Annotated in this window: 100 protein-coding genes (1 of these 100 only partly in view); 52 read left to right on the top strand and 48 right to left on the bottom strand. The window is 72.0% G+C overall.

Going from position 1 to position 115,343, the window contains the following annotated elements; genetic code table 11:
- Both AOM46_RS07860 and AOM46_RS07855 read right to left on the bottom strand, forming a co-directional pair.
- Positions 1–347: the 5' end (the start) of a response regulator transcription factor gene (locus AOM46_RS07860; protein WP_062207369.1), read on the bottom strand. 358 nt of this gene lie to the left of the window's left edge; the window shows 347 of its 705 coding nt (coding positions 1–347); the start codon lies at positions 345–347; its stop codon lies off the left edge, out of view.
- The gene (locus AOM46_RS07855) at positions 344–1,609 is read right to left on the bottom strand and encodes an ATP-binding protein (RefSeq protein WP_062207367.1); all 1,266 of its coding nucleotides are present in this window, start codon (positions 1,607–1,609) and stop codon (positions 344–346) included. The genes AOM46_RS07860 and AOM46_RS07855 overlap by 4 nt, the downstream gene beginning before the upstream one ends.
- A gap of 145 nt (positions 1,610–1,754) precedes the next feature.
- On the opposite strand from AOM46_RS07855, the gene AOM46_RS35810 reads away from it, so the two are divergent.
- On the top strand, positions 1,755–3,137 hold the full coding sequence (locus AOM46_RS35810) for a PspC domain-containing protein (RefSeq protein ID WP_062207365.1): 1,383 nt from the start codon (positions 1,755–1,757) through the stop codon (positions 3,135–3,137).
- Entirely contained in the window at positions 3,134–3,469 is a 336-nt protein-coding gene (locus AOM46_RS07845) for a hypothetical protein (protein ID WP_158920297.1), read from the top strand. Before AOM46_RS35810 ends, AOM46_RS07845 begins: the two co-directional genes overlap by 4 nt.
- A gap of 23 nt (positions 3,470–3,492) precedes the next feature.
- On the opposite strand, the gene AOM46_RS07840 is transcribed toward AOM46_RS07845, so the two are convergent.
- The 5 genes from AOM46_RS07840 to AOM46_RS07820 all read right to left on the bottom strand — a co-directional run bounded on the left by AOM46_RS07840 (position 3,493) and on the right by AOM46_RS07820 (position 10,209).
- The gene (locus tag AOM46_RS07840; RefSeq protein WP_062207361.1) at positions 3,493–4,029 is read right to left on the bottom strand and encodes a DUF417 family protein; all 537 of its coding nucleotides are present in this window, start codon (positions 4,027–4,029) and stop codon (positions 3,493–3,495) included.
- A 36-nt stretch (positions 4,030–4,065) separates the two neighbouring features.
- Positions 4,066–5,472, bottom strand: a complete 1,407-nt coding sequence (locus AOM46_RS07835) for a hypothetical protein (RefSeq protein WP_370592658.1) — start codon at positions 5,470–5,472, stop codon at positions 4,066–4,068.
- A gap of 104 nt (positions 5,473–5,576) precedes the next feature.
- A complete protein-coding gene (locus AOM46_RS07830) occupies positions 5,577–6,659 on the bottom strand; it encodes a C40 family peptidase (protein WP_062207358.1) in 1,083 nt (360 codons plus the stop codon).
- A gap of 258 nt (positions 6,660–6,917) precedes the next feature.
- A complete protein-coding gene (locus AOM46_RS07825; protein WP_234313674.1) occupies positions 6,918–7,613 on the bottom strand; it encodes a thioredoxin domain-containing protein in 696 nt (231 codons plus the stop codon).
- Positions 7,614–7,959: 346 nt separating this feature from the next.
- Complete coding sequence (locus tag AOM46_RS07820; protein WP_107080038.1) at positions 7,960–10,209, bottom strand: glycoside hydrolase family 9 protein; 2,250 nt, start codon at positions 10,207–10,209, stop codon at positions 7,960–7,962.
- 266 nt (positions 10,210–10,475) lie between these two features.
- Between AOM46_RS07820 and AOM46_RS07815 the strand changes: the two genes are divergently transcribed.
- A complete protein-coding gene (locus AOM46_RS07815; RefSeq protein ID WP_062207356.1) occupies positions 10,476–10,823 on the top strand; it encodes a hypothetical protein in 348 nt (115 codons plus the stop codon).
- 154 nt (positions 10,824–10,977) lie between these two features.
- Here AOM46_RS07815 and AOM46_RS07810 read toward each other — a convergent pair whose 3' ends face one another.
- Complete coding sequence (locus AOM46_RS07810; protein ID WP_062207354.1) at positions 10,978–11,451, bottom strand: hypothetical protein; 474 nt, start codon at positions 11,449–11,451, stop codon at positions 10,978–10,980.
- A gap of 196 nt (positions 11,452–11,647) precedes the next feature.
- Positions 11,648–11,929, bottom strand: coding sequence for a hypothetical protein (locus tag AOM46_RS07805; RefSeq protein WP_062207352.1), 282 nt, complete (start codon positions 11,927–11,929; stop codon positions 11,648–11,650).
- 138 nt (positions 11,930–12,067) lie between these two features.
- On the opposite strand from AOM46_RS07805, the gene AOM46_RS31690 reads away from it, so the two are divergent.
- Genes AOM46_RS31690 through AOM46_RS31680 form a run of 3 tightly spaced genes read left to right on the top strand, consistent with a single transcriptional unit; the run spans position 12,068 to position 13,118 of the window.
- The gene (locus AOM46_RS31690) at positions 12,068–12,565 is read left to right on the top strand and encodes a Scr1 family TA system antitoxin-like transcriptional regulator (RefSeq protein WP_234313673.1); all 498 of its coding nucleotides are present in this window, start codon (positions 12,068–12,070) and stop codon (positions 12,563–12,565) included.
- A gap of 44 nt (positions 12,566–12,609) precedes the next feature.
- Positions 12,610–12,903 (top strand): Scr1 family TA system antitoxin-like transcriptional regulator, encoded by a 294-nt coding sequence (locus AOM46_RS31685; protein ID WP_062207348.1) that lies wholly within the window; start codon positions 12,610–12,612, stop codon positions 12,901–12,903.
- The gene (locus AOM46_RS31680; protein ID WP_078856596.1) at positions 12,900–13,118 is read left to right on the top strand and encodes a DUF397 domain-containing protein; all 219 of its coding nucleotides are present in this window, start codon (positions 12,900–12,902) and stop codon (positions 13,116–13,118) included. Before AOM46_RS31685 ends, AOM46_RS31680 begins: the two co-directional genes overlap by 4 nt.
- 208 nt (positions 13,119–13,326) lie before the next feature.
- Here the strand turns inward: AOM46_RS31680 and AOM46_RS07790 are convergent, their stop codons facing one another.
- Positions 13,327–13,674, bottom strand: a complete 348-nt coding sequence (locus tag AOM46_RS07790) for a VOC family protein (protein ID WP_062207346.1) — start codon at positions 13,672–13,674, stop codon at positions 13,327–13,329.
- A 156-nt stretch (positions 13,675–13,830) separates the two neighbouring features.
- On the opposite strand from AOM46_RS07790, the gene AOM46_RS07785 reads away from it, so the two are divergent.
- Positions 13,831–15,030 (top strand): RNA-guided endonuclease TnpB family protein, encoded by a 1,200-nt coding sequence (locus AOM46_RS07785; protein WP_062207345.1) that lies wholly within the window; start codon positions 13,831–13,833, stop codon positions 15,028–15,030.
- Between the two features lie 162 nt (positions 15,031–15,192).
- Here AOM46_RS07785 and AOM46_RS07780 read toward each other — a convergent pair whose 3' ends face one another.
- From AOM46_RS07780 to AOM46_RS07770, 3 genes are all read right to left on the bottom strand, one after another.
- Positions 15,193–15,963, bottom strand: coding sequence for a tyrosine-protein phosphatase (locus AOM46_RS07780; RefSeq protein ID WP_062207343.1), 771 nt, complete (start codon positions 15,961–15,963; stop codon positions 15,193–15,195).
- Positions 15,964–16,062: 99 nt separating this feature from the next.
- Complete coding sequence (locus AOM46_RS07775) at positions 16,063–16,602, bottom strand: SRPBCC domain-containing protein (RefSeq protein ID WP_062207341.1); 540 nt, start codon at positions 16,600–16,602, stop codon at positions 16,063–16,065.
- 152 nt (positions 16,603–16,754) lie between these two features.
- Complete coding sequence (locus tag AOM46_RS07770; protein ID WP_062207339.1) at positions 16,755–17,060, bottom strand: helix-turn-helix transcriptional regulator; 306 nt, start codon at positions 17,058–17,060, stop codon at positions 16,755–16,757.
- A 231-nt stretch (positions 17,061–17,291) separates the two neighbouring features.
- On the opposite strand from AOM46_RS07770, the gene AOM46_RS07765 reads away from it, so the two are divergent.
- From AOM46_RS07765 to AOM46_RS07755, 3 genes are all read left to right on the top strand, one after another.
- Positions 17,292–18,593, top strand: coding sequence for a hypothetical protein (locus AOM46_RS07765; protein WP_062207337.1), 1,302 nt, complete (start codon positions 17,292–17,294; stop codon positions 18,591–18,593).
- A 124-nt stretch (positions 18,594–18,717) separates the two neighbouring features.
- Complete coding sequence (locus AOM46_RS07760) at positions 18,718–19,227, top strand: SigE family RNA polymerase sigma factor (RefSeq protein ID WP_062207335.1); 510 nt, start codon at positions 18,718–18,720, stop codon at positions 19,225–19,227.
- A 22-nt stretch (positions 19,228–19,249) separates the two neighbouring features.
- A complete protein-coding gene (locus AOM46_RS07755) occupies positions 19,250–20,713 on the top strand; it encodes a hypothetical protein (protein ID WP_062207333.1) in 1,464 nt (487 codons plus the stop codon).
- A gap of 24 nt (positions 20,714–20,737) precedes the next feature.
- Here AOM46_RS07755 and AOM46_RS07750 read toward each other — a convergent pair whose 3' ends face one another.
- The 3 genes from AOM46_RS07750 to AOM46_RS07740 form a co-directional block, all read right to left on the bottom strand.
- A complete protein-coding gene (locus tag AOM46_RS07750; protein WP_062208672.1) occupies positions 20,738–22,483 on the bottom strand; it encodes an ABC-F family ATP-binding cassette domain-containing protein in 1,746 nt (581 codons plus the stop codon).
- A 362-nt stretch (positions 22,484–22,845) separates the two neighbouring features.
- Entirely contained in the window at positions 22,846–24,078 is a 1,233-nt protein-coding gene (locus AOM46_RS07745) for a C40 family peptidase (RefSeq protein WP_062207331.1), read from the bottom strand.
- A gap of 232 nt (positions 24,079–24,310) precedes the next feature.
- Positions 24,311–25,024: a DUF1707 domain-containing protein gene (locus tag AOM46_RS07740; RefSeq protein WP_078856595.1), complete on the bottom strand. Its 714-nt coding sequence runs from the start codon at positions 25,022–25,024 to the stop codon at positions 24,311–24,313.
- Positions 25,025–25,322: 298 nt separating this feature from the next.
- On the opposite strand from AOM46_RS07740, the gene pcrA reads away from it, so the two are divergent.
- Both pcrA and AOM46_RS34545 read left to right on the top strand, forming a co-directional pair.
- Positions 25,323–27,788, top strand: a complete 2,466-nt coding sequence (gene pcrA, locus AOM46_RS07735; RefSeq protein WP_062207329.1) for a DNA helicase PcrA — start codon at positions 25,323–25,325, stop codon at positions 27,786–27,788.
- Between the two features lie 187 nt (positions 27,789–27,975).
- Positions 27,976–28,695, top strand: coding sequence for a hypothetical protein (locus tag AOM46_RS34545; RefSeq protein ID WP_062207327.1), 720 nt, complete (start codon positions 27,976–27,978; stop codon positions 28,693–28,695).
- Positions 28,696–28,767: 72 nt separating this feature from the next.
- Here AOM46_RS34545 and AOM46_RS07725 read toward each other — a convergent pair whose 3' ends face one another.
- On the bottom strand, positions 28,768–30,393 hold the full coding sequence (locus AOM46_RS07725; protein ID WP_062207325.1) for a M23 family metallopeptidase: 1,626 nt from the start codon (positions 30,391–30,393) through the stop codon (positions 28,768–28,770).
- Positions 30,394–30,698: 305 nt separating this feature from the next.
- Between AOM46_RS07725 and AOM46_RS07720 the strand changes: the two genes are divergently transcribed.
- The 3 genes from AOM46_RS07720 to sucD all read left to right on the top strand — a co-directional run bounded on the left by AOM46_RS07720 (position 30,699) and on the right by sucD (position 33,502).
- The gene (locus AOM46_RS07720) at positions 30,699–31,118 is read left to right on the top strand and encodes a cobalamin B12-binding domain-containing protein (RefSeq protein ID WP_062207323.1); all 420 of its coding nucleotides are present in this window, start codon (positions 30,699–30,701) and stop codon (positions 31,116–31,118) included.
- A 275-nt stretch (positions 31,119–31,393) separates the two neighbouring features.
- Complete coding sequence (gene sucC, locus AOM46_RS07715) at positions 31,394–32,569, top strand: ADP-forming succinate--CoA ligase subunit beta (protein WP_062207321.1); 1,176 nt, start codon at positions 31,394–31,396, stop codon at positions 32,567–32,569.
- Between the two features lie 48 nt (positions 32,570–32,617).
- The gene (gene sucD, locus AOM46_RS07710) at positions 32,618–33,502 is read left to right on the top strand and encodes a succinate--CoA ligase subunit alpha (RefSeq protein WP_062207320.1); all 885 of its coding nucleotides are present in this window, start codon (positions 32,618–32,620) and stop codon (positions 33,500–33,502) included.
- An 82-nt stretch (positions 33,503–33,584) separates the two neighbouring features.
- Here the strand turns inward: sucD and AOM46_RS07705 are convergent, their stop codons facing one another.
- Positions 33,585–34,346 carry a sigma factor-like helix-turn-helix DNA-binding protein gene (locus tag AOM46_RS07705; RefSeq protein WP_158920293.1) on the bottom strand — a complete coding sequence of 254 codons (762 nt, stop codon included), beginning with the start codon at positions 34,344–34,346 and terminating at the stop codon, positions 33,585–33,587.
- Between the two features lie 74 nt (positions 34,347–34,420).
- On the opposite strand from AOM46_RS07705, the gene AOM46_RS07700 reads away from it, so the two are divergent.
- Positions 34,421–35,986, top strand: coding sequence for a DUF6350 family protein (locus AOM46_RS07700; protein WP_158920291.1), 1,566 nt, complete (start codon positions 34,421–34,423; stop codon positions 35,984–35,986).
- Positions 35,987–35,994: 8 nt separating this feature from the next.
- Here the strand turns inward: AOM46_RS07700 and AOM46_RS07695 are convergent, their stop codons facing one another.
- Positions 35,995–36,753: a hypothetical protein gene (locus tag AOM46_RS07695; RefSeq protein ID WP_062207313.1), complete on the bottom strand. Its 759-nt coding sequence runs from the start codon at positions 36,751–36,753 to the stop codon at positions 35,995–35,997.
- A gap of 227 nt (positions 36,754–36,980) precedes the next feature.
- On the opposite strand from AOM46_RS07695, the gene purN reads away from it, so the two are divergent.
- Complete coding sequence (gene purN, locus AOM46_RS07690) at positions 36,981–37,649, top strand: phosphoribosylglycinamide formyltransferase (protein ID WP_062207311.1); 669 nt, start codon at positions 36,981–36,983, stop codon at positions 37,647–37,649.
- Positions 37,646–39,238 (top strand): bifunctional phosphoribosylaminoimidazolecarboxamide formyltransferase/IMP cyclohydrolase, encoded by a 1,593-nt coding sequence (gene purH / locus AOM46_RS07685; protein WP_062207309.1) that lies wholly within the window; start codon positions 37,646–37,648, stop codon positions 39,236–39,238. The genes purN and purH overlap by 4 nt, the downstream gene beginning before the upstream one ends.
- A gap of 157 nt (positions 39,239–39,395) precedes the next feature.
- Here the strand turns inward: purH and AOM46_RS07680 are convergent, their stop codons facing one another.
- Entirely contained in the window at positions 39,396–39,647 is a 252-nt protein-coding gene (locus AOM46_RS07680) for a hypothetical protein (protein WP_062207307.1), read from the bottom strand.
- 102 nt (positions 39,648–39,749) lie between these two features.
- Between AOM46_RS07680 and AOM46_RS07675 the strand changes: the two genes are divergently transcribed.
- The gene (locus AOM46_RS07675) at positions 39,750–40,610 is read left to right on the top strand and encodes a bifunctional methylenetetrahydrofolate dehydrogenase/methenyltetrahydrofolate cyclohydrolase (RefSeq protein WP_062207305.1); all 861 of its coding nucleotides are present in this window, start codon (positions 39,750–39,752) and stop codon (positions 40,608–40,610) included.
- Positions 40,611–40,645: 35 nt separating this feature from the next.
- Entirely contained in the window at positions 40,646–41,059 is a 414-nt protein-coding gene (locus tag AOM46_RS07670; protein ID WP_370592657.1) for a DUF3017 domain-containing protein, read from the top strand.
- Here the strand turns inward: AOM46_RS07670 and AOM46_RS07665 are convergent.
- Genes AOM46_RS07665 through AOM46_RS07640 form a run of 6 tightly spaced genes read right to left on the bottom strand, consistent with a single transcriptional unit; the run spans position 41,028 to position 46,740 of the window.
- A complete protein-coding gene (locus AOM46_RS07665) occupies positions 41,028–41,984 on the bottom strand; it encodes an alpha/beta hydrolase (RefSeq protein WP_067225985.1) in 957 nt (318 codons plus the stop codon). The two genes, AOM46_RS07670 and AOM46_RS07665, sit on opposite strands and share 32 nt — an antisense overlap.
- Positions 41,981–43,075, bottom strand: coding sequence for a branched-chain amino acid ABC transporter permease (locus AOM46_RS07660; protein WP_062207301.1), 1,095 nt, complete (start codon positions 43,073–43,075; stop codon positions 41,981–41,983). The genes AOM46_RS07665 and AOM46_RS07660 overlap by 4 nt, the downstream gene beginning before the upstream one ends.
- Complete coding sequence (locus AOM46_RS07655) at positions 43,072–44,010, bottom strand: branched-chain amino acid ABC transporter permease (RefSeq protein ID WP_078856593.1); 939 nt, start codon at positions 44,008–44,010, stop codon at positions 43,072–43,074. Before AOM46_RS07655 ends, AOM46_RS07660 begins: the two co-directional genes overlap by 4 nt.
- Positions 44,007–44,783 (bottom strand): ABC transporter ATP-binding protein, encoded by a 777-nt coding sequence (locus AOM46_RS07650; protein ID WP_062207299.1) that lies wholly within the window; start codon positions 44,781–44,783, stop codon positions 44,007–44,009. The genes AOM46_RS07655 and AOM46_RS07650 overlap by 4 nt, the downstream gene beginning before the upstream one ends.
- The gene (locus AOM46_RS07645) at positions 44,780–45,532 is read right to left on the bottom strand and encodes an ABC transporter ATP-binding protein (protein ID WP_234313672.1); all 753 of its coding nucleotides are present in this window, start codon (positions 45,530–45,532) and stop codon (positions 44,780–44,782) included. Before AOM46_RS07645 ends, AOM46_RS07650 begins: the two co-directional genes overlap by 4 nt.
- Before the next feature lie 2 nt (positions 45,533–45,534).
- Positions 45,535–46,740 carry a substrate-binding domain-containing protein gene (locus AOM46_RS07640; protein ID WP_062207297.1) on the bottom strand — a complete coding sequence of 402 codons (1,206 nt, stop codon included), beginning with the start codon at positions 46,738–46,740 and terminating at the stop codon, positions 45,535–45,537.
- 409 nt (positions 46,741–47,149) lie between these two features.
- On the opposite strand from AOM46_RS07640, the gene AOM46_RS07635 reads away from it, so the two are divergent.
- On the top strand, positions 47,150–48,094 hold the full coding sequence (locus tag AOM46_RS07635) for a PHB depolymerase family esterase (RefSeq protein ID WP_158920289.1): 945 nt from the start codon (positions 47,150–47,152) through the stop codon (positions 48,092–48,094).
- 89 nt (positions 48,095–48,183) lie between these two features.
- Here the strand turns inward: AOM46_RS07635 and AOM46_RS07630 are convergent, their stop codons facing one another.
- From AOM46_RS07630 to rocD, 7 genes are all read right to left on the bottom strand, one after another.
- Positions 48,184–48,822 (bottom strand): 3-oxoacid CoA-transferase subunit B, encoded by a 639-nt coding sequence (locus AOM46_RS07630; RefSeq protein ID WP_062207295.1) that lies wholly within the window; start codon positions 48,820–48,822, stop codon positions 48,184–48,186.
- Between the two features lie 4 nt (positions 48,823–48,826).
- Positions 48,827–49,591, bottom strand: coding sequence for a CoA transferase subunit A (locus AOM46_RS07625; RefSeq protein ID WP_062207293.1), 765 nt, complete (start codon positions 49,589–49,591; stop codon positions 48,827–48,829).
- A gap of 146 nt (positions 49,592–49,737) precedes the next feature.
- Positions 49,738–51,708 carry a GAF domain-containing protein gene (locus tag AOM46_RS07620; RefSeq protein ID WP_062207291.1) on the bottom strand — a complete coding sequence of 657 codons (1,971 nt, stop codon included), beginning with the start codon at positions 51,706–51,708 and terminating at the stop codon, positions 49,738–49,740.
- A 58-nt stretch (positions 51,709–51,766) separates the two neighbouring features.
- Positions 51,767–52,576: a 3-hydroxybutyrate dehydrogenase gene (locus AOM46_RS07615; protein ID WP_062207289.1), complete on the bottom strand. Its 810-nt coding sequence runs from the start codon at positions 52,574–52,576 to the stop codon at positions 51,767–51,769.
- A 124-nt stretch (positions 52,577–52,700) separates the two neighbouring features.
- On the bottom strand, positions 52,701–53,609 hold the full coding sequence (locus AOM46_RS07610; RefSeq protein ID WP_067225982.1) for a glycine betaine ABC transporter substrate-binding protein: 909 nt from the start codon (positions 53,607–53,609) through the stop codon (positions 52,701–52,703).
- A gap of 181 nt (positions 53,610–53,790) precedes the next feature.
- Positions 53,791–54,780: a malate dehydrogenase gene (locus tag AOM46_RS07605; RefSeq protein WP_062207285.1), complete on the bottom strand. Its 990-nt coding sequence runs from the start codon at positions 54,778–54,780 to the stop codon at positions 53,791–53,793.
- A gap of 193 nt (positions 54,781–54,973) precedes the next feature.
- The gene (gene rocD / locus AOM46_RS07600) at positions 54,974–56,209 is read right to left on the bottom strand and encodes an ornithine--oxo-acid transaminase (protein WP_062207283.1); all 1,236 of its coding nucleotides are present in this window, start codon (positions 56,207–56,209) and stop codon (positions 54,974–54,976) included.
- Between the two features lie 159 nt (positions 56,210–56,368).
- Between rocD and trpS the strand changes: the two genes are divergently transcribed.
- Together trpS and AOM46_RS07590 are read left to right on the top strand one after the other, a co-directional pair.
- Entirely contained in the window at positions 56,369–57,388 is a 1,020-nt protein-coding gene (gene trpS / locus AOM46_RS07595) for a tryptophan--tRNA ligase (protein WP_062207281.1), read from the top strand.
- Positions 57,389–57,541: 153 nt separating this feature from the next.
- Positions 57,542–58,096: a 2'-5' RNA ligase family protein gene (locus AOM46_RS07590; RefSeq protein ID WP_062208661.1), complete on the top strand. Its 555-nt coding sequence runs from the start codon at positions 57,542–57,544 to the stop codon at positions 58,094–58,096.
- A 1-nt stretch (position 58,097) separates the two neighbouring features.
- Here the strand turns inward: AOM46_RS07590 and AOM46_RS07585 are convergent, their stop codons facing one another.
- Positions 58,098–58,736: an ADP-ribosyltransferase gene (locus AOM46_RS07585; protein WP_304952148.1), complete on the bottom strand. Its 639-nt coding sequence runs from the start codon at positions 58,734–58,736 to the stop codon at positions 58,098–58,100.
- Between the two features lie 143 nt (positions 58,737–58,879).
- Between AOM46_RS07585 and AOM46_RS31675 the strand changes: the two genes are divergently transcribed.
- Entirely contained in the window at positions 58,880–59,818 is a 939-nt protein-coding gene (locus AOM46_RS31675; RefSeq protein ID WP_078856591.1) for a YihY/virulence factor BrkB family protein, read from the top strand.
- On the opposite strand, the gene AOM46_RS07580 is transcribed toward AOM46_RS31675, so the two are convergent.
- Entirely contained in the window at positions 59,706–60,929 is a 1,224-nt protein-coding gene (locus tag AOM46_RS07580) for a D-alanyl-D-alanine carboxypeptidase family protein (protein ID WP_234313719.1), read from the bottom strand. The two genes, AOM46_RS31675 and AOM46_RS07580, sit on opposite strands and share 113 nt — an antisense overlap.
- 196 nt (positions 60,930–61,125) lie before the next feature.
- On the opposite strand from AOM46_RS07580, the gene AOM46_RS07575 reads away from it, so the two are divergent.
- The 4 genes from AOM46_RS07575 (at position 61,126) to AOM46_RS07560 (ending at position 65,578) form a co-directional block, all read left to right on the top strand.
- Positions 61,126–62,460, top strand: coding sequence for a metallophosphoesterase (locus tag AOM46_RS07575; protein ID WP_062207274.1), 1,335 nt, complete (start codon positions 61,126–61,128; stop codon positions 62,458–62,460).
- A 165-nt stretch (positions 62,461–62,625) separates the two neighbouring features.
- Positions 62,626–62,925, top strand: a complete 300-nt coding sequence (locus AOM46_RS07570; protein WP_062207273.1) for a carboxypeptidase-like regulatory domain-containing protein — start codon at positions 62,626–62,628, stop codon at positions 62,923–62,925.
- 133 nt (positions 62,926–63,058) lie between these two features.
- The gene (locus tag AOM46_RS07565) at positions 63,059–64,699 is read left to right on the top strand and encodes an ABC transporter substrate-binding protein (RefSeq protein WP_158920287.1); all 1,641 of its coding nucleotides are present in this window, start codon (positions 63,059–63,061) and stop codon (positions 64,697–64,699) included.
- Positions 64,700–64,720: 21 nt separating this feature from the next.
- Positions 64,721–65,578 carry a hypothetical protein gene (locus AOM46_RS07560; protein WP_062207269.1) on the top strand — a complete coding sequence of 286 codons (858 nt, stop codon included), beginning with the start codon at positions 64,721–64,723 and terminating at the stop codon, positions 65,576–65,578.
- A gap of 9 nt (positions 65,579–65,587) precedes the next feature.
- On the opposite strand, the gene AOM46_RS07555 is transcribed toward AOM46_RS07560, so the two are convergent.
- From AOM46_RS07555 to sdhC, 5 genes are all read right to left on the bottom strand, one after another.
- Positions 65,588–66,970, bottom strand: coding sequence for an FAD-binding oxidoreductase (locus AOM46_RS07555; protein WP_062207267.1), 1,383 nt, complete (start codon positions 66,968–66,970; stop codon positions 65,588–65,590).
- Positions 66,971–67,852: 882 nt separating this feature from the next.
- Positions 67,853–68,632: a succinate dehydrogenase iron-sulfur subunit gene (locus AOM46_RS07550; RefSeq protein WP_062207265.1), complete on the bottom strand. Its 780-nt coding sequence runs from the start codon at positions 68,630–68,632 to the stop codon at positions 67,853–67,855.
- Positions 68,632–70,386 (bottom strand): succinate dehydrogenase flavoprotein subunit, encoded by a 1,755-nt coding sequence (sdhA, locus tag AOM46_RS07545; protein ID WP_062207263.1) that lies wholly within the window; start codon positions 70,384–70,386, stop codon positions 68,632–68,634. Before sdhA ends, AOM46_RS07550 begins: the two co-directional genes overlap by 1 nt.
- Before the next feature lie 29 nt (positions 70,387–70,415).
- Entirely contained in the window at positions 70,416–70,871 is a 456-nt protein-coding gene (locus tag AOM46_RS07540; RefSeq protein ID WP_062207261.1) for a succinate dehydrogenase hydrophobic membrane anchor subunit, read from the bottom strand.
- A 5-nt stretch (positions 70,872–70,876) separates the two neighbouring features.
- Positions 70,877–71,257, bottom strand: a complete 381-nt coding sequence (sdhC, locus tag AOM46_RS07535) for a succinate dehydrogenase, cytochrome b556 subunit (RefSeq protein WP_078856589.1) — start codon at positions 71,255–71,257, stop codon at positions 70,877–70,879.
- 212 nt (positions 71,258–71,469) lie between these two features.
- Here sdhC and AOM46_RS07530 point away from each other — a divergent pair, with 212 nt between their 5' ends.
- From AOM46_RS07530 to AOM46_RS35805, 16 genes are all read left to right on the top strand, one after another.
- Positions 71,470–73,074, top strand: coding sequence for a family 20 glycosylhydrolase (locus AOM46_RS07530; RefSeq protein WP_062207257.1), 1,605 nt, complete (start codon positions 71,470–71,472; stop codon positions 73,072–73,074).
- A gap of 466 nt (positions 73,075–73,540) precedes the next feature.
- On the top strand, positions 73,541–74,110 hold the full coding sequence (locus AOM46_RS07525) for an RNA polymerase sigma factor (RefSeq protein WP_078856587.1): 570 nt from the start codon (positions 73,541–73,543) through the stop codon (positions 74,108–74,110).
- A gap of 499 nt (positions 74,111–74,609) precedes the next feature.
- Complete coding sequence (locus AOM46_RS07520; RefSeq protein ID WP_062207255.1) at positions 74,610–75,977, top strand: DUF6716 putative glycosyltransferase; 1,368 nt, start codon at positions 74,610–74,612, stop codon at positions 75,975–75,977.
- 77 nt (positions 75,978–76,054) lie between these two features.
- A complete protein-coding gene (locus AOM46_RS07515; RefSeq protein WP_062207252.1) occupies positions 76,055–77,323 on the top strand; it encodes an acylneuraminate cytidylyltransferase in 1,269 nt (422 codons plus the stop codon).
- Positions 77,320–78,252, top strand: a complete 933-nt coding sequence (locus AOM46_RS07510) for an N-acetylneuraminate synthase family protein (protein ID WP_062207249.1) — start codon at positions 77,320–77,322, stop codon at positions 78,250–78,252. The genes AOM46_RS07515 and AOM46_RS07510 overlap by 4 nt, the downstream gene beginning before the upstream one ends.
- 1,404 nt (positions 78,253–79,656) lie before the next feature.
- Positions 79,657–80,706, top strand: a complete 1,050-nt coding sequence (locus AOM46_RS07505; RefSeq protein ID WP_062207247.1) for a hypothetical protein — start codon at positions 79,657–79,659, stop codon at positions 80,704–80,706.
- Between the two features lie 187 nt (positions 80,707–80,893).
- Positions 80,894–82,093 (top strand): amidohydrolase, encoded by a 1,200-nt coding sequence (locus tag AOM46_RS07500; RefSeq protein WP_062207245.1) that lies wholly within the window; start codon positions 80,894–80,896, stop codon positions 82,091–82,093.
- A gap of 277 nt (positions 82,094–82,370) precedes the next feature.
- The gene (locus AOM46_RS07495; RefSeq protein ID WP_062207243.1) at positions 82,371–83,414 is read left to right on the top strand and encodes a BMP family protein; all 1,044 of its coding nucleotides are present in this window, start codon (positions 82,371–82,373) and stop codon (positions 83,412–83,414) included.
- A gap of 190 nt (positions 83,415–83,604) precedes the next feature.
- Complete coding sequence (locus AOM46_RS07490) at positions 83,605–85,239, top strand: ABC transporter ATP-binding protein (protein WP_062208658.1); 1,635 nt, start codon at positions 83,605–83,607, stop codon at positions 85,237–85,239.
- Entirely contained in the window at positions 85,236–86,378 is a 1,143-nt protein-coding gene (locus tag AOM46_RS07485) for an ABC transporter permease (RefSeq protein WP_062207241.1), read from the top strand. The genes AOM46_RS07490 and AOM46_RS07485 overlap by 4 nt, the downstream gene beginning before the upstream one ends.
- A 17-nt stretch (positions 86,379–86,395) precedes the next feature.
- Positions 86,396–87,667, top strand: coding sequence for an ABC transporter permease (locus AOM46_RS07480; RefSeq protein WP_062208656.1), 1,272 nt, complete (start codon positions 86,396–86,398; stop codon positions 87,665–87,667).
- Positions 87,667–88,065 carry a cytidine deaminase gene (locus tag AOM46_RS07475; RefSeq protein WP_062207239.1) on the top strand — a complete coding sequence of 133 codons (399 nt, stop codon included), beginning with the start codon at positions 87,667–87,669 and terminating at the stop codon, positions 88,063–88,065. Before AOM46_RS07480 ends, AOM46_RS07475 begins: the two co-directional genes overlap by 1 nt.
- Positions 88,066–88,194: 129 nt before the next feature.
- Positions 88,195–89,481, top strand: coding sequence for a thymidine phosphorylase (locus AOM46_RS07470; protein WP_062207237.1), 1,287 nt, complete (start codon positions 88,195–88,197; stop codon positions 89,479–89,481).
- A gap of 329 nt (positions 89,482–89,810) precedes the next feature.
- Positions 89,811–91,136 carry a magnesium transporter gene (mgtE, locus tag AOM46_RS07465; protein WP_062207235.1) on the top strand — a complete coding sequence of 442 codons (1,326 nt, stop codon included), beginning with the start codon at positions 89,811–89,813 and terminating at the stop codon, positions 91,134–91,136.
- Positions 91,137–91,171: 35 nt separating this feature from the next.
- Complete coding sequence (locus tag AOM46_RS07460; RefSeq protein WP_234313718.1) at positions 91,172–92,338, top strand: amidohydrolase family protein; 1,167 nt, start codon at positions 91,172–91,174, stop codon at positions 92,336–92,338.
- A 262-nt stretch (positions 92,339–92,600) separates the two neighbouring features.
- Complete coding sequence (locus tag AOM46_RS35805; RefSeq protein WP_158920285.1) at positions 92,601–97,316, top strand: DUF6531 domain-containing protein; 4,716 nt, start codon at positions 92,601–92,603, stop codon at positions 97,314–97,316.
- Positions 97,317–97,344: 28 nt separating this feature from the next.
- Here AOM46_RS35805 and AOM46_RS07450 read toward each other — a convergent pair whose 3' ends face one another.
- From AOM46_RS07450 to AOM46_RS07435, 4 genes are all read right to left on the bottom strand, one after another.
- A complete protein-coding gene (locus tag AOM46_RS07450; RefSeq protein WP_062207230.1) occupies positions 97,345–98,394 on the bottom strand; it encodes a zinc-binding dehydrogenase in 1,050 nt (349 codons plus the stop codon).
- A gap of 120 nt (positions 98,395–98,514) precedes the next feature.
- Positions 98,515–99,429, bottom strand: a complete 915-nt coding sequence (locus AOM46_RS07445) for an NAD-dependent epimerase/dehydratase family protein (protein ID WP_062207228.1) — start codon at positions 99,427–99,429, stop codon at positions 98,515–98,517.
- Between the two features lie 150 nt (positions 99,430–99,579).
- Positions 99,580–100,212 (bottom strand): TetR/AcrR family transcriptional regulator, encoded by a 633-nt coding sequence (locus AOM46_RS07440; protein WP_267887796.1) that lies wholly within the window; start codon positions 100,210–100,212, stop codon positions 99,580–99,582.
- Between the two features lie 82 nt (positions 100,213–100,294).
- Positions 100,295–101,542: an MFS transporter gene (locus AOM46_RS07435; RefSeq protein ID WP_062207227.1), complete on the bottom strand. Its 1,248-nt coding sequence runs from the start codon at positions 101,540–101,542 to the stop codon at positions 100,295–100,297.
- Positions 101,543–101,634: 92 nt separating this feature from the next.
- On the opposite strand from AOM46_RS07435, the gene AOM46_RS07430 reads away from it, so the two are divergent.
- The 7 genes from AOM46_RS07430 to AOM46_RS07400 all read left to right on the top strand — a co-directional run bounded on the left by AOM46_RS07430 (position 101,635) and on the right by AOM46_RS07400 (position 110,348).
- Entirely contained in the window at positions 101,635–102,606 is a 972-nt protein-coding gene (locus AOM46_RS07430) for a LysR family transcriptional regulator (protein WP_062207224.1), read from the top strand.
- A gap of 230 nt (positions 102,607–102,836) precedes the next feature.
- A complete protein-coding gene (locus tag AOM46_RS07425; protein ID WP_234313671.1) occupies positions 102,837–104,273 on the top strand; it encodes an MFS transporter in 1,437 nt (478 codons plus the stop codon).
- Entirely contained in the window at positions 104,270–105,349 is a 1,080-nt protein-coding gene (locus AOM46_RS07420; RefSeq protein WP_062207222.1) for a phenylacetaldoxime dehydratase family protein, read from the top strand. The genes AOM46_RS07425 and AOM46_RS07420 overlap by 4 nt, the downstream gene beginning before the upstream one ends.
- A 14-nt stretch (positions 105,350–105,363) precedes the next feature.
- Complete coding sequence (locus AOM46_RS07415; protein ID WP_062207220.1) at positions 105,364–106,341, top strand: LysR family transcriptional regulator; 978 nt, start codon at positions 105,364–105,366, stop codon at positions 106,339–106,341.
- Between the two features lie 23 nt (positions 106,342–106,364).
- Positions 106,365–107,282, top strand: a complete 918-nt coding sequence (locus tag AOM46_RS07410; RefSeq protein ID WP_062207218.1) for a carbon-nitrogen hydrolase family protein — start codon at positions 106,365–106,367, stop codon at positions 107,280–107,282.
- 1,369 nt (positions 107,283–108,651) lie between these two features.
- A complete protein-coding gene (locus tag AOM46_RS07405; RefSeq protein WP_062207216.1) occupies positions 108,652–109,788 on the top strand; it encodes an adenosine deaminase in 1,137 nt (378 codons plus the stop codon).
- 164 nt (positions 109,789–109,952) lie between these two features.
- Positions 109,953–110,348: a hypothetical protein gene (locus tag AOM46_RS07400; protein WP_062207214.1), complete on the top strand. Its 396-nt coding sequence runs from the start codon at positions 109,953–109,955 to the stop codon at positions 110,346–110,348.
- A 77-nt stretch (positions 110,349–110,425) separates the two neighbouring features.
- Here the strand turns inward: AOM46_RS07400 and AOM46_RS07395 are convergent, their stop codons facing one another.
- The 4 genes from AOM46_RS07395 to AOM46_RS07380 form a co-directional block, all read right to left on the bottom strand.
- Complete coding sequence (locus tag AOM46_RS07395) at positions 110,426–111,160, bottom strand: VanZ family protein (RefSeq protein ID WP_158920283.1); 735 nt, start codon at positions 111,158–111,160, stop codon at positions 110,426–110,428.
- Positions 111,161–111,250: 90 nt separating this feature from the next.
- Complete coding sequence (locus AOM46_RS07390) at positions 111,251–111,823, bottom strand: hypothetical protein (protein WP_062207210.1); 573 nt, start codon at positions 111,821–111,823, stop codon at positions 111,251–111,253.
- Complete coding sequence (locus AOM46_RS07385) at positions 111,820–113,514, bottom strand: HAMP domain-containing sensor histidine kinase (RefSeq protein ID WP_078856580.1); 1,695 nt, start codon at positions 113,512–113,514, stop codon at positions 111,820–111,822. Before AOM46_RS07385 ends, AOM46_RS07390 begins: the two co-directional genes overlap by 4 nt.
- Positions 113,515–113,539: 25 nt before the next feature.
- Positions 113,540–114,214 (bottom strand): response regulator transcription factor, encoded by a 675-nt coding sequence (locus AOM46_RS07380; protein WP_158920281.1) that lies wholly within the window; start codon positions 114,212–114,214, stop codon positions 113,540–113,542.
- A gap of 209 nt (positions 114,215–114,423) precedes the next feature.
- Here AOM46_RS07380 and AOM46_RS07375 point away from each other — a divergent pair, with 209 nt between their 5' ends.
- A complete protein-coding gene (locus AOM46_RS07375; protein ID WP_370592656.1) occupies positions 114,424–115,161 on the top strand; it encodes a SigE family RNA polymerase sigma factor in 738 nt (245 codons plus the stop codon).
- Positions 115,162–115,343 lie beyond the last annotated feature (182 nt).

Raw genomic sequence — 115,343 nt, 5'->3', positions numbered from 1 at the left:
ATCACGCCGATGACGTCCTCGGCGGCGTCGGAGACGGAGAGCGCCAGAAAGCGCACCGGATCCTGCACCGCCGACATCAACTCGGTGCTGCGCCGCAGCACTTCGACCCCGCCGCCGCCCGGCAGGTGCACATCGAGCAGCACCACATCCGGCCGGGCCGCCTTGATCACACTCACCGCCTGGTCGACATCGCCGGCCTCGCCGACCACCTCGACACCGGTCTCCTCGGTGCGGCCGATCTCGGCCTGCACCCCGGCCCGGAACATCCGGTGGTCGTCCACCAGGACCACCCTGGCCCTACGCGCCTCAGCCGTAGGCTCGGTCGTCGCACCGCCGGTCGGATTCATTCGGAACGCTCCATGGTCAGCTCCACCTCTGTGCCCTCGCCTGGTGTGGACCGGACGCGGGCGCCGCCGCCGTTGCGTCGCATCCGTCCCACGATGGACTCCCGCACGCCCATGCGGTCGGCGGGCACCGTCTCCGGATCGAAGCCGGGGCCTCGGTCCCGCACCGACACGAAGACGGTGCGGCCCTCCACCTCGCCGAACACCCGGATGGGCCCACCCTCCCCACCGTACTTGGCCGCGTTCACCATGGCCTCGCGCGCCGCCTGAAGGGTCGCGCCCAACGGCTCGTCCAACGGGCAGTCACCCACGCACACCACCTCGATCTGCACCCCGTGGTGGTCCTCGACCTCGGCCGCCGTGGCCCGCACCGCCTCGGCGAACGTCTTCGGCTGCTCGTCCTCCTCCACGGTCGGGCCGCCGCTCTCCGCCGACTTGTACAGCCAGGCACGCAGCTCCCGTTCCTGCGCCCGCGCCAGCCTGGCCACCTCGCGGCCGTTCTCCGCGTTGCGCTGGATCAACGTCAACGTGTGCAGCACCGAGTCATGGACATGCGCCGCGACCTCCGCCCGCTCCTGGGCGCGGATGCGCATGGTGCGCTCCTCGGAGAGGTCCTGCACGATCCGCACCAGATAGGGGCCGGCCAGCAGCGCGATCCCCACCAGCACGGCGACCGCGGCCTGCAGCGCGACGCCCAGGCTCTCCGTGGCCGCCGCGTTCTGCCCCAGCACAAAGGTCGCGATGCCCGTGCCGACCAGCACCGCGCCGGCGGCGGCCCGCAGCAGCGGCAGCCAACGACTGCCCCTGGTGGCCGCCGCCCAGGCGGCGCGGCGGGAGTTGTCGACCTGCCGCCAGACGACAGCGGCCCCCACCCCGATGATCATCATCGGCCAGAGGTAGGTGCCGGAGATCGGATACTGCACGCTGGTGACCAGCGCGAACATCGCGACCGCCAGCACCAGGACGGCGATCAGCGACTGCTTGTCGGGACGCCGCAGCCGGAACTCGCGGCGGGCCGGGGCGACCGGCGTCGTCTGTGGCGCGCCCAGCGGCACCACGAACCAGAAGATGCCGTACAACAGCACGCCGAGCCCGTTGGACGAGAACAGCACCAGCAGGATCACCCGCACCCAGGAGACCGGGACACCGAGGTGCCCGGCCAACCCCTGCGCGACGCCACCCAACCAGCGTCCGTCCGCGCTGCGGTAGAGCTTGCGCACCGGTGGCTCGTCCACGGCGCCGCCGTAGGGCGTGGCCATCGTCATGCCCAGAATCGTCACACGACCGGCCGCCCGGGTACATCAGGGGTGCCCCCCAAGCCGGGATCAGGGAACCCGGTCGGGGATCAGGGAACGTTCGGGGGCCGCCCCGGATATCGCGCACCGCCCCCCTGCCGCCACCATGGGAGCCATGACCGACGAGCACAGAGCGTCGGGCGGCGCCGCCACACGGACGGCGTCCCCTCCGACGGGCACCCCGGCGGCGCACGCCGAACAGCAGCTGCGCCGAAGCCGCAAGCACAAGATGATCGGCGGCGTGTGCGGCGGGTTCGGCCGCTACTACCAGCTGGACCCGGTGATCTTCCGGGTGCCGCTGGTGGTGCTCTCGGTGATCGGCGGCCTCGGCCTGGTCGTCTACGGCATCGCCTGGCTGCTGGTGCCGTTCGAGGGCGAGGAGGAGAACGAGGGCCGCCGGCTGCTCTCCGGACGGGTCGAGGGCCCGGGGCTCACCGCCCTGTTGTTCAACGTGGCCGGCTGCGGTCTGCTGCTGGCCTCCCTGGGCAGCGGCGGGTTCCGCACCTGGTTCTCCCTGCAGGTGTTCGCCGCGCTGGCCGGCGCCGCCTACTGGTCCCGTTACCGGCGCGGCGCCGACCTGGCGGGCGCCGAGGGCGCGCCGGCGCATCCGACGGCGGCGCACGCCGTGGCGGAAGCACCCCCCGAGGCGCAGGCGCCCCCGGCGCCCGCCGGCCCGTCCTGGTGGCGCGGCCCGGCCGCCGGCACCGGCTATCTCTGGGGACCGGCCGACGCGCCTCCTGGCTCCTACGTGCCCCCCGGCTCTTCTGCCCCGCGTGGCGGTGGCGCCGTGCCACCGGTCCCGCCGGGCCCCGGACGGTCACCCGTACCGCCCACCGCGCCACGGGAGTTCCGGCTCGGCGGCCTGGTCTTCCTGCTGGCGGTCTTCGCCTTCGGCATCGGCGTCAGCGCGTCCTGGACCAGCCAACCCCTGGGCGCCGCCCTGGTCATCGGGCTCTCCTCGGCGCTCGCGGTGTTCGCCGTCGGGCTGGTGGTCAGCGCCTTCGCCGGCCGGATCGGCGTCGGCACCATCACCTCGGTGCTGCTCACCGGCGTGCTGCTGGCCGGCGCCTCGCTGCTGCCGGACAACATCACCACCAGCTGGGAGGACCGCGAATGGCGCCCGGCGCACGCCGGCGCGGTGCTCGACAACTACGCGCTGGGCAGCGGCATGGCCACCCTGGACCTGACCGCCCTCGACATCGAGCCGGACGAACCCCTCGTCACCGCCGTGGAGGCCGGCGCCGGCCAGGTCACCGTGGTCGTCCCCTATGACGCCGATGTCGCCGTCGAGGTGGAGATGGGCGCCGGCGCCTTCACCTACCAGGTACGGGGAGCCGGCGACACCGACCGCGACTCCTGGGGCGGCCTCGGCGAGGACCGCACCCTGCGGTACCTGTCGCCGGCCGACCAACCCGACGATCCCCAGATCGAGTTGCGTCTTGAGATGGGCATCGGCCATCTCGTGGTGGAACGCGCCGAGGAGGAGCCGACCCGATGAAAAACGGACACCTGGGGCACCTGGGACACCTGGGTCACGGACTGCCGGGCCACGGACTGCCGGGGCACGGACCCCGGCGGACGATGCGCCGGCACCGCTTCGAACCGGCCAGGCTGGTGCTGGGCCTGTGCCTGCTCCCGATCTCCACGCTCTACATCCTCCAGGCGGTCGGGCAGGTCGACCTTCCGGTGGTGCTCCGCTTCACGATGCTGCCGGCCGCGCTGGTGCTGGCCGGCCTGGTCGCGGTGGCCAACATGACCATCCGCAAGGCCGTCCACGCGAAACGGAGGGCCGCCGGCGGCGGCACCGCCGACCGCGACGCAGCGCCGTAGCCCCGACGGGGAGCGCCCCCGGCTCAACCGAACAGCTTCCGGCTCCGGTTGGGCAGGAACCACGGCCGGTCGCGCAGCAGCCCGTCCACCGCGTAGGGGCCGCCACCGGCCAGAACCAGCGTGCCGAAGCCGAACAGCAGCGGCAGATCGGCGCCGAAGTAGTAGGGATCCGTCGACCAGGAGACCGTCAGCCAGAACGACAGCGCCAGCAACGCGCCCACCGCCGCCGCCCATCGGGTGCGCAGCCCCACCAACACGGCGACACCCACCACGATCTCGGCCACCGCGACGCCGTTGCCCACCAGGTCCGGCGCGTCCAACGCCCGGTCCACCAGCCAGGGCACGGCCGCGTCGTCCCTGGACGCCAGCATCATCCCCTCCATGGTGTCCGTGTTCATCACCGAACTGAACGGGCCACCGTCGACATACTTGTCGACCCCCGCGTAGAGAAAGGTGAATCCGAGGAAGAGACGGAGCGGCAGCATCGCCCACCGCGCCAGCGTGTCACCGGCCCCTCCTGGCACCGGGCCACGACCGCCGAACCGGTCCGTCACCGACATGGGCCAACGCCCTTTCGTCACGGCTTGCAAGGACGGTCAGTCTGCCACCGTGACGCGATAGCGGCCAGACTCCGTGCCGGCGGCCGTGATCACCTGAATATCCACCCGGCCCGGGTCCACCTCGGCCGGCACCCGCACCACCAGCCGGGTGTCCCCCGGGCTGCCGAACCCGTCGACCGTCGGCACCAGCGGAACGGGCACCGTCATCCCGCCGATCCGCACCACCGTCTCGGCCAACCGCTGCGCGCCCCGCGCACCCGGCGGGACAAAACCGGTGCCCCGGATCTCCAACTCGTCGCCGTGCCGGATCGGCGCCACCAGCGTGCCGGGCTCCCGCACCCGCACCACGGACTGGATCACCGGCCGGCCGCCCTCGGTGTACTTGGCCGCCAGATAGGTCAGCGCCGACACCAGCACCAACAGCGCCAACCCCCAGGGCAGATCGGGCCATTCGTCGGGCTGCCGGGCCAGCCGCACCCCCACCAGGACCAGCGCCGCCGCGTTCACCACCACATACTGGACATCGGGAAAGCTCCCGACGCCGTCGTCGTCCGTCAGCAGATCGGCCGCGCGCGGCCCGGTGGCCCGCACCTTCTGCATCCGGAAGCCGCGCACCCGGGTCGCCACCGTGTGCCGCACCCAGACCGTCACCGCACAGCTGACCGCCACCGCCGTCAACAGCCCGCCGCCGCGCGTCACATCGAGACCGTCCAACAGGGCGTCCCGCTCCGGGCCCCGACCGGTGCCGGCCAGGCTGAGCGCCAGCACCAGCACGGTGTACCCGGCCAGCAGCAGCCAACCGGCCGCCACCGCACGGGAGGTGGAGAGCCGGTTGTCCTCACCGACCAGGGGCGCCAACGGGCCGCCGCGTTCCCGGTGCGCCCGGCTCGCCAGCGTCACCACGCCGGCGAGGCCGCCGGCGGCCAACAGCCCGGTGGTGCGGGCCAACGTCCACCCGGAGTCGCCCAGCACCGCCGTCAGCACCTGGCCCAGCAGCAGCGCACCGACCGCGACCCAGAGCAGCAGCACCGCCCGGTCGGCCATCCCCAGCAGCCGGAACCTGCCCACGGCGCGCGCCCGTTCGTCCACCTCGCCGGCGGCCTCGGTCAACTCGTCCGAGATCCACTGCCCGGACGCCTCGGGGGAGTGCGCCAACGCCGGCGGTATGCCCTCGCCGGCGGCCAGCCGGTCGCGGAGCGTCCGGAAGGACTCCTCGGCCCGCCGCAGCGCGGCCCGCGCCGAGGCGGGGCAGCCGCCGCAGGCGCAGTCGGGGCCGTGCGCTGGCGGCGGCGGAAGCACCGGGCCGTCCGCCGTCCGGTCCTCGGGGGCCGGACCATGGGGGGCGTCGGTGACCGGCGCGTCGGGGTGGTCGACCGGGCCGTCCGGCCCCTCGTCCGGCCGGTCCGCGTCCTGCGCGGCGTCGCGGAATGGGTCGTCGGCCACGTTGCTTCCTCTTCCCCACGTCCCGGTCGGCACTCTCGCGGCCGCGCGCCCCCCTCGCGGGAACGACGCGCGGTGCCTAGGGATTCTGCCTTACCGGCGGGGGATCAGGCGGGCCGGGTCGCCCCGTTGAACGGCATCGAGTCAACATCCGCCAGCCGCACCGGCGTTCCCGATCGGGCGGCGTGCACGATCTGCCCACCGCCGATGTACATCGCCACATGGCTGTTGTCCGCGTAGTAGAACACCAGGTCCCCGGGGGCGAGTTGGGAACGGGAGACGCGGGCCCCCGCCGTCGCCTGGCTGTAGCTGGTGCGCGGCAGGGAGACCCCGGCCGAGGCCCACGCCGACTGGGTGAGCCCCGAGCAGTCGAACGAGTTCGGCCCCGTCGAACCCCACCCGTACGGCTTGCCCAACTGGGCCATGGCGAAGGCCACCGCCGCCGCGCCCCTGGCGCTGGTCGCCTCGTCCGATGCCGCCGGACGCGCCTCGTCCCGCGCCGCGCGGTTCCGCTCGCCGTCCTCGGCGCCGTCGGCCAGCAGCCGCTCGCGCTCCTCCGCGGTGCGGGTGGCCAGCAACTCCTCGGCCTCGGCCAGCCGTTCCTCGACGGTCTCCCGCTGGCGATCAGCCTCCAGACGCGCCGCGGCCAGCTCCTCCGTGCGCTGATCCGCCTCGTCCCGCAGCTGCTCGATACCGCGCAGCTTGGCGCCGAGGTCCGACACCGCCCGCGCCTGCCGGTCGCCGGCGCGGTCCAGCACGGCGGCGCGGCGCAGATACTCGTCGGGGTCGCTCGCCAGGGCCAGGGCGAGGCCGGCCGGCAGCCCGCTCGCGCGGTAGCTCGCGCTGGCGTGCGCGCCCAGCGAATCGCGGGCCGCGTTCAACTCCTCGGTGCGGCGGGTCGCCCGGTCGGCGAGATCCGCCAGATCCTCCTCGGCCCGCTCGGCCGTCTCCGTGGCCGCGTTGAACGCCTCGGTCGCCTCGGCGGCCTCGCGGTGCAGCGCGTCGACCTGGTCCTCGACCTCGGCCAGCGTCGGCTCGGGATCGGCCACGGCCGGCGTCTCAAGCGCGCCGGCGGTGGCGGCGCCGGCCAGGGTGAGCGTTGCGGCGACCCGCATCGCGGGGCGGCCGCCGGACGACCAGGGTTTTCGGTAGGTGGGGCGCCGCCAACGGCGCTTTCGATGCTCGGCCATGAGGCAGGACGCTAGACCCGGCTGACCCCCGAACACCGCCGTCTGACCGGCATTGGCGGCAAACGCCCAAAGCTGATGCGAGTTGATCGAAACGGTCAGGCTTGCCTACCGTTCGCTACTGGATTCAGACGTAGCGTGATCGTCGCGTTTCGACGCGGTACGTTCGACGGGTTGCGTTCGACGGGGTGTGTTCGGCGGGTGTGTTCGGCGGCGCGGCTGCCCCGTGGCCGTCACGCGTCGGCCATCACGCGTCGGCCGTCACTCGTCCGCGGCCTCCAACAGCTGGTCGATGGTGTCCCGGAACTCCTCGACCGGCCGCGCGCCCCGCAGCGGATGCCCGTTCAACAGGAACGACGGCGGCGAGACCACCCCCAGATCCATCGCCTCCTCCGCGTCCCGGCCCACCGCCTCGCCCGCCTCCTCCGACTCCATCGCCACCATCAGCGCCTCCACATCCGGCACCCCGGCCTCCTCCGCCAGCTCGCGCAGCCCTTCCTCGCTGTACTTCCCGCTGTCCATATGGGTGTCCTGCGCGAACGCCACCTCGTAGAACTCCCAGAACCGCCCCTGCTGCCCCGCCGCCCAGGCCGCCCGCGCCGCCGCGTCCGACTCCGGGCCATTGATCGGGAAGTTCCGGAACTCGATGCGCAACAGACCCTGCTCGACATACTCGTCGATCAACTCGACACGCGTTCCCCGAGCGTGCATCGCGCAGAACGCGCACTGGAAGTCCGAGTACTCGATCATCACCACCGGGGCGTCCGGATCCCCCAACGCCAACGGGTCATCCGCGTCCCTACGCGCCAGCGCCAACGCCGGATGCCCCTCGGGCAACGGCTCGATCGCCGCCGGATCACCCTCCCCCCGGGCATCGTCGGCATCGCTCCCGCCGTCCCCGCCGAGCAGCCCCGCCAGGGCACCCATGATCAGAAACAGCACCACGGCCACCGCCACCACGCCCACCAACAACCGCCGCGAACGACCGGCCGCCGAGCCCCCTCCCGAGCCCCCTCCCGAGAACGAGCCCCTTCGCGATGATCCGCCACCCCCGCCGGACCCACGCGCCGGCCCGGAACGCGGCTTCCGGCCGCCCCGCGACGAGCGACCGGCGGACTTGGGCTTACGGGAACGCGACACGGGCATGGCCCCCAGCCTAGGCTGCCCCACCGACAACGCCGACAACGCCGACAACACGGCCCCGCCCCCGGTCGGGGAACTCCGAGGAGAACCCCGACCGGGGGCGGGCGAGCCGACCGTCTCGCGGCGACCGGCCGATCCTTCGACAGTTTCGACAGTGCGGTTACCGCGTGCCGCCCGCGCCCAGGTCGTCCGTGTAGGAGGCGATCCAGGCCAGCGGAGCGTTCCAGTTGATGGTGATCTCGTTCGTCGCGTACGACTCGATGTCGTCGATGTAGCACATCGCCGGCGCGCAACCTTCGAGCTTGTCCTCAGCCACCGGGTCCTGCAGCGCGCTGTTGGGACCACCGGCCACCGAGCCGGCGGCCGGGTTCGGCAGGCTCGGGTCCAGCTGGTTCGCCCAGAACCTGTGGTGCTGGTTGTGCACGTCACGCTCGCCGTAGCCGGTCACATACGACAGGTTCAGCGGGTTGTTGCCCAGCAGGTAGTTCAGGCCGCTGAGCACCGCGTCCCGATAGACGTCGTCACCGGTGAGGTCGTGCGCCGTGGCCAACACCACCATGTTGTTCAACACCTGGGAGTTGGAACCCCAGACATAGTTGTCGATCGTCAACGGGACCCCGTACGCCTCGGCGTCCACGATCGCCACCAGCGCGTCGGCGGCCTCGGCCACCGAGGCACGGATCGCCGACAGCTCTTCCGCCGGCAGCTCGTTCGGCACCGTGGCCAGCGAGAGACCACCGAGCGCCGCCGTGTCCGCCCAGGAGAACCCGCCGCTCGGGAACACCGCCTCGGTGTCACCGTGCAGCTCCGAGCCCAACACCGCGTCCAGGTAGCTGTCCTCGCCGGTGGTGACGAACAACTCGGCCGCGGCCCAGTAGAACTCGTCGGTCACCTTCGCGTCGCTGTAGGCACCGCCGCCGATCCCGTCGTTCGGGTCGGCCAGCAGGTCCGGGTGGGCCAGCGCCGCCGCGTAGGAGGACTCGGCCGCCGCCAGCAGCTCGTCGGCGAAGTCCGCGTCGTACTCGGCGAACAGCCGGGCACCCTGCGCCGCCGCCGCCACCACGTTCAACGTCGCTGCGGTGGACGGCGGATGCAGCTCACGCGGCTGGTCGTCCAGATGCGGCCAGGTCGGCAGCGCGGTCCACGCGGCGTCGTGCAGCTTGTGGTGCGCCAGACCGGCCAGCTCCTCGCCCTCCGGCACCCGCATCGACAGCAGGAACTCCAGCTGCCAACGCGCCTCGTCCAGGATGTCCGGCACCCCGTTGCCCTGCTCGGGAACGGCCAGCTCGCCATCGCCCAGCGGCGCGCCGTCAGCGCCCTCGGTGGTCAACGTGCGCTCGTAGGACGACAGCAGCTGCGCCACCGAAATGCCGCCGTTGACCACGTACTTGCCGTGGTCACCCGCGTCATACCAGCCGCCGGCCGCGTCCAGGGTGTAGTCGCACTCGTTCTTCCAGCAGGTCACGCCGTCGTCGCCCTGGTTGGGGCCCTCGTTGACATGACCGGCGGGACGCGCGTACTCCTCGCCCACCAGATCCGCGTCGATCTCGATGCCGCTGCGGTTGTGGTAGTAGTACGCCAGCGCGTCGGTCCGCAGCGAGGAGTAGAGGTCGTCGCCGATGGCGAACGGCTCGCTGGTCTCCTCGTCGATGGTGACCGTGTAGCCGTCGCCCGCCGCCGTGACCTCGCTGAAGTCGAAGCTGTGCACGTTCTGGTCCGAGGACGGATCCACCCCGAGCGGGGTGGTCGTCCCGGTGGCCACCTCGTCACCCGCGGCGTTGTGCACCGTCCACGGGAGCGCGGACGTGGACTCGGTGACGAACGTGCCCTGCTTGGGCGCGTCCGGCAGATAGCCGACCTGGTTGACCCGCACCGGGGAACCGGTGTCCGGCACGTAGACGGGGGGCTCGGCGCCACCGGTCAACGAGATGTCGTCCAGGCAGAGGGTGAACGGCTCGGCCTTGCCGCCCACCTGGAACACCAGCTGCGCGGCGTCGTTGTCAGCGCCGACGTTGAACACATGCGAGATGGGCTCGGGCTCGTCCGTGATCGTGTCGACCACGGACAGCTCGGTGGCGTACGGCTCCTCGGCCTGCTGCACGGCGGTGCGGCTGGTGATCGGCACGGTCGAGGTGGCGGTGTAGGTCAGCTCATAGGACTCGCCCGCGGTCAGCGGCAGGTCGTTCTGGCCGATGATGGCGTCCCAGGGGTTGACGGTGCCCCCGGGGATGTCGGCGCAGAGCTGGCCGTCCACCACCACGCCCTCGGTGTTGCCGGTCCACCACCAGGGGGCGGTGGTGCCGTCGGCGAAGTCGCCGTTGACGATCAACTCGGGGCCGTCGGCGGCACCGGCACTGGGCAGGGTGATGGCCCCGGCTATCAGCCCGGCGCCCAGGGCGACACCGAGCAGGCGCTTACCTCTGCGCGCGCGCAGCTGCCCGCGCGACTGCCCGCGGAGCTGCCCTCGGGGGGGATGGGAAGGACGTTGGGTCACGGCTCGATCCTTCGACGGAGTGGTGGGGGGTGGTGCAAGGTGGTGGTGCAAGGTGGTGCACAATGCACGTGCTGGGGTGTGGGAGCGCTCCCAAAGTATGGTCGAACGCGTGACTGGGACCCGTCAACCCCTCGGAAGGCCCCGGGAACCCGCAAAAACGGTCATCAGTAAACTCCGTTGCCATGGATGTACTGATCAACGTCTTTCTCGCGCTGCACATCATTGGCATCGCAGCGCTGCTGGGGGGCTTCCTGGGGCAGACGAAGGCCATGGGTGCGGGTGAGGCCACGGTGACGCCCGGGATGCTGCACGGCGCCGGCACCATGCTGATCACCGGGCTCGCGTTGGTCGGCCTGAACCAGGCCGACGACCAGGAGGTCAACAACACCAAGATCGCGGTCAAGTTGGCGATTCTGGTGGCCATCCTGGTGCTGGTCTATGTGAAGCGGGGCGAGAAGGTTCCGCCGCCGATCTTCGGCGCCATCGGACTTCTGACGGCGGCCAACATCTTTATCGCGACGCTGTGGTGAGGTTTACCGCGACGTGAGGTCTACCGCGACGCCGGGGTGACCTGGGCGCCGGGGGCTGGTTGAGGAGCGGGGTGCCCGGGGCATCCGACGATCGCGCGTCTCAGAACGGGCAGGTTTCACAGGTTCCCTCGCGGCGGTCGGGATCCATTCGCGCTCAGACCTCCCGAGGGAGGTCGAACTCCTGGCCGGGGGATGTCTGGCCGGGCCGCATGGCGTGCACGAACGGCGCGAAAGCCTTCGCGCCGCTCCAGAACTCCACCCCGAACCCGGCCGTGCTGCCGGACTGCTCACGGTCGGAATACCCGTAGACGCGGGAGACCTCGGCCGAACCGGCATTGGAGATCAGCGCGGCCAGATAACGCTCGACGGCCGCCACCGGGGCGCGGCCAGCGGGCAGTTCGGGCACGTCCACCGGGTGCGGCGCCTCCTTCTCCACCGGCTGCTCCGGCTCCTCCTGCCGGTCCCCGTCACGGGGCTGAGTGGTGATGGCGTGCCAGATCTCCGCGCCGCCGGGAAGGCGCACCTTGACTCCGAAGGGCCGCGTGGTGCCCTCCGTCCAGGGCTCGGCCTGAAGCCCGGCGGCCTGGTATGCGGCAATGGCGAACTGCTGGAATCGGGCGGGGCGCATCGGGTCGATGGTCTCTCTCTGTGACGAGCTGGGTGCAGACAGTCTATGAACGTCGACCCGGGCGGGGCGGGTGGGGCGGGTTGATAAAGGGGAGCCGCCCCGTGCCGCCGCGCCGTGCGGCTCGCGGGAGTGTCGGCGGCAATGGGGCGGCGGCAATGGGGCGGCGGCAACGGGGCGGCGTCGGTGAAGGCTCGGATCAACCGGCGGAGTAGCTTTCCTGGGCCTTCTTCTCCCGCACGGGAGCCTGGTTCAGAATTTCGATAAGCCGTTCAAGCTGTTCTCCCCGGCACGATCCCAATTCGATCCGGATCGTGCTGATGGACGGGCTGTACATATCCAGGTAGCGCGAGTCCACGCCGATATCGGTCAGCGTGATGTCATGCCGACGAACGGCCTTCTCCATCTCGGCGACCAGCCTCAGCGGGTCTTCCTGCTCGTAGTTCAGGTCGATCTCACGCTTCTGCAAATAGATCATCATCGGCCGTGTCCTCCTTGGGGGTTGACGCGATCACAGGCCGTCGCTGCCTGGTCACCAGCGTGACATTGATGGCAGGATGAATGCACGCTGAGCGTGTAACCAAACACGTGCGGTTAATTCCAGGGCAACAAGGAGGTGTTGACGCTGCTGACCAGCGACAACAGTGCCGGGGCGGTTGGTCAACAACAGCGCGTCGCGGCAAGAATCAGGACGCTGCGGCAGGGGCGGGCAATGTCATTGAGACAGTTGTCCGAAGCGGTCACCGGGTATTCGCCGTCCTATCTCAGCCGAGTGGAAACCGGCAGGAAGGCGCCAAGTCCCGCGCTTGTCACGGCACTTGACGACTTCTTCGGCGAGGGTGGTGCTCTGGAGGAACTACAGGCCATGTCCTCGGAGGTGACCGTGGCGCGGTCCTCCCGGAGCGTGGTGAAGCAGGAGCGCCAAGCCCGACGTATCCGGGGGTTGACGTCGTGCCTGATCCCGGGACTGCTACAAACGAAGGGCTACGCCCGCGAGTTGATTGACTTCGCGTTGCCGGGCACCGCCCCTGCAGATCTGGAGCAGTGGGTTGAGTCGCGGGTGGCGCGGCAACGTATCTTCGACAGCGACGCCCCCCCCCGTTCTATCGGGCCCTGATCGACGAGTCCGCGCTGTGCCGGGGGGCGCGGGATCCGGGTGTCATGCGGGGGCAGTTGGAGCATCTGCTGGCCGCCGGGGAGCGTCCGCGCGTAGCTGTCCAGATCATCCCCTTCAGCGCGGGCATTCATCCGGTGATGGGGGGCAGCCTCACCATGCTGGATCTGGCCGATGGATCTACGGTCACCTTCGTGGAGTGGTTCGATGATGGCCGGACCGTAGACTCACCCAACGACCGGGCCCGTCAAGGCCAGCGCTTTGACAATGCGTTGACGCTGGCCCTGGACGAGGTCCAGTCGAGAGAGCTGATCGCTGATTACCTAAAGAGGCAGACATGAGCAGGATCTTCCCCGCCACGGACCTGAGCGGGTGGCGCAAGAGCAGCTACTCGGGCGGTGTGGACAATGGCTGCGTTGAGGTGGTTGATCACCTTGTTGGTGTGGTGCCGGTGCGTGATTCCAAGGTTCCGGGTGGGCCGGCGGTGTTGATGCGTGCTGACGCGTGGGCCGCGTTGGTCAACCATGTGAAGGGGTCGGGACCAACTGCCAGCTGACGACGGAGGCTGGCAGGCCCGCAGCGCCAGGGTGTTGCAGTTCGCCGTCGTCCTGGGCGGTGGGTGGACCGGTGGGCCTGGTGGTCGATGTGCTGGTCGGCTAGGGGCGGTGGGTACGAAACGGTTTCGTACCCGGCCCCGTTGGCTGAGGGGGCGTCCGCGACCGGTGCCGGCGGCTGGTGCCTTCGCCCGCCGCGGGATGCCGATATCAGCGGTGGCTCAGCACGTTGATCACGCGGCCGTCGGGGTCCCGGACGAAGAACCGTCGGACGCCCCACTCCTCGTCCTGCAGGGGATGCACGATTTCCGCGCCGCTGGCCAGGACGGCGGCGTGGACCGCGTCCACATCGTCCACCTCCACGCTGAGATCCGGCGCGACCGGGGCGGTTCTGTCGCTGGTCATGAAGCTGACCTGCACCGCCGGAGCGGACGGCGAGGCAAGCGTCAGGATCCAGCCGTGGTCCATGGCTTCCTCGAAACCCAGCGTGCGGTAGAATTCCCGGTTGGCCGGGGTCGCTTCCGAGTGGAGGATGGGCATGGCGCGGCGGACGGTCATCGGGACTCCTTCGTGGATATCCCCGGCTTCAGGCGGGGGAGGAAACGATGCTCCTGCGGAGCAGGGCGGGGGAAGCCGGTTCGGCGTCGGGGCGGACCGGTGTCTACCAGCAACGACCGGCAGTTCAGCACTAATTGATCCCTTATCATGTGAACTGTGAGGACCACGCATGTGAAGCGGGCGTTTAAGTACCGCTTCTATCCGACAGGTGCGCAGGCGGTGGAGCTGTTGCGCACCTTCGGATGTGTGCGGAAGGTCTACAACCTGGCTCTTGCCGTGCGTTCGGAGGCGTGGGGTCGGCAGGAGCGGGTGAACTACAGCCAGACCTCGGCGATGCTGACGGCCTGGAAGAAGACCGAGGAGTTCGCGTACCTCAACGAGGTGTCCTGCGTCCCGCTGCAACAGGCGTTGCGGCACCTCCAGGTGGCGTTCACCAACTTCTTCGACAAGCGGGCCAAGTACCCGCGTTTCAAGTCGCGGAAGAGGTCGCGGAGGTCGGCGGAGTACACCACCTCCGCGTTCCGCTTCCGGGACGGCCGGTTGACCCTGGCGAAGATGGACCAGCCGTTGGACATCGTGTGGTCCCGCCCGTTGCCCGAGGGCGCGTCGCCGTCCACGGTGACCGTCTCCCAGGACGCGGCGGGGCGCTGGTATGTGTCCCTGCTGGTCGAGGACCCGACTGTTCAGCGGCTCCCGGCCGCCGATACGGCCGTGGGTATCGACGTCGGGCTGGATCACTTGCTGACCCTCTCCACCGGTGAGAAGATCACCAACCCCAGGCACGAGCGTGAGGATCGTGCGCGGCTGGCCAAGGCTCAGCGGCGGCTGGCCCGTAAGGCCAAGGGGGATGGGGCCAACCGGGCCAAGGCCCGCCACAAGGTCGCCAAGGTGTACGCGCGGATCGCCGACCGCAGGCGTGACCACCTGCACAAGCTGACCACTCGACTCGTGCGTGAACACCAAACGCTCGTGATCGAGGACCTCGCCGTGCGGAACATGGTGAAGAACCGCTCCCTGGCCCGCGCCGTCTCGGACGCGGCGTGGTCGGAGTTCCGGAGCATGTTGGAGTACAAGGCGGCCTGGTATGGGCGGGAAGTGATCGCGGTCGACCGCTGGTTCCCCTCCTCCAAGCTGTGCTCGACCTGCGGCGCCGTGCGGAGTGGGATGCCGCTGCACGTCCGGGTCTGGACGTGCGACGGTTGTGGGGCGTCCCATGACCGGGACGTGAACGCGGCACGCAACCTTCTGGCCGTCGGGCTGACGGTGTCTGTCTGTGGAGCTGGTGTAAGACCTCAACGGAGTACTTCGGGCGGGCAGTCGGCGACGAAGCAGAAACCCCCACGGCGCGAGCCGTAGGAATCCCCTCGTTCACGAGGGGGAGGAAGTCAACGGCAACTCCAGACAGGTGATGGCGTCGTGCCCCGGGCGTGGAGGCGGAGGTGGGTGCGCGGTGCGAGCCCCGGTGCCGGCCCGTGCCGGCCAGCGCACCGGGTGGCCGACGTCCGGGGCGCGCGGTTCTCAGCCCGTACCTTCGACGGTCTCCCGGTGCGCCGGCCGGGCGGGTTGTTCGAGCAGCTGCCGGCGCAGCTGGGCGGTGAGTGCCGCATCGATGCCCACCTGTTGGGACGTGTACTGGTGTACGGAACCGTATCGTTCTCTTAGACCCGCCAGGAACAGCGTCATCACCTCGGCGGGTGCCGTTCCATAGCCCGGCCAGGTCGGGCGCTGTCCCGGATGGTCGGCGAGCCAGTCCGCGAGGAGACGTGGGGTGGCCAGTTGGGTCAGGGTGAAGTCCTCGACGATGGTCTGCTCCGGCACCGCCAGAAGGTCCAGCACCAGCGCGGCCAGCAGGCCCGTCCGGTCCTTCCCGGACGCGCAGTGGAACACCACCGGGCCTTCACTGGTGGCGATCAACTCGATGGCCGTTCGCAGTTCGGCCACGCCGTCCTCGGCCACCTCGCCGAACCGCTCCGCGAGAAACGGTCCCGTTTCGATCTCGGGACCGAGGCTCGCCTGGTCGTAGGGGCGGTGCTCGATGCTGAGGTTGTGGTAGTCGAACGAGGGGTGGTCGGGCACCCGGCCCTTGGCGGCGATCTCCCACGGGTATCGGAGGTCGATCACCGTTCGGACACCGAGCGCCAGAAAACGGTCCAGATCGGCGTCGCGGAGTTTGCCGAGGGAGTCCGACCGGAAGAGTCGCCCGCTACGGGTCCTTTCGCCGTCAATCGTCGAATAACCGCCCAGATCGCGGAAGTTATGTAGCCGTTCGAATGATATGTGCCTGTCCATGGCCATGAATCCTCGCAGAGAGGGCTCACGTAACGGGCCGGCGGGCGGGTGGGACGGCGGGACGGCGGGTTGAACGGGGCCCGGTCGGACGCGGCCGGTTCAGCGCCCGACCCCACCCCGCCCGGCCCCGGCCGGCGCGGTGTCGTCGTCCCGCGTGTCATCGCCCCGCGTGTCGCCGTTCCCGGGCCCGCCGGCGCAGAAGTCGGCCAGCGCATCGAGGATCAGCTGCCAGCCGATCGCGAACTCGTTCGCCGGTTCGGGCGTCAACTCCCGGTGGGTGAGCAGCAGTCGGGTGCCCTCGGCGGTCGGCTCCAGCCGCCAGACCACGACGGAGGTCGGCAGGCCCTCCCAGCACCAGCTGTGTGTCAACTCGCCGGCACCCCCGTCGGCGGTCGGCGGGTGCAGGGTGAGAACGGTGCCCGTCGCCGCCCCCTCGTCGCCGAAGTCGAAGCGCACGTCCCCGCCGATTCGGGCATCTATCGCACAGCCCGGCAGCCAGACGGCCAGTTTCGCGGGTGTGGTCAGCGCCTCCCAGACCCTGCCGGGGTGGTGTCGGAGCAGACGGTCGAAGTGGATACGGAAGGCACCGTCCGCGCCGATGCCCAATGTTCCCGCGCCCGCCGGCGGTTGCTCACCCATGTGACTACCCCATTCCTCTGGTTCTCTTATCGGTCTGGTCCCCAGGTCCCCAGGTCCCCAGGTCCCCAGGTCCCCAGGTCCTCAGGCCCTCAGGCCCCCGGGCCTCTGGCCGCGCGGCCGCTGGATCCCCGGGCCGCTTGCCTGCCGCCTGGTCAGATCGCTTCCTCGTTGAGCGCGGACTCCAGGGCGTCGAGGGCCTGTGCCCAGCGGTTCGCCTGGGCCGAGAGCCAGTCGCCCGCCTCGGCCAGCGGGGCCGGGTCGAGCCGGTAGATCCGCTGGGTTCCGACGCGGCGCACCATGAGTACGCCCCCTTCGACCAGGACTCCGAGGTGCTGGGAAACGGCCGGACGGCTGCTGTCGAACCGGGCCGCGATCGCGCCGGCGTTCAACTCGCCGGCGGCGAGCAGCTCCACGATCCGACGCCTGGTCGGGTCGGCGAGGACATCAAGCGCTGACATGGCCACGAGTGTAAGCATTTACTTACGCATTGGCCAGTGCCTGCCGGGAGTTCGGGGAATCCTCGGGGATCCGAGCCCGTCTCCCCGAGGCCGGAAAAAACTTCCGCGACTTCTGCGACACAACGGAGGGGTCGGCGCATCAGTAAGGGTGACGGGCGAGATTCGCGGGGGAGCGGGCTCGCCGGAGGGCCGCCAGGCCCGCGCTATGAGAGCCGACGAGAGAGAGCAGAGATGAGCGAGCGGACGGACCGGAAGGTACGGGGGGCGTTGTCGAAACGCCGGTTGCCGTTGGCGGCGGCCGTGGCCGCCGCGGCCGCTGTTTCCATGGTCGCGGCGTCATCCAGCCACGCGGAGGAGACGCCGCTATCGGCCGCTGAGGCAGCCGCCGCTGAGGCAGCCGCCTCGGAGGCTGGTGGGGCCGAGGTCCCCGGCACGGGCGAGGAGTTGGTCGCCGCGCTGACGGAGCTGCTGCCCCAGGAGTTGGAGATCACCGACTCCTTCGGCTCGGGGCTCGACGAGGGCCCGGACTCCAACGCCTGGTTGTCGGTCGAGGACGGCTCGGGCGGCAGCACGCTCGATCTGAGCGTCTACCGCTGGTCCTCGGCGGACTGGCACGAGATCGCCGGCTGCCAGGGGTTCGGCGAAGTCGATGAGGGATTCACCTGTGAGGACACGGTCCTGCCGGACGGGTCGATCCTGTCCTATGTGACCTGGGAGTTCGCCGATGATGGCGCCTCGGAGGAGGGCGCGGAGCCCTATCACGACAAGTCGTGGGAGGTCTGGTTGGAAGGCCCGGGAGGGGAGGGCCTTGATGAGCCGGGCGGTCGCACGGTATTGCTCACCGAGAGCAAGGATCTGTCGGGTGTCGCCGATCCGGATGCCCATGTTCCGTTGCTGAGCCAACAGCAGCTCACCGATGTGGTGTTGGCGCCGGTCTGGCAGCAGATACTGGAGGCCGCCGATGAGCAGTACGGACCTCCGGAGGATTGGGAGGGGGGAGCGCCCAGCGACATCCCGGCGGCGGAGCTGCGGAGCATATTCCGCTCCCTGGCCCCGGAAGGGCTGGAGATCACGGACGGATCGGATGAGGAGCCGGGCATAGCCACTCTCACCGTCGACGACGGCGAGGGCCCAGCCCTGGTGGAGATCACCGCCTTTGACGCCGGTTATGGCGAGGACTTCGGCGGAGCCGAAGAGGAGACGGTGGCCATCGACGAGCCGTCTGCGGTGCCGCCCCTCGACGAGTGGGCCATCGAGGAGCCGGTGGACGAGCCGGTGGACGAGCCCCGGTGCGAGGACAGCGTGCTGGACGACGGCACCGAGCTGAGCGTCTGCGACTGGCCGGCCGGTGCGGAGGATCCGACGGCGATCAGCTGGGCCGTCATCACCTACCCGAGCGGCGCCTCGATCGACATCACCGCCTACAACACGGCCGACTGGGATGCCGATCCCACGCGCGGTGACGCCGTTCTGAGCGCGGACGAGTTGGCCGAGATCGTGGTCGCCGACGAGTGGCGGGCTCTCTTCGGCTGATTCCGCCCGATGATGCAGTGGCTCGGGCCGCGCCCCCGGTGGGGCGCAGCCCGAGCAGGACAACACCAGGCCGGGGAGCGTCGACCGACGCGAAGCGGCGACAGAGTAAGAGCCAGGGGGCGTGATGAGGCGGCGGGACGAAGAGTCTTATCGCCAGTTCGCCGAGGGCCGGGGCCCGGCGCTCTATCGTTCGGCATGCTTGATGACCAGCGGCGACACCCATCTCGCCGAGGATCTTGTGCAGGAGACCCTCGGACGCATGTACACGATGTGGAATCGCAGACGCTGTATCGACAACCCGGACGCATATGCCAAGAAGGTGCTGGTCCGCGTCTATCTGACCCATCGAAGACGGCGTAGCAGTGACGAGCAGCCCGCCCCCTGGCTGCCGGAACAGCCGGTCGAGATAGGGGACTCGCCACTTCGGGTCACCCTGCTCCAGGCCCTCGCCACCCTTCCCCGCAAGGACCGCGCGGTGCTGGTCCTGCGGTACTGGGAGGACCTGAGCATCGAGCAGACGGCCGCCGCCATGAGCACCAGCTCCAGCGCCGTCCGCTCCCGCAGCAGCAGGGCACTGGTCAAGCTCAGAGCCCAGCTGGGGCAGACCAGCTTCGTCGAACTCACCGCCGCCTGAGGCCGGCGAAAGGGAACTCCAGATGACGAACGAGCCACACTCCACCAACCAGCCACACCCCGCGCAGCAGCCGCCCCCAACCGACCAGCCCTTCAGTGTCGACCAGCCCTACAGCACCGAACGGGTATACGATCTGGACGGGTTGACGCCGCTGGAGCGCGAGCTGGCGCAGCAGTTGCGGCAGGCCGGCGCGGGGTATCAGCGGGTGCCAGGGCAGCTCGCCGAGGCGGGCCTGCGGCGCGGGCGGGCACGGCTCTGGCGGCGCAGGGCGGCAACGGTCACCGGCGCCCTGGCGGTTGTCGGCGTCGCCGTGGCCGTCACCCAACTGCCCGGCGGTGGGGCCGGCGGCGCGCGATTCGACGGCACGCCGCCGGCCGCCGCGGCCGTGCCGGAGACCCGCTCCGAACTGGTCGAGGCACTTGAGGAGTTGCTGCCCGACGAGCTGAGCGTCAGCGGAGGCGACGCCGTCGATGTGGAGTCATCGGGAGATCCCTCGGTCACGGTCTGGATCAGCGACGGGCAGGCGAGCTACGAGCTGGAGGTGGCGATGCTCCGCTGGGAGACGGACAACTGGCGCTCCCACACGGGGTGTCAGGACTTCGGCGGCGAGGATGCCGACGACTGCGACGAGACCGAACTACCCGACGGCTCGGTTCAGACACTTCTGGAGACCGACTGGACCACGTCCGAGGCGACCGCCGACCCCGACGATGCCGATGCCGGCCCCGATGCCGCCGATACCGACGAGTCGGAGGCGCACTGGGACGATGCCGGCCAGCAGCGCCGTTGGGAGGTGTGGCTGGAGTCGCCCACCGGCTGGGGTCCGGGGCAGGACGGAATGCGTCAGCTCCTTGTCGGCCTGACCCTCGATGAGCCCCACTCCAGGCAACCGGATCTGGTGCCGGTGCTCAGCCAGGAGCAGCTGGTGGAGATCGCCCACGCCCCGGTGTGGCAGCGGGTGTTCGACCGCGCCGACACAGTCCATGGCGCGCCAGGCGATTCGCTCGACGGCCCGTTCGGCGACGACCTGGGCGACGGGGCCGACCATGAGGCCACCTCCGATGTTCCGCCGGAGGACATCCTGGCGCTCTTCGCGGCGCTGGCGCCCGAAGGGCTGGAGATCTCCGAGGACGAGGAGCAGCACGGCGGCAGTGCCAGCCTCACCCTCAGCGACGGGGAGGTCTCCGCCGAGGTCGATATCGCTACCTACGCCCCGGGGAGCTTCGACGACGGCGGCGTGGACGATCCGGACTGTCTCAACGAGACGCTGGCCGACTCCACCACGATCTCCCTCTGTGTCCTCACCGACGAACCCGGCGACGAGTTCTCCGACGGGGCTTTCAGCCTCTATGCGGACGTCTACTACCCCAACGGCGCGTCGATCGACATCCTGCACCTGACCACCGAAGGCGCCGAAGGGCCACTGAACGAGGAGCAGCTTCTGGAGATAGCCAGCGCGCCCGAGTGGCAGGAGCTGCTGCGCTGACCAGGCCCGGCGCGCCGGCAGCGGCTATGCGCCCCGGCCGTCCCGCTGTTCGATGCGGCCGTCGCGCAGGGAGAGGTGACGGCCGGTGAAGCGGCTGCGGAGAAGGCGGTCATGGCTGACCACCACAAGGGTGCCGTCATAGTCGGCAAGCGCGGTCTCCAGGTCCTCGACCAGGGCCGGCGAGAGATGGTTGGTGGGCTCGTCCAACAGCAGCACGTCCACCGGGTCGCTGACCAGACGGGCCAGCTCGATTCGGCGCCGCTGCCCATAGGAGAGTTCGCCGACCTTCAGGCTCAGCTCGTCCAGGCCGAACAGGCCGAGAGAGAGCAGGGTCTGGATGTGTTCGTCCAGGTCGCCCGGGTTCTCCCGCCCGTGGGCGAAGGCCCGCAGCACGCTGTAGCGGGCGGGCCAGGGCGTCTCCCGCTGGCGCAGATGGCCGACGCGCCCGGCGACTTGGATGCTCCCCTCGTCCGGCGCCAGCTCGCCGGCGATCACCCGCAGCAGCGTGCTCTTTCCCGCGCCGTTGGGCCCGGTGATCAGCACCCGGTCGGCGCGGTCGAGGCGCAACGAGGGGATGAGAAGCCGATCGTCGATCCGGACATCGGTCAACTCGACATCCGGGCCAGCTCCCTCGGCGAGGCGATCGTCCGCACCGTCCTCCAGTTCCGGGGGCAGTTCCGAGGCCCGTTCCGAGGCCGGTTCCGGGGGCAGCTGCCCCTCCCCGAGGTCGGTTCTGATGCGGGCGGTGAAGGTCAGCGGGTCAGGCGGTGGGGCCACCGGATTGGCGGTGAGCCGTTCCACACGCTCCTTGGCGTTGCGGATACGGCTCATCGCGCCATGGTCCCGGTTGCGGGACCGGAAGGCGCCGGAGCCGAAGTTGGCCATCGGGTTCTTGCGCGGGATGGCGTCCAGCCGGGTCGCATTGGCGTCCGCGACGCGCTCGTTGCGTTCGAGTTCGGCCCGCCATGTCTCGTACTCCAGGAGCCGCCGGCGCCGTTCGGCCGCCTTGGCGGTCAGATAGCCGTCATAGCCGTCGCCATAACGGGAGACCCGGCCGGCGTCGATCTCCAGCACGGTGGTGGTGAGTTGATCCAGGAAGACCCGGTCATGGGTGACCGCGATCACCGTGCCGGCATGGGCCCGGAGCTGGGCCTCCAGCCAGGCCACGGCCTGGTCGTCCAGATCGTTGGTCGGCTCGTCCAACAGCAGGAGTTCCGGACGCGACGCCAGCGTGGCGGCCAGCGCCAACCGGGATCGTTCCCCGCCGGAGAGCGTGCCCAACCGACGGTCCCGCGCCAGCTCCGGCAGCCCGAGCGCGTGCAGGGCGATATCCACCCTGGCCTCCGCCTGATACCCGTCGCGCGCCTCATACCGCTCGACGAGGATGGCGTACTGCGCCATGGCCTCGTCCAGCGCGCGCCCCGAGCGCCGCCCGAGATCCGCCTCGGCGCGGCGCATGCGCTCCTCCAACTGACGAAGGTCGGCCAGCGCCAGATCGATCGCCTCCGCGACGCTGGCCTTGGGCGGCAACGCCAGCGTCTGCGCCAGATAGCCGAGCCCGCCGGGCGCCGAAACGGTCAACTCGCCGTGGTCCGGACGCTCATAGCCGGCGATCAGACGCAGCAGGGTGGACTTCCCGGACCCGTTGTCCCCGATCACCCCCACCTTCTCGCCCGGTTTGACCGCGAAGCCGACCTGCTGGAGGACGACCTTCTCGTCATAGGACTTGGAGATGTTGTGCAGCGTGAGCTGGGAGTGGCTGCTGGGCACGGACACGGAGGGTTCTCCCTGGGGTGAGTGCTGGCGGGGGCCGGGTGGAGTTCAGAGAGAACGCATTTCGGCAGGGTAGACGCGCCGCCCAGGGCCTGGCAACGATCACCCGAGGGACGGGTAACGGCGCATCGGGGCAGCACGGGCCGGCCCCTGCTCAGGATCGGCCGATGCCCGCCGACGAGGTGCCGCCGCATGCCGGCGCCAGCGGCCGTTGCCCTACGGCCCTGAACGCTCAGCCGGCGACCGCGCGCGGTCGCCACCCGTCCGCGGCAGCACACCCGTCCGGCCCCCCACACCCGTCCGCCGCCGCACATGGCCCGGCGTGACCGACCGCCGCGCCCGGTGGGGAGAGGGTGGGATCAGCCGGGGCGTACCGCGCTGTGCCAGGGCATGTTGTCGATCGACTCGTACTTGATGACATCGCCCGGCTTGGGCGCGTGGATCATCTGGTTGTTGCCGACATAGAGCCCGACATGGCTGATGTCGTCATAGAAGAAGATCAGGTCACCCGGCTGGATCTGGTCGCGCGGGATGGTGGTGCCGATGTTCACCTGGTCCCAGGTGACCCGGGGGATCTCCACACCGGCGGCGCGCCAGGCGGCCTGCGTCAGGCCCGAGCAGTCGTAGGAGTTCGGCCCGGTGGCGCCCCACACATAGGGCTTGCCCAGCTCGTCCTCGGCGAAGGCGATGGCGGCGTCGGCCATCGAGGCGTACTCGCCGCCCGGGTCCGGCTGCGACGGCTGCTCCCCCTCCTGCTCCTCCTGCTCCCGCTGTTCGCGCTCCTCGGCCTCGGCCGCCTCCTGGGCGGCCCGCTCGCGTTCGGCCTGCTCCTGCCGTTCGCGCTCCCGCGCCAGCCGCGCCTCCTCGGCCTGGCGGGCGGCCTCTTCCTCCTCCAGCCGTTCCAACTCGTCCAGCTCGGCCTGCTCTTCCGCGCTGAGCTGGTCCAACAGGGCCCGGGCCTCGGCCAGTCGGTCCTGGACGGCGTCCTTCTGGTCCTGGAGGTCGGTCTCCCGCTGCTCCAGCTCGGCCAGCGCCTCCGTCGCCGCGTCCCGCTGTTCGTCGGCGGCCTGCTCGCGGGACTGGAAGGTGTCCAACGCGTGCTGTTGGAGCTCGGTCAGCCGGTTGAGGGTGCGGCCGGTGTCGAAGAAGCTCTTGGGGTCGTCGGCCAGCAGCAGCGCGGCGGCGTCCGGCAGGCCGCCGGTGCCGGCGCGGTACTGGGCGGCGGCCATCGAGCCGAGCGTCTGCCGCGCCTGGTTGACCTGCTCGGTGGCCTGTTCGACGCCCTCCAACGCGGCGTCGACCTCGGCCTGTTGGGCGTCGACGTCCTCCTGCGCCTCGTTGTAGCGCTGGGTGGCGACCCCGGCCTCGTGGTAGAGCTGGTCGACCCGCTCGCGCACCTCGCGGGCCCGTTCGGCGGCGGAGTCGGCGCGGTCCCGCTGTTCCTCGATCGCCGGGGGCTCGTCGTCGTCGGCGAACGCGGGGTTGCTGAGCAGGGTCGCCGAGGCGAGCGCGGCGGCGCCCACGGTCATGGCGCCTCGACGGGCGGACGGGGACTCCAGAAAGCCGCCGCGCGGCTTGCGGTGAGTGCCCAAGGCCGGTGTCTCCTATCCCTGTCCGCTCGTTGCCTCCGGCGAATATCGCCGCACGGTGATGGGGACGCCCACGAGCGGGGCGGCCCGTGCCGCCGGGTGCGACGTCAGGGGAGCGGGCCACCTGGCGGTGCACGCTAGTCAGTCGGTGGGGCCTTTGGGAAGGCTGATGAGCGATATGACCGAAACCGTTTTGTGATCTGCGCTACGCCGGCGCAGCGCGATATCCGTACCGTCACGCCGGGTTGTCGCGCAGCCGGCGGCGTTCCCAACGGTTGGGGTGGCGCACCGCCACGCCCCCTATGTCGCAGGTGCCGGTGATCCAGACGATGGGGGCGTTCGGGTCGCTGGGCACATCGCTGCCGGCCACCCGGTTGCGCAGGCCGCCCCAGGACGGATCGCAGCCCGAGGTGTCCACGCGCCAGCCCTCGGGGACGACGATGGTGATGCCGGCCATGTCGCCGTGCACCTCTATCTCCGTCTCGCCGGTCGGGATCTCCGCCCGGGTGAAGTCCAGCTTGACGCCGCCGAGTCCGCCCCTGGCGACGATCCGGCCCGGCACCAGCCAACGGCCGACGCGTTCGGCGCCGTGCATGCCGCCCTTGAGGGTCAGCACATCGGGTCCGGTCCGCGCCGGGCCCATGGCGGGCGGGCCCTGCTGGAACGGGTTGGGCAGGTCGGCGGTGAGCGGGGCCAGTTCGCCGTAGGTCTTCGCGGCGAACGCCGCCTCCAGACGTTCCTCCAACTCGTCCATGTCCAGCCGGCCGTCACCCGCCGCCTGGCGCAGCCGCTCGGCGACCGCCTCGCGGTCGGCGTGCGAGGCGCGCAGCCTGCTCCTCGGGTCGGTCGCCCCGCCGCCCGGCAGCAGGTGGCCGCCGGGCGCGAGGGCGGACGACGCGGGGACGTCGGCGGGCTGCTCCGGCTCGATCGGCTGGTTGGTGGATGTCATGGAAGGACGTCTCCCTCGTCGGTCGCGGACGGGCGGTGGTCTGCCGGGCGGCCGTCGTGAGGACGTTGCCCGACGGGATCAAGGTAGCCAGCGGGGAGCGGGATGTCGCTGGTCGGGGAAGGATCTCGGGGCGGAGTCCGGGGCGGAGTCCGGGGCGGAGTCGGGGGCGGAGTCGGGGGCGCCCTGGGGAGGACCCTTGAACGGACGTCGGGCCGCTCTCGGGGTTTCCCACGGCGAGCGGTCGGGTTTTCCGAGGCGGCCGGTCGTTGTCAGAGGGTGGGCCTAGACTCGGTCAGCGATGAGCGGCCTCTTCGATGACAGCGCACTGGCGGACCTCGACCCCCTTCCGGACGAGGAGCCGCCGCCCGAGCCTGAGGATCCGGCGGGTGGCGCCGACCCCGAGGGCGTGCCGGACGATCTCTTCGCCGGCACCTTCGTCGGCTCGCACGCCACGGCCGCCGACGACGCCTACTACCGGGACGGCGCGCGCAAGCCGGTCGTCGATCCGGCGCGGCTGCTCGACGGGCTCAACGAGCAGCAGCGCGCGGCCGTCACCCACGGTGGTGGCCCGCTGCTGATCGTGGCCGGCGCCGGTTCGGGGAAGACGCGGGTGCTCACCCACCGCATCGCCCATCTGCTCTCCGCGCGCGGCGCGCACCCCGGGCAGATCCTCGCGATCACCTTCACCAACAAGGCCGCCGGCGAGATGCGGGAGCGCGTCGAGGAGTTGGTCGGCCCGCGCGCCAACGCGATGTGGGTGATGACGTTCCACAGCGCCTGTGTGCGGATTCTGCGCCGGGAGAGCAAGCAGCTGGGGTTCACGTCCAGCTTCTCCATCTATGACGCGGCCGACTCCAAGCGGCTGATGGCCCTGGTCTGCCGCGATCTGGAGCTGGATCCCAAGCGCTTCCCGCCCAAGTCCTTCAGCGCCAAGGTGTCGCATCTCAAGAACGAGCTGATCGACCCGGAGGACTTCGCCGCCCGGGCGAGCGACCAGTTCGAGAAGACCCTCGCCGAGGTGTACACGATGTACCAGGCGCGGCTGCGCGAGGCCAACGCGCTGGACTTCGACGACATCATCATGACCACGGTCCATCTGCTCCAGGCGTTCCCCGATGTCGCCGAGCACTACCGCCGCCGCTTCCGGCACGTCCTGGTGGACGAGTACCAGGACACCAACATCGCCCAGTACACGCTGATCAGGCAGTTGGTGGGGGAGCCGGGCGGTGCGGTGGAGCCGGCCGAGCTGTGTGTGGTGGGCGACGCCGACCAGTCGATCTACGCCTTCAGGGGCGCCACCATCCGCAACATCCTCCAGTTCGAGCAGGACTTCCCGCAGGCCGGCACCCTGCTGCTGGAGCAGAACTACCGCTCGACGCAGACGATCCTGTCCGCCGCCAACGCGGTGATCTCCCGCAACGAGGACCGCCGCCCGAAGAATCTCTGGACCAACGAGGACGGTGGCGCCCGGATCGTCGGCTATGTCGCGGACACCGAGCACGACGAGGCCCAGTTCGTCGCCGACGAGATCGATCGGCTGTCGGACGCGGGGGATGCCAGGCCGGGCGAGGTGGCGATCTTCTACCGCACCAACGCGCAGTCCCGGATCTTCGAGGAGGTCTTCATCCGCGTCGGCCTGCCCTACAAGGTGGTCGGCGGCGTCCGCTTCTACGAGCGGCGCGAGGTCAGGGATGTGCTGGCCTATCTCCGGGTGTTGGCCAACCCCGAGGACACGGTCCCGCTGCGGCGCATCCTGAATGTGCCCAAGCGCGGCATCGGCGATCGGGCCGAGGCGATGATCGAGGCGTTGGCGCTGCGCGAGCGGATCTCCTTCGCGCAGGCGCTGCGCCGGGTGGACGAGGCCTACGGGATGGCCGCGCGTTCGGCCAACGCGGTCCGCCGGTTCAACACGCTGCTGGAGGAGCTGCGCACGGTGGTGGAGTCCGGCGCCGGGCCGGCCACCGTGCTGGAGGCGGTGCTGGAACGCACGGGCTATCTGGCGGAGTTGCAGTCCTCCACCGATCCGCAGGACGAGACCCGGGTGGAGAACCTCCAGGAGCTGGCGGCCGTCGCCCTGGAGTTCGAGCAGGAGCGGGCCCAGGCGGAGGACGCGTCCCCCGGCACGCTGGCCGACTTCCTGGAGCGGGTCGCGCTGGTCGCCGACTCCGACGAGATCCCGGACGAGGAGGAGGCCGGCGGCGTGATCACGCTGATGACGCTGCACACCGCCAAGGGCCTTGAGTTCCCCGTGGTGTTCCTGACCGGCCTGGAGGACGGCGTCTTCCCGCATATGCGTTCCCTCGGCAAGACCAAGGAGTTGGAGGAGGAGCGGCGGCTCGCGTATGTCGGGATCACGCGTGCCCGGCAGCGCCTCTATGTGACGCGTTCGGCGCTGCGCAGCGCCTGGGGCCAGCCGCAGCACAATCCGCCGTCCCGTTTTCTGGAGGAGATCCCCGAGGAGTATCTGGACTGGCGGCGCACCGGTCCGCTGGTGCGGCAGGAGCCGCCGTCCGCCGCGTCGGCCGCGCTGGGCGTGGGCCGTGGTGGCCGGCGTGGTGGGGCGGGTGGCTTCGCCACCGGGCGGATGGCCGACCGTCCGGTGGTGGCGTTGGCGCCGGGGGATCGGGTGACGCACGACAGTTTCGGCATGGGGACGGTCGTCGCCGTGCAGGGCGAGGGCGATCGGGCCGAGGCCACCGTCGACTTCGGCGGCGAGAAGCCCAAGCGGCTGCTGCTGCGCTATGCCCCGGTGGAGAAGCTCTGACGACGACGGCGGGTGCCTCTCGGGGGTGTTCGCGCTGGATGCCCGCAGTGTCGCCGTCATGTCACAGACCGGGGTAAGGGCTTGTGGTGAGGCGTTGCGGAGCGATTAGCTGCTTCCGGCACGTTTCGTACTCCAGTTCCTTCCTGCCCGGAGTGCGACTTCCGATCACTTTCCCCAGGGGGAACACATGAGTCAGCCCTGGCAGCAACAGCCCGAGGGTGGGTACGGGGGGCAGCAGCCGCAGCAGCCCGGTGGCTACCCGCAGCACGGTCAGCCGCCGCAGCAGCCCCCGCAGCCCTACGGCCAGCCGCCGCAACCGGGCTACGGCTACCCGCAGCAGCCGCAGGGCTTTCCCCAGCAGCCCGGCCAGCCAGGCCAGCCCGGCCAGGGGTTCCCGCCCCAGCAGCCCCACCAGCCGGGCCCCTACGGTGCGCCGGGCGGTGGCTTCCCGCCGCCGCGCCCCACCGGCCCGACCGGCAACCCGCTGGTGGCCATCCTGGTCGGCCTGGGCGCCATGTTGGTGGTCGGGTTCGTCTACGCCCTGGTCTACAACGGCCTCTACGACGAGGAGGCCGACAGCTTCCGGCAGGTTCCCTATCTGTCGCTGCTGGTCGGCGCGGGTGTCGCGGTCGGGCCGGCGTTCCTGGCCAAGCGCAACTACCTGGTCTGGGGCTTCGCCGCCGTCTTCGCCATCCTCGCCTCCTTCGGTGGCGAGTTCTATGGCACGGCCATGGCGATCAGCGACGCGTCCGGTGGGCTCATCAGCTCCACGGAGCTTCTCACCGACGAGGTCGATTTCCTCTGGGACGTCTGGGAGTACGACCGGGACTTCGTCAACTACCTGTTCCTGGCGCTCTCCGGCGGCGCGGCCGTCGGTGTCTGCGCCAGCATCAGCAGAAGGCCGTAACCGGCCCCGAACGCGGAAACGCGCCGGTCCCCTCGGGGGTTCGGCGCGTTCCGGCGTTTCGGGGGCGGTGCGTCAGGTGGGTTCGAGGCCCTGCAGGCGCAGCCACGCCAGCGGGTCGATCGGCGAGCCGCCCCAGGGCCGCACCTCGAAGTGCAGATGCGGTCCGGTGGACTTGCCCGAGTTGCCCGAGTAGCCGATGACGGTGCCGGCCTGGACCCAACCGGACTGGTAGGCGGTGCTGTCCAGATGCGCGTACCAGGTCTCCGTCCCGTCCGGGGCGGTCAGGATGATCATGTTGCCGTAGCTGTAGTTCCACTGGGTGCGCACCTCCCCGTCGGTGGCCGCCATCACCGGGGTGCCATAGCTGACGGGGAAGTCGATACCGGTGTGCGTCGACATCCAGTTGACGCCGGCCTGGCCGAAGTAGGAGCTGAGGCCGCGCCTTTCCACCGGGAGGAAGAACTTGGGCCGTAGCTCCTCCTGGCGCGCCGCCTCCTCGATCGCCGCCTGCTCCTCGGCCTCCAGCTGGGCCTCCAGATCCATCCGGCCCTGGGTGCGGCTGGCGCGTTCCGCGTAGTCACCGGCCGCGGCCGAAAGACCCTGCAGCTGGGTGTCGAACTCCTCGTTGGCGTTGATCTGTTCGACCTCGGCCGGGTCGGGCGCCGCCACCGGCGGGGGCTCGGATGAGTCCTGCGAGCTGGAGACGGTGGCCGCGGTGGCCGCCGCCGTGACGCCCAGCACCGCGAGGGAGGGCGCCGCCACGCTCAGCAGCGCGGACCGCCTGGGGCGGGGTGAGCGCCGCCGGCCGCGGCCGACGGGCTTGCCGCCGCCGCCCCGGGGCGGGCGCTCGGACTCGGGGATGTCGATCGACGACACCTCCCGGCCGTCCACATCGGCGGTCGGCTCGTCCAGCGGCTGTTCGGCGGCCGGTTGGGGGGCCGGGTCGGCCGTGGCCTGGTGCTCCACCGGGGCGGCGTCCGCCCAGGACGCAACCTCGGACTCGTCGTACCCGACGCCGGGTTGTTCGACGGCCGGCTGCTCGAAGGTGTCCGCCTCGCCGTGTCCGGCCCAGTCGTTCCGGTCGTCGAGCGGATGTTCCGCCGGGTGCTCCGCGATGTGTTCCGCCTGGTGGGTGTAGCCGCCGTCCCGCGGTTCACCGTGCGGCTCTGCCTGGTGGTGCTGATAGGACCCGTACTCCCCTTGCTGCTCGGGGTGCTGCTGGTACCCCGGATACGCCTCGTACTCCTGCCGCGCGTACCCCTGCGGGGCGGTCTGCGCGGAGTAGTCAGCGTAAGCGGCGGGGGAGGGGACGCTCTCGGACGGGTAGCCGTAGCCGGTCTCGCCGTAGGAGCCCGCGCCGTAAGGGGCGTTGCCGTAGGAGGCGTTGCCGTAGGTGGCGTCGCCGATTCCCTGGGAGCCGAGGCCCGCGTCGCCGTAACCCGCGTATCCCTGCCCGCTGTACGCCTGGCCGCCATAGCCCTGGCCGACGTGGGCCTGACCGTCGTGGCCCTGGGCCGGGTAGGTCTGGTCGGCGTAAATCCCGGACTGGTAGCCGCCGTTGGCGGGGTAGCCGTACATCTCGCCCATGCCGTGGGCCGTCGGATAGTGGCTGCCGTCCGCGCCCGTGGTCGGGGGGGAGGCGCCGAGGTCGGGGTAGTCCAACTGGTCGGAATATCCCGACAACAGACGATCGCTCACCGACCATGCCTTTCGGCTCGACAACAGGAGCTGGAGTGGGGACCCGGCGGCTGCTGGTCGGTGACTGTACCCGGCGGTACGCGGGCCCCACAATCTTCGGCCGGTTGTTCTTGGGTTTCCAGACATGAGGAAACGGGCAATAGCGCGCCTTTCGCCGTGACGGCCATGGAGACCCCACTCTTTGTTCGAGGCGAGTTCGAATACGCGAGGTGGGGAGCCGGGCTGCCCCCGGGGTGTTCCGTGCGCGATCCTTGTTGTTAACGTCCGTTCGCGCCAACGGTGGCGGGTTCCTTGGGAGGCAGCTCATGGGTGAGTCAGGACCGATCCGCGTCGTGGTGGCCAAGCCGGGTCTCGACGGGCACGATCGCGGCATCAAGCTCATCGCCCGCGCGCTGCGCGACGCGGGGATGGAGGTCGTCTACACCGGACTGCACCAGACGCCGGAACAGATCGTGGCCGTCGCCGTCCAGGAGGACGCGGACGCCATCGGCCTCTCCATTCTCTCCGGCGCGCACAACACCCTCTTCGCGCGGGTGATCGAGCTGCTTGCGGAGCAGGACGCGGCGGATATCACGGTCTTCGGCGGCGGGATCATTCCCGAGGACGACATCCCGCCGCTCAAGGAGCTGGGCGTCGCGGCGATCTTCACCCCGGGGGCCTCCACCGGCGAGGTGGTGGAGTGGGTCCGCGCCCACGCGCGGACCCGCGATTCCCGTACCGCATGACGGACCGCACGACGGGCCCGTGACGGACCACGGGGGCCGGTGGAGTCGTCGACCCGGCGCATCGCGCGTCGGCGCGCCGTGCGCAGGCCGATTTGTGACAGGTCTCACCACGTGTGGGTGACCCGGAACTCAGAAGCCTCGCATCACCCCCGATACGCTCGACTTCGGACATGCCGCGTGCGCTGTGCCACCTCGCAGCACCTCGTATTCGCGGCCACGCGGCACGCCCACGTCGAGAACGAACCGCGAGATTCAACGACTGAGGACGGACGCGCGTGGACCTGTTCGAGTACCAGGCGAGGGACCTTTTCGCCAAGCATGGCGTGCCGGTGCTGGCCGGCGAAGTCATCGACACGCCGGAGGCGGCGCGTGAGGTGACCGAGCGGCTTGGCGGTCGCGCGGTCGTCAAGGCGCAGGTCAAGACCGGTGGTCGAGGGAAGGCCGGCGGCGTCAAGCTCGCCTCCGACCCGGCCGACGCCGTGGAGAAGGCCGGGGCGATCCTCGGCATGGACATCAAGGGCCACACCGTGCACCGGGTGATGCTGGCCCAGACCGCGGACATCGCGGACGAGTACTACGTCTCCTTCCTGCTGGACCGCACCAACCGCACCTTCCTGGCCATGGCGTCGGTCGAGGGCGGCATGGACATCGAGGAGGTCGCCGCCACCAAGCCGGAGGCGCTGGCCAGGATCGCCGTGGACGCGGTGGACGGTGTGACGGAGGAGAAGGCGCGGGAGATCGTCACCGCCGCCGCCTTCCCGGCCGAGGTGGCCGACCAGGTGGCCGACGTGCTGCGCCAGCTGTGGGAGGTCTTCGTCAAGGAGGACGCCCTGCTGGTCGAGGTCAACCCGCTGGTCAAGACGGGCGACGGGCGGATCGTCGCGCTGGACGGCAAGGTGTCGCTGGACGCCAACGCCGAGTTCCGGCAGCCGGACCACGCGGCCCTCGAGGACCGCGACGCGGCCAACCCGCTGGAGGCGGCGGCCAAGGAGCGCGGCCTCAACTACGTGAAGCTGGACGACGGCAACGTCGGCATCATCGGCAACGGTGCCGGCCTGGTCATGAGCACCCTCGACGTGGTCGCCTACGCGGGCGAGAAGCACGGCGGGGCCAAGCCGGCCAACTTCCTGGACATCGGCGGCGGCGCCTCGGCCGAGGTGATGGCCAACGGTCTGGAGATCATCCTGGGCGACCCGGACGTCACGTCCGTCTTCGTCAACGTCTTCGGCGGGATCACCGCCTGTGACGCCGTCGCCAACGGCATCGTGCAGGCCCTCGAACTGCTCAAGACCAAGGGCGAGGAGGTCACCAAGCCGCTGGTGGTCCGCCTCGACGGCAACAACGCGGAGTTGGGTCGGAAGATCCTGACCGACGCCAACCACCCGCTGGTCGAGCAGGTGGACTCCATGGACGGCGCGGCCGATCGGGCCGCCGAGCTGGCCACCAAGTAGGACCTGCGACGAGACCAGACGACACAGACGAGGACAACGACTAACACCATGGCTATCTTCCTCACCAAGGAGAGCAAGGTCATCGTCCAGGGGATGACCGGCTCCGAGGGCCAGAAGCACACCCGGCGGATGCTCGCCTCCGGCACCGACATCGTCGGCGGCGTCAACCCGCGCAAGGCCGGCCAGAGCGTCGACTTCGACGGCAAGGAGATCCCGGTCTTCGGCGGCGTGAAGGAGGCCGTCGACGCCACCGGCGCCGATGTCACCGTGATCTTCGTGCCGGAGAAGTTCACCAAGGCGGCCGTGATCGAGGCGATCGACGCCGAGATCCCGCTCGCCGTGGTGATCACCGAGGGCATCGCGGTCCATGACACCGCCGCCTTCTGGTCCTACGCGGGCAAGAAGGGCAACAAGACGCGCATCATCGGCCCCAACTGCCCCGGCCTGATCACGCCCGGTCAGTCCAACGCGGGCATCATTCCGGCCGACATCACCAAGCCGGGCCGGATCGGTCTGGTGTCGAAGTCCGGCACCCTGACCTACCAGATGATGTACGAGCTGCGGGACATCGGCTTCAGCTCCTGCGTCGGCATCGGTGGCGACCCGATCATCGGCACCACCCACATCGACGCCCTCGCGGCGTTCGAGGCGGACCCCGACACCGACCTGATCGTGATGATCGGTGAGATCGGCGGCGACGCCGAGGAGCGGGCGGCCGACTTCATCAAGGCCAATGTCAGCAAGCCGGTCGTCGGCTATGTCGCCGGCTTCACCGCGCCCGAGGGCAAGACCATGGGCCACGCCGGGGCGATCGTCTCCGGTTCGTCCGGCACCGCCCAGGCCAAGAAGGAGGCCCTGGAGGCGGCCGGCGTCAAGGTCGGCAAGACGCCGTCCGAGACCGCCGTGCTGGCCAGGGAGTTGCTCGCCGGCTGACCGCCGCACCCGTCCACGGGGGGCGCCCCCGGCCGTTCGGCCGACCAGGGCGCCCCCCTGACGTGTGCCTGGCCGTGCCCGGCTACTGCAGCGCGGCCAGCAGGCCCGAGCCGACCAGCGTGACGGTGGTGCCGGTGACCAGCGCCGTCGCCGCCCCGACGATCCGTCGGCTGGTCCGTTCGCTGGCCGCCAGCGCCGCCGGCGCCGGCAGCGGCCGCACCGGCAGGGTGTCGGCACAGCGCGTCAACAGCGCGCCGATCAACGGACCGTGTTCGGCCGGGGGAACGGCGGCCAGCACGGGCAGCCGTTCGGCGAGCGCCGCCCTGGCATGGGTCACCCGGCTCTCCGTCGCCGTCGCGGTCGCCTCGCACTCGGCCGCGACCTCGGCCGGGGTGAGACCCACCCCGTCCCACAGCAGCAGCGCGCGCCGGTAGCCGCGCGGCAGCGCGAGCAGCCCCGCCAGCAGCGGCCGGTGCTCGTCGCCGATCAGCACGGGACGCCGCCAGCGGTCGGGTACCAGCTGGTGCCACGGGGAGAGCGCGAACTCATGACAGGTCGCCCGCACCCAGCCGGCCGGATCCCGGTCGGTCGCCACCTCGGGCCAGCGCTCCCAGGCCAGCCGGAACGCGTGCGCCAGGGCCCGGTCCGCGATCGCGGAATCGCCGCTGAGCAGCAGCGACTGCCGGACAAGGGAGCCCGCCGAGCCCTCGTAGAGACGTTGGAACGCGACCATCGGCGCGTGGAGCTGCGGCAGCGGCGCCGGGTCCTCGGGGTCAGCCGGACGTCTTCTGGCGTGCTGACCGTTTCGCCGTGTGACAGGCAGATAATCCTTAAAACGGGTCATATAGACATACTGGGCGACACCACGGTGAAAACCTGTTACCCGGGCAAAACGGGTGTTGTTGGCAGCATGGCCGGGTGCGACTTGTCAGTCAGTGGAAAGCCCCCGGGAGCCTGCGGCCGGTGTTTCGGTCGGCGTTCGGCCGCACCCAGGGGCGGTGGCTCTTCGAGGGACTGCTCGCCGCGGGACTCGGGCTCGGCGCCCTCGCCGTGCTGGTGCTGCTCTTCTGGGTGATCTCCCCCTACCCCGACAGCGGCGCCACCGGCGCGCTGCGCATCGCCGCCGACCTCTGGCTGCTCGCCCACGGCTGCGAACTGCTGCGCGGCGAAACCCTCCACCAGGGCACAGCGCCCGTCGGCCTCAGCCCCCTGCTGCTGACCGCGCTCCCCGGCTGGCTGCTCTACCGGGCCGTCCGCGTCACCCTGCTGCCCGAACCGGAACAGGCGCACTGGGCGGCCGACCCCGGCGACGCCTTCCGCGCCGCGCTGTGGATCTGCGCCGGCTATCTGCTGGCCGGATCGGCGGCCACCCTCTTCGCGCTGCGCGCCACGCTCAGCCCGCAACCGCTGGACACCGCGCTCCAACTCCCGCTCTTCGTCCTGCTGGTGACCGTCCCAACGGCCTGGGCGATCAGCGGCGTGCCACCCGATCCACTGCTCCGCCACGCCCCCGGCGCCCGCTGGTCCGCGCTGTTCACCGCCCGCCGGCTGCACGCCGCCGGGCGCGCGGCGCTGGGCGGCGCCGCCGCCTGCTGCGGCATCGGCGCGCTGCTCGCCGCCGGCGGACTGCTGCTGCACGCCCAGGCGGCGCAGAGCACCATGGTCACCCTGAGCGGCGACTGGTCGGGACGGCTCGCGGTGCTGCTGCTGGCCTGCGCGCTCGCGCCCAACGCCGCCGTCTGGGGCGCCGCCTACGGCCTGGGCCCCGGGTTCACCCTGGGCGGCGGCAGCCTGCTCACCCCGCTCGCCGTCACCGGCGAACCGTCACCGCCGCCGTTCCCGCTGCTCGACGGTCTGCCGACCAGCGCGCCCGAGGGCCCGCTGCTGTGGATCACGGCCGCCGTTCCGCTGGCCGGGCTGCTGGTGATCGCCACCCTGGTCGCCCGCGCGGCGGTCCCGGTACCCGGCGAACGGGCGTCCGCCTCGGGCTGGTTGGGCACCTCGCTCACCGCGCTGCTGGCCGCAGCCGGCACCGGGATCGCGCTCGGCCTGCTCGGTGCCATGGCCGGCGGCCCGCTGGGCACCGGCGAACTGGCCCGGTTCGGGCCTGACGGCTGGCTCACCGGTCTTGCCGCCGCCGGCTGGGCCGCGGTCGCGCTGCCACTGGCCCTCGGCCTGCGGCTGTGGCGGCTCCACCAGCCTCGGCTGCTGATGGCCTCGTTGACCATCGGCGCGCTGGCCACCCTGCGTGCCGTCACCGCCCGGGCGCCCAGGCCACGTCGAACCCGGCGCCGGGCCAGGGCCAAGGACCCGGCCCGCGACTGGCATGTCACCGACGCCCGGCACTCCCGCTGGGCGGCGCTGCGTCAGACCTCCGGCGAACTCGTCCCCCGGATCGAGCCCCCCGTCGGGCCCCATGGCGGGCCACCCGGCCCGCCGGGACTGCCGGACATCCCACGCGAGAGCCCGCCCGGAACCCGCTAGTCGTTCCGCTAGTCGTCCTGGCCGAAGATCGGGCGGAGCTGGCTGGGCAGCCGGTCCTCGCAGGCGGCCTTGGACGGGGCCGTGAGGGAGTCGGAGACACAGTCGAAGTAGTCCTTGTAGACCAGCTGCGCCGTATAGGCGGTCGCGACGATCAGCAGGGAGAGGCCGGCCATCACCACGCCGGCGATCGCCACGCCCCGCTGCGGCCTGGGCGGCGTCGGCGGGGTGCCGCCCGGGGCCGGGGCGTCCGGCGGGGCCGGCTGGCCGGCGCCCGCGGTGACCTTCGCCCGTTCCCTGGAGCGGTCCCTGCCCTCGGCGCTCTCGGAGGGGCCGCCGCGCAGCGCGCTGATGCCCCAGTACAGGGCGAGCGCGCCCAGCAGCAGGCCAAGCCACTCCCAGGCGAGCAAGCCGGCGAAGACACCCCACATACCGGCCAACACCGAGTAGCGCGCGTGCCGTTGGCCCGGATCGTTGGGGTCCCAGCGACGGCCCGGGCGGCCGCCGTTCTCCCCCGAACCGTCGGGGCCGCCGTTGCCGGGCGCGCCGAACGGGCCCGAGCCGCGCCCCGGCTGTTTCCGGCTCCACTGGCTGCCCCAGCGCTGCCGCTGGTTGCCGTCGTTACCGCCGTCACTGTCCCCGTTGCCGTTGCCGTCCGGATTCCGGGGGCGCCACGGCTGGTCGGGCCGCCCCTCGGGGGGCGGGGCGAAGGGGTTGTCCTCCTCGCCCGGCCGATCCTGCTGGCCTGACGCACGGGGTCCGTCGGTCATGTGGTGGTCGCATCTCCCTGTCGGGCACGCGCGCCGGGATCGCGGTGCCGGTGGCTTCCGACCGTACCTGGCTCCGGACGGCCCACGGCACGGGGGGACCCAGCCGTGAAGGTATCGTTGCCGACGGCCGACCCGTGAGCGGCCCCGCACGTCCCGGGAGCGGCACCAGCAGGTTCGACGACGAGCTCGGTGCTCCGGGAGGAAAGCACTAAAGGAAAGACCTCGTCGTGGCCTCTGCCTCCGCCACCCCCGAAGCCGCCGACCCCGCCGAAGCCACCGACCGACCCCCCGTCCGCCTGGTGGTCCTGGTCTCCGGTTCTGGCAGCAACCTCCAGGCACTGCTGGACGCGGAGCGGGACGGGGGCGCCGCGTTCAACGCCACGGTGGCCGCCGTCGGCGCCGACCGCGCCAACATCGAGGGGCTGCGCCGCGCGGAACGCGCCGGCGTGCCGACCTTCGTCCACCGGCTGCGGGACTACCCGACCCGCCCCGAATGGGACGCGGCGCTGACGGAGTCCGTCGCCGCGCACCGCCCCGATCTGGTGGTGTCGGCCGGGTTCATGAAGATCGTCGGGGCCTCGTTCATGGCCGCCTTCGGGGGCCGGTTCATCAACACGCACCCGGCGCTGCTGCCCAGCTTCCCCGGCGCGCACGGGGTGCGGGACGCGCTCGCCCACGGGGTGAAGGTGACGGGCTGCACCGTGCACTTCGCCGAGGCCGAGGTGGACAGCGGTCCGATCATCGCGCAGGGTGCCGTCGCCGTCCACGACGACGACGACGAGGACACGCTGCATCAGCGGATCAAGGAAGTCGAACGCGGGCTGCTCGTCGATGCCGTGGGCCGGATGGCCCGCGACGGCTACCGCATAGAGGGACGAAAGGTGTACATCCCGTGAGCGCCGAACAAGCCGCAGGGGCCCAGCCGGAGCACGACGCCGAAGGGCGGCGGCCGATCAGGCGCGCCCTGATCAGCGTCTATGACAAGACCGGTCTGGAGGAGCTGGCGAAGGCGCTGCACGCCGCCGGGGTCGCGCTGGTCTCCACCGGCAACTCGGCCCGCCGGATCGCCGCCGTCGGCGTGCCCGTCACCCCGGTCGAGGAGCTGACCGGCTTCCCCGAATGCCTCGACGGCCGGGTCAAGACCCTGCACCCCAAGGTGCACGCGGGGCTGCTGGCCGACCAGCGGGTGCCGGCGCACCGCGCCCAGCTCGCCGACCTCGGGGTCGAGCCGTTCGACCTGGTGGTGAGCAACCTCTACCCCTTCGAACAGACGGTCGCCTCCGGGGCCTCCTTCGAGGACTGCGTGGAGCAGATCGACATCGGCGGCCCGGCGATGGTGCGCAGCTCGGCCAAGAACCACGGCTCGGTCGCCATCGTGGTCGACCCGGCGCGCTACGACGAGCTGGTGACCGCCGTCGTCGATGGCGGCTTCACCGCCGGGCAGCGACGCGCGCTGGCCGCCGAGGCGTTCCGGCACACCGCCCGCTACGACGCCCAGGTCGCCGGCTACTTCGCCGCCCAGGAGGGGCCACGCGAGGAGTTCGCGCAGAGCGTCAGCCCGGTCTTCGGCCTCCAGCGGGTGCTGCGCTACGGCGAGAACCCGCACCAGTCCGCCGCGCTCTACACCGACGGCAGCGGACGCGGACTGGCCTCCGCCGAGCAGCTGCACGGCAAGGAGATGTCCTACAACAACTATGTGGACACCGAGGCGGCCCGCCGCGCCGCCCACGACCACGAGCAGCCCTGCGTCGCGATCATCAAGCACAGCAACCCGTGCGGGATCGCGGTGGGCGCCGACGTGGCCGAGGCGCACCGCAAGGCGCACGCCTGCGATCCGCTGTCCGCCTACGGCGGCGTGATCGCCGTCAACCGGCCGGTGACGGCCGAGCTGGCCGGGCAGATCGCCGAGATCTTCACCGAGGTCGTGGTGGCGCCCGACTACGAGGAGGGCGCGCTGGAGGCGCTCACCCGGAAGAAGAACATCCGGGTGCTGCGCTGTCCCGAACCGCCCGCCGCGGTCGCCGAGTTCCGGCCGGTGGACGGCGGGGCGCTGGCGCAGGTCAGCGACCGGCTGCAGGCCGCCGGCGACGATCCGGCCAACTGGCGGCTGGCCACCGGCGAGGCGCTGTCCGCCGACGAGCTGGCCGAGCTGGCCTTCGCCTGGCGCGCCTGCCGGGCGGTCAAGTCCAACGCGATCCTGCTGGCCAGGGACGGCGCGACGGTCGGCGTCGGGATGGGCCAGGTCAACCGCGTGGACTCCGCGCGGCTGGCCGTCGGCCGCGCCGGCGCGGAGCGGGCCGCCGGCTCCTATGCCGCGTCCGACGCGTTCTTCCCGTTCCCCGACGGCCTTGAGGTGCTGATCGAGGCGGGCGTCAAGGCCGTGGTCCAGCCCGGCGGTTCGATCCGCGACGAACAGGTCGTCGAGGCAGCCGAGAAGGCCGGGATCCCCCTCTACCTGACGGGCACCCGGCACTTCTTCCACTGACGCGACGCGGCGGTTGCGCGGTCAGCGCGCCAACCAGGCGCGCGCCGCCGCCAACCGCTCCTCGTTCCCACCCGAACGGGGTGGCTGTTCGGCCCGGTGTGTGGCGCGGGTGGCGCCGTCCGGGGGGTCATCTCACGGTCGAGAGCCTGCCGTTCGCTCAGGCCGGTGGGCGGTGGAGGGCGGCGATCAGGATTTCGTGCAGTACCTCGTGGTCCCTCGGGTCGTACAGGCGGTAGGGGCCGCCCTCGACCGTGTACCACTCGTCGGCGCCCGCGTAGCGGATCCGCAGGTCGAGGGAGCCGTCCTCGCCGATGGCGCTGTGCAGCTCCAACTCGCCGGTGACCGCGCCGACCTCGGCCGTCATCACACCGCCGGCGGGGCTGCTGAACAGGGAGTAGCGTTCGTTCATGGCGGGTATTCCAGCAGCTTCCGGACGGCGCGGCGAGCGCCGCGCCCTGGGCGGGGCGGGCCGGATTGGTGACCTTGGCCCGTTATCCGCGAGGATGGGCCCATGACTGCCCAGACACTCGACGGCCAGGCCACCGCGGCCGAGATCAAGTCCGACCTCCGCACCCGGATCGCCGCGCTCAGGGAGCGCGGCCACGCCCCGGGCCTCGGCACGCTGCTGGTCGGCGACGATGTCGGCAGCCAGAAGTATGTCGCGGGCAAGCATCGGGACTGCGCCGCCGTCGGAATCGCCTCCATCCAGCGGGAGTTGCCGGCCACCGCAGGCCAGGCCGAGATCGAGGCCGTGGTCGACGAGCTGAACGCCGACCCCGCCTGCACCGGCTATCTGGTGCAACTGCCGCTGCCGCGCGGCATCGACACCAACCGCGTGCTGGAGCGCGTCGACCCGGACAAGGACGCCGACGGCCTGCACCCCACCAACCTCGGCCGCCTGGTGCTGGGCGAGCCCGCGCCGCTGCCCTGCACCCCCAACGGCATCATCGCGCTGCTGCGCCGCTTCGGTGTGGAGATCGACGGCGCCGAGGTGGCGGTGGTCGGTCGCGGTGTGACGGTCGGCCGTTCGCTGCCGCTGCTGCTCACCCGCCGGTCGGAGAACGCCACGGTCACCCAGTGCCACACCGGCACCCGTGACCTGTCGGCTCAGCTGCGCCGCGCGGACATCGTGGTGGCGGCGGCCGGCGTTCCGCACCTGATCAAGCCGGAGGACATCAAGCCGGGCGCCGCCGTGCTCGACGTCGGCGTCAGTCGCGACGAGTCCGGCCGGATCGTCGGCGACGTCCACCCCGGCGTGGCCGCCGTCGCCGGCTGGCTCTCGCCGAACCCGCGTGGCGTGGGCCCGATGACCAGGGCCATGCTGCTGAGCAACGTTGTCGAGGCCGCCGAGCGCGCGGCCGACCAGGGCTGACGGAACGAGCTGACGGAACGGAGAGGGGGGCCGACGTGGCAGGTGGTGGCGTGGCCTGGCGCAAGCGCTGGCGGGTGCCGGAGAAGCATCGGACGAGAAGCACGGCGCGTCCGGAAGGCGGGGGGCGCTCGGCGGGTGGTGACGCGCCGGCGCCCATCCGTCAGTGGCCGCTGCTCGCGGTCCTGGGCACCACGCTGGTGGGGCTGCTGGTCACCCTGCTCGACTTCCGCATCGGCCTGCTGATCGTCGGCGGCGCGCTGCTGGCCGGTGCGCTGCTGCGCGCGTGGCTGCCGGCGGTCGGCATGCTGGCGGTGCGCTCCCGCTTCACGGACGTCGTGACCTACACCGTGCTGGGCGCGCTGATCGTGCTGCTGACCCTGATGGCCGAGCCCCGCCCCTGGCTGGAGGTCCCCTTCCTCAACGACATCCTCCGCTTCTCGGCGGGGTAGCCGGCGGCGCGGCCGGCCCCCGGCGGGGCGGTCGGCGCAGTACGGCTTCGGCGACCGCGCGCAGGGCGTGCGGCGCCAGGAGGATCGAGTAGTGGTTGGTGTCGGGGACGCCGGCCACCGTGATCAGCTTCCGATCCAGCCCGGCCGCCTCGATCCGCGCCTCGTCGTAGAGGGCCTCCGGCTGGTTGAGCAGCCCGCGTTCCGCCCACAACAGGGTGGTGGGGAGGGCGAGTCGGTGGATCGCGGCCAGCGTCTCCGGCCCGGTGAGGACGTCCGCGCCGTCGAGGCGGACAGCGTCGACGGAGCAGCTGCTGCGCAGTTCCGGCGGGGTGCCGACGAGGTCGCGGTCGAAGTAGGCGCGCAGCTCGGGGCCCCAGTGGTCGGCGAGCGCCGGATGGTCGCGGAAGAACGCGTGGTAGCTCTCCCGGTCGGGGAACGTCATCGAGAGCCGCCGCATCGCCGGGCCGATGACGGCCTCCAGGACGGCGTCGACATCCGTGCCGGGTGGGCTGGGGAAGCCGAGCCCGCCGTCGACCAGGACGAGCCGGGAGAAGCGTTCCGGATGGTCGGCGGCGGCCAGCGCGCCGATGAACGCGCCCATGGAGTGGCCGAGGAGCACGGGCCGCCGGTCGAGGGTGTCGGCCAGCGCCACCACGTCGGCGACATGCGCGGCCAGCCCGTAGGGGCCCGGCAGGTCGCGGCTCGCGCCGCGTCCCCGCAGGTCGGGCGCGTGGATCGGGGTGCCGGCCAACTCCTGTGCCAGCGGCGCGAGGAACAGCCCGTTGGCGGTGATGCCATGGAGGGCGATCACCGGTTCGGCGCTCGGTTCCCCCGGCCAGTGGGTGACGGCGAGCGGCCCACCGGCCACCTGGACCGACGTCTCGCGGGCCGCCCGCGCCGGCGCCCCGCCGCTCGGGCCGGTCACCGGGCCCGCCTCGCCCGCCGGCCCAGGGCGGCCAGGCCGCCGGGTGCCGCGTAGACGGCGATCACGAACAGCACGCCGAGCACCACGAGGGGTTCGGAGAGGGGGGCGGCCAGTGGTTCCGGCAGGTCGGCGACGGTGTCGGAGACGCCGAGGGCGGTCAGCCGGTGGTCGAGGTAGATGAACAGCACGCCGCCGATGATCGGCCCCCACCGGGTGCCGGCGCCGCCGAGGACCACCATCACCAGCAGGGTGAGGGTGAACTCGGCGGTGCTGGTGGCCGGCGTGGCGCCCGAGGTGACCACCAGGTGGACGATGCCGCCGAGCAGGGCCAGTGCCGAGGCCAGCACGAAGACGCCGAGCTTGTGGCGGAACGGGTCGCGGCCGAGGACGGAGACCCGCTGTTCGTTGTCGCGGATGGCCTGCCACACCTTGCCGGCGGGGGAGGCGGTGGCGGCCCAGGCGACGGCGGCGGTGACCACGAGGTAGCCGAGGGCGAGCCAGTAGACGTTGACGGTGTTGCTGATGCCGACGAGGAACGACGGCACCGAGTCCGCGGTCAGCGGCAGTCCCTCCTCGCCGCCGGTGAGACCGGCGGGGTTGCGTTCCACCCAGATCGAGCCGGCCTGCGCGAAGGCGAGGGTGACCATGGCGAAGCCGATGCCGCCGAGCGCCAGCGGGCGCAGCGAGATCGCGCCGAGCAGGCAGGCCGCCACGGTGCCGACCACGAGGGTCAGCGCCGCGGCCGGCAGCAGCGACACCTCCAGATGGGTCATGGCCAGCTGGGTGCCGTAGGCGCCGCCGGCGATGTAGAGGGCGTGGCCGAAGGACAGCAGTCCCGTGCGCCCGAACAGCAGGTCGTAGCTAAGCGCCAGACCGGCGAACACCAGGCAGAGCGCGAGGAGTTGCAGGGAACCCGCGGAGTTGACCGGGCCGTCGAGAAGCACCGGGACGTCCAGCGCCGAGTAGGGCAGGGTCAGCAGCAGGATCAGGACGCCGGCCGGGATCAGCCAGGGGCGGCCCGGGCGCGCGCGGCGTCCGGCTGTGGCGGCCCGGGCGGTCTTCGGCTCCCCGGCCGCGGTGGTGGTGGTCATACGGCGCCTCCCGGGCGCAGTGCGGGTGGCGTCGTGCCGGGGCCGATCCGGTCGCGCAGCCCCTGGAGGGGGCCGCGCCGGCCGGGGGTCGGCCGGGCGAGGATCACCACGGCGAGGAGGACGACGACGGCGATGTCGCCGAAGCCGCCGGAGATGTAGTAGTTGGCGTACTGCTGGACCAGGCCGGCGGCCAGCGCCGCGCAGGCGACCCCGGTGATGGAGTGCAGCCCGCCGATGATCACCACGACGAAACCGAAGATCAGCAGCCCGGTGCCGCGGTGCGGGGCGACGGAGCCGTAGTAGACGCCGCCGAGCACGCCGGCCAGGCCCGCCAGGGCGCCGCCGAGGGCGAAGACGAGGGTGAAGGCGCGGGTGACGTCGACGCCGAGGGCGGAGACCATCGACCGGTCCTCCACCCCGGCTCGCACCACCAGTCCGTAGCGGGTGCGGTTGAGCAGCAGCCGGACGCCGATCAGCACGGCGAGGGCGGCGCCGACCAGCAGGAACCGGCTGACCGGCACATTGGCGCCGAGCAGGCGGACGGTGCCGGAGAGCCAGTCGGGCACGGGGAAGGGGCGGGAGTCCGCGCCCCAGTACGCCTGGACGAGCGCGGGGATCGTCAGCGACAGGCCGACGGTGACCAGGATCTGCTCGCGCGGCCTGCCGTAGAGCCGGCGGATGAGGACGCGTTCGACGGCGACGGCGAGCAGCAGCCCGGTGAGCGTGCCGACGACCAGGGCGGCCAGCAGCCCGGCGGTGCCGCCGAGCGCCTCGGCGGTCTCCCAGGCCGCGTAGGCGGCGACGGTCAGGAAGGCGCCGTGGGCGAAGTTGAGGACGTCCATCAGGCCGAAGATCAGGGCGAGCCCCGACGCGATCAGGAAGTACAGCGCGGCCAGACCGAGGCCGGTGAGGGTGAGCAGGACGAGGGTGTTCACGAGGTGCTGTCCTCCTCGGCGTCCGGGACCCGGGTGGTCCTGGGGATGGCGGCGCGGCCGACGCCGAGCAGGGTGGTGGTCCTCTCCCGGTCGGCGAGCAGTTCGGCGGCTGGGCCGCTGTGGACGACGCGGCCGTTGTCCAGGACGACGGCGCGGTCGGCGAGTTGGCGGATGACCGCGAGGTTCTGTTCCACCAGCAACATCGGCAGTTCCCCGGCGACGCGTCGCAGCGCCTCGGTGACCTGCCGGACGACCCGTGGGGCCAGGCCCTTGGTGGGTTCGTCGACGATGATCAGCCGGTTGTCGTTGAGCAGGGTGCGGGCGATGGCGAGCATCTGCTGCTGCCCGCCGGAGAGGGTGCCGGCGCGTTGCTGGGCCCGGTCCCTCAGATCGGGGAAGAGGTCGTGGACCAGGTCGTAGTGGTGACGGCCGGCGCGCCCTTCGCGTTCGGCCAGGGTGAGGTTCTCGGCGACGGTCAACCGGGTGAAGACGCCGCGGTCCTCGGGCGCGTAGCCGACGCCCCGGCGGATCGTGGCGTGGGTGGGCTCGCGGGTGATGTCGTGGCCGTCGAAGGTGACGCGTCCCGCGGTGATCCGGCCGTCGTCGGGCAGCAGGCCCAGGATCGAGCGGACGGTGGTGGTCTTGCCGACGCCGTTGCGGCCCATGAGGGCGGTGACGCCGGTGGCCGGCACGTCGAAGCCGACGCCCTGGAGGATGCGGGAGCCGGCGATCTCCACCTGGAGGCCGGTGACGCCGATGACGCTCGCGGTCATATCTCCTCCCCCAGATAGGCGCGCTGCACCTCGGGGACCGCCATCACGGTCTCGGGTGCGCCGTCGGCGAGCAGGGTGCCGTGGTGGAGGACGGCGATGCGGTCGGCGAGGTCGAGGACGACGTCCATATGGTGTTCGACCATCAGCAGGGTGCGGCCCTCCTCGTGGTGGAGCCAGCGGATGACCTCGGTGAGTTCGGCCACCTCCTCGGTGGCGACGCCGGCCATCGGCTCGTCGAGGAGCATCAGCCGGGGGCCGTCCCGGTGGCCGGTCGGGGCCAGCAGCATGGCGAGTTCGAGCTTGCGCTTGTCGCCGTGCGAGAGGCCGCCGGCGAGTTCGGTGGCCCGGTGGGCCAGCCGCACGCGCTCCAGCACGCCGGTGACGGCGCCCGCGGTGACGCGGCGGGCGCCGACCGCGCGGGCGGCCAGTTCGACATGCTCGGCGACGGCCATCGTGGGGAAGACGGACGACGACTGGAAGGTGCGGCCGATGCCGAGGCGGGCGCGGCGGTGCGGGGCCAGCCGGTGGACCGGCCGGCCGGCGAGCGTGATCGCGCCCGCGGTGGGTCGGGTGACGCCGGAGACGAGGTTGAACAGCGAGGTCTTGCCGGCGCCGTTGGGGCCGATCAGGGCCAGCAGTTCGCCCTCGCGAACGGTCAGGTCGATGTCGTCGACGATGGTCACCCCGCCCACCGACCAGCTGACGGCTTCCAGCGCGAGGACCGGCGCGGGAGTCACGGACGTGGTCACGGTCAGTCGCCCGTCGCCTCGACCGGCGCCACGGTCGCGGCGTCGAAGGTGGTGACCACGGACGGCTGGCCGTCGTCCTCGAACCGGGCCTGGAACATCGGCTGGAGCAGGGCGTGGTCGCTGGCCCTGACGCTCTGGTCGCCCTTGACCCCGGAGAACGAGAAGCCTTCGAGGGCGGCGACCATCGCGGCCGTGTCGCCCTCGGCGCCGCCGGCCCTGACCGCCTCGACGACCAGCTGTGCCGCCGTGAAGCCGTCGGGGCTGAAGAGGTCCGTCTCCCAGCCCTGGTCGGCGAAGTAGGCGTCCATGGCCCGCGCCTCGGGGGTGTCGGTCGCGCCGGGGACGTAGTGGGCCAGCAGCGTCACCTTGTCGCGGGCCGCGCCGAACACCGAGTAGGTGGCGCGGGTGTCGAGGCCGGTGACCACGGTCGCGGTGTCCAGCACGCCCTGCTGGTCGAGGGTGGTCCACATCGTCTGGGCGGTGTCGCCGGCCCAGGCCACGAAGACGAGGTCGGGGTCCTCGGAGAGCACCTGCGCGGCGGACGGCGTCAGGTCGGTGGCGCTGGGCGGGGCCAGCACGGAGGCGACGTCCAGGCCCTGCGCGCTGAGGACGCTCTCGACGGCGGCGACGTTGGCCTGGCCGAACGCGTTGTCCTGGGCCAGTACGACGGCCTTGCCGCCGTCCAGCCCCTCCTCCGTCGCGGCGAGGACCTCGCTGGCGGTGACGACGTCCTGGTACGTCTGCCGGCCGGAGCGGAAGGTGTAGTCGTTGACGCCGGTGACGCTGTCGGTGGCGGCGGGGCCCGAGATGTAGAGCACCTCGTTCTGTTCGGCGAGTGGCGCCACCTGGACGGCGACGCCGGAGGACGCGGTGCCGGCGATGATGCTGGCGCCCTCGTCGATGCGCTGCCTGGCGAGGGCGACGCCGTTGGCGGGGTCGCCCGCGTCGTCGGAGCGGACCACGTCGATGGTGATGCCGTCGACCTCGCCGGTGCCGTCGGTGGCGTGGTCGAGGCCGGCCTCGAAGCCCTGGAGGTACTGCTCGCCGTAGGACGCCAGTGGGCCCGATGTCGAGGTGATGAGGGCGACGGTCACGGAGGCTTCGTCACCCCCACCGCTGTCGCCGCCGCTCTCCCCTGGGGCGGAGCAGGCCGTGGCGAGCGCCGCCGCCGCGACGGCGGCGGCGAGGGGTACGCGGAGGGTTCTCATGGCGGGGCGGCTCCCTGTTTCGTGGTGGTGCTCTGGCGTGGGTGCGCTCTGGCGTCCGGTGGCGGTGTCGCTCGGGGCGCGGTGTCGTTCCCGTTCCCCCGATCCGCAGCAGCGTCCATCCGGGCACCTCGCGCGGCAATGTATGCGGGGCACATAGCGCGACCCCTCGGCATGGCGACCGGAGCTGTATGGGCGTGTTCATGTCAGCCTCTACGGTCGCCGGACGAAACCAGGAATCGGTCGGCACCGGGGCCGGACGGCAACGGCGCCTGAAGGGACCACCGTGATGAGAGCCGCACTCTTTCCCCCAGGGGTTTCCCCAGGAGTTTCCCCGGGAGCCTCCCCGGGAGTTTTCCGGCGAGTTCCGCGCAGGACGGCCACCCTGCTCGCCGCGCTTCTGCTCGGCCTGGTGTCCGTCCTGACCTCGGGCGGCCAGGCGCGGGCAGGGGCCCAGGAGTTGGCCGCGGTCCCGCTGGAGCAGGTCGGCTCCTTCGGCTCCAACCCGGGCGGTCTGGTGATGTACCGCTATGTGCCCACCGGGCTGGCGCCCGGCAGCCCCGTGGTGGTGCTCCTGCACGGCTGCGGACAGACCGCGCAGGCGTACGCGGACGGCTCCGGCTGGCAGAAGTTCGCCGACGCGAACGGGTTCGCGCTGGTGGTGGCGGAGCAGCGGACGGTCAACAACGCCAGCCGCTGCTTCAACTGGTTCCAGCCGGCCGATGTCGCGCGAGGCAGCGGCGAGGCGCTGTCCGTCGTACAGATGGTCGACCACACCGTCGACTCGCTGTCCGCCGACGCCTCCCGCGTCTATGTCACCGGTCTCTCGGCCGGCGGCATCCTGACGGCCTCGCTGCTGGCCGCCTACCCCGACGTCTTCGCCGGCGGCGCGGTGATCGCCGGCCTGCCGCACGGCTGCGCGACCAGCATGATCGACGCGTTCTCCTGCATGTTCCCCGGCCGCACGGCCACCGCCGAGACATGGGCTGACCGCGCCAGGGCCGCCTACCCGGACCACACGGGGCCGCGTCCCGCCGTCTCGATCTGGCACGGCGGCGCCGACTACGTGGTGGCCACCGCCAACCAGAACGAGTCGGTCAAGCAGTGGACCCACCTCCTCGGCGGCGACCAGCAGGCGGATGCCACCACACAGCTGGCCGCGAACACCACCCGATCCGTCTACGACACCGGGGCGGGAAACCCGCCGGTGATCAGCTATCTGACGCCGGGCAACGGCCATGGCACGCCGGTCGCGCCGGGCGAGGGAGCCGATCAGTGCGGCACCGCCGGCGCCTACTTCCTCGCCGGCATCTGCTCCAGTTACCACATCGCCGGCGACTGGGGGCTGACCGGCTGACCGGCCGCCCTCGGCCGGTGACCGGGTCCGTCCCGGGCGCGCGCGACGCGCCCGGGACGGACCTTCGGTCGTCGCCGGGCCCCGGTCCTTCAGCCGGCGGCCGGCAGCAGCTCGGTCGCGGTCGCGGCCCTGACCTGCTCGACCGTGACGCCGGGGGCCAGTTCGGCCAGCCGCGGCCCCTCCGGCGTGATGTCGATGACCCCCAGATCGGTGATGATCCGGTCCACCACCCGCCGACCCGTGGCGGGCAGCGACAGCTCCGACACGATCTTGGGCGAGCCGTCCCTGGCGGTGTGCTCCATCACGACGATCACCCGCCGCGCGCCGTGCACCAGATCCATCGCCCCGCCCATGCCCTTGACCATCTTGCCGGGGATCATCCAGTTCGCCAGGTCGCCCGCGGCCGAGACCTGCATCGCGCCGAGCACCGAGACATCGATCCGGCCGGAGCGGACCATGCCGAACGAGAGCGCCGAGTCGAAGTAGGCGGCGCCGGGGCCGACCGTCACGGTCTCCTTGCCCGCGTTGATCACGTCCGGGTGCTCCTCGCCCTCCTCGGGGTAGGGGCCGACGCCCAGGATGCCGTTCTCCGAGTGGAGGACGACTTCGGTCCCCGGCGGCAGGTGGTCGGGGATGCGGGTCGGCAGGCCGATGCCCAGATTGACGTACTGGCCGTCGCGCAGCTCGCGGGCGGCCCTGGCGACGAGTTGGTCGCGGTCCAGCGGCATGGGGTCAGTTCTCCCGGTCGGCGGGGCGGACGGTACGGCGTTCGACGCGCTTGTCGGCCGGATCGGCCCCGACCACCCGGTCCACATAGACGCCGGGCAGGTGCACCGCTTCGGGCGGGATGTCGCCGGCGGCGACGATCTGCTCGGCCTCCACCACGGTGACCCGGCCGGCCATCGCGCACAGCGGGTTGAAGTTGCGGGCCGCGGCCTGGAAGACGCAGTTGCCATGGCGGTCCGCGACCACGGCCCGCACCAGCGCGAAGTCCGTGGTGATGGCCTCCTCCAGCACATACCGCCGCCCCTCGAACTCGCCCACCCGCTTGGGCGGTGAGGCGACGGCCACCGCGCCGCCCCCGGCGGCGTAGCGCCAGGGCAGGCCACCGCTCTCCACCTGGGTGCCGACACCGGCCGGCGTGTAGAACGCGGGGATGCCGGAGCCGCCGGCCCGCAGCCGTTCGGCCAGCGTGCCCTGTGGGGTGAGCTCCACCTCCAGCTCGCCGGTGAGATACCGCCTGGCGAACTCCTTGTTCTCGCCGACGTACGACGATGTCATCCGGGCGATCCGGCCGGACCGCAGCAGCAGGCCGAGGCCCCAGTCGTCCACGCCGCAGTTGTTGGACACCACCCTGAGCCCCGAGGCGCCCGCCGCCACGAGTGCGCCGATCAGCGTCGTGGGGATGCCGCACAGACCGAAGCCGCCGACGGCGAGCGTCGCTCCGTCATGGATGTCGGCCACGGCCTGTCCCGCGGACTCCAACACCTTGTCCATCGATCCTCCTAGCCGGGGGACCACCGGCTCCGGCCGGTGGGGGACTTGCTTCCCCCAACCCTTTCGGCGGCGGCCGGCCACCACCATGTGCCGCCGTCACACGGTTCGCCCGGGAGAGGCGGCGGCCGGTCACATGTGTGGCCGGCTCAGCCGGCGGCCGGCGGATCCCCGACGAGCAGGTGGAGCCGGAGGGCGAGCTGCAGTTCCAACTCGCGTTCCGGGCTGTTCCAGTCCCGGCCGAGAAGCACCTGGATGCGGTCGAGCCGCTGGACCACGGTGTTGATGTGGACATGGAGCTGGTCCTTGGCCCGGGTCAGGCTCCGCCCGCAGCCGAAGTACGCGTGGAGGGTGCGGATCAGCTCGGTGCCGCGCCTGGCGTCGTAGTCGAGCAGGGGGCCGAGGACGGCGGTGACATAGCCGTGGACGTCGCGTCCCTCGCCGAGCAGCACCCCGATGAAGCCCAGGTCGGCCGAGCAGGCGCCGTCGCCGACCCGCCCGAGGATCCGCAACGCCCGCAGGCAGCGGACGGCCTCGGCGTGGGCGGCCGCGAGGCCCGCCGGCGTGGCCGTGGGGCCAGCGGCGCCAACGGTGACCTGGGCACCGGCCAGCAGCGTCAGCTGGGCCGCGGCGGCCCTGGCGGCATCGCCGGCGCCGCCGCCGTCGTGCCGCAGCAGCAGCACCGTGGCCCCCGCGTGCTCCGCGCTGACGCCCTCGCCCCCGAAGAGGTACTGCCGGGCCGCCGGCGCCAGCCGCTTGCCGGCGTCCGCCGTGGTCTCCGCGACCAGCAGGAGATGGGGCAGTTCCAGGTCTATGCCGAGCCGCCGGCCGCGTTCCACCAGGCCGGCCGGATCGCGGTCGGGTGCCGTCAGCAGGTCGCTGACCAGCTCGCCCCTGATGCGGTTCTCGGCCTCGGCGACCGACCTGCGCAGCAGCAGGAGCAGCGCGGTCACCACGCCGGCCCGCTCGAAGAGCCGGCGTTCCGGATCGGCGAGTTCGGCGCAGCCGTGGAGGACGAGGCTGCCGAGCAGCTCCTGGCCGGCGAGCGCGGCGCAGATCCACCGGTCGCCCCTCGGCACGGCCCGGCCGCTGGCACCGGAGTCCGCGACGGCCTCGGCGAGTTCGGCTGCCGCCTGCCGGCCACCGAATGGGCCACCGAACGGGCCGCCGTCACGGCGCACGGCGGCCAGCACCCGGCCGTCGGCGTCATGGATGGTGATCGCGCCGCCGAGCAGCCCGGCGACGGCCGTGGCGACCTCGGACAGCTCGCCACCGCGCAGCACCAGATCGGTCAGCCGGTCGTGGGCGTCCTCGGCGCGTTGCATGGCGGCGGAGTGGGCGCGGATCACGGCGTTGGCCTCGGCGAGGTCGGCGAGCGCGGCCCTGGTGTCGGCCAGTGCCCGCGCGGTGTCGATGGCGATGGCGGCGTGGGCGGCCAGCGAGCAGAGCAGCGCCACCTCGTCGGGGGCGAAGGTACGCGGGGTGCGGTCGGCGGCGAACAGCACACCGACGACCTTCCCGTCGGAGCCGCTGCCCGAGCCGAGCAGCAGCGGCACCCCGAGGATCGCGACCAGGCCCTCGTCCAGCACGCCGTCGTCGATGGTCCCGGTGTGGCGGAACCGCTGGTCGGCGCGGTACTCGGGGGTCGCGTAGGGGGTGGCGGTCTGGGCGACCAGACCGCCGAGACCCTCGCCGAGTTCGAGCCTGAGGTTCTGGAACAGCGGCGAGACCGAGCCGTCGGTGACCCGCATATAGGTGTCGCCCGCCTCCTCGTCCGGGAGCGTCAGATAGGCGGTGTCGGTGCCGAGGAGGCCGCGCGCCCTGCGGACGATCGAGTTGAGCACGGCGTCCAGGTCGCGCAGCGCGGCCAGATCGCCCGCCGTGTCGAACAGGGCGGTCAACTCCGCCTCCCTGCGCCGGTGCTGCCGCAGCACGCCTCTGATCCGCAGCGCCGCAGCGGTGGCGCGTTCGACCTCGGCCAGTTCGGGCGCGGGGACGCCGCCGAGGCGTGCCTCGGTGGCGACGGCGCCGAAGTCCTCGGCGGGGGCGTCCTCGGTCAGCAGGTCGAGCAGCCGGCACAGGTGACCGGCGGCCGATGTCATCGGTTCCGACTCAGGCATGGCGCCGCCATCATCGCAGGTGCGGACCGGCGTGTCCGAGGGGTGTGGGCGCCCCCGTTCAGCGGGCGGTCCAGCCGCCGTCGACCGGGAGCGAGGCGCCGGTGAGATAGCCGGTGCCCGGGCCGCACAGCCACAGCACGGTGTGGGCCACCTCCTCCGGCTCGATCAGCCGTTTGATCGCGGTGCGCTCCAGCATCACGCGCCGCACCACCTCCTCCTCCGCCATCCCGTGGGCGCGGGCCTGGTCGGCGATCTGGTCCTCCGCCAGCGGGGTGCGGACGAAGGCGGGGTTGACGCAGTTGCTGGTGACCCCGTGCGGGGCGCCTTCGAGCGCGGCCACCTTGCTGAGCCCTTCCAGGGCGTGTTTGGCGGTGACATAGGCCGCCTTGTAGGAGCTGGCGCGCAGTCCGTGCACCGACGAGATGTTGACGATCCGCCCCCAGCCCTCCCGGTACATGTGCGGAAGGGTCCGGCGGATGATGCGGAACGGCGCCTCCACCATCACCCGCTGGATCAGGGCGAAGCGGTCGGGCGGGAACTCGTGGAGCGGCGCGACGTGTTGGAGGCCGGCGTTGTTGACGACGATGTCCACGGCCTCGGGCAGGGTGTCCACGGCGTCGGGGTCCGCGAGGTCGACGACGAGGGCCGAGCCGCCGATCTCAGCCGCCGTTCTCCGGGCGCCGTCGGCGGCCCTGTCCACCACGTGGACGTGCGCGCCCGCCGCCGCCAGGGCGAGCGCGCAGGACCGGCCGATGCCGCTGGCGGCCCCGGTGACCAGGGCGGTGCGTCCAGCGAGGAAAGGGGCGGACGGCGCGGTGGCGCCGGCGACGGATGACGGGGCCAGGTCGCCGTGGGGGTTGCTCTCCATGGCGGCACAGTAGAAACGACGGGCCGCTCTCCCGATAGTGCCGGCTGCCACTCTTCGACGGCGAGCAGTGGTAGCCGCAGCTATATGTCACGTTCCGTGGATGGTCCCGGGCCGCGGCGCGCGGCTACGCGAACCAGGTGGCGACGGTGTCCGGGTTCTCGGTGACCCAGCGTTCGGCCGCCGCGCGCGGCGTCATGCCCTGGCCGGCGATGAGTTCGGCGACCGCGTTCTGGTCCTGTTCGGTCCAGGAGAAGGCGTGGAGGAAGGCGACGACCTCGCCGCCCTCGGTGGCGAACTCCGCGTTGAGGTACTTGTGCAGGGTGATCTTCGGGTAGTAGCCGGGGAGTTCGATCTCGGCCAGGTCGATCCGGCTGGTCAGCCAGTGGGGTTGCCAGAAGTACGCCAGCAGCGGCGTGCCGCCGGTGCCGGCCTGGGCTATCCGCTCGACCAGGGCCTCCTCGCTGCCCGCGGCGACCGGCCGCAGGTCGAGGTCCAGCTCGTCGATGATGGTCGCGTCCCTGGTGGCGAACCCGGGGTCGCCCTGGAGGACGGTGCCGCCCAGCTGGTCGGCGTAGTCGTTGAGGTTGCGCCAGTCGAGGACGTCGGGGTGGTTCCTGGCGAAGTCGCCGGGGACGAACCAGCCCACATGCCCGTCGATGCCGAGATCGCCGGCGGGGACCACGTCCTGCCGCTGGTCGACATGGAGTCGGGCCTGTTCGGGGAGCGCGCCCCAGTCCTCCAACAGGACCTGGGCGGTGCCGTCGCCCAGCTGGTTCCAGGCGGCGGCCGGGTCGGTCTCGACCTTCTCCACGGGGACGCCCAGCTCCTCCTCCAACAGATAGGCCACCACCGCCGCGTTGGCCCTGGCGCCCGGCCAGTCCGTCACCGCGATCCTGACCGGCTCCCGCTGCTCCTCGCCCGTCAGCTCGTCGGTCACATCGCAGGCGCCGGAGAACACCAGGCTCAGCGCGCCGAGTCCCACCAGAAGAGGATGACGTGCGAGGAGACGTATCCGGGGGGAGAGGCGTCGCATCGGCAGGGCTCTTCCTTCGGGCTTCGGCCGGGAACGGGAGCGGGAGGCGGGGGCGGCAGGAGGACGCAGTGTGGCCCCGACAGCGTGTGTGGGGGCCACAGATGCGTTACGTCCGCAGTGTTTCAGATGAGCCCGGTTCCGGGCCCAGCCGGTTCGGACGAGCCGGTTCGGACGAGCGGGGTCAGATGAGGCCGAGCCCGCGAACCGCCTCGCGCTCCTCGGCCAGCTCGCGGACCGAGGCGTCGATCCGGTCGCGGGAGAAGTCGTTGATCTCCAGGTCGGGCACGATGGAGTAGCTGCCGTCGGCGGTGGTGACGGGGAACGAGGAGATCAGGCCCTCGGGGACGCCGTAGGAGCCGTCGGACGGGATGGCCATCGAGGTCCAGTCGCCCTCGGGGGTGCCGTTGACCCAGGTGTGGACGTGGTCGATGGCGGCGTTGGCGGCGGAGGCGGCGGAGGACGCGCCCCTGGCCTCGATGATGGCGGCGCCGCGCTTGGCGACGGTCGGGATGAACGTGTCGGCCAGCCAGCCCTCGTCGCCGATCGCCTCGGCCGCGCTCTTGCCGGCCACCTCCGCGTGGAAGATGTCCGGGTACTGGGTGGCCGAGTGGTTGCCCCAGATGGTGAGGCGGCGGATCTCCGAGACCGGGCTGCCGGTCTTCTTGGCGAGCTGGGAGAGCGCCCGGTTGTGGTCGAGGCGGGTCATCGCGGTGAACCGCTCGGCCGGCACGTCGGGCGCCGCGGCCTGCGCGATCAGCGCGTTGGTGTTGGCCGGGTTGCCGACCACCAGCACCTTGACGTCGTCGGCGGCGTGGTCGTTGATGGCCCGGCCCTGCGGCTTGAAGATGCCGCCGTTCGCCTCCAGCAGATCACCCCGCTCCATGCCCTTGGTGCGCGGGCGGGCGCCGACCAGCAGCGCGACATTGGTGCCGTCGAAGGCCACGTTGGGGTCGTCGGAGATGTCGATCCCGGCCAGCAGCGGGAAGGCGGAGTCGTCCAGCTCCATGGCCGTGCCCTCGGCCGCGGCCAGCGCCGGGGTGATCTCCAGCAGGCGCAGCCGGACCGGGACATCGGGCCCGAGGAGCTGGCCCGAGGCGATACGGAAGAGCAGCGCGTAGCCGATCTGGCCTGCGGCGCCGGTGACGGTGACGGTGACGGGGGTGCGGGGCATCAGGGACCTTCCGGTATGTGAATGTGGCGGCCGGGTCCACGGCCAGGTTACTCGTCCAGCGTGGCGGGGCACTCCCACGGCGGCGGGAGGTCCTCGCGCACTTTCTCGCCATATCTCATATCTCGTCGTCAAGATACTGACGTCAGGGTAGTCCGCTGAACGTGGACCGGCCGCGTCGGGGTCGGCGCGCGGGTCAGCCCGCCAGCGCCTCCCTCAGCTGGGTGAGCGCCCACTGGAGGTCGTCCCGCTCGATGACCAGCGGCGGGGCGATCCGCAGCGTGTTCTCGTGGGTGTCCTTGACCAGCACGCCCCGCGCCAACAGCCGCTGGGACACCTCGCGTCCGCTGCCCACCCCGGGCGCCAGGTCGAGCCCGGCCCACAGACCCCGGCCGCGCACCTCGGTGACGGTGCCCTCGGTGACCAGCTTGGCCAGCTCGTCGTGGAGCAGTTCGCCCAGCTCGGCGGCCCGCGCCACGATCTCGCCCTCCCGCAGCATCGCCACCACCTCAAGGCCGATCGCGCAGGCCAGCGGGTTGCCGCCGAAGGTCGAGCCGTGCTCGCCCGGCTTGAAGACGCCCAGGATCTCCGCCGATGAGACCACCGCCGACACCGGCATCACCCCGCCGCCCAGCGCCTTGCCCAGGATGTAGATGTCGGGCACCACGCCCTCGTGCTCGCACGCGAAGGTGCGCCCGGTGCGGCCGAGCCCCGACTGGATCTCGTCCGCCATCAGCAGGACGCCGCGTTCGGCGGTGAGTTGACGCACCCCGGGCAGATAGCCGGCCGGCGGCACGATCACCCCGGCCTCGCCCTGGATCGGCTCCAGCAGCACCGCCACCGTGTTCTCGTCGACCGCCGCCCGCATCGCCTCCAGATCGCCGAACGGGACGACGGTGAAGCCGGGCGCGAACGGGCCGTAGTCGCGGTAGGCGTCCGGGTCGGTGGAGAAGCCGACCAGGGTGGTGGTGCGGCCGTGGAAGTTGTCGGCGGCCACCACGATGTTGGCCCGCCCGTCCGGCACGCCCTTGACCCGGTAGCCCCATTTGCGGGCGGTCTTGATCGCGGTCTCCACCGCCTCGGCGCCGGTGTTCATCGGCAGCACCATCTCCATCCCGCACAGCTCGGCCAGCTCCGTGACGAAGGGCGCGAACCGCTCGTGGTGGAAGGCGCGGGAGGTGAGGGTGAGACGGGTCAGCTGGGCCTTGGCCTCGGCGATCAGCCGGGGGTGGCCATGGCCGAAGTTGAGCGCCGAGTATCCGGCCAGCAGGTCCAGATGGCGCCGCCCGGCCACGTCCGTCACCCAGGCGCCGCGCGCCGAGGCGATGACGACCGGCAGCGGGTGGTAGTTGTGCGCGCTGTGCGCCTCAGCGGCGGCGATCAGGGCGGCGGCCGGGCTGTCCGGGGTCTCCGGGTGCTCCTGCACGGTCATGGTGGTATCCGATCTCTGGCTGGTGGGCCTGTGCCTTCCCTTGTAGCGGTCGCCGTCCGCTATGGGAAGAATCCGCGCGTCAGGTGTCCGAAAACCGGTACTTCGCGGGGCGTCACGGGGTCGTGTGACCCGGTTGGCGGACCTGAGACAATGGCTGTCATGGCCACCGATCGTCCTCGTGTCTTCTCCGGTATCCAGCCGACCGCCGGCTCCTTCCATCTGGGCAACTACCTGGGGGCGGTGCGGCAGTGGCTCCCGTTCCAGGACACCCACGACGCCTTCTACTCGATCGTGGACCTGCACGCCATCACCGTTCCGCAGGACCCGGCCGCGCTGCGCGAGGCGACCAGGCTGGCGGCGGCGCAGGTGCTGGGCGCCGGTCTCGACCCGGAGCTCTGCACGCTCTTCGTGCAGAGCCATGTGCCCGAGCACGCGCAGCTGGCCTGGGTGCTCAACTGCCTGACGGGCTTCGGCGAGGCGTCCCGGATGACGCAGTTCAAGGACAAGTCGGCCAAGCAGGGCGCCGAGGGCACCACGGTCGGGCTCTTCACCTACCCGGTGCTGCAGGCCGCCGACATCCTGCTCTACCAGACGGACCAGGTGCCCGTCGGCGAGGACCAGCGTCAGCATGTCGAGCTGACCCGGGACGTGGGGGCGCGTTTCAACGGCAGGTTCGGCGAGCTGTTCCGGCTGCCGTCCGCCCATATCCTCAAGGGCGCCGCCAAGATCCAGGACCTGCAGGACCCGGCCAGCAAGATGAGCAAGTCCAGCTCGTCGACCAAGGGCATCGTCTGGCTGCTCGACCCGCCGAAGACCTCGGCGAAGAAGTTCCGCAGCGCGGTCACCGACACCGGCACCGAGATCCGCTACGACCCGGTGGCGAAGCCGGGGCTGAGCAATCTCCTCACCATCTACGCGGCGCTCACCGGGAACACCGTCCAGGAGCTGGAGGAGAAGTTCAGCGGCCAGCTCTACGGCCCGCTGAAGACGGAGCTGGCGGACGTGTTCACCGACTGGGTCGCCCCGTTCCAGGCCCGCACCCAGGAGTTCCTGGACGATCCGGCGGAGCTGGACCGGCAGTTGGCCAGGGGCGCCGAGAAGGCGCGCGCGGTCGCCGCCGGCACGCTGGCGCGGGTGTACGACGTGGTGGGCTTCCTGCCCCCGGCGCCGCCGAGCTGACCCGCCGCCGAAACCCGGCGGAACCCGGGACGGAAGGCCCGTGCGCCCGCGCCCGCGCGGGCGGCACACTACGGGGGACGTCCGGGCGCGGTGCGGAAGCCCCGAAGCGGAACGCGGTGGGGCGCAGTGGAGCGAAGTGGAGGGAGTCGGATGGTGGGGAGCGTCACGCTCGGCGTGTCCATCGCGGTCCCGGAGCCGCATGGCAGCCGGTTGCAGCGCTGCCGTCTCGGCTTCGGGGACGCCGCCGCCGCCGGCATCCCGACCCATGTGACGCTGCTGCCCCCCACGGAGGTGGCGGCGGCCGACCGGCCGGCGATCGAGGGGCATCTGGTGGCCATCGCCGCCGCCGGCCGCCCGTTCCCCATGCGGCTCTCCGGCACGGGCACCTTCCGGCCGCTGTCGCCCGTGGTCTTCGTCCGGGTGGTGGAGGGCGGTTCGGCGTGCGGCTGGCTCCAGGAGCGGGTGCGGGACGCCTCGGGCCCGCTCGCCACGGAGCTGCGGTTCCCCTACCACCCGCATGTGACGGTGGCGCACGGCATCGCCGAGGAGGCGATGGACCGCGCCTTCGTCGAGCTGGCGGAGTACGAGGCGGCCTGGCAGGTCACCGGCTTCGCGCTGTACGAGCAGGACGCCGGTGGCGTCTGGGCGTTGCGCCGCGAGTTCCGCTTCGCGCCGGCGCCCAGCGCCGCGCCGACGCGGGTCGGGTAGCTCAGCCGCGCCAGGGCTCGTAGTGCGGGTTGTCGACGCAGTCCGCCATGGTCTCGGTGCGGGTCGCCCGGTCGACCGGGCAGGCGCCGACGATGAACTCGGTGGCGATCCCGCCGGGGAAGGCCACCTCGACCTGGTCGGCCCACCGGTGCTGGTCGCCGATGGTCGCGTTGACGTCGATGCCGCCCGGCGCGTCGATGTAGTAGTTGTAGCCGGCCGAGCCCCACTCCTTGTACAGATCGTGGTCGTAGCTGGTGGAGACGAACGGCGAGGGCTGGTTGACCAGCACGTACTGCTCCAGGTCGTACTGGCCGTCGACCACGTCCCTGGGCTCGAAGCCCTCGTCGAAGACGACCTCGGGCGCCCGGCGGTCCGCCCGGTACAGCTGGCGACAGTCGGTGCGGTAGGCCGGGTCGGGCGAGATCCGGTCCACGTCGACGGCGCGGTTGTTGGCGGCGTACAGCGGATCGTCGACGGTGGGGCAGGCCACGGCGGCGCCGGCGGTGGGCGCGGTGGCCAGGGAGAGCGGGGTGAAGAGCAGGCCGAGGGGCAGCGCGACGGCCGCGACCCGGCGGAGGATTCGCTTCAAGGACATGGCGCCACCCTGGCGGCGCCGCGCCGCCCGTCCGCGTAATGTCACCCGGACGGCGGCGTGGCGAGGACCGAACTGGACGCCGCGCCGCGGTGGTTGCCGCGCGGCACCGCCGTCCCGGTGTCGCGTGGCCCCCCGCCGGGCACCCGCGCATAGGGTCCGATACGCGGACGCGGCGTGGGGAGATGCGGATGGAACGGCTGACGCGGTTGCCCTGGATCGGCCCGGCCGTCGCCTGGCTGTCGCGCAGCCGGCTGTGGGCGCTCTACGAGCATCTGGACCGCAGGAACTGGACGCGGCTCGCCGCCGCCATCACGTTCACCAGCTTTGTCGCGCTCTTCCCGGTGCTCGGGCTGCTCGCCGCGATCGGGAGCACGCTGCTGAGCGAGCGCCAACTGGACGATATCGAACGGTGGTTCGCCGACCAGGTGCCCGGCATCTCCGATCAGCTCGATCTGAGCGGGCTCTTCGACAACGCCGGCGCCATCGGGCTGATCTCGCTGCTGCTGGTGCTGCCGACCGGCGCCGCCTGGGTGGACGCGCTGCGCGGCTGTCTGCGGGCGGTCTGGGATCTGGCCGACTCCGACGACAACGTGGTGCTGCGCCGGGTCAAGGACGCCGGCGTGCTCGCCGGGCTCGGCGCGGTGACGCTGCTGTCGCTGGGCGCCTCGGCGGTGGCGATAAGCCTGCTGCGTCGGGCCAGCCGGGGCCTGGGCGGCTTCGCCCCGCTGGTGCAGTTCGGTGCCTACGCGGTGGCCGTCGGGGTGGCGGCGCTGCTGCTGTTCTACGTCCTGGTCTGGCTTCCCGGCGTCCGGCCGCCGCGCCGGGCCACGGTGCTGGCCTGTCTGCTGGGCGCGGTCGGCATCGAACTGCTCAAGCTGCTGCTCGGCGGCTATCTGACCGGGGTCGCCGGGCGCAGCGTCTACGGCGCCTTCGGCGTGCCGGTCGCGCTGCTGCTGTGGATCAACCTGGTGGCCAAGCTGGTGCTGTTCTGCTGCGCCTGGACGGCGACCGCCGTCACTCCTGGGGATCGTCCGTCCGTCGACGCGTTGGACGCCGGTTCGGCAGCGGATGCCGCCGATGGAACACATAGGCCCCCGCCGCCAGCACCGCCAGAGCGCCGGCCGTGATGGTGGTGACCAGTATCCCGCCGGACGAGTCCCGGTGGCCCGAGGCGCCGGCCGCGCCGTCCAGGTTGGCCTCCTCGGCGTTCTTGCCGTCGGTCGCCGCGTCGCCCTCGCCCTCGTCCGAGGCGGTGCCGTCCTGGCCCTCGGGGAGTTCGCTGAGCGGGGGGACCAGCTCGCCCACCGGGTTCGCGTGGTCGGCGGCGGCGAAGCCCCAGTCGAGCAGGGCCGCCGCCTCGCGGTAGACGGCCAGGTTGTCGCCGTCCGCCGGGTCGAGCACCGTCACCAGCAGCACCCGGTCGTCCCGTTCGGCGACGCCGGTGAAGGTGTAGCCGGCCTCGGAGGTGTAGCCGTTCTTGACGCCGGCGATGCCGGGATAGGGGTCGAGCCCGGGGGCGCCGACCAGCAGCCGGTTGGTGTTCTGGATCTCGTAGGTCTCCCGGTCCTCGCCCTCGCCGGCGCCGGGGAAGTCGGCGTCGGCGGTGGACGCGTACTCGCGGAAGTCCTCGTGTTGCAGGCCGGCGCGGGCGAAGAGGGTCAGATCGTAGGCGGAGGAGAGCTGCCCCTCGGCGTCATAGCCGTCGGGGTTGACCACATGGGTGTCCAACGCCTGGAGGTCGGCGGCGCGTTCGTTCATCTGCGCGACGGTCGCCTCCTTGCCGCCGTTCATCGCGGTCAGCGCGTACACCGCGTCGTTGCCCGAGGCCAGGAAGACGCCGCGCCACAGGTCCTCGACGCGGTAGGTCTGGCCGTCGGCGACGCCCACCGCGCTGCTGCCGGGGCCCACGTCGGCGAAGTGCTCGGGCTGGGCGCGGTAGAGCGCCTCGCGGTCGAGCAGGGGCAGCACGGTGTCGGCGAAGAGCATCTTGATGGTGCTGGCCGGCGGCAGCCGCCGGTGGGCGTCGTGCGCGGCGAAGACCTCGCCGGTCTCGGCGTCGGCGACGATCCACGACGCGGCGGTGAGGTCCTCGGGCAGCGCGGGCACCCCGTCGGTGACGTCCACCACGGTCCCCGAGCCGGCCAGGCGCTCGCCGCCGATGGCGGTGCCACCGGCGGGCGGGTCCTCGGCCGAGGCCAGGGTGGGCAGAAGCAGCGTGGGCGTCAGTAAGCCAAGCACCAACGCGCGAACGGAGATCCGACAAGAGGACGAACGATTGAACGGCACACGGTGAACCTACCGCTGCCGACCTGCGTCCGTGCCAGCGGAGCGGCGCAAACCGGTGAGAGGCCGCCGTCAACCGGGCGACGTGGGTCGCCCATACTTGCCGAGGGTGGTCCGTGGCCCCCGCCGGCCCGGGAGGGATCTTTTCGTGATGATCGTCGTTGTCGTGCTGGTGTTCGCCGTGGTGCTGGTCGCCCTGCACTGGTATCTGTGGCGGCGCCTGGTGCGGGACGTCTCCCTGCCGGGCGGGTGGTACCGCCGGACGGGCGGCTGGGTGCTGGGGGTGCTGACGCTCTGCACGCTGCTCACCGCCGCCGGCGGGCGCGCCGGGCTGCCGTTCGACGTGCTTACCGTGGTGGCCTGGCCCGGCTTCTACTGGATGGCGATGGTCCTCTATCTGGTCCTCGCGCTGCTGGCGGGCGAGTTGGTGCGGCTGGTGCTGCTGCGCCGTGGCGCCCGCCGCGTCGAGGAGCCGACCCCGGCCGACGAGCGGGCCGACGCCGCCGCGCCCGAGCCGGCCGACGAGCCGGTGCCGGCGACCGTGGCGGTTGGCGACGCGGCCGGGGGGACGGCCGGCCGGGCCGGGGCCCCCGCCGGGCCTCCGCCGGTGGCCCCCGACGAGCCGGCCCAGGACCCGGCGCCCGATCCCGCGCCGGGGGAGCTGAGCCGGCGGCTGCTGGTGTCCCGTTCGATCGCGGTGGGCGCCGGGGTGCTGGCCACCGGGGTGGTCGGCTACGGCAGCTACAACGCGCGCCGGCTGCGGGTGAAGCGGGTGACGGTGCCGCTCGCCAAGCTGCCGCGCGGCGGGCACGGCTACCGGATAGCCGTCGTCAGCGATATCCACCTGGGCCCGGTGCTGGGCGAATCGCACTGCCGCCGGGTGGTCGACGCCATCAACAAGGTGCAGCCGGACCTGATCACGGTGGTGGGCGATCTGGTCGACGCCGAGGTGGACGATCTGCGCTCGGCGGTGGCCCCGCTGGCCGATCTGCGGGCCAGGGACGGCGCCTTCTTCGTCACCGGCAACCACGAGTACTACGTGGAGACCGAGGCATGGGTGGACCACGTCCGGGAGTTGGGGGTCACCCCGCTGGTCAACGAGCGGCGCGAGCTGCCGTTCCTCGACCTGGCCGGGGTCAACGACATCGGCGGCGAGGGCACCGACTTCGGCGGGCCCGACTATGACGCGGCGCTGGCCGACCGGGACCCGGCGCGCGCCTCGGTGCTGATGGCGCACCAGCCGGTGATGATCCACGACGCGGTGGACCACGGCGTCGACCTGCAGCTCTCCGGGCACACCCACGGCGGCCAGATGTGGCCGATCACCTATCTCGCCGCCCTGGCCAACCCCACGCTCGCCGGCCTGGAGCGGTACGGCGACACCCAGCTCTATGTCAGCAGGGGCGCGGGCGCCTACGGCCCGCCGGTGCGGGTCGGGGCCGATCCGGACATCACCGTGGTCGAGCTGGCCTCCGGCCAGTCCTGACCCCCGGGGGTATCCCCTAGGGGGAGAACCCTAGGTTTGTCTGGTTTTCGTGTCAGCCCACCGATGCGGTCAACTATTCGGCTCGCGTTGGTGTCCCTGATAACGCCCGGGGAACAAACTGACTGCGTGATGGACACGGAGCGCGGCGCTGGAGGAGCGTGTGGCATGACGGACCGAGTGGGTACGGGGGAGGCGCTCGCCATCAGCGGGTGGGTACGCGACTCGTTGGGGGTCGCACTGCCCCGTGCGGTGGTGACGCTCACGGCGGTGGACGGGGGCCGCAACCTCGACAAGACGAAGAGCGGCCCCGACGGCGCCTTCGAAGTGAAGGCCCCGGCCCTGGGCGAGTATCTTCTGGCGGCCTTCTCGCCGCAGTTGGGCACCCAGAGCGTCGAAGTACGGCTGGACGGCAACCCCGTCGAGGTGGAGCTTATGATCGATGTGCCCGGGGCTGTGACGGAATGACGCCTCGCGCCGGGTAGTAACACGGCCACCATGTGAAGTGTGGCCGGTCCGTTGCCCCCTGCCTGCTGTGGCCCACTCGTCCCTGTGGTTGGGTGGGCACGCTTACTTGTCTTTCCGAGAAAGGGCGCGGGGAGTGCGACGTTTCCGGGCCAAAGGGGCCATAGGTATCGGGCTGGCCATGGTGTTGGTCGCCGGCGCGATCGGCGGCTGGATCCTCTTCCAATCGAATGAGGACGGCAAGGACCCGATCGTGGTCGGCACCACCTCCACACCCACCATGGTGGACCCGGGCGGCGCCTATGACGCCTCGGCCTGGGCGCTGATGAGCAATCTCTATCAATCCCTGCTCACCTTCGAGCAGGGACGTGAACAGCCGGTCCCGGACGCCGCGGAGAGCTGCGCCTTCACCGACAACGAACTGACGGTCTTCCGCTGCGAGTTGAGGGACGACCTCCAGTTCAGCAACGGACGGGGCATCACCCCGGAGGACGTCAAGTTCTCCTACGAGCGGATCCTGGCCATGGCCGAGCGGGCCGACCAGGAGGCGGAGGACGACTCCATCCCCGAGGAGGAGAAGTTCTCCCACGCCGGCCCCTCGGCCCTGCTGGCCACCCTTGAGGCGGTCCGCATCGACGGCCAGGACATCATCTTCGAGCTGAACCAGCCCGACGCGACCTTCCCCTTCGTGGTGGCCGGCAGCGCCGGCGCCATCGTGGACATGGAGAAGTACGAGAAGCTGGAGCCGCGCACCGGCTGGGAGGTCGACGGCTCGGGCCCGTATGTCCTGCGGAACGGCAACGACGGCGACTCCGTCGAGCTGGTGCCCAACGAGAGCTACCGGGGCGCCAACGAGGTCCCCGAGTTCCCCGTCACCGTGCGGTACTTCTACGAGAACGACGAGGGCGCCTCCGCCGAGGAGCAGCTCGCCGAGGCCTGGGACAACGGCGAACTCGACGTCAACGACGGCAAGACGGCGCCCGAGGTGATGGCGGGGACCAACTTCAGCGACCCCGACCACCCCGTCACCGAGACACCCGCCGGATCGATCCGGGTGCTGGCCTTCAACACCGACGAGGACATGCCGCTCGGCAGCCGGGTGGCCCGCCAGACCATCGCCGCGCTGCTGGACCGCGACGCCATCAGCAGCCGGGTGCAGTTCGGCACCGTCGAACCGCTCTACTCGCTGATCCCGGTCGGCTTCACCGGCCACGGCACCCCGTTCTACGACCAGTACCGGGAGAACGACCCCGATGTGCTGCGGCAGCGGATGGTGGACGCCGGGCACGAACTGCCGCTCTCCTTCGACCTGGCCTACTCGCGCGGCGCGGGCAACCACGCCGAGGCCGAGATGGTGGAACGTCAGCTGGAGGCCGACGGGATCTTCGAGGTCGAGATCACGCACTACGAGTGGTCGGACTTCATCCCCGGCGTCTACAGCGCGCGGGACTACGACGCCTACATCATCGGCTGGCGCCCCGACTTCCCCGACCCCGCCACCTTCACCGACGGCATCCTCGGCCCCGGCGACGGGCTCGCCACGGGCTTCGCCAGCGAGCAGGTCAACCGGCTGATCGCCGACGCGCAGGCCGAACCCGACCGGGGGCGCGCCGCGGAGAACTTCCTGGCGATCCACGAACTGGCCGCCGAGGAAGCACCGATCATCCCCATCTGGCAGGACAAACGGTTCACCATCAGCGCGTCCAACATCACCGGCGTGCAGCTGCTGAACTCCGGAAGTGGCGTCTGGCGGCTCTGGGAGCTTCGCCGAATCTGATCCGTGCGGCAGGATGCGGCCATGGCCCGACTCAAGCACACCGTCATCCTGGCCCCCGTCGTCAGCCAACGTGAACTGTCCCGGGTGATCGCGGTGCCCCACGACGTGTGGGAGAGCCTGCACGCCGAGGGGCACCAGCTCTTCGCCGACGACGGCCGGCTCGTCCGGGGCATCGCCCTGCTGGCCGGCGAGCACGCCCGCCCCGGCGCCCGCTACGACCGCGACGAGGCCACGGCGCAGCCGCTGGCCGACGGGGTGGTCGCGCCCCGGGTCACGCTGCTCGCCTGGGACCCGGGCGTGGAGACCGCGCTCCGGGTCGACGGCCAACGCCTCGGCCCGGGGCCCAGCCCCCGGCTGGCCGCCGAGTTCCGGCTGCGCGACGTCTCCCACCCCGAACGGGCCACGCTCCGCATCGACGGCTCGATGTCCCGCCCCGGCCGCCAACGCCGCCGCTGGCTGCGCTGGTTCACCCTCAAGGCCGAGTTGGACGTGCCCCGCTGGTACGCGTCGGCGGCCGGCGAGAACGGACCGCCGCCGCTGCGGGTGCAGGTGACGCACTCGCTGGTGCGCGCCGAGGCCAGGGCGGTCCCCCGGCCGGCGGCCGGCGGCGGCTGGGCCGTCGACCTGCTGATCACCGCGCGCGGCCGGGGCCTGCTCCGACCGGTGGTCGCGGTGCCGCTGCAGGTCGCCAAGCGGATACTGCGCCGCTCCCTCGACCGCGCGCTGCCCCGCGCGGCCGAGATCTGGCGCACCGAGATCCAACCCGAACTCACCCGCGACCCGGCCCGGTTGCGCCGCCAACTGCTCGACGAACTCTGCATGACGCCGGAGGAACGCGCCGCCGACGGGGACCCCGCCGCCGGGGAGACCAGCGGGTAGGGCCCGCCGTCAGAGGACCTTGCCGGGGTTGAGGATGCCCAGCGGATCGAAGACCCGGCGGACGGAGCGCTGCAACTCCAGCCCGACCGGGCCGAGTTCGCGGGCCAGCCAGTCCTTCTTGAGCACTCCGACCCCGTGCTCCCCGGTGATCGTGCCGCCCAGCTCCAGGCCAAGGGCCATGATCTCGTCGAACGAGACCCGCGCCCTGGCCGCCTCGTCCGGATCGCTCGCGTCGAAGCAGACCGTCGGATGCGCGTTGCCGTCCCCGGCGTGCGCCACCACGCCGATGGTCAGCGCCTGCCGTTCGGCGATCAGCGCGACCCCGTCGATCAGCTCGGCCAGCCGGTCCCTCGGCACACAGACATCGTCGATCATCGTCGTCCCGGTGACCGCCTCCAGCGCGGGCAGCGTGGCCCGGCGGGCGGCCAGCAGCAGCTCCGACTCGGCCTGGTCGTCCGCCGGCACCACCTCCGTCGCGCCCGACTCCCGGCACAGCTCGCCGACCGCCGCCAGCTCCTCCGACGCCTGCGGGGTGTCGAACGCGGCCAGCAGCAGCGCCTGCGTGGACTCCGGCAGGCCCATCCTCGTCAGCCGGTTGACCGCCCGCACGCTGGTGCCGTCCATCAACTCCAACAACGAGGGCGTGTGCCCCGCGGCCATGATCCGCGCCACCGCCTCCCCGGCCGCCCGCGCCGAGCCGAACTCCGCCGCCAACACCAACTGCCTCGGCGGCGCCGGCCGCAGCGCCAGCACGGCCCGGACCACCACGCCCAGGGTGCCCTCGGCGCCGACGAACAGCCGCGTCAGGTCGTAGCCGGCGACGCCCTTGGCGGTGCGCCGCCCCGTGCTCAGCAGCCGCCCGTCGGCCAACACCACGTCCAGGCCGAGCACATACTCGGCGGTCACGCCGTACTTGACGCAACACAGACCGCCGGACCCGGTGCCGATATTGCCGCCGATGGTGCACTGCTCCCAACTCGACGGATCGGGCGGATAGCTGAGGCCGTGCTCGGCCACCGCCTTGGACAGATCGGCGTTGACCACGCCCGGCTCCACCACGGCGATCCGGTTCACCGGGTCGATCTCCAACACCCGGTCCATCCGCAGCAGCGAGAGCACGACGCAGCCGTCGATCGCGTTGGCCGCGCCGGAGAGCCCGGTACGCGCGCCCTGCGGCACGACGGGCACGCGCAGCTCGGTGGCCAGCCGCAACACCCGCTGGACGTCCTCGACGGTGCGCGGCAACACGACGGCCGCGGGGGAGCCGGCCGAGCAGAAGCTGGCCATGTCATGGGCATAGGAAGCGGTGACATCGGGATCGGTGAGAACGGCCTCGGCGGGCAGCGCCTCGCGCAGCCGAGCGACAACGGTGGTGCTCTGCGCAGTGCTCATACCCGCAGCTTGACACCCCCCCGAACGTTTTCCCATGCCCCGTACCCTCCCCGCCCCGCCCACCCCACCCCGGCCCGGCGACCGGGTGGTGCCCCCACGGGGCCGTCCCCGCCCGGGGAGGGCGCCGCGCCGGCCCAAGCCTGCGGCGCAGCCGCCGCCCCGCTGGCGGCGCTTCGCCGGAGGCGCCTAACAGGGCCTGTGCCTGCGGCGCAGCCGCCATCCTTCTGGCGGCAGCGCTCGCGTTGCCCGCGCTGCGGCGTGGCTGCCCCCGTCCGGGAGGGCTCCCTACCGGGGGCGTCTAACGGGGCCCGTGCCCGCGGCGCAGCCGCCGCACGGTCGGTCAGCAGTAGCCCCCTTCGCCCGGGGAGGGCGCCGCGCCCGAGGCGTCTAACGCGGGTTCGTGCCTGCGGCGCAGCCGCCGCCCTGCCTGGCAGCGTCAGCGTTGCCCCTGCTGCGGCGCAGCCGTCCCCGCCCGGGGAGGGCGCTTCGCCGGCCCAAGCCTGCGGCGGAGCCGCCGCACCGTCGGCCAGCAGTAGCCGCCTCCGTCCGGGAGGGTGCCTTGCCGGAGGCGCCTACGCGGCCCGTGCCTGGGGCGTTGCCCGCGCTGCGGCGTGGCCGCCGCCCCGCCGCCTGGCAGCGTCAGCGTTGCCCCCGGCGCGGCGCAGCCGTCCTCGCCCGGGAGGGCGCCTCGCCGGCCCAAGCCTGCGGCGCAGCCGCCGCCCTGTTGGCGGCAGCGCTCGCGTTGCCCCTGCTGCGGCGCAGCCGTCCCCCGCCCGGGAGGGCGCCCCGCCGGAGGCGTCTATCGCGTCCCGAGCCCGCGGCGCAGCCGCCCCGCTGGCGGCGGCCGCGCCGCCGTGGGGGGAGCGCCCCGCCTGGGAGGGCTCAGAAGCGGCGGGTGATCAGGGCCTTCTTGACCTCCTGGATGGCCTTGGTGACCTCGATGCCGCGCGGGCAGGCGTCCGTGCAGTTGAACGTGGTGCGGCAGCGCCACACGCCGTCCTTGTCGTTGAGGACTTCCAGCCGCCGCTCGGCGCCCTCGTCCCGGGAGTCGAAGATGAAGCGGTGCGCGTTGACGATCGCCGCCGGGCCGAAGTACTGGCCGTCGTTCCAGAACACCGGGCAGGACGAGGTGCACGCCGCGCAGAGGATGCACTTGGTGGTGTCGTCGAACCGCTCGCGGTCGGCCGCCGACTGGAGGCGTTCGCGGGTCGGCTCGTTGCCCGAGGTGATCAGGAACGGCATCACGTCGCGGTACGCCTGGAAGAACGGCTCCATGTCCACGATCAGGTCCTTCAGGACCGTCATGCCCTTGATCGGCTCGACCAGGATCGGCTTGGTGGCGACCGAGCCCTTGATCGTGGTGATGTCCTTGATCAGCGTCTTGCAGGCCAGCCGGTTCTTGCCGTTGATCCGCATCGCGTCCGAGCCGCAGATCCCGTGCGCGCAGGAGCGGCGGAACGTCAGCGTGCCGTCCTCGTCCCACTTGATCTGGTGCAGCGCGTCGAGGACCCGTTCCTTGGGGTCGATCGCGATCTCGAAGTCCTGCCAGTTCGGCTCGGCGGAGACCTCGGGGTTGAAGCGACGGATCCGGAAGGTGACGGTGACCAGGTGGTCGGCGCCGGCCGCCGGGGCGGCGGACTTCTCCATCGTCGGGGTAGCCATCAGTACGTACGCTCCATCGGCTGGTAGCGGGTCTGGACGACGGGCTTGTAGTCGAGCCGGATCGTCTCGTTGCCGTCGGCGTCCACCTCGCGGTACGCCATGGTGTGCCGCATGAAGTTGACGTCGTCGCGGGTCGGGTAGTCCTCGCGGTAGTGGCCGCCCCTGGACTCCTTGCGGGCCAGCGCCGAGACCACCAGCACCTCGGCGAGTTCCAGGAGGTTGCCCAGCTCAAGCGCTTCGAGCAGGTCGGTGTTGAACCGCCGGCCCTTGTCCTGCACCGAGACGGAACGGTAGCGGCGGCGCAGCTCCGCGATGTCGCCCAGGGCCTCCTTCAGGGTGCCCTCGGTGCGGAACACCATGGCGTTCTTGTCCATGGTCTCCTGCAGCGCCCGGCGGATGTCCGTGACCCGTTCGCTGCCGGTGGCGTCGCGCATCCGCTCGACCTCGGTGGCGACGAAGCCCGCCGGCTCGTCGGGCAGCGGCACGAAGTCCGCGGTGGCCGCGTACTCGGCGGCGGCGATGCCGGCCCGACGCCCGAACACGTTGATGTCCAGCAGGGAGTTGGTGCCAAGACGGTTGGCGCCGTGCACCGAGACGCAGGCGACCTCGCCGGCCGCGTAGAGCCCGGGCACCACATCGGTGTTGTTGGCCAGCACCTCGCCCAGCACGTTGGTCGGCATCCCGCCCATCGCGTAGTGCGCGGTCGGCTGGATCGGGATCGGGTCCGTATAGGGCTCGATGCCGAGGTAGGTGCGCGCGAACTCGGTGATGTCGGGGAGCTTGGCGTCCAGCTGCTCGGGCGGCAGGTGGGTGAGGTCGAGATAGACGTGGTCGCCCTCGGGGCCGCAGCCCCGGCCCTCGCGGATCTCCGTGTAGATGGAACGGGAGACCACGTCGCGGGAGGCCAGGTCCTTCATGACGGGCGCGTACTTCTCCATGAAGCGTTCGCCGTCCTTGTTCCGCAGGATACCGCCCTCGCCGCGCGCGCCCTCGGTGAGCAGGATGCCCATCCGCCAGATGCCGGTCGGGTGGAACTGGAAGAACTCCATGTCCTCCAGCGGCAGTCCGCGCCGGAACGCGGCGGCCTGGCCGTCGCCGGTCAGGGTGTGCGCGTTGGAGGTCACCTTGTAGAACTTGCCGTTGCCGCCGGAGGCGAAGACGACGGCCTTGGCCTGGAAGACGTGCAGTTCGCCGGTGGCCAGCTCGTAGGCGACGACGCCCGCGGTGCGGCGCTGCCTGTTGACCTCGGTCAGCAGCAGGTCCAGGACATAGAACTCGTTGTAGAACTCCACGCCCTCCTTGACGCAGTTCTGGTACAGCGTCTGGAGGATCATGTGCCCGGTGCGGTCGGCGGCGTAGCAGGAGCGGCGCACGGGGGCCTCGCCGTGGTTACGGCTGTGGCCGCCGAACCGCCGCTGGTCGATGCGGCCCTCGGGGGTGCGGTTGAAGGGGAGGCCCATCTTCTCCAGGTCGAGCACGGAGTCGATGGCCTCCTTGGCCAGGATCTCCGCGGCGTCCTGGTCCACCAGGTAGTCGCCACCCTTGATGGTGTCGAAGGTGTGCCACTCCCAGTTGTCCTCCTCGACGTTGGCGAGCGCGGCGGCCATGCCGCCCTGCGCCGCGCCGGTGTGCGAGCGGGTCGGGTAGAGCTTGGTCAGCACCGCTGTCCGGCTGCGCTTGGTGGCCTCGATGGCCGCGCGCATACCGGCGCCGCCGGCGCCGACGATGACGGTGTCGTACTTGTGGATCTGCATGCTCGAATGCCTCGTCAGCCCCGGTGCGTTCAGCGGATGTTCGGGTCGAAGGTGAAGATCACCAGGGTGCCCAGCAGCACGGTGAAGACCGTGGCCGTGTACAGCAGCATCTTCAGCCAGAAGCGGGTGCCGTCCCGCTGCGCGTAGTCGTTGATGATCGTGCGCAGCCCGTTGGCGCCGTGCAGCATGGCGAGCCAGAGCATGATCAGGTCCCAGGCCATCCAGAACGGGGAGGCCCAGCGGCCGGCGACAAAAGCGAAGCTGACCTTGCTGACGCCCCCGTCGAGCACCAGCTGGATCAGCAGGTGGCCGAGGACCAGCACCACCAGCACGATGCCGGAGAGCCGCATGAACAGCCAGCCGTACAGCTCGAAGTTGGTGCGGGTGGACCTGGGCGTCCGCGCCGTGCGGGCGCGGGGCGGCTCGATCAGCGGGGCCGGGTTGTCGGGGCTGACGGCGGTGGTCTCGGTTGACCCTACGGACATGGCGATCAGCTCCCGAACACTTCGCGGACGGCGTGGCCGAGCACCGGGTAGGCGGCGCCGGCCATCAGCACGACCCACAGGCCCACCACGGTCCACAGCATCTGGCGCTGGTAGTTGGTGCCCCGGGACCAGAAGTCGACGGCGACGACGCGCAGGCCGTTGAGCGCGTGGAAGAGCACCGCGGCCATCAGGCCGTACTCCATCAGGGCCACGATCGGTGTCTTGTAGACCGCGATGGTGTCGTCGTACGCCTCGGGTGAGACGCGGACCAAAGCGGTGTCCAGCACATGGACGAACAGGAAGAAGAAAACGAGGACACCGGTGACGCGGTGCGCCACCCATGACCACATGCCTTCCCGGCCGCGGTACAACGTTCCTGCCGGCACGGAAGAACCCTTCGCACGCGATGTCACAGGGGCCTGCCGGCAGATCCAGTTCTCGTGGGGACGTCGGACGGGCCCGGCCGGGTACGGTCCACCGGCCGCGCACATGGTATCGGCGCTTATCGGGTCGCTTGCCCCGGGGGGCCACAGGTGCGATAAATCCGGCATGCTCGTCATCCGTTTGCCAGCTGATGACCAGCGGCTACCGTCGGATTATGCGACAAGCGCCATGGCGAATATTCGCACTGGTCGGCGCGGTAGCGGTGATAGCCACAGCTCTGGTCTTCACCGTCGCCCGTCCGTCCGGCGACCCCCACGACGCCGCCAGGTCCCACACCCCCCAGGGCCGAGGCGACTCACCCTCCCCAGCGACCCCGCTGCCCACCGGACCGGGCGAGGCCCCGGAGACGGTGCCGGCGGTCCGTTCCTTCGAACCGGCCCCAGGACCCGGCTGGGCGCCCGCCGACTCAACCCGGGTGGTGACCGACCCGGACGGGCCGCTCACCGACGAGGCCGACCGGCTGGCCGACGAACTCTCCCTCGACCGGGCCGACGAGGACCCGGGCGCCGGCGATATCGAGCTCCGCCTCGACGAGGACGCCGACACCGGCGACGAGGGCTACCGGCTGGAGACCGACGAGCAGCGGGTCACCATCACCTCCGCCACCGAGGCCGGCGCCTTCTACGGCACGGTCACCCTCGTCCAGGCCGTACGCGGCCAGGGCGGCGTGGCCCAGGGCGTCATCGAGGACCAGCCCGACCGTCCCCAGCGCGGACTGAGCCTGGACACCGCCCGCAAGCACTTCGACGCCGAGTGGATCGAGCAGCGGCTGCACGAGATGGCCGATCTCAAGCTCAACCAGCTCCAGTGGCACTTCAGCGACGACCAGGGCTTCCGGGTGGAGAGCGAGTCGCATCCGGAGATCGTCTCCGACGACCACCTCACCAAGGACGAGGTCCGCTCCATCATCCGACTGGCCGAATCGCTGCACATCACCGTGATCCCCGAGATCGACTCGCCCGGCCACCTCGGCGCGGTCATGGCCGCCCACCCCGACCTCCAACTGCGCGAACCCGACGGCAGCGAGACCAGGGGCGCCATCGACATCACCCGGCCGGAGGCCGCCGAGATCCTCGACGACCTGATCCGCGAGTACGCCGAGCTCTTCCCCGGCGACTATCTGCACCTGGGCGGCGACGAGTACGCGGCGGTGATGCGCCAGGACCCCGAGGGCACCTACCCGGAGCTGGCCCAGGCGGCCAGGGAGCAGTTCGGCGACAACGGCACCGTGGCCGACCTGGCCACCGCCTGGCTCAACGACCGCGCCGAGACCGCGCGGGAGGCCGGCAAGATCCCGCAGGTCTGGAACGACGGCATGCACGCCGGCGGCGAGGTCCAGCCCGACCACGACCGGGAGGTCACCTACTGGACCGGACGCGAGATCGGCGCCCGGGAGCCCGTCGAGTACCTGGAGGGCGGCTGGCCGCTGATCAATATGAACTCCGAGTACCTGTACTACGTCTTGGGCGAGCCCAACGAGTTCATCTATCCGACGGGTGAGCGCATCTACGACGAGTGGACCCCGGACGTGGTGCGCGGCAGCGAGCCGGTGCCGGACGAATTCGCCAACGCCGACGACGTGTTGGGCGGCAGGTTCGCCGTCTGGTGCGATCTGGCCGACGCGCAGACCCAGGAGGAGGTGGCCGAAGGCATCGTCGGACCGCTGCGGGCGGTGGCCCAGAAGCTCTGGGATCCGCGTGAACCCGCCCTGGACTGGGCCGCGTTCAGCGAGCTGGCGGATCGGGTGACGGCCGACTGACGGTCAACTGGCGGCCGGTGGAAGACCGGTTGAGCCGGAACCGGGCCGCGGGTGTGTGGAACCCCGGCCCGGTGGGGAAAGCGGTGGTGAGACGAGTCTCACACCGGCCGCGAGCCCCGATCCGGCGAACTGCCGGCGCCGGGGCCCGAGATGGAGGCCACGAGGAGGTCCTGCGACGGTGCGGTGAGAGGAGCGTGGGCGTCCCGCGAACAACGGCGAGGCGCAGGGGACAGCCGGGGCCGCCACCCCCCACAGGAGAGACCCCGGCTGCCGCCGGACGCGAGCCCGTCCCGGGCCGAGTCCGTACATCTCTCTGCGTTGGGCGAGGGGATTCCGTTACCGCGCGGATGCGGCCGGATGCGCCATGGACGATGCCGCCAAGGACGCGTAGCGTTCAGACACCAGGGACACACAGTTACCACCGCTGGAATGCGTGTGCGGCGATCAGGCCGCAAAGGGGGCGGGAGTGCAGGGGGCAGACAAGGAGCTGACCGAGGCGGTACGCGCCGCTCAGGGCGGCGACGAGACGGCGTTCCACGCCGTCTTCCACGCCGTCCATCCACGGTTACTCGGCTACGTCAGGACCATCGTGGCGGAGCCGGACGCGGAGGACGTCACCGCCGAGGCATGGCTCCATATATCGCGTGACCTCGGACGATTCGTCGGCGACGCGGATCGCTTCCGGGGCTGGGCCTCGCGGATCGCGCGCAACAGGGCGTTGGACCACCTGCGCGCGCGCGGCCGACGGCCCAAGGAGTGCGGCACCGACGAGACGGTGCTCGCCGATCTCCCCTCCTCCGCCGACACGGCGGAGGAGGCCATCGCGGCCCTGGGGACGAGCAGGACCATGGAGCTGGTCGCCGAGCTTCCCCAGGAGCAGGCCGGCGCGGTGATGCTGCGCACCCTCTTCGGGCTCGACGCCAAGCGGGCGGCGCTGCTGCTCGGCTCCCGCCCGGGAGCCGTGCGCACCGCCAACCACCGGGGGTTACGGCGGCTCGCCGAGCTGGTGGAAGAGCCCACCACGTCGGGCGTGTAACGCAAACGGGGCCTACGGCGCAGTAAGAAGCAGGCCGACTGGTCATCGGCCGCAGGGGCGAAACCCGAGGTCCCCCCCGTACCTCAGGGAGCCCCAGGCGTGGGTGGGGCGGATTTCCCCCAGCCCCACCCACGCCGTCCCAAGGGGCCGCCCCGCGGCCCCTTTTCTCGTTTTTTCTCGTTTCTTCTTCTCTCCCCCCTTATTCGCGTCCTCTCCGCATCCTTCTCTCCGCCCCTTCCTGCGCGCGCGGTTTTCCCCTCCGCCTTTTCGCGCGGGTATTTCCGGCGGCATTCCATTCCCTTTCCCGTGCCCCTAGGGAGCGCTGAAACACCCAGGTGAACGGCGTGGGGCGGCCCAGGGCACACCCTGTGAACAATCGCCTTCCGCAAGGTGAACTCCGGGTGTTCCCGGCGCAGTTAGAGTTTCTGTGTCGTGCTGTTAACTGGTTGTTGTGACTGAGTTGGCCCGGCACTCGAAACGGCTGCCTAATGTTCAGAACGTGCCCGATTCATCCCCCACCCCACTCCGCGTGGCCGTGCTGGCGGACTCCGACACCCGGTGGAAGTGGGGCGCCCTCACGGCGCTTCGCATAGCCCCCGAGTCGACCGTCCACGGCTATCTGCTCTGGGGCCGCGCCACGCCCACCGCGCGGCAGTTGGCGGAGATCGGGGCCGAGGCCGACGAGCTGACCGAGATCAACGCGGTCGACTTCCTGGCCGAGCAGGGCCGCCGCGCCCGGGCCGGCGCCGACGAGCCACCGTTCGACGTGCTGGTGCTGGCCTGTGTCGGCGGCACCACCCAGGCCATGCTGCACGGCCTCGCCCGCGTCTGGCGCGGCCTCGAACGGCGCCCCGTGGTGGTCACCGGCTATGTCGGGGTGGTCTACGAGAAGCTGTCCGACGGACTGCTGCTGCGCCACGGCGCCGATCTGGTGCTCGCCAACAGCCGCTACGACGCCGGCCGGTTCCGGGCCGTCTACGACGGGGTGCGCGCCGGCAGCGCGTCCGTCACCGAATGCGCCCTCCCGTTCCTCGGCGGCACGCCCTACGATCCGGGCCCCGCGCGCCGGGGCGAACGGCCGACGCGGGTGGTCTTCGCCGTGCAGCCGTCCGTCCCCCACGGCCGCGCCGAACGCGCCTACCTGCTGGAACGCGCCATGGCGCACGCCCGGCGCAACCCGGAGCGCGAGGTGGTGCTCAAGCTGCGCAGCAAGCCGAGCGAGCACACCACCCATATCGAGGAGCTGCCCTACCAACGGCTCGCCGAACGCGCCAAGGACGCATGGCCGAAGAACTTCCGCCTGGCCTACGGCAACATGGGCGAGATCCTGGACGGGACCGACCTGCTGGTGACGGTCAGCTCCACGGCGGCCCTCGAAGCGCTGGAACGCTCCATCCCCACCGCCGTCCTCACCGACCTCGGCGTACGCGAACCGCTGGGCAACCACTACTTCATCGGCTCCGGCTGCCTGGCCTCCTGGGACGAACTCGACGACGGACTGCTGCCGACGCCCGACGCCCACTGGCTGGCCGAACAGGGCATCACCCGGGGCACGGAGAGCGTCGAGCACGGCTTCGCCGTCGCCCGCGGCCGGCTGGCCGGGCTGCTCGACCAGCGCCGGCTCACCGGACTGCCCGCGCTGTCCCCTTACTACACACCGCGCACCGCGCCCGGCTACCTGCCGACGCTGCTGGCCCGGCACGGACTCGACACCAAGGGCGAGCCGCTGGCCGCCCAGCCGTCCACCGGCACGGACGCCGGCATGCGCGCCGCCTCGCGGCGGCTGCTGCGCCGCACCGCGCGCGGCGCCTACCGCGCCGGCGCCCAGCGCGTCGCCCCGCTGATCCGCCGCTGGGGGCAGCTGTGACCGCGCCCGCCCCGCCCTTCGACCCAACCCGATCCAGCGACCGACCCAGCGTCCGACCCACAACGAAGGCGTGAGCCATGAGCACAGTGCTGGCCGTGATCCCCGCGCGCGGGGGCTCCAAGGGGGTGCCGGGCAAGAACCTCGCGCCCGTCGGGGACGCCCCGCTGATCACCCGCGCCGTCCGGGAGTGCCGGGCCGCCCGGCTGCTGACCTCGGTGGTGGTCTCCACCGACGACCCCGGCATCGCCGCAGCCGCGCACGCCGCGGGCGCCGAGGTGGTGGAGCGCCCGCAGGAGATCTCCAGCGACACCGCCACCAGCGAGGCCGCCGTGCTGCACGCCATGGGCGTCTACGAGGAACGCCACCGGGTGACGGTCGACGTGGTGCTGCTGGTCCAGTGCACCAGCCCGTTCATCAGCCGTGAGGAGATCGACGGCGTCACCGCCGCCGTGCTGGACGGCGCCGACACCGCGCTCACCGTCGCCCCGTTCCACGGCTACGTCTGGCGGGACGCCACCGCCACCGGCGGCCAGGGCGTCAACCACGACAAGGCGTACCGGCCGCGCCGGCAGGACCGGCCGCAGGACCTGCTGGAGACCGGCGCCGCCTACGCCATGCGGTCGGCCGGCTTCCGCGCCGAGCGGCACCGTTTCTTCGGCCGCACCGAACTGGTCCGCGCCGACCCCGCCCGGGTGTTGGAGATCGACGACCCGCACGATCTGGCCCGCGCCCGCGCCCTCGCCCCACTGCTGGACGGCGGCCGGAACGCGATAGCCGCCGGCGCCGCCACCGGATCGGGCGACCTCGACCGCTTCCAACGCTTCTCGGACATCTCCGGTTTCCCCGGACTGTTCGGCTATCTGCCCACCCGCGCCGATATCGACGCGGTGGTGCTCGACTTCGACGGCACCCAGACCGACGACCGGGTGCTCGTCGACTCCGAAGGACGGGAGTTCGTCGCCGTGCACCGCGGCGACGGACTCGGCGTCGCCGCGCTGCGCCGCGCCGGCCTCGCCGTGCTGATCCTGTCCACGGAGGAGAACCCGGTGGTCGCCGCCCGGGCGCGCAAGCTGCGCGTCCCGGTACTCCACGGCATCGACCGCAAGGACCTCGCCCTCAAACAGTGGTGCGAGGAAGCAGGGATCGCGCCGGAGCGCGTGCTCTACGCGGGCAACGACGTCAACGACCTGCCCTGCTTCCACCTGGTCGGCTGGCCGGTGGCCGTCGCCAGCGCCCATGACGTCGTGCGCTCAGCCGCCCGCGCGGTCACCTCCGCGCCAGGGGGCGCAGGCGCGATCCGCGAGATCGCCTCGTGGCTCCTCGGAAAGGAACTCAACGCATCATGACCGCAGGAAACCGGCTCCGCCAGATCGGCGACCGCATCGTGGGGCCTGGCCGCCCGGTCTACATCACCGGCGAGATCGGCATCAACCACAACGGCGACCTGGAGAACGCCTTCGCCCTGATCGACGCCGCCGCCGAGGCCGGCTGCGACGCCGTCAAGTTCCAGAAGCGCACCCCCGAGATCTGCACCCCGCGCGACCAGTGGGAGATCGAACGGGACACCCCCTGGGGCCGGATGACCTATATCGACTACCGGCACCGGGTGGAGTTCGACGAGGACGCCTACCGCGCGATCAACGACTACTGCGTCAAGCGCGGCCTGCACTGGTTCGCCTCGCCGTGGGACAACGAGGCCGTCGCGTTCCTGGAGAACTTCGACGTGCCCGCCTACAAGGTGGCCTCCGCCTCGCTCACCGACGACGAACTGCTCAGGACGCTGCGCGGCACCGGCCGGACCGTGATCCTCTCCACCGGCATGTCCACGCCGAAGCAGATCCGGCACGCGGTGGAGGTGCTGGGCAGCGAGAACATCCTGCTCTGCCACGCCACCAGCACCTACCCGGCCAAGGCCGAGGAACTGAACCTGCGGGTCATCCACACCCTCCAGGCCGAGTACCCCAACGTCCCGATCGGCTACTCGGGACACGAGACCGGCCTCCAGACGACGCTCGCCGCCGTCGCGCTCGGCGCGGTCTTCGTGGAGCGGCACATCACCCTGGACCGCGCCATGTGGGGCTCCGACCAGGCCGCCTCCGTCGAACCCCAGGGCCTGACCCGGCTGGTCCGGGACATCAGGACCATCGAGGAGTCCCTGGGCGACGGCGTCAAGCGGGTCTATGACAGCGAGCGCGCACCGATGAAGAAGCTGCGCCGCGTCAAGGGCGTCATCGCCGAACACGAGGAGAACACCCCCCAACCCGCCACGGTGTGACCTGCGGTCGGCCTTGCCACCCCTCCCGCCCGCTGGCGCGGGCGGGCTGGCCCCCGGCCACCGGCTGGACTCTGCCCGCTGGCGCGGGCACCCCGGCGGCCTTCGGCCGGAGGGGTACCGGGGCTTCGCCCCGGACCCCGGGGGCGTCGGTGTGGCCCAGTCAGCGGCCGGGTTCCGTCCGCTTGCGCGGGCGGGTCGGCGGTCTTCGGCCGGGAGTGGTGCCGGGGCTCTGCCTCGGACTCCGGGGGCGGGGGTGGCCCGGCGACCGGCTGGGTTCCGTCCGCTGGTGTGGGCGGGCCGGTGGTCTTCGGCCGGGGAGGGGTGCCGGGGCTTCGCCCCGGGTCCTTGGGGCGGCGCGGGGTGTGGCCGGCCGCCGGCTGGATACCGCCCGCTGGCGCGGGCGGGTTGGCGGCCTTCGGCCGGGGGGTGTCGGGGCTTCGCCCCGGACCCCCGGGGGGGCGTGGGCGTGGCCGGTCACCGGCCGGGTTCCGTCCGCTGGTGCGGGTGGGTCGGTGGTCTCCGGCCGGATGTACCGGGGCGTGGGCGTGGCTGGCCAGCGGCCGGGTTCTGCCCACTGGTGCGGGTTGTCCGGCGGTCTCCGGCCGGCGGGGTATCGGGGCTCTGCCTCGGACTCCGGGGGCGGGTGTGGCCGGTCACCGGCCGGGTTCCGTCCGCTTGCGCGGGTGGGGCGGTGGTCTTCGGCCGGAGGTGTCGGGGCTTCGCCCCGGGTCCTTGGGGCGGCGCGGGGTGTGGCCGGCCGCCGGCTGGATACCGCCCGCTGGCGCGGGCGGGTTGGCGGCCTTCGGCCGGAGGGGTGTCGGGGCTTCGCCCCGGACCCCCGGGGGGGGCGTGGGCGTGGCCGGTCACCGGCCGGGTTCCGTCCGCTCGCGCGGGCGGGGCGGCGGTCTCCGGCCGGATGTACCGGGTGTGGACGTGGCCGGCGACCGGCGGGGTTCCGTCCGCTGGTGCGGGTGGGGCGGCGGCCCTTGGCCGGAGGGGTACCGGGGCTCTGCCCCGGGGGCGGCGCGGGGTGTGGCCGGCCGCCGGCTGGATACCGCCCGCTGGCGCGGCCGGGCCGGCGGCCTTCGGCCGGAGATGCCGAGGGTCCGCCCCGGACCCCGGGGTGGAGCGGGGTGGGCGGTTCGGCTGCCCCAGCCGGGTCGGGGAGCCCGGGGCCCTGCCCCGGGTTGCGAGGTGCCGCCGGCCTCCGGCGGGAAGTACCCGGGGCTCGGCCCCGGGCGGCGGCACGGCCACCGGCCGGGCCGGCGGCCTTCGGCCGGAGGGGGTGCTGGCCCGCTGCCCCAGCCGGGCCGGGCCGGCAGGGCGCGGGGGCACGGCCTCGGCCGGCGTTGGCGTCTGGCCGCCGGCAGGGCACGGTGAGGGAGCACGGGACGGAGAGGGACCATGAGTGAGTCCGAGGTCGGCACGTTGGCCTTTGCCGAGAGCCCGGTGCAGTTGCTGAACATATTGGAGTGGGCGCGCGGCGCCCGCGCGGAGCGCTGCACGCTGGTGGTGCTGCCGCCCCGGGATCCCACCACCCGTGGGCAGTTGCGGCGGATGGCGGGGCTTGCCACCGAATCGGGCCATGAGGTCCGGTGGCAGGAGGCGCGTGGCGGGGCCGCCGCGCCCACCAGGGCGCTGGCCGCGTTGGCCGGGCCGCTGCGGCGGGCCCGGCGGCTGGTGATCGGCGACCCGTTCTCCCGTTACCTCCAGCTGCTGCTCTCGCTCACCAGGCCACGCGATGTGGTGGTGGTGGACGACGGGACGGCGACCATGGAGTTCGTCTCCCAACTGGCCGACGGCGAGCGGCTGGTGCGTTGGCACCGGCCGGCGGCCAGGGGCGCCGCCGGGCTGCTCTTCGCGCCGGTCGCGCGCCGGGCGGTGCACCGGCTGCGTCCCGGCGCCGGCCGCACCGTCGAGGTGTTCACGGCGATGCCGGTGCGCCAACTGGACGGGATCACCGTCACCGAGAACACGTTCCCCTGGACCAGGGAGCACTTCGGGCATCCGAGGGTGACCGCGGGCGCCGATCTGGTCGGCACCTCGCTGGTGGAGACGGGGGTGCTGCGCGAGGACCGCTATCTGGCCGCCGTCACCGATCTGGCCAGGGAACACGGGGTGGCCCGCTACTGGGCGCACCGCAAGGAGAGCGCGGAGAAGCTGCGCCGGCTCGGCGAGCTGGCGAACGTCGAGGTGGTCAGGCCGGACCTGCCGCTTGAGCTGGTCGCCAGGCGGGGGCCGATCGGCGGCCGGGTGCTGAGCTTCCCCTCCACCGTGGTGCACACCCTGCCCAGGGTGCTGGCCGACACCGAGGTCAAGGTGCTGGTCTGCGCGCTGGCCGAGGGGTGGTTCACCGACCGGGTCTCCGCCCGGGCCAGCGGCTTCCTCTCCAATGTGACCAGCTCGGCGCGCGGCGTCCACGGCCTGGTCTCGCTGCCGGCGCCACAGCCGTGAGGGCCCGTCGGCGCAGCGCACACCCCGTCAACAAGCCGGGCAACAACAGCCATTCGTAAACAAGCGTGGATAAGAGAGCACTCATACCCAGTCGTCGATGGGCGTAATCGGCCGGCATCACTTCTGTTGTGTGAACTTTGCATGATCGACCGCCCACCAGGCCCTGATCGGGGCTAACCTCGGTCACGTGAGTGATCTGCTGTCCCCTCAGTCCACCCCCACGACGCTCGATGACGCGCTGCGTGCGGAGCTGATCGCGTTCCGCCGCGATCTGCACCGGCATCCCGAGCTGGGGAACCAGGAAGTGCGCACCACCGCCGTCATCAAGGACCGCCTGGAGCGGGCCGGTCTGGCGCCGCGCGTACTCGACAGCGGCACGGGCCTGGTCTGTGACATCCGCCCCGAGGGGGCGGAGGGAGAGCTGCTCGCACTGCGCGCCGATATCGACGCGCTGCCCATTCCGGACACCAAGACCGTCTCCTACCGCTCCACCGTGCCGGGGCGGGCGCATGCCTGTGGCCACGATGTGCACAGCACGGTCGTGCTGGGCGCGGGTCTCGTGCTGGCCCGGCTGGCGGCCGACGGGCGGCTGGCCCGCCCGGTGCGGCTGCTCTTCCAGCCGGCCGAGGAGGTGCTGCCCGGCGGTGCGACGGACGCCATCGAGTCCCGGGTGCTCCAGGGCGTCGGCCGCATTCTGGCGCTGCACTGCGATCCCAAGGTGGAGGCCGGCCGGATCGGTCTGCGCACCGGCGCCATCACCTCGGCCTGCGACCGGATCGAGATCAAGCTCTCCGGGCCCGGCGGCCATACCGCCCGCCCGCAGCTGACCACCGATCTGGTCACGGCGGCGGCCAAGGTGGTCACCGAGGTGCCCGCGCTGCTGGCCCGCCGGGTCGACACCCGCGCCGGCCTCGCCGTCACCTGGGGCCGGCTGCAGACGGGCCACGCGCCCAATGTCATCCCGCAGGGCGCCGAGCTGTCCGGCACGATGCGCTGCCTGGATCTGGACACCTGGCGGCGGGCGCCGGACCTGGTGCACGCGGCGGTGGACGAGGTGGCCACGATGTGGCGAGCCAAGTCCGAGATCCAGTACATCAGGGGCGTCCCGCCGGTGGTCAACGACGCGGTCTCCGCCGCGCTGCTGGGCGACGCGATGACGGCCAGGTTCGGCGCCGACAGCATCGAGCCGACCGAACAGAGCCTGGGCGGCGAGGACTTCTCCTGGTATCTGGAGCAGGTGCCGGGCGCCATGGCCCGGCTCGGCGTCCGCCCCAGGGGCGAGGCGGGAGCCACCCCGCGCGATATCCATCAGGGCGACTTCGATGTCGACGAGCACGCGATCTCGGTCGGCGTCGATCTGCTGACGGCCGCCGCGCTGCTGAGCTGAGGAAGAGCGGAGGAAGACCCGAGGAAGATCTGAGGAAGGGCCAAGGCGGACGGGATCGGTGCGGAGCGGGAGGGCGGCCAGGAAGCGGCGATGACGTGCCATGTTGCGTGCCGGTTCGGAAAGTCGCCCCTGGCGGGACGCTCATGTTGCGTCCACGTTGCCTTAACACCGATCTGATAACAGGCGGAACTCGTGGCTTCCACGTCTGTCTACGCGCGTTACGATCGGCCCCAACAGCGCCGTAAGAGGCGCTTCACACCCGAAGGGATCGGTCCTCTTGCGCCGCGTATCAAGGTTCGCAGCAACGGTCGCCATCGCCGCGACGCTGGCCCTGACCGCCAGCGCCTGTGGTGAGAGTTCGACGGACTCCAACGACAGCAACGACGGTGAGGCCAAGGGCCCCGGCATCGCGTTCGACGTCGGTGGTCGTGACGACCACTCGTTCAACGAAGCCGCCGCCGCGGGCGCCGACCGGGCCACCGAGGCCCTCGGCCTCGACGAAGCCGAGTTCCAGACGGCGCGCAGCGGCGAGACCAACGCCGACCGCGTCCAGCGGCTCTCCTCGCTGGCCAGCGAGGGCTACAACCCGGTGATCGGCGTCGGCTATCTCTACGACGCCGCCATCACCGAGGTCGCCGCCGACTTCCCGGACACCACCTTCGGCGTGGTGGACGCCGCCCCCGAGGGCGACAACATCTACGGCATGGTCTTCGCCGAGCACGAGGTCTCCTACCTCGCGGGCGTGGCTGCCGCGCTCAAGACCGAGAGCGGCAGCGTCGGCTTCATCGGCGGCGTGGACAACCCGCTCATCCAGAAGTTCGAGGCGGGCTTCGTCCAGGGCGTCACCGAGACCAACCCCGATGTCGAGGTCGAGGTCGACTACCTCTACGCCGACGACGACCGTGGTTTCGCCGACCCGGCCCGGGCCAGCCAGAAGGCCGACGCCATGCTCGGCCGTGGCATCGACGTGATCTACACCGCCGCCGGCGCCTCCGGCACCGGTTCGATCGAGCAGGTCGCCGGCGTCGAGGGCGCCTGGGCGATCGGTGTCGACTCCGACGCCTACCTCCAGCCCGGCCTCGCCGAGTACCAGGACTCGATCCTGACCTCCGGCGTCAAGCGGGTCGACGTCGCCGTCGAGGACCTGATCACCGCCGTCCACAACGGTGAGAACCCGTCCGGCGTGCATGTGTACTCGCTGGCCGAGGACGGCGTGGCGCTGGCCACCTCCGGCGGGTTCATCGACGACATCCAGGAAGAGCTGGACGCCGCGACCCAGAGGATCATCGACGGCGAGATCACCGTCAGCGACACCCCGTAACGACAGCCGGACCCGCGCCCGCGCCGTCCCCCCACGCCGGGGCGGACGGCGCGGGCGCCGGCGAGTGCTCCGGCGGGGTTCGCGCCCCCCGGACGCTCCGTCGCCGGCGCCCGGCGCGGTACCGTCTGCCCCACCCGTCCCGCCCCACCGCCCCCGGGCGGCGCTCCTTCGCTCCCGAGGAGAGTGCGTCATCCCAGCCTCCAGCAGTCCGCCCCAACCTCCGCAGGACGCCGAGGAGTTCGGCGCTCCGGCGGTGGCCCTGCGCGGCATCACCAAACGTTTCCCCGGCGTGGTCGCCAACCACGACATCGACATCACCGTGCGACGTGGCACCGTGCACGCGCTGGTGGGCGAGAACGGGGCGGGCAAGTCCACCCTGATGAAGATCCTCTACGGGATGCAGCGTCCCGACGAGGGCACCATCGCGATCGACGGGGAGCAGGTCAGCTTCCGCGGCCCGGCCGAGGCCATCGCGCGCGGCATCGGCATGGTGCACCAGCACTTCATGCTGGCCGACAACCTGACCGTGCTGGAGAACGTCGTGCTGGGCGCCGAGAAGGCGTACGGCATCGGCGCGCGTGCCCGCCGGCGGATCGCCGAACTGTCCGAGACCTACGGGTTGAACGTCCGGCCGGAGCTGCTGGTCGAGGACATCGGCGTGGCCGACCGGCAGCGCGTCGAGATCCTGAAGGTCCTCTACCGGGGCGCCCGCACCCTGATCCTGGACGAGCCGACGGCCGTGCTGGTCCCGCAGGAGGTGGACGCCCTCTTCGGCAACCTCCGCGATCTGACGGCCGAGGGCCTGACCGTGCTGTTCATCTCGCACAAGCTCGGCGAGGTGCTTTCGGTGGCCGACGAGATCACCGTGATCAGGCGCGGCACCACGGTCGGCACCGTGCTGCCGGGCGAGACGGACCCCAAGCGGCTGGCCGAGCTGATGGTCGGCAGCGAACTGCCGACTCCCGCCACCCGCGAGTCCACCGTCACCGACGAGCCGATGCTCACCGTCTCGGGGCTGCACCTCTCCGGTGTCGACTCGGACGGGCTGAAGCGCGAGGTGCTCGCCGATATCGACTTCACCATCCACCGGGGCGAGGTGCTGGGCATCGCCGGCGTGGAGGGCAACGGCCAGGCCGAACTGGTCGAGGCCGTGATGGGCATCCGCCGGCCGGACGGCGGCACCATCACGCTGGACGGCGAGGAGATCTCGCAGGCCCCGACGCGCCGCCGCCGCGAGGCCGGCATCGGCTACGTCCCCGAGGACCGGCACCGCCACGGGCTGCTGCTGGACGCCCCGCTCTGGGAGAACCGGATGCTGGGCCATGTCACCGAGCCGCCCAACTCCAGGGGCCCCTGGCTGACCGGCAAGGACGCCAAGGCCGACACCCGGAGGATCGTCACCGAGTACGACGTCCGCACCCCGGGGATCGACGTCACCGCCGGATCGCTCTCCGGCGGCAACCAGCAGAAGCTGATCGTCGGCCGCGAGATGAGCCACCGGCCGAAGGTGCTGATCGCCGCGCACCCCACCCGGGGCGTGGACGTGGGCGCCCAGGCGCAGATCTGGGACGAGATCCGCCGGGCCCGCCGCGAGGGTCTCGCGGTGCTGCTGATCTCGGCCGACCTCGACGAGCTGATCGGCCTCTCCGACAGCCTGCGGGTGATGTACCGGGGCCGGTTGGTCGCGGACGCCGACCCCGCCACCATCACCCCGGAGGAACTGGGCACCGCCATGACCGGCACCACCAGCGGCCATCTGACGGCCGAACACGGCGAAGCGGAGCCCGAGCACGGCTCCGACGGCCCCGAGGGAGGTGCCGCATGACCGGGGGCAAGCCAGGAACGGTCCTGCGCCGACTGGTCGTGCGGGACCGGGAGAAGCTGGTACTCGGCTTCGCCGCCCCGCTGTTGGCGCTGGCCACCGCGGTCGCGATCACCTCGCTGGTGATGGCGGCCACCGGTGACAACCCGTTCACCGCGTTCTCCGCGATGTTCGACTACGGCACCAAGAGCGACAGCCAGGTCTGGATCCTCAACAAGGCGATCCCCTACTACCTGTCCGCCGTCGCCGTGGCCATCGGCTTCCGGATGAACCTCTTCAACATCGGGGTCGACGGCCAGTACCGGGTGGCGGCCTTCTTCGCCGCCGTGGTCGGCGGGGCGCTGAGCCTGCCGGGCTTCATCCAGATCCCGGTGATCCTGCTGGTGGCGATGGTCTGCGGTGGCATCTGGGCCGGCATCGCCGGCTATCTGAAGGCCACCAGGGGCGTCAGCGAGGTGATTACCACCATCATGCTGAACTTCATCGCCGGTTCGCTGATCGCCTACTTCCTGCAGGCCGGCCGCCTCGCCGAGCGCGAGGGCAATATCGTGCACACCCCGGACATCCCGGAGTCCAGCCACTTCTTCGAGATCCCCACCAGCGTCCAGGCGATCCAGGGCACGGTGGTGATCGCGGTGGTGATCGGCATCGCCTACTGGTTCCTGCTCAGCCGCACCCGCTTCGGGTTCGACCTGCGGGCCGTGGGCCGCTCCGAGTCGGCCGCCGAGGCCAGCGGCGTCAGCGTCTCGCGCACCGTGATCACCGCGATGCTGCTGTCGGGCGCGGTCGCCGGTCTGGTCGGGATGCCGACGCTGCTCAACGACTCGGGGAACTACGGCAACGACTTCCCCGAGGGCCTGGGCTTCACCGGCATCGCCATCGCGCTGCTCGGCCGCAACCACGCGGTCGGCATGGCGTTCGCCGCGCTGCTCTGGGCGTTCCTCGAACGCACCGGTACCCACCTGGAGTTCCGGGGCTTCGACCAAGAGCTGGTCGGCGTGATGCAGGGCATCATCGTGCTCTCCGTCGTCATCGCCTATGAGCTGGTGCGCCGCTGGGGCGTCCGACGGCAGCAACGCCTGGTCGGGGAGAAGCTCGCGCAGGCCAGGAAGAGCGACAAGGCGCCGGAGGTGTCCGCGTGACCAGCAACCTCAACACCATGCTGGACCGGGTCCGCCCCCGCGGCCCGGTGGAGGGCGGCGGCCGCCCACGGCTGACGTACCCGAAGGTGCTGCTGCTGCTCGCCGGCGCCCTGTTCCTGCTGTCGCTGGTCCGGGTCCTCACCGATGAGAACAGCCTCACCGCCACCTCGCAGTGGACGGCGGCCATGACCTTCGCCGTCCCCATCGGCCTGGCCGGGCTCGGCGGCCTGTGGGCGGAACGCTCCGGCGTGATCAACATCGGCCTTGAGGGCATGATGATGCTCGGCCTCTTCGCCGCCGGCTGGATCGGCTGGCAGCACGGCCCCTGGGCCGCCGTGGTGGCCGGCGTCATCGGCGGCGTGCTGGGCGGCCTGGTGCACGCCCTGGCGACGGTCACCTTCGGCGTCGACCACATCGTCTCCGGTGTGGCCATCAACATCCTGGCTCTCGGCGTGGTCCAGTTCCTCGCCAAGCAGTGGTTCGGCGGCGAGGGCAGCGAGGCGGCGGCGGCCGGCGGCAACGACAAGCAGTCGCCGCAGATGGAACGGATAGAGCCGTTCAGCGTGCCGGGGATCTCCGACTGGCTGGCCGATCTCTCCGACAAGCACTGGTTCCTGGTCTCGGACGCGGCCGGCGTGCTGCGTGCCGTGGTGCACAACGTCTCCTGGCTGACGGTGCTCGCCGTGCTGCTCTTCGTCGGCACCTATCTGCTGCTCTGGCGCACGTCCTTCGGGCTGCGGCTGCGCTCCTGCGGCGAGAACCCGCAGGCCACCGAATCGCTCGGGGTCAACGTCTACCTCTACAAGTACGTGGCGCTGGCCGTCTCCGGCGGGCTCGCCGGGCTCGGCGGCGCCTATCTGGCCGTGCTCATCCGGATGTACCAGGACGGGCAGACCGGCGGACGCGGCTATCTGGGCCTGGCCACCATGATCTTCGGCAACTGGCGCCCCGGTGGCGTCGCCGCCGGCGCCGGCCTCTTCGGCTTCATGGACGCGCTCCAGACCCGGGGCGGCGGCGCGGTGGTGCACGCGACGCTGCTGCTCTTCGCGCTGATCCTGCTGGGCGTCGCCGGCTGGCAGTACTACCGGGGCCGTTGGGTGGTCGGCGTCGCGCTGGTCGGCGTCGCCGCGCTGCTGTGGCTCTGGTACTCGGTCACCGAGACGATGCCGCTCGAACTGGTCACCGCCAGCCCGTATCTGACCACGCTGCTGGTGCTGACGCTCTTCGCGCAACGGCTGCGCACGCCACGGGCGATCGGCAAGCCCTACCGACGAGGGGAGGGCGGCTGATGCCCGGGCCCACCGAGCCCACCGTCGACTGGCCGGCGCTGCGCACCGCCGCGCGCGCCGCCAGAGCGCGGGCGTACGCCCCCTACTCCCGCTACCCGGTGGGCGCGGCGGCGCTGGTGGACGACGGGCGGCTGGTCACCGGCTGCAATGTGGAGAACGCCAGCTATGGCCTGGGCCTGTGCGCCGAGTGCGGCCTGGTCTCCGCGCTGCACGCCTCGGGCGGCGGCCGGCTCACCCACTTCAGCTGCGCCAACGGTGCGGACGAGGTGATCACCCCGTGCGGCCGGTGCCGCCAGCTCCTGATGGAGCACGGCGGCCCCGACCTCCTGGTGGACACCGCCGACGGCCCCCGCCCGCTGGCCGAACTCCTCCCCCTCGCCTGGGAACTCGACCGCTGACCCGCTGACCGCTGGGCGGGCTGGACGGGATGCCGTCCGTCTCGTCCGGCTGGCGCATACGCTGACCGGCACCGATCGACCCTTCCTGCCCCTTTCCTGTCCCTTCTCACGTTCGGACGCGACGCTGCCATGGACGCCATCTCCATCATCCGTACCAAGCGCGACGGCGGAGCGCTCAGTGATGCACAGATCGACTGGGTGGTCGCCGCCTACACGGTGGGGGAGGTGGCCGACGAGCAGATGTCGGCGCTGGCCATGGCCATCCTGCTGAACGGCATGGAGCGGCGGGAGATCGCCCGCTGGACGGCCGCGATGATCAATTCGGGCGAGCGGATGAACTTCGGCGCGCTCGCCCTGCCCACCGCCGACAAGCATTCGACGGGCGGCGTCGGCGACAAGATCACGTTGCCGCTGGCGCCGCTGGTCGCGGCCTGTGGCGCGGCCGTGCCCCAGCTGTCCGGGCGCGGTCTCGGCCACACCGGCGGCACCCTGGACAAGCTGGAGGCCATTCCCGGCTGGCGGGCGCAGCTCTCCAACGCCGAGATCCAGAGCGTGTTGACCGACGCCGGGGCGGTGATCTGCGCGGCCGGCGATGGCCTGGCCCCGGCCGACCGGAAGCTGTACGCGCTGCGCGATGTGACCGGCACGGTGGAGTCGCTGCCGCTGATCGCCTCCTCGATCATGTCCAAGAAGATCGCCGAGGGCACCGGATCGCTGGTGCTGGATGTGAAGGTCGGCTCGGGGGCCTTTATGAAGACCCTGCCGGACGCCCGCGCGTTGGCCGAGACCATGGTGGGGCTCGGCACCGACCACGGGGTGCGTACGGTGGCGCTGCTCACCGACATGTCCACGCCGCTGGGGCGCACCGCGGGCAACGCGCTTGAGGTGCGGGAGTCCGTCGAGGTGCTGGCCGGTGGCGGTCCGGCCGATGTGGTGGCGCTGACCCTGGCGTTGGCCAGGGAGATGCTGGACGCGGCAGGGCTGCCGGACGCCGATCCGGAGCGCGCGCTGGCCGACGGTTCGGCGATGGACCGCTGGCGGCGGATGATCAGCGCCCAGGGCGGCGATCCGGACGCGCCGCTGCCGGTGGCCCGCGAGCGTCATGTGGTGCCGGCGCCGGCCAGCGGGGTGCTGGCCAGGTTGGACGCCTATGCGGTGGGCCTCGCGGCCTGGCGGTTGGGGGCGGGGCGGGCCCGCAAGGAGGAGAGCGTGCAGGCGGGCGCGGGCGTCGAGTTGCACGCCAAGCCGGGCGATCCGGTGGTGGCCGGGGCGCCGCTGCTGACCCTGCACACCGATACCCCGGAGCGGTTCGAGGGCGCGCTGGAGGCGTTGGCCGGGGCGGCCGTCGAGGTGGTGCCGGCGGAGCGGGCGCACGAGGTCGTGGTGCCGGAGACGGTGCTGGGCCGCGTCGCCTGACGGGCGCGGTCGGCCGGCGCCGAGCGGAACCTTTCGTCACGGGTGCGCGCCGGCGCGCACCCGTTCACCACTGTTTCCGGAACCGACAGCCGCCCGCTGTCCATAATGTCGGATTTCTTGCCATGATCGTCATCTATGGCTAGTACGCTGTGCTGTGGCGATAACGGAACGAGACGGCGGGAGGTGGTGCTGCGATGCGCAGTGAACCTCCCAGTCATCCACGGCGCCACGCTCTTCCGCCCAGGTAGCCGGTTCGCCTGGGGCGTCGGGCGTGTGCGCGCACACCGGATGTCCGTGGCCGCTCACCGTTCCCTGGGGGTTCCCCCGTCATGACGCACCTTCCCATGCTGCTGGACGAGCAGGATCTGGCCGGCGCCCTCGAATGGTTGGAGACCCAACCGCCCTATGCCATCGCGGACGAGATCGCCCGGATGGACGAGGTGCAGTCCGTGGTCACCTTCCGGCTGCTCGACAAGGACCGGGCGCTTGAGGTCTTCGAGGAGCTGGATCCGGTGGACCAGCAGCAGATCCTCGAAGGGCTGCGGGACCAGGCGTTCCGCGAACTGGTCGAACACATGGACCCGGACGACCGGGCCCGGATGCTCAAGGAGGCGCCGGCCAAGGTCGCCCGCCGGGTGCTGGCCGGGCTGAGCGCCCACGAGCGGCAGATGACGGCCGCGCTGCTCGGCTATCCGGAGGGCTCCGTCGGCCGCTTTATGACGCCCGAAACGGTCGCCCTGCAACAGGAGTTGACGGCCGGTCAGGCGCTTGAGGTGGTGCGGCGGCGGGGCGCCCATGCCGAGACCATCTACACCCTGCCGGTGGTGGACCGGGGTCGCCGGCTGACCGGCATCGTCGAGCTGCGGGAGCTGGTGCTCAGCGAGCCGGGCGCGATGGTGCACGATCTGGTGGTGACGGCCCCGCCGATGGCCAGGGCCACCGAGCCGGCCGAGGCCGCCGCCCGGCTGATGCGCGAGACCAATGTGCTCGACCTGCCCGTCGTGGACAGCGAGGACCGGCTGGTCGGGCTGCTCACCAGCGATGACGCCTTCGAGGTGATCGAGGCGGCGGACACCGAGGACGTCGCCAGGCAGTCCGGCTCCGAGCCGCTGGAGCGGCACTACATGTCGGCCAGCGTCTTCCGGCTCTCCCGCATCCGGATGATGTGGCTGATGCTGCTGCTGGTCGCGGCCACGCTCACCGTCTCCGTCACCCAGATGTATGAGGGCGAGCTGGAGGAGGTCACCCAACTCGCGCTCTTCGTCCCGCTGTTGATCGGCACCGGCGGCAACGCCGGCGCCCAGGCGGCCACTGCGGCCGTGCGTGCCCTCGCGGTCGGCGAGGTGCGCACCTCGGATCTGTTCCGGGTGATCTGGCGGGAGTGCCGCACCGGACTGCTGCTGGGCGCGATGCTCGCCGTGGTCGGCTTTCTGGTCGGCTCGCTCTTCGTGGGCCCGGACGTGGCGGCGGTGGTCGCCGTCACCCTGGTGGTGATCTGCGCCTGGGCGTCCACGGTCGGCGGCATGATGCCGCTGCTGGCGAAGAAGCTGCGCATCGACCCAGCAGTGGTCTCGGCGCCCATGGTGACCACCCTCGTGGACGCCACCGGGCTGGTGATCTACTTCAGCACGGCCAAGCTGGTGTTGGGCATCTGAGGCCCCCGAGGAACGGAGTACGGCCGTTGACCAGGGTGTTGTTGGGTGGGGGAGCGGTCTTCGACGCGGCCTCCGGATCGGTCAGCCGGGCGGATGTGGTGCTGGTCGACGGGCGGATAGCGGAGGTGGGGCCGGGGCTCGACGGCGACACCTTCGTCGACTGCGCGGGCGGCCTGCTGGTGCCCGGCTTTGTCGACTGCCATGTGCATGTGGCGCTGGGCGGCCCGCAGACGCCGCGCGGACTGCCGCGCTCCACCCGCCCGTTGTCCGTGGTGCCGGCGCTGCGCACCCTGCTCGACCTGGGCATCACCACCGTCCGCGACGCCTGGGGCGCCGACGCCGGGCTGCCCGTGGCGCTGGCCGAGGGGTGGTTCCCCGGGCCCGAGGTGCTGCTGTCGCTGCGCCAGGTCTGCACGACGGGCGGGATCGGGGACCACTGGTCGCCCCGCTACGGCCCGATGGACTTCTTCGCCGACCCCTCGATGCCCGATCCGGTCTTCGACGGGCCCGACGCGGCGCGGGCGGTGGTCCGGCGGATGGTGCGGGCCGGCGCGGACTGGATCAAGGTGACCGCCTCCGGCTCCGTCGCCCAGGGCTGGGGCGTGCACGATGTCCAGCTCACCGAGGCGGAGATGCGGGCCCTGGTGGACGAGGCGGACCGGCAGGGCGGGCGCGGCGTGATGGTGCACGCGCATGGCGCGCGCGCTGCCGAACTGGCCGCGCGCGCCGGGGCGCGCAGCATCGAGCACGGCACCTTCCTCGACGACGCGGCGGTGACCGCGCTGGCCGAGGCGGGCAGCTGGCTGGTGCCGACGCTCTCCACCTCGCAGGCGGATCCCGGCGATCCCGGCGAGACGGCCGAACCGCACCGGGCGGCCGTGCGGCGCGCCTTCGAGGCCGGCGTGCCCATCGCGATGGGCACCGACGCCCCGGTGCGGCCCTACGCCGAGGCGCTGCGCGAGATCCACTACCTCGCCGAGGCGGCGCTGGGCCCCGCGGGCGCGCTCCGCGCCGCCACCCTGGAGGCGGCCAGGCTGCTCCGCCTGGCCGACGACCGGGGCGAGATCGCCCCGGGCAAGCGCGCCGATCTGGTGCTGCTCACCGGCGAAGGGCTGGCGACGGAACGCCTGACCGAGCGCGTGCACACCGTCTGGCAGTCGGGACGCGTGGTCCGCGCCGGCGCCGGCCGGCCGACGGGCTGAGCCGACGGGCTGAGCCGCCGGCCCGGCGCCGGGCCGGCTCGCCGGAGCGGGGGCGCCTCGGGGCATCGGCGGGGGTGTGCGGCCTGGGCGCCCACGCCGGCGCGCGCCCCCACCGTCCCCCGTTGACCTGGCCTTCCGTCACCGCCCCGCGCGCGGGGCGAACCCCGCGCGCTCCGCCGGCTGTGCCCGCGCGGTTGAGCCCCGACCACCGCACTTCTATCGTCGTCATGCGTAGTCGACTGATCACGCATGGGGGTTACGGATGGCGCGGCCTTCGGACTGGAGTCCGGTGGAGATGGACTCCGACCCCACGCCGGGGGATCCGGACGAGGTCAGGGAGTTGGCCGACGGGCTCCAGGAGTTCGCGGACGATGTCGGCGAGGCGCTGGGCAGGATCCGGGGCCTGGCCTCGGAGCGCGCGGTGCTCGACTGGGCCGGGCTCTCCGCCGACACCTTCCGCGCCGAGTTCGAGAGCGTCCCGGGGAACCTCACCAAGCTGGAGGAGTCCTACGCGCTCTGTGGCCAGGCGCTCCAGGACTACTGGCCGCGGCTCCAGGCGGCGCAGGGCATGGCCGACCGGGCATTGGACCGGGCGATCAGCGCGCAGGCCGATCTGGCCGGCGCCCGGGCCGCGTTGGGCGACGCGGAGGACTGGGTGGGTCGGGCGGGCGAGGAGGCCGAACGGCTCCGGCGGGAGGGCGAGCGGGACGGCGTCGAGCCGCCGGACGAGGCGGACGTCCGCGCCGCGACGCGTGACCACCAGGCCGCCGAGGCGGCGGCCGGGGCCGCCCAGGCGCGGGTCGCCGACGCCGAGGGGCGTCTTTCGGCGGCTCGCCAACTGGCCGAGGAGGCCGGGGAGATGCGCGCCGAGGCCGCCCGGATCTGCGTGTGCGGCATCGACGAGGCGTCCGACGCCGGCATCCGGAACCGCAGTTGGTGGGAGAAGCTGATCGAGTGGATCGGCGATGCCTGGTCCACGCTGGTCAGCATCTGCAAGGTGATCGTCGCCGTGCTGGGCGTGGTGGTGATGATCATCGGCGGCCCGCTGGCCTGGGTGGTGGTGGCCGCCGCCGTGGTCGTCCTCGCCGACACCCTGATCAAGTACGCCAGAGGCGAGGGGAGTCTGCTCGATGTCGCCTTCGCCGCGCTGGACTGCGTCCCCGGGCTCAAGGGCCTGACCAGCGTCGGCGCGCTCGCCGCCGGGGCGCGCGGCGCGGCCCGGGCGGGCGCCGCCAGGACGGGGGTGCGCGGCATCGCGCAGGGCGCGCGCGGGCAGGGCGCGCAGGTGCGGGGGAGCGGGGTCGAGTTCGGCAGTCGCAGCCTCTCCAGCGATCCGGTCGATCTGGCCACCGGCGCCGTGGTGATGCCGGCCACCGATGTCGAACTCCCCGGCGTACTCCCGCTGTTGATCGAGCGCTACCACGTGTCCTGCTACCGCGCCGGCCGCTGGTTCGGCCGGTCCTGGGCGTCCACGCTGGATCAGCGGCTGACGCTGGACGAGCATGGCGTGCGTTTCTTCTCGGCCGACGGCATGACGTTGGAGTATCCGGTCCCGCTGGCCGATCCGGAGGCCGTGGTGCTGCCGGTCGAGGGCCCCCGCTGGGGCCTGGCGTGGAACGGCGAGGCCGGCGCCCCGTTGACGTTGAGCCAGCCGGAGCGCGGGCGCACGTTGCACTTCGCCCCGCTTGCCGGCCGCCCCGACGGGCTGTTGCCGCTCGCCGCCGTCACCGACCGCAACGGCAACCGCGTGGACGTCCGGCATGACGCGTCGGGCGCGCCCGCCGAGCTGGTCCACTCCGGCGGCTACCGCGTCGGCGTCACCACGGCCCATGGCCGGATCACCGCGTTGACGCTGCTCAGCGATCCGGAGCGGCCGCTGCTGCGCGCCTACGGCTACGACCTGGCGGGGAACCTGGCGGAGGTGCGCGACTCCGCCGGGCGGCCGCAGCGCTTCGACTACGACGCGCGGGGCCGGCTGACCCGCTGGGAGGACCGCAACGGCACCTGGTACCGCTACGACTACGACGCCGAGGGCCGCTGTGTCTTCGCCACCGGCACCGACCGCGCGTTGGAGTGGAGCTACCACTACCAGCCCGAGCCGTCGCGCACCACGATCGTCGACTCGCTCGGGCACAGCACGGTGTACACCTTCAACGACTGCCTCCAACTCGTCGCCGAGACGGACGCGTTGGGCAACACCACGGTCCGCGACTGGAACCGCTACGACCGGCTGCTCGCGGTCACCGACCCGCTCGGCCACACCACCCGACACGGCTATGACGAGGCCGGCCGGCTGGTCGGGACCGTGCCGCCCGACGGCGCCGGCCCGCGCGTCGAGCTGAACGAACTCGGCCTGCCGGAGACCGTGGTGGCGGCCGACGGGTCCCGCTGGCAGCAGGCCCATGACGCGAACGGCAACCGCGTTGCGCTGCTCGATCCGCTCGGCAACCGCACCCGGTTCGGCTACGACGGGCGCGGCGCGCTGGTCTCCGTCACCGACCCGACCGGGCAGACGACGCGTATCGAGACGGACCGCGCCGGGCTGCCGATCGCCGTGACCGGCCCGCCGGGCGAGGTCACCCGGTTCCACCGGGACGCGTTCGGCCGGCCGGTCAGGATCGTCGATCCGCTCGGCGGCGAGACCAGGTTCGAGTGGACCGTCGAGGGCAGGCCGCTCGGCCGCACCGACCCGTCGGGGCAGCGGGAGACCTGGGAGTGGGACGCCGAGGGGAACCTGCTCTGCCACCGCTCCGCCGCCGGCCACGGGTTCCGTTACAGCTATGGCCCGTTCGACCTGCCGACGTCGCGGACCGGCCCGGACGGCGTCCGTTACACGTTCACCCGGGACACCGAGCTGAACCTCACCGAGGTCACCGACCCCGAGGGCCGCTCGTGGCGGTACGCCTACGACGCGGCGGGCCGGCTGCTCGCCGAGACGGACTACGACGGCCGCACCACCCGCTATACCCGTGACGCGGCGGGCCGTGTCGCCAGCCGCACCAACGCCGCGGGACAGACGGTCCGTTACCGCCGGGACGCGCGCGGCGAGCTGATCGGCTGGACGGACGACGCCGGCCGCGCCACCGGCTACACCCTCGACGCGCTGGGCCGGGTGACCCGTGCCACCTCCCCCGGCGTCGAACTGGCCCGCGCCTTCGATCCGTTGGGCAATCTCGTCAGCGAGACGGTCAACGGCCGCACCCTCACCCTCGGCTATGACGCGGCGGGCCGCTTCCGCTCCCGCACCACCCCCGGTGGCCATCTCAGCAGCTGGTCCTACGACGCGCTCGGCCAGCCCAGCCGGTTGGTCACCGGCGGGCGCACCGTCGCCTTCACCCATGACGCCCTGGGCCGGGAGACCGGGCGCCGCTTCGACGGTTCGTTGACGCTCACGCACAGCTGGGACCCGAGCGACCGGCTCACCGGCCAGACCGTCACGGGCGGCCCAGCGCAGGCCCAACGGACCGTGCACCGGCGGAGTTACGGCTATTCGCCCGACGGCTGCCTCACCTCCCGCACCGATCCGGCCGGCACCACCCACTACACCCTCGACCCCCTCGGCCGGGTCACCGCCGTCCAGGCCCCCGACGGGGCGGAGCGCTACGCCTATGACGCCGGCGGCAACCAGACCGCCGCGCACTGGGGCGCGCCCGGTCAGGACGCGGACGCCGCCGGCGAACGCGTCTACAGCGGCACCCGCCTCACCCGCGCCGGCGCGTTCCGCTACGAGCACGACGCGGCGGGCCGGGTCGTCCTCCGCCAGCGCAAGCACCTCTCGCGCGGCCCCGACACCTGGCGCTACACCTGGGACGCGGAGGACCGGCTGACGTCCGTCACCTCGGCGGACGGCACGGTCTGGCGGTACTGGTACGACCCGTTCGGCCGGCGGACGGCCAAGGAACGGCTGGCCGCCGACGGCGTCACGGTGGCCGAGCGGATCGAGTTCACCTGGTGCCTGCACTCCCTGGTGGAGCAGTCCGCCCAGGCCGGGGCCGACGATCGGGTGCCCGCCGCCCCCACGACGCTGACCTGGGACTACCGGGGCCGCCACCCCATCGCCCAGACCGAACGCGCCGGCGCCCGGGCCGGGGCGGACGAGCGGTTCCATGCGATCGTCACCGATCTGGTCGGCACCCCGACGCATCTGGTCGGCGCCGCCGGCGAGATCGCCTGGGAGGGCAGGGCCGCCCTCTGGGGGGCGACGACGGAGGCGCCGGAGAGCGTCACCAGCACGCCGCTTCGCTTCCCCGGGCAGTACGCGGACGAGGAGTCCGGCTGGCACTACAACCTCCACCGGCACTACGACCCGGCGACCGCCCGCTACGCCACCCAGGATCCGCTCGGCCTGGCCCCGGCGCCCAACCCGTACGGCTATCCGCACAACCCGCACATCTGGGCCGACCCGCTGGGCCTCGCCCCCTACTCCCTCACGGTGGACCGGCAGAGCGAGCTGAGCCAGCCGGGCCACTACAACTACCTGCTGCGGGACAGGGACCACAACATCTACTACTCGGGCATGTACGGCGGCACTTCGACCGCCGTGTCGACGCAGGTGCGGCACGCGGCGAACTACGACCGGTTCGTCCCGGCCAACGGCGACTACATGGAGGTCCTGCCGGGCAGCCGCACCTATGGCGAGGCCCGGCTGCTGGAGCAGGAGAACACCGTCAGATACGGCACCTATATCGGGTCCATCGGCCCCAGCTACCGGGGCAACCGGCAGTGGCCGCTGGCGGCGGACAAGCGCCCCGAGTACGACGCCTACCAGCAGGGACTGCAACAGCAGAACGCCGGCGCGGGCCAGCAGCCGGGCCAGCAGCCGGGCCAACAGCAGGTCCCGCAGCAGCCGCAGCCACAGCAGCCACAGCAACCCCAGCAGCCGCAGCAGCCGCCGGGCCCGAGGCGGCCACAGACCAGGAGCCAGACCCAGTCCCAGGCGCAGTCTCAGGCCCAGAGCACCCAGGGCTCGTCGACCTGACGGCGGCGATGTGCCGGCGACGTGCGGCTCAGGGGTGCAGGACGATCTTCCCCACATGGTCCCTGCGGGCCAGCTCCCGCTGCGCCCGGGCGGCCTCGCGCAGGGGGAACGCGGCGGCGATCACGGGCCGGACGGCGGCCCGGCGGGCCAGTTCCATCAGCAGGTCGAAGTGCCCGGGCGTATGCATCGTCGAGCCGATCACCCGCGTGTTGTGCAGATAGAGCCGCCGCACGTCGAACGTCACCTCGTATCCGCCGAGCGCGCCGGCGACGACCCAGCGGCCGCCCTCGCGCAGCAGCGGCAGCCCGTCGCTCAGCAGCTCGCCGGCGACGACATCGAGGGCGACGTCGATCCCGTCGGGGGCGACGGCGCCGAGCCGCGCGAGGGTGCCAGCCGCGCGGTCGACGACCTCGTGCGCGCCCGCCTCGCGCACCGCCTCGCTCTTGGACCCGCTGCTGATGGCGAGCACCCGGGCGCCGCGCGCACGGGCGATCTGTACCAGCGCGAGGCCGACCCCGCCGGACGCTCCGGAGACCAGCGCGGTCTCACCCTCCCGCAGCCCACCTCGTTCGATCATGCCAAGCGCGGTGCCATAAGCGACCGGTAGTGCCGCGAGCTGATCGTCCGTGAGCGGGGAGTCCGTCATATCGTGCACCCGTGCCGCCGGTGCGGTGACGAACTCGGCGTAGCCGCCGTCGCGTTCGCTGCCCATCAGGCCCACCGGGTTGGCGTCCGGGCCCTCGCCGTCGTAGATCGCCGGGTCGACGACCACCCGGCGGCCGACCAGCCCCTCGTCCCCACCGGGTCCGACGGCCACCACCCGGCCGGCCACATCGGCGCCCTGGACACGGGGGAAGTCGATCGGTCCGCGCCAGCCGGACAGCGCCGCCGGGTCTCCCGGCCGGCCGTAGGCGCCCTCCCTGGTCCACAGGTCGGTGTTGTTCAACGCCACCGCGCCGACCCGGACCAGCACCTCGCCCGCCGCCGGCGTCGGCACGGCCACCTCGGCCGGCTCAAGGACCTCGGGCCCGCCGTGCCCGCTGATCCGCATCGCACGCATGGTCTCGGGTACATCCATCGCCGGCACCTCCGCAAAAATATACCGATCTGTATAACCGGGCCAGGATAGACGGTCGGCTATACAGATCGGTAAAGGGGGTCGGCGGAGAGGGACGGCGAAGGGGTCGGTGAAGGGGACCTACGCGTGCCCCACCTCGGCGTCGATCCAGTCGACGACCGAACGGTGGCGGGGCGTCCAGCCGAGGGTCCGTTCGGCGGTGCCGCGCACCCGGCTGTTGGAGCCCAGGGCGTAGACCGCCGGTTCGTAACCCCAGGCCGCGACGGCCGACTCGATGTCCCAGTCCTCGGGGCCCGCCAGGTCCAGCGCCCGGGCCAGGGCGGTGGTCACCTCCAGAAACGCCGCCTCGCCCGACTCCACGAAGTGGAACGTGCCGGCCGGCGCGTTCTCCAGCGCCAACACATAGAGGTCGGCGACATCCGCCACATGGACGTTGGACCAGATGTTGCGGCCGGCGCCGACATGGCGGACCACCCCGCTCTCTCTGGCCTGCCGCACCAGCGCCGGGATCTGCACGCTGTCCCTGGCCAGCCCGAGTCCGTTGCCGTAGATCAGGGTGTTGCAGAGCACCACGCCGCGCACCCCCGCCGACGCGGAGTCCAGCACCAGCCGGTCGATGGCCACCCGGGGCGCCTTGTCCGGCTCGGGGCGCCAGGACGAGCCAGGCGCCAGGATCTCCTCGCCGTACACCGTCGACGACGCGGTCTCCCCCCGGGCGCCGTCGCCCACCACGCTGGAACCGCTGGTGTGCAGCAGCGGCTTGCCGGTGCCGGCCAGCGCCGCGATCAGCGTTTCGACGGCGCCCCTGTGGTCGCTGTCCGCCGCGTTGACCACCGCGTCCGCCTCCCTGGCCCGGTCGGTCAGCACCTCGGCGTCGTCGAGGCCGCCCACCACGGGCTCCACGCCCAGGGCGGCCAGCCGTTCGGCCTTGGCCGGGGTGCGGGTCAGGCCGCAGACCCGGTGCCCCGCCGCGCGCAGCCGGACGGCGATCGAACCCCCGATGAACCCGGTGGCGCCGGTGACCAGAACCCGCATGGGCCTGCCTCCCTGTCGTTGCCTTGAAATCGCGCTGAAGTCGTCTGGAAGTCGTCCGGAACGCGTTCCTCGTCGTGGCGCGCGTCCGCGCCCGACGAAGAGCCGGACCGCCCAAGGTAGTTGCCCGCGCGGGTAAGCCCGGGGCGCCGGCTACCGCGTGTCGCCGCGCGTGACGCCGTTCAGCAGAGTGGCCGCCAGCCGTTCGGCGAACTCCGCCAGCGGCGGCTCCGGTTCGCGATCCCAGAACCGGCCGAGGAAGGCCCGCTGGAAACACGCCCCCAACAGCAGGGCGGCGGCCGCCTCGGGATCGGCGTCGGCGGCGATCCGCCCCCGGGACCGCTCGCCCGCCAGATAGCCGGCCAACGCCCGCAGCGGCGTGCCGGGCCCCGCGTCGCCCAGCGCCGCGAGTCCGTCCCGATGCTGACGCAACAGCTCGGGCTCGGAGAAGAGCGAGGCGGCGATGGCGATGCTCGACTCGTAGAACCGCACCGCCACCTCGACGATCTCCGCCAGATAGGCGGCCGGCTCACGTTCCCCCGGATCGTCCGTCAACTCGGCCAGCAGCGGGCCGAGTCGGGGCAGCCGCTCCCGCAGCACCAGGAGGAAGATCTCCTCCTTGCCCGCATAGTGCTTGTAGAGCGCCGCCTCCGAACAGCCGGCGTGCCGGGCGATCAGCCGGGTCGTGGTGCGGGCCAGGCCGACGGTGCGCATCAGCTCTTCGGCCGAGGCGAGGATACGGACCCGGGCCGGCGGCCGGTCGGGCCCCCGCGGCTGGTCGGTCACGGAACGACGCACTCCCTCCCGCGCCACGACCCGCGCCACGGCGGTGGGCGCACGCGAATCCGCCCACCCTACGCGCCGCCCGTCAGGCCGCCAGGCCGGTCACCGGCGCCACCCGGGCGCGCGCCGTGGCATAGAGCGTGATCGCCCCGGTGACCAGCAGCGCCGTCAGCGAGAAGAGCACCAGACCGGACCAGTCCGCCCGGTGGTAGACCACCGCGCCCGCCGTGCCGCCCAGGCTCGCGCCCAGGTAGTAGGCCACCTGGTAGAGCGCCGACGCATGCGCCCTGCCCTGGGTGACGACCCGGCTCACCGAGCCGGAGGCAATCGCGTGGCCGAAGAAGAAGCCGCCGGTGATCAGCACCAACCCCAGCAGCACCAGGGCCAGTTGCGCGGTCAGCGTCAACAGCAGCCCGGCCACGGCGGTGCCGATCGCCGCATAGAGCGCGCCGCGCCGACCCAGCCGGTTCAGCATCGGCCCGGAGAGCGCCGACGAACCGGTGCCCACCAGATAGATCACGAAGACCGATCCGGCGAGGCCGGCCGACAGCCCGAACGGGGCCTCCACCAGCCGGAACCCGATCACCGTGTACACCGCGCTGAACGCCGCCATCAGCAGCGCGCCGATCGCGTAGAGCCGCAGCAGCAGTGGCTTGGCCAGATGGTCGCCGACCGTGCGCAGCACCGCCCTCGGGCGCAGCGACACCGGGGTGAAGAACCGCGAGGCGGGCAGCAGCGCCCGGAACAGCAGCGCGGCGACCAGCGCCAGCACCGCGACCGCGGCCAGCGCCGCCCGCCAGCCGGCGGCCTCGGCGACCCAGCCGGTGAGCACCCGCCCCGACATGCCGCCCACGCTGTTCCCGGCGATGAAGAGACCGATCGCGCCCGCCGTGGCCCGCGCGTCCAACTCCTCCGAGAGATAGGCCACCGCCGAGGCCGGAATGCCGGCCAACGCCGCGCCCTGCAGGGCGCGCAGCGCGATCAACGAGGACAGGTCGGGTGCCAGCGGCAGCAGCAGCGCGAGGCCGGCCGCGACCGCGACCGAGACGGTCATCAGCCGGGTGCGGCCGAACCGTTCGGAGAGCGTGCTCAGCGGAAGCACCGCGACGGCGAGGCCGATGGTGGTGGCCGAAACCGTCCAGCTGGCCCGGTCGGGCGAGACCGCGAAGTCCGCGGCGATGTCCGGGAGCAGCGCCTGGGTGGAGAACAGCATCGCGAAGGTCGCCATGCCGATGGCGAAAAGCGCCAGATTGATCCGTTTGCGGAAGGGGTGACGAAACGGCGGCGTTGGGGCTCCCACGGTGGCGGGAGCCCTCGTATCGACGGTGGGCATGCGACGAACCTACGGCGGCCGTTTTATTACGTCCAATACGCGAAGCTGCCACTATTGATGCGTATACGCATCAACCCAGCACAGGGGGCACCATGTCATCGTTCGGCAACGGAGAAGACATTTCAGAAACAGGCGTCCTGCCCGCGTCGGACATCGAGCGCGACTCCTGGGCGGCGCTGCTCACCCCCCGGCTGGCCCAGTTCGCCGGCGTCGCGCGCCATGAGCACATCACCCAGGCCGCCCGTGAACTCGGCATCCCACAGCCGACGTTGAGCCGGGCCATCGCCCGCCTTGAGGACGATCTCGGTGTGCGGCTGCTGGCCCGACACGGCCGCACCGTCTCCCTCACCCCCCTGGGCCGCGCCTTCGCCCGTTCCGTGGAACGCGCCCTCGCCGAGGTCAGCCGGGCCGCCGAGGAGGTCCGCGCGGACGCCGACCCGACCCTCGGCAAGGTCGCCTTCGGCTTTCTGCACACCATGGGCCCCGAGACCATGCCGGCGCTGATCCGCGCCTTCCGCCAGGACCACCCCCGGGTGCGGTTCGTGCTGGTGCAGAGCTATGGCGAGGACATGATCGAACGGATGCGGGCCGGCGAGCTGGACCTCTGCCTCACCTCGCCCGTTCCCGACGCGCCCGATCTGGTCACCCGCCGCCTCGACGAACAGCGGCTCTATCTGGTGGTGCCGGCCGACCACCGCCTCGCCGGCCGCCGCCGGGTGCGGCTGGCCGAGATGGCCGACGAGTCCTTTGTCACCCTGGAGCCCGGCTACGGGCTGCGCCGGCTCACCGACACGCTCTGCGAACAGGCCGGCTTCCGGCCGCGCATCGCCTTCGAGGGCGAGGAGCCGGAGACGCTGCGCGGGCTGGTCGCCGCCGGGCTCGGCGTCGCGCTGCTGCCGCCGGCGACCCTGCCCCGCCCGGGCGTCCACGACCTCACCGTCACCGCGCCGCGCGCCATCCGGGAGATCGGCGTCGCCTGGATGGCGGCCCGCCCGGAAACGCCGCCGGTCACGGCCTTCCGCCGCTTTCTGCTCGGCCGCAGGGGCCGTCTCACCACGGGCTGAACCCACCCGAATCCCGCCCGAATCCCGGCCCTTTGGTGTGATATTCACCGCATCGATATTCGTCATATTCAGTATTTGTTTTCCTGAACACGGACACACACGTACGTTCGTTGCTCACCGGTCGCACCGTTCCCCCGAAAGCGACCGTGGCCCATGTGTCCCCGTGTCCTCGTGACGCCCGTGAGTGTGCCGTCGCCGCCCCCCCGGCGGTGGTGGTCCTGGAGGCCAGCGTGTCCGAATCCCCGTCCCCTTCGTCGGTCGTCGCCCGTCAGGGGCAGCTCAGTTCGTTGCGCGCGGCCGTGGCCGGCAATGTCCTGGAGTGGTTCGACTGGACGCTCTACTCGATCTTCTCCACCTATATAGCCGCCCACTTCTTCGACAAGTCCAACCCCTCCTCGGCGCTGCTCTCCACCCTCGCCGTCTTCGCCGTCGGATTCCTCGCCCGACCGCTGGGCGGCCTCGTCTTCGGCCGGCTCGCCGACCGCAGGGGACGCAAGGTCGTCCTCGTCGTCACCATCACGATCATGTCGGTGTCCAGCCTGGTGATCGCCCTGATCCCCGGCTACGACCAGATAGGTGTCTGGGCCTCCGTGGTCCTGCTGCTCGCGCGGCTGGCCCAGGGCCTCGCCCACGGCGGCGAGTCCGGCGTCTCCTACACCTATGTCTCGGAGATCGCCCCGCCCAAGCGCCGTGGCCTCTGGTCCAGCTCGGTGTTCTTCGCCGTCACCCTCGGCGTGATGCTGGCCACCTCGCTCGGCTGGTTCTGTACCACCTTCTTCGGCGACGACGGCACCCAGGACTACGGCTGGCGCGGCGCCTTCATCTTCGGCGCCCTGCTCGGCGTCCTGGTGCTGTGGCTGCGCCGCACCGCCGAGGAGACCAGCCACTTCAACGAGAACGAGAAGCCGGCCGGGAAGGAGAAGCCCGCCGCCAAGCCCACCCTGCCCAGGAGCCAGGCGGTCAGGATCGGCCTGCTGGTGATCCTGCTGGCCTGCGGCCACAACTGCGCCTACTACGTGTGGGCCACCTTCGCCTCCTCGTTCGCCATCTCGCAGCGCGACATGGACCCGCAGAGCGCCTTCACCGCCAGCCTGTTGGCGCAGGCCGTCGCCCTCGGCATGCTGGTGCTGTGGGGCAACCTCTCGGACCGGGTCGGCCGCCGGCCGATGATCATCGCGATGGGAATCGCCGCCATCGCCCTCTACTACCCGCTCTCCCTGCTGATCAGCGACGCCCCCTGGACGCTGTTCGTGGCCCAGGCCGTGGGCATGTCCGTCTGGGCGATGGGCGCCGCCATGTACCCCGCGTTCATCTCCGAGCTGTTCCCCACCCACACCAGGGCCGCCGGCGTCGCCGTCGCCACCTCCGTCTCCGTCGCCCTCTTCGGCGGCACCGCCCCCTACCTGATGACCTGGTTCGACGACCACGGCGTCGCCTGGGTGTTCTGGATCTGGGTCGGACTGCTCTCCTCCCTGGCCATCGTCGGCGGCCTGATCGTCCGCGAGACCAGGGGCATCGACCTCGGCTCCGTCACCTCCCCGTTCCGCGGCCGCACGCAGGTCGGGCCGAACGGGACGGTCAGCGTGCACGGGACCGGCAGCGTGAACGGTGGGCCCGGGACGGACCGCGCCCCGAGCCCCGACGACAGGGAGACGACCCCACGGTGAGCTGGACCCCCGACTACCCCAGGACCATCCCCGAACGCCGCCCCGAGGGCCACCGACCGCGCGCCCCGCGCTGGACGCTCGGCTTCGACGCCCCCACCTCGCTGCTCACCAGCGACTACCTCGCCGTCCAGACCGACGGCACCGAGGGCCAACGGGCCCCCGCCGTACGGGAGTTCCTGGCCGCCGTCCGCGCCACCCACCGGGGTGGCGCGGCGGCGGACGCCCCCGAAGCCTGGGAACTGCTGAGCCACACCGACGAGGCCGGCGCCCACAACCTGGTGCACCTCGCCTACTGGAAGGACTCCACCGCCCACGCCCGCTGGCTGGCCACCGCCCCGCTCCCCGGCTGGTACCAGGGGCTCGACCCGGCGACGATCGACCACGGCGCCTGGCACGAGATCGTCCAGGTGCCGCCGGAACGCGCCGAGACCATCTACTCCGATCCGCGCCGCGACTTCGGCATGGCCGCCTGCGCCGGCACCCGCATGGTGTCGATGACCTACAACGGCTACTTCGGCGCCGCCCGCGACCGGATGCCGCTCTCCGCGATCGACCCGCTGGAACCGGCCGGCCCGCACCGCCGCCGCACCCCGCCCCCCGACCCCAGGGGGCGTCGGCTGCGCGCCGAATGCGGCCACAACACCGCCGTCATCCGCTCCGGCCAGTACTGGCAGCGCGCCGAGGGCGAGCAACTGGCCGACTACGAACAGGCCCTCCAACCCAAGCTGATGGCCGGCATGGACCACCTCCGCCAGGCCGCCGACACCGAGGGCACCCTGGCGCTGCGCGTCATGACCAGCCTGGACCGCGACACCCTGGAGCCGCTGCGCGAGACCTCCGTGCTCGGCCACTTCCACAGCCTGGCCGCCCTGGAGGGCTGGGCCGCCGGACACGCCACCCACGCCGCGATCTACGAACACGCCATCGCCAGGAACCGGCAGTACGGCGAGGCGCGCACCGTGGTCACCTGGCACGAGGTGTTCGTACTGCCCCGCACCGCCGCTTTCGAGTACGTCAACTGCCATCCCGCGACGGGCATCCTGTCCCATGCCCCGACCCTGCTGGCCGTGACCTAGAGGCACCCATGGCTATGTCCCCCACGTCCCCCACGTCTCCCGGCCACCCCGGTGGACCGTCCGACGATCCGGTCATCGACCTGCGCGGATACGACCTCAACCTGCTGGTCGTCTTCGCCGTGCTGATGCGCGAGCGGAACGTCACCCGCACCGCCGAGCAGCTGCACATGAGCCAGGCCGCCGTCTCGGCCGCCCTCGGCCGGCTGCGGAAGCTCTTCGACGATCCGCTGTTCGTCCGCGCCCCCGGCGGCATGACCCCCACGGCCAGGGCCCGCCGCCTCCAGGTGCCCGTCCGGCGCGGTCTCGACAGCCTCAAGATCGCCATCGCCGGCGAACCGGGATTCGACCCCGCCGGCAGCGGCGCCGTCTTCCGCCTCGGCATGTCCGACGATCTGGAGGCGCTGCTGCTGCCGGGACTCATCGCCCAGGTCACCGCCGCCTCGCCCGAATCCTCGGTCTTCTGCCTCCAGGCCAACCGGATGACCGTCGGCGGACTTCTGGAGTCGGGCCAGGTCGAGGTCGGCGTCTCGGCCGCCGCGGCCTGGGGCCCGGAGATCCACAGCCGCACCCTCTTCTCGTCCCGCTACGCCGTCCTCTACGACCCGCGCGCCCTCGAACGGACGGGCCCGTTGACGCGCGCCGAGTATGTCGCCCTCCCCCACCTGATGATCAGCGCGGACGGCACCAGGGGCATCGTCGACGACGTCCTCGAAGCCGACGACCAGACCCGGCACCGGATCGCCTCCACCGCCCACTTCGCGATGGTCCCGCTGCTCCTCGCCAGCACCCCGGCCGTCGCCACCATGCCGCGCCACGCCGCCGAGGTCTTCGCCACCCGGCACGGCCTTGAGGTCTGCGAACCCCCCATCGACCTGCCGCAGTTCACCGTCTCCGCGCTGTGGCACCGCAGCAGCGCCGAGGACCCACGGGTGCGCTGGCTGCTGGGCCAGCTCACCTCGCTGGCCGCCCAACTCGCACCGCCCACCCCCTGAGCCGAATGACTGGAGCCGCAACCATGACCAGGATCGCCCTCGCCCAGTACGGAGCCGTCGCCTTCGACACGCCGGCCACCGTGGAGAAGGCGGTCGCCGTGATCGCCGAGGCAGCCGCCAACGGCGCCGAACTGATCGTCTTCCCCGAGGCGTTCCTCGGCACCTACCCGAAGGGCCTCACCTTCGGCAGCCCCGTCGGCCGCCGCACCGAGGAGGGCCGCGACGAGTACCTGCGCTCCTGGAACGCCGCCGTCGAACTCGAAGGCCCGGAACTGGCCCTCGTCGGCGACGCCGCCAGGGAACACGGGATCTTCGTCGTCATGGGAATGATCGAACGCGCCGGACGCACCCTCTACTGCACCGTCGCCATGATCGACCAGCACGGCGAACTCGCCGGCCACCACCGCAAGGTGATGCCCACCGGCTCCGAACGACTGATCTGGGGCCTCGGCGACGGCTCCACCCTCCCCGTCGTCGACTCCCCGGCCGGCAAGGTGGGCAGCGTCATCTGCTGGGAGAACTACATGCCGCTGCTGCGCGCCGCGATGTACGCGCGGGGCGTGGAGATCTACTGCGCCCCGACCGCCGACGACCGGGAGAGCTGGCTGCACACCATGCACCATGTCGCCCTGGAGGGACGCTGCTGGGTGCTCACCACCTGCCAGGTGATGCGCCGCTCCGACTACCCGGACGACTACGCGGCGCAGTTCGGCACCGAGCCGGACGACATCCTGATGCGCGGCGGCTCGGCGGTGATCTCCCCCACCGGCCAACTCGTCGCCGGCCCCCTCTACGACGAGGAGGGACTGCTCTACGCCGACGTCGACCGCCAGGAGATCATCCGCCAAAGCCTCGACTTCGACGCCGTCGGCCACTACGCCCGCCCCGACATCTTCACCCTCACCACCGACACCACCCCCAACCGCCCGCCCACCCCCTAGCCCTCCAGACGTGCCCGGGCCGCCGGCCCACGCCCGCATGGCTTGCGGCCTCGCCCCCCGGGCCTGACGGCCCGCGCCCGCATGGCCGGACGGGTTCCGCCCCAGACCTGGCACCCCGCGCCGGCACGGCCGGACGGCCTGCGCCTCGGGCCTGGCGGCCCGCGCCGGCACGGCCGGACGGCTTGTGTCCCGGGCCTGACGGCCCGGACCCGGTTGGGTTGCCGGCCTGGGGCCTCCGGACCTGGCGACCCCACTCGGCCGGACGGCCTGCGCCCCGGACCTGGCGGCCCGTGCCGGCGCCGCCGGACGGCTTGTGTCCCGGGCCTGACGGCCCGGACCCGGTTGGGTTGCCGGCCTCGCGCCTCGGGCCTGGCGGCCCGTGCCCGCTTGGCCGGACGGCTTGTGTCCCGTGCCTGGCGGCCCGGACCGCTCGGGCCAACTGCTTACGCCCCGGGCCTACTTGGTCCGACTGCGCGCGCCTCCGGACCTGGCGATCCCACTCGGCCGGACGGCCTGCGCCCCGGACCTGGCGGCCCGTGCCGGCGCCGCCGGACGGCTTGTGTCCCGGGCCTGACGGCCCGGACCCGGTTGGGTTGCCGGCCTCGCGCCTCGGGCCTGGCGGCCCGTGCCCGCTTGGCCGGACGGCTTGTGTCCCGTGCCTGGCGGCCCGGACCGCTCGGGCCAACTGCTTACGCCCCGGGCCCACTTGGTCCGACTGCGTACGCCTCCGGACCTGGCGACCCCACTCGGCCGGACGGCCTGCGCCCCGTGCCTGCTTGGCCAGATGGCTGGCGCCGCAGGCCAGCGCCCCGGGTCTGGCGGCCCGTACCCGCCCGGCCGACGGCCTGCGCCCCTGGCCTGACGGCCGGTGCCTGCTCGGGTTCCGGGCCTGGCGGCCCGGGCCCGCTTGCGCCGCAGACCAGAGCACCGGGCCTCGCTGCCCGTGCCTGCTTGGTTGCCGGCCTGCGCCCCTGGCCAGACGGCCCGGGCCCGCTCGCGTCGCGGACCTGCGCCCTGGGCCTGGCGGCCCCGACCGCTCGGGCCAACTACGCACGCTCCGGGCCTACTTGGCCCGACTGCTCACGCCCCCGGACCGCTTGGCCGCACGGCTTGCGTTGTAGACCAGCGCGCCCGGCCTGGCGGATCCGCTCGGGCCGTTGGCTTGCCGCCCGGGCCCGGCGGCCCGACCCCGGACCACGCGGCCCGCGAACGGCGGTCCGGACCCACCTTGGCGGCCGAAGGACGGGCCCGCGGGCGGCGCCGGGCCCCGCCGGGGCCCCGGCCCCGCCCGGTGGACGCCCCCCCGGCGTGAGGGAACGCCACCCCGGCGTGAGGGGACGTCTACGCGCGTAGGAAGTACAGTGCTGACGTGACTTCGCATGAGACGACGACGCCGACCGAAGAGCAGATCCTGCGTGCCCCGAAGGTGCTGCTCCATGACCATCTCGATGGTGGGCTGCGGCCGGCCACCATCGTCGAACTCGCCCATGCGCAGGGCTACTCGGGGCTGCCGACGGAGGATCCCGCCGCGTTGGGGGAGTGGTTTCTCGCCGCCGCCAACTCCGGTTCGCTGGAGCGGTACCTGGAGACGTTCGCGCACACCACCGCCGTGATGCAGGACGCCGCCGCGCTGCGGCGGGTGGCCGCCGAGTGTGTCGAGGACCTGGCTGCCGACGGGGTGGTGTACGCCGAGATCCGCTATGCGCCCGAGCAGCATCTGACGGCCGGGCTCTCCCTGGTCGAGGTGGTGGAGGCGGTCAACGAGGGGTTCCGCGAGGGGGAGCGGCGCGCCGCCGCCACCGGTGCGCGGATCCGGGTGGGCGCGCTGCTGACCGCCATGCGGCACGCCGCCCGCTCGTTGGAGATCGCCGAACTCGCCAACGACTACCGGGAGTCGGGCGTGGTGGGCTTCGATATCGCGGGGGCCGAGGCCGGGTTCCCGCCCACCCGCCATCTGGACGCCTTCGAGTTCCTGAAGCGGGAGAACAACCACTTCACCATCCATGCCGGCGAGGCGTTCGGACTGCCGTCGATCTGGCAGGCGCTCCAGTGGTGCGGAGCCGACCGCCTCGGGCACGGGGTGCGGATCATCGACGATATCGAGGTGGCCGAGGACGGTCGGGTCTCGTTGGGGCGGTTGGCGGCATATGTCCGGGACAAGCGGATTCCGCTGGAGTTGTGCCCGACCTCCAACCTCCAGACCGGCGCGGCCAGTTCGTATGCCGAGCATCCCATCGGTCTGCTCCGTCGGCTCAGCTTCCGCGCCACCGTCAACACCGACAACCGACTGATGAGCGGCACCAGCCTGAGTCGTGAATTCACCCATCTGGTAGAGGCGTTCGGCTATACGCTGGACGACCTCCAGTGGTTCACGGTCAATGCGATGAAATCCGCGTTCATTCCTTTCGATGAACGTCTGGCCATGATCAATGACGTGATCAAGCCCGGATATGCGGCGCTGCGTTCCGCATGGCTGTTCCATGGAAAGCCTGAATCACCCCTCTGAGCTGGGGTGTTGTCCATCCCGAGGGGCGGGCGGCGAGAGGGCGCGCGCTCGCCCGGGTGGGTGAGTTTCGAGTGGCGGCACACTTTTCGATTCATTGCGACAATGGGTTTCACCTGACTACCTTCGGGCTCGCCGCTCACAACACACCCAAGGAAGTCCTACTGATGAAGCACGCAACTGCCAAGACCCTCGGTGTGGCCGCGCTCGGTGCCGCCTTCGCCGCCTCCGCCGCCGGTTCCGCCTCCGCCATGAGCGTCAACGAGGGCCTGGCCCACGCCACGGGCCAGGTCGCCAGCTCCGTCCCCGTCGAGGACGCGGTCACCCAGGTGGAAGGCGATGTCGTCAGGGGCGGCACCGAACTGCTGACCAACGACGCCGTGACCGGCACGCTGGGCAGCGCCACCGAGACCCTGAGCCACACCGCCAGCAAGCCGGCCGCCGGTGAGCTGCTGGGCGGGCTGGCCCCCGGCGCGTTGGACACGGTGACCGGCGCGGCGGGTCTGTCCCAGGTCAACGGTGCCGCCGGCGCGGTCACCGGCGCGCTGGGCGCCCTGGGCTGACCGACCGGGCCACGCCGCAGCGCCAGGGCCGTACTCCCAAGCCCCCCGTGGAGTACGGCCCTTCGCCGTGCCCGCGTTCAGTACCAGCTGGCCATCCGCGCCTGCACCGGCGGCGTCGGCGGTGCGGGTGGCGCCGGCGGAATCCGTGGCGACGGCCGGACGTGCGGGGTGCGCGGGGCCGGCGGCTCATGACCTGGCTCGGGCGGGGAGGCGTGCGCCGGCGGACGCGCCGGCGGCTCCGGCGGGGAGGCGGACGGCGGTGGCTGGGGCGGCGGCCCGGTGGTGGCGAACCGGCGCAGCAGTCCGTAGCAGAGCTGGTGGGCCAGCGCGACGCCCAACGTGTTCAGCAGCACCGAGTCGATGTCGAACACCCGGCTGGGCGCCAGGGTCTGGCCGCATTCGAGCGTCAGCGAGACCATCGCGCCGGTGAACGCCGTGCGGGCCAGCGAGCCGAGCCGGCCGCCGCCGAGGTGGGCGCCGAGCAGCGGCAGCAGGGCGCCCAGCGGGGCCAGCCTGACCAGCCCGGCGCCGAGCGTTCTGGCCGCCTCGACGGGGCCGCGTTCGATATCGGTCCTGATGGTGGCCAGCGGTTCCAGGTTGCCGGGCGAGACCCAGAGCACGGTCAGCGAGCGCATCGCCAGCCAGGTGGCCAGCGCCAGATAGACCAGCAGCGACACCAGCGCACCCACCCGCAGGGCGGGGGAGACCTCGGGGACGCTTCCGCGTCGGTCCCGCGCCGAACCGGGAGGCTCGGCGGGGCCCCTTTCGGCGGGTGGCGTCGGCTCGGCTGAGCCCGCAGGATGTTGCCGCACGCAGAACAGGACGCCGAGCACGTCAGGGGCGGTTCCCCCGGCGCACTGTGAGCTGGGCCCCACCCGGGATCCGGCGGCGGCCGGATCGGCTCAGCCGGTGGCGTGCGCGGACTTGGGGCTGCGCAGGGCGGCGGCGCAGCTGTACGTCTGCGGCTTCTCGGAACGCGGCCCCGGCGGGCCGCCGAGGGTCACCCGCTGGCCGTCGCCCAACTCGCTCTTCGCGAAGGTGCAGATGATCTGGTCGAGCGCCAACGCGGGGAGTTCCTTGGGGCGTTCGCTGAGACGGACCACGCCAGCCGGGTCCTCGGCGGCGGGGCCGGCTATCTCCAGATCGTCGGGCACCGAGCTGCTGAACCCGGCGGTCCGCTCCGCGCGCGCCGGCTCGTTCTGCATCTCCCGCAGCAGCGTGCGGGCCACCTCGGTCCGATCGAGGCCACCGGTCATGGTGCTGGGCAGATAGCGGGTGACAAACGTCAGCCGCTGGGCGCAGACCAGGTAGATCTCCGTGTGGTCCTCCTCCCCGGCCGGCGCGTCACAGGAGGCGCGGGTCGGCGCGGGACCGGCGTCGACCGGGACATCCGTCGGCCTGATACCGCAGCCGAGGGCGGTGGTCGCCAGCAGCAGGCCGGTCAGCGCCAGCCGCCCGGATCGTATCCGTCTCACTTCCTGCCCTCCTCCGAACCGCCCCGCGTCGCCCGGGCGTTGCCGGCGTCCCCGATGAGGCCGTCGTCGTCGCCGATCAGGCCGTCGGCGGCGTCGGGGTCCTCTTCGCCCTCCGGGGGCGGGCCCGAGTCGCGGGGCAGCAGCAGGGTGAACACGGCGCCGCCGGCCGGGTCGTTGTGGACGGTGATGTCCCCGCCGTGCAGATGCGCGTTCTCCAGCGCGATGGAGAGGCCGAGGCCGCTGCCGTCCGATCGGGGGCGGGAGGCGCTGGCCTTGTAGAAACGGTCGAAGACGTGCGGCAGCACCTCCTCGGGGATGCCTGGCCCCTGGTCGGCCACCTCGACGGTGACCTGCCGCCCGTGGTCCGTCATTCCCTCCCGCACGGTGACCCGCACCGGGGAGCCGCCGTGCTTGAGGGCGTTGCCGATCAGGTTCGCCAGGATGACGTCGAGCCGGCGGGGGTCGAGCCGGGCGATGATGCCCCGGTCCGCGTCCAGATGCACCGCGTCCAGCCAGGCGCGGGCGTCGATACAGGCGGTGACCTGGTCGGCTATGTTGACGTCGTCGAGCACCATCTTGGCGGTGCCGGCGTCGAAGCGGGTCACCTCCATCAGGTTCTCCACCAGGTCGTTGAGCCGCCTGGTCTCGCTGACCACCAGCTGCACGGCGGGCGCGATCCGGGGGTCGAGCGTCTCGACCTCGTCCTCCAGCAGCTCCGTCATCGCGGTGATCGCGGTCATCGGGGTGCGCAGCTCGTGCGACATGTCGGCGACGAACCTGCGGCTCGCGGTCTCCCGTTCGCTGAGATCGTCCACCTGGGCCTCAAGCGATGCGGCGGCGTCGTTGAACGTCCGGCTCAGCTCGGCGAGTTCGTCCGTTCCGCGCACTTCGAGGCGGGTGTCCAGCTTGCCCTCGCCCAGCCGGCGGGCCGCGTTGCTCAGCCGTTGCACCGGGCGGAGCACCATGGTCGCGGCGCCCTGGGCGAGCAGCACGGAGCCGACCACCGCGAGGCCGGTGGCCACGCCCAGGGACATCGCCAGCGATTTGAGATCGTCGCGTTCGGCCTCCAGGGACGCCAGCACATAGCCGATCGGGCCGCCGCCGATCACCTGGGCGCCGCCGACCAGATAGGGATCCCCGTCGATGTTGATCCGCTGCCAGTACAGGTGGTACGCGTCCTCGTCCGAGGCGCCGTCCCTGCGCTCGCGGACGGCCTCCCGCAGCGAGGTCGGCACCATGGCCAGCCGGAACACCGTGGGATCGGACTCGGCCAGGCACTCCACGCCGTCGCCGCCCCGGTCGTCCGTCGCCCGGTCGTCCTCCAGGACCACCTGGTAGTTGAACGTGTGGTTGGCCACCTCGGCCGCCATGTTCCGCAGCTCGTCGCAGCTGGGATCGTCGGAGAGCGCGCCGGCGCGGTCGCCGAGGGACTGGCTGAAGTCCCCGAGCGCCGACTCCTGGGCGCGGGTGAGCACGGCGTCCCGGTTGAGCCAGTAGGCGATCCCGGAGACGGAGACGGCCGCGACAAGCGCCACCAGCGCGAAGACCGTGACCAGCCGCAGCCGCAGGCTGGTGAGCCGCAACAGCGTGCGCAGCCAGCCGCGCACGCGCCCCTCGGCGCGCCCCGGGGGGCGTCCTTCGGCGCGCTCTTCGGCACGTTCCTCGGGCTGTGGGGGAGCCGCCTCGCGCATCAGCCGATCTCCGCCGTCCCCGTCATCAGGGCGCGTCCAGTCGGTAGCCCACGCCGCGCACGGTGCGGATCAGCTTGGGGGAGGACGGCACGTCCTCGACCTTGGCGCGGAGCCGCTGGACGCAGGCGTCCACCAGCCGGGAGTCGCCCAGATAGTCGTGCTCCCAGACCAGCCGCAGCAGCTGCTGCCGGGACAGCGCCTGACCGGGACGGCGGCTCAGCTCCAGCAGCAACCGCAGCTCGGTCGGGGTGAGTTGCAGATCGACGCCGTCCCTGGTGACCGTCATCGCCGAGCGGTCGATCACCAGGGAGCCGAAGGTCACCGAGTCGTTGGACTCGCGCTCGCCCCGGCGCATCACGGCCCGGATCCGCGCGTCGAGCACCCGGCCCTGCACCGGCTTCACCACATAGTCGTCGGCCCCCGACTCCAGGCCCACCACCACGTCGATGTCGTCACTGCGCGCGGTGAGCAGGATGATCGGCAGCTGATCGGTGCGCCGGATACGTCGGCACACCTCGAAGCCGTCGATTCCGGGCAGCATGACGTCCAAAACGATCAGGTCGGGACGCTGCTCCCGAAGGGAACGCAGACCGTCCTCGCCCGTTGGCGCGGTCACCACACGATGCCCCTGGCGGGTCAGGCTCATTTCCAGGGCCGTGCGTACCGCCTCGTCGTCCTCGATCAGCAACAGGAAAGCCACGTGGCTCATTGTGGCCCATGGAGCGGGCGGAGTTCGACCGTCCTGCGCTGAGGCTTGTCCCACAGCCCGCGACCGGGCCGTTCGCCCGAACTCCCCAGTAACACAAGGGAACCACCGCGACCCCTGTGACACCGCTGTGACAGTTGGGGGACCCCGTCATGAAACTGGCCCGGCAAGGTATTTCGCAACGGACAGGGACGACCTTCACGATGGGGGAGCTGATGAGCGTCAAGCAGGACACCATCGACACGACGGTGAATGACACGCACGCGACCGCCTCGTTGGTTCCCGTCCGGCACGGGGAGAAGTCCGGTGCCGCGTATCGGCTTGGGGGTCGCCGCGGCATCGGTCACCAGCGTCCTTCGCACCTCACCGCGGTGGGCGCTACGGGGGGATGTGCGGGGAAGGCACGGCGCGAAGGGGGCACGGAGGCGGAGTTCACCGCCTATGTGCGAGAGCGCCGGGCCTCCCTGTACGCCACCGCCTACCACCTGACGGGCGACCGGCACGAGGCAGAGGACCTGCTTCAGAGTGCACTGCTGTCCACTTACCGTGCCTGGGACCGGATCAGCGACAAGGCGGCCGTCGGGGGATATCTGCGACGGACCATGACAAACCTGCACATCAGTGCCTGGCGGCGGCGGAAGCTCAACGAGTACCCGACCGAGGAACTGCCCGAGGCGCCCGGCGAGCAGGACACCATGCGCGGCACCGAGCTGCGCACGGTCCTCTGGCAGGCGCTGGCCCGGCTCCCGGAGCAGCAGCGCACCATGCTGGTGCTGCGGTACTACGAGGGGCAGACCGACCCGGAGATCGCCGACACGCTCAACATCAGCGTCGGCACCGTCAAGAGCAGCATCTGGCGCACCCTGCGCCGGCTGCGCGAGGACCGGGCGCTCAGCCTCGGCCAGGACCAGGAGGAGTCCTTCGGCGAGTTGGTCGCCTGAAGGCTGGGGGGGAACGGGGATCGGGGGATCCCGGGGGGAAACGGGGGAATGGGGGAATGGGGGAAACAGGGGGGGAATCGGGGGGACGGGGATAGGAGGGGTGCGGGGGCGCCCCTGGAGGGGTCCACGGGGGGTCCCTCGGGGGGACAGAAGAGGGGGAACGGGGGGCGCACGGGGGAGGC

Origin of the sequence: Streptomyces sp. NBRC 109706 (assembly GCF_000974485.1) — a bacterium.
GTDB lineage: Bacteria > Actinomycetota > Actinomycetes > Streptomycetales > Streptomycetaceae > Streptomyces.
The sequence above is the reverse complement of the archived record's forward strand: the minus strand, read 5'-3'. Positions and strand labels throughout refer to the sequence as shown.

What these genes read in the sequence shown, in the direction of transcription:
- AOM46_RS07855 (WP_062207367.1), bottom strand. Translation starts at nt 1,609, where the DNA reads ATGACGATGGCCACGCCCTACGGCGGCGCCGTGGACGAGCCACCGGTG.
- AOM46_RS35810 (WP_062207365.1), top strand. Translation starts at nt 1,755, where the DNA reads ATGACCGACGAGCACAGAGCGTCGGGCGGCGCCGCCACACGGACGGCG.
- AOM46_RS07845 (WP_158920297.1), top strand. Translation starts at nt 3,134, where the DNA reads ATGAAAAACGGACACCTGGGGCACCTGGGACACCTGGGTCACGGACTG.
- AOM46_RS07840 (WP_062207361.1), bottom strand. Translation starts at nt 4,029, where the DNA reads ATGTCGGTGACGGACCGGTTCGGCGGTCGTGGCCCGGTGCCAGGAGGG.
- AOM46_RS07830 (WP_062207358.1), bottom strand. Translation starts at nt 6,659, where the DNA reads ATGGCCGAGCATCGAAAGCGCCGTTGGCGGCGCCCCACCTACCGAAAA.
- AOM46_RS07815 (WP_062207356.1), top strand. Translation starts at nt 10,476, where the DNA reads ATGGATGTACTGATCAACGTCTTTCTCGCGCTGCACATCATTGGCATC.
- AOM46_RS07810 (WP_062207354.1), bottom strand. Translation starts at nt 11,451, where the DNA reads ATGCGCCCCGCCCGATTCCAGCAGTTCGCCATTGCCGCATACCAGGCC.
- AOM46_RS07805 (WP_062207352.1), bottom strand. Translation starts at nt 11,929, where the DNA reads ATGATGATCTATTTGCAGAAGCGTGAGATCGACCTGAACTACGAGCAG.
- AOM46_RS31685 (WP_062207348.1), top strand. Translation starts at nt 12,610, where the DNA reads ATGCGGGGGCAGTTGGAGCATCTGCTGGCCGCCGGGGAGCGTCCGCGC.
- AOM46_RS31680 (WP_078856596.1), top strand. Translation starts at nt 12,900, where the DNA reads ATGAGCAGGATCTTCCCCGCCACGGACCTGAGCGGGTGGCGCAAGAGC.
- AOM46_RS07790 (WP_062207346.1), bottom strand. Translation starts at nt 13,674, where the DNA reads ATGACCGTCCGCCGCGCCATGCCCATCCTCCACTCGGAAGCGACCCCG.
- AOM46_RS07780 (WP_062207343.1), bottom strand. Translation starts at nt 15,963, where the DNA reads ATGGACAGGCACATATCATTCGAACGGCTACATAACTTCCGCGATCTG.
- AOM46_RS07775 (WP_062207341.1), bottom strand. Translation starts at nt 16,602, where the DNA reads ATGGGTGAGCAACCGCCGGCGGGCGCGGGAACATTGGGCATCGGCGCG.
- AOM46_RS07770 (WP_062207339.1), bottom strand. Translation starts at nt 17,060, where the DNA reads ATGTCAGCGCTTGATGTCCTCGCCGACCCGACCAGGCGTCGGATCGTG.
- AOM46_RS07765 (WP_062207337.1), top strand. Translation starts at nt 17,292, where the DNA reads ATGAGCGAGCGGACGGACCGGAAGGTACGGGGGGCGTTGTCGAAACGC.
- AOM46_RS07760 (WP_062207335.1), top strand. Translation starts at nt 18,718, where the DNA reads ATGAGGCGGCGGGACGAAGAGTCTTATCGCCAGTTCGCCGAGGGCCGG.
- AOM46_RS07755 (WP_062207333.1), top strand. Translation starts at nt 19,250, where the DNA reads ATGACGAACGAGCCACACTCCACCAACCAGCCACACCCCGCGCAGCAG.
- AOM46_RS07740 (WP_078856595.1), bottom strand. Translation starts at nt 25,024, where the DNA reads ATGACATCCACCAACCAGCCGATCGAGCCGGAGCAGCCCGCCGACGTC.
- pcrA (WP_062207329.1), top strand. Translation starts at nt 25,323, where the DNA reads ATGAGCGGCCTCTTCGATGACAGCGCACTGGCGGACCTCGACCCCCTT.
- AOM46_RS34545 (WP_062207327.1), top strand. Translation starts at nt 27,976, where the DNA reads ATGAGTCAGCCCTGGCAGCAACAGCCCGAGGGTGGGTACGGGGGGCAG.
- AOM46_RS07720 (WP_062207323.1), top strand. Translation starts at nt 30,699, where the DNA reads ATGGGTGAGTCAGGACCGATCCGCGTCGTGGTGGCCAAGCCGGGTCTC.
- sucD (WP_062207320.1), top strand. Translation starts at nt 32,618, where the DNA reads ATGGCTATCTTCCTCACCAAGGAGAGCAAGGTCATCGTCCAGGGGATG.
- AOM46_RS07705 (WP_158920293.1), bottom strand. Translation starts at nt 34,346, where the DNA reads ATGACCCGTTTTAAGGATTATCTGCCTGTCACACGGCGAAACGGTCAG.
- AOM46_RS07695 (WP_062207313.1), bottom strand. Translation starts at nt 36,753, where the DNA reads ATGACCGACGGACCCCGTGCGTCAGGCCAGCAGGATCGGCCGGGCGAG.
- AOM46_RS07680 (WP_062207307.1), bottom strand. Translation starts at nt 39,647, where the DNA reads ATGAACGAACGCTACTCCCTGTTCAGCAGCCCCGCCGGCGGTGTGATG.
- AOM46_RS07675 (WP_062207305.1), top strand. Translation starts at nt 39,750, where the DNA reads ATGACTGCCCAGACACTCGACGGCCAGGCCACCGCGGCCGAGATCAAG.
- AOM46_RS07660 (WP_062207301.1), bottom strand. Translation starts at nt 43,075, where the DNA reads ATGACCACCACCACCGCGGCCGGGGAGCCGAAGACCGCCCGGGCCGCC.
- AOM46_RS07650 (WP_062207299.1), bottom strand. Translation starts at nt 44,783, where the DNA reads ATGACCGCGAGCGTCATCGGCGTCACCGGCCTCCAGGTGGAGATCGCC.
- AOM46_RS07640 (WP_062207297.1), bottom strand. Translation starts at nt 46,740, where the DNA reads ATGAGAACCCTCCGCGTACCCCTCGCCGCCGCCGTCGCGGCGGCGGCG.
- AOM46_RS07630 (WP_062207295.1), bottom strand. Translation starts at nt 48,822, where the DNA reads ATGCCGCTGGACCGCGACCAACTCGTCGCCAGGGCCGCCCGCGAGCTG.
- AOM46_RS07625 (WP_062207293.1), bottom strand. Translation starts at nt 49,591, where the DNA reads ATGGACAAGGTGTTGGAGTCCGCGGGACAGGCCGTGGCCGACATCCAT.
- AOM46_RS07620 (WP_062207291.1), bottom strand. Translation starts at nt 51,708, where the DNA reads ATGCCTGAGTCGGAACCGATGACATCGGCCGCCGGTCACCTGTGCCGG.
- AOM46_RS07615 (WP_062207289.1), bottom strand. Translation starts at nt 52,576, where the DNA reads ATGGAGAGCAACCCCCACGGCGACCTGGCCCCGTCATCCGTCGCCGGC.
- AOM46_RS07610 (WP_067225982.1), bottom strand. Translation starts at nt 53,609, where the DNA reads ATGCGACGCCTCTCCCCCCGGATACGTCTCCTCGCACGTCATCCTCTT.
- AOM46_RS07605 (WP_062207285.1), bottom strand. Translation starts at nt 54,780, where the DNA reads ATGCCCCGCACCCCCGTCACCGTCACCGTCACCGGCGCCGCAGGCCAG.
- rocD (WP_062207283.1), bottom strand. Translation starts at nt 56,209, where the DNA reads ATGACCGTGCAGGAGCACCCGGAGACCCCGGACAGCCCGGCCGCCGCC.
- trpS (WP_062207281.1), top strand. Translation starts at nt 56,369, where the DNA reads ATGGCCACCGATCGTCCTCGTGTCTTCTCCGGTATCCAGCCGACCGCC.
- AOM46_RS31675 (WP_078856591.1), top strand. Translation starts at nt 58,880, where the DNA reads ATGGAACGGCTGACGCGGTTGCCCTGGATCGGCCCGGCCGTCGCCTGG.
- AOM46_RS07575 (WP_062207274.1), top strand. Translation starts at nt 61,126, where the DNA reads ATGATCGTCGTTGTCGTGCTGGTGTTCGCCGTGGTGCTGGTCGCCCTG.
- AOM46_RS07570 (WP_062207273.1), top strand. Translation starts at nt 62,626, where the DNA reads ATGACGGACCGAGTGGGTACGGGGGAGGCGCTCGCCATCAGCGGGTGG.
- AOM46_RS07560 (WP_062207269.1), top strand. Translation starts at nt 64,721, where the DNA reads ATGGCCCGACTCAAGCACACCGTCATCCTGGCCCCCGTCGTCAGCCAA.
- AOM46_RS07555 (WP_062207267.1), bottom strand. Translation starts at nt 66,970, where the DNA reads ATGAGCACTGCGCAGAGCACCACCGTTGTCGCTCGGCTGCGCGAGGCG.
- AOM46_RS07550 (WP_062207265.1), bottom strand. Translation starts at nt 68,632, where the DNA reads ATGGCTACCCCGACGATGGAGAAGTCCGCCGCCCCGGCGGCCGGCGCC.
- sdhA (WP_062207263.1), bottom strand. Translation starts at nt 70,386, where the DNA reads ATGCAGATCCACAAGTACGACACCGTCATCGTCGGCGCCGGCGGCGCC.
- AOM46_RS07540 (WP_062207261.1), bottom strand. Translation starts at nt 70,871, where the DNA reads ATGTCCGTAGGGTCAACCGAGACCACCGCCGTCAGCCCCGACAACCCG.
- AOM46_RS07530 (WP_062207257.1), top strand. Translation starts at nt 71,470, where the DNA reads ATGCGACAAGCGCCATGGCGAATATTCGCACTGGTCGGCGCGGTAGCG.
- AOM46_RS07515 (WP_062207252.1), top strand. Translation starts at nt 76,055, where the DNA reads ATGAGCACAGTGCTGGCCGTGATCCCCGCGCGCGGGGGCTCCAAGGGG.
- AOM46_RS07510 (WP_062207249.1), top strand. Translation starts at nt 77,320, where the DNA reads ATGACCGCAGGAAACCGGCTCCGCCAGATCGGCGACCGCATCGTGGGG.
- AOM46_RS07505 (WP_062207247.1), top strand. Translation starts at nt 79,657, where the DNA reads ATGAGTGAGTCCGAGGTCGGCACGTTGGCCTTTGCCGAGAGCCCGGTG.
- AOM46_RS07485 (WP_062207241.1), top strand. Translation starts at nt 85,236, where the DNA reads ATGACCGGGGGCAAGCCAGGAACGGTCCTGCGCCGACTGGTCGTGCGG.
- AOM46_RS07480 (WP_062208656.1), top strand. Translation starts at nt 86,396, where the DNA reads ATGCTGGACCGGGTCCGCCCCCGCGGCCCGGTGGAGGGCGGCGGCCGC.
- AOM46_RS07475 (WP_062207239.1), top strand. Translation starts at nt 87,667, where the DNA reads ATGCCCGGGCCCACCGAGCCCACCGTCGACTGGCCGGCGCTGCGCACC.
- AOM46_RS07470 (WP_062207237.1), top strand. Translation starts at nt 88,195, where the DNA reads ATGGACGCCATCTCCATCATCCGTACCAAGCGCGACGGCGGAGCGCTC.
- mgtE (WP_062207235.1), top strand. Translation starts at nt 89,811, where the DNA reads ATGACGCACCTTCCCATGCTGCTGGACGAGCAGGATCTGGCCGGCGCC.
- AOM46_RS35805 (WP_158920285.1), top strand. Translation starts at nt 92,601, where the DNA reads ATGGCGCGGCCTTCGGACTGGAGTCCGGTGGAGATGGACTCCGACCCC.
- AOM46_RS07450 (WP_062207230.1), bottom strand. Translation starts at nt 98,394, where the DNA reads ATGGATGTACCCGAGACCATGCGTGCGATGCGGATCAGCGGGCACGGC.
- AOM46_RS07445 (WP_062207228.1), bottom strand. Translation starts at nt 99,429, where the DNA reads ATGCGGGTTCTGGTCACCGGCGCCACCGGGTTCATCGGGGGTTCGATC.
- AOM46_RS07435 (WP_062207227.1), bottom strand. Translation starts at nt 101,542, where the DNA reads ATGCCCACCGTCGATACGAGGGCTCCCGCCACCGTGGGAGCCCCAACG.
- AOM46_RS07430 (WP_062207224.1), top strand. Translation starts at nt 101,635, where the DNA reads ATGTCATCGTTCGGCAACGGAGAAGACATTTCAGAAACAGGCGTCCTG.
- AOM46_RS07415 (WP_062207220.1), top strand. Translation starts at nt 105,364, where the DNA reads ATGTCCCCCACGTCCCCCACGTCTCCCGGCCACCCCGGTGGACCGTCC.
- AOM46_RS07410 (WP_062207218.1), top strand. Translation starts at nt 106,365, where the DNA reads ATGACCAGGATCGCCCTCGCCCAGTACGGAGCCGTCGCCTTCGACACG.
- AOM46_RS07400 (WP_062207214.1), top strand. Translation starts at nt 109,953, where the DNA reads ATGAAGCACGCAACTGCCAAGACCCTCGGTGTGGCCGCGCTCGGTGCC.
- AOM46_RS07385 (WP_078856580.1), bottom strand. Translation starts at nt 113,514, where the DNA reads ATGCGCGAGGCGGCTCCCCCACAGCCCGAGGAACGTGCCGAAGAGCGC.
- AOM46_RS07375 (WP_370592656.1), top strand. Translation starts at nt 114,424, where the DNA reads ATGGGGGAGCTGATGAGCGTCAAGCAGGACACCATCGACACGACGGTG.